This is a genomic window from Streptomyces sp. NPDC088923 (assembly GCF_044749745.1).
Lineage (GTDB): Bacteria > Actinomycetota > Actinomycetes > Streptomycetales > Streptomycetaceae > Streptomyces.
The window spans coordinates 413362-528704 of the sequence record NZ_JBIVIO010000002.1; the positions used below are offsets into that span (position 1 = coordinate 413362).

Genomic DNA, 115343 nt, shown 5'->3' on the forward strand with positions numbered 1-115343 from the left:
GTCCGAGAGCGCCATCAGGACGCGCCCGTCGCCGTCGTACGCCTGCTGGAGCCCTTCGCGCAGGTAGGGCCAGTAGTCCTTGGAGTAGAGGGCCTGCGCGATGCCGCCCGTTCCCCCGGACTGGGTCAGCTTCCGCGCGCCGAGACCGGGCAGCGGCTTGCTGTCGAGGTCCTTCAGGAGCTTCGCGACGCGCTTCTCGATCGCGTCGCGGCTCTTCCCGATCGTGCAGTCCTCGCCCTGCTTGACGCAGTCGTCGGCGAAGTTGTCGAGCGCGAGCTGGAAGCCCTTCGCCTGGCCGAGGGAGCCCTCCTCGCTGTCCTCGGTGGGGTCGACGACGGCGTCGAAGACGGCGCGGCCGACCTTCTTCGGGAAGAGGTGCGCGTAGACGCCGCCGAGTTCGGTGCCGTACGAGATGCCGAAGTAGTTCAGCTTCTTGTCGCCGAGCACCTGCCGCAGGAGGTCCATGTCGCGGGCCGCGTCGGTCGTCGAGACGTGCGGCAGGACCGCGCGGGAGTTCTTCTCGCACGCGGCGTTGAAGTTCTTCGTGCCGGTGACGAACTCGTTGCGCTCGGCCTCGTCGTCGGGGGTGTTGTCCTGCGCGAAGTACTGGTCGAGCTGCTTGGGGTTCTCGCACTGCACGGGCGCGCTGCGGCCCACCCCGCGCGGGTCGAAGCTCACGAGGTCGTAGCGGGTACGCAGGGACTCGTAGGTGTCGCCGAAGGCGGGGAGCGTCGCGACGCCCGAGCCGCCGGGGCCGCCGAAGTTGAAGACGAGGGAACCGATGCGCTTGCCCTGGTCCTTCGCCTTGGCGCGGATGAGCGCGAGATCGATCGAGGCGCCCTTGGGGTGCTTCCAGTCCAGCGGCGCCCGCATCGTCGCGCAACTCCACCGCGTGCCGCCCGGCAGCGGGGAGGGCTTGTCGCCCGTGCCCTGGGCCTGGTCGGGGGCCGGGCAGTCCTTCCAGCTCAGCGACTGGCCGCGCGGATCGCTGCCGCTCGCGCCGTTCGTCGGGCCGTCGCCGCCGCCCCCGCTGTCGTCGGAGCAGGCGGTCAGGGACACGGCGAGGCTCAGCCCTACGAGGGCGGCGGCCCCGGCGCGCAGCCGGGTGCGGCGAAAGGAGCGGCGGGGCGGGAGCGAGTGAGGCATGGAACCCATCCTGGGGGTGGTGCGGGGGTGGCGCTCGGGGCGGGGGCCGGGCGGGTGAGCCGTACGGGGCCGCGTACCCCGCCGCGGGCCGCCCGTGCCCCCCTACCCCGGGTTACAGGGCGCCCTTCTTGGTGAGCTGGTTGAAGCAGATCCAGCCGGGCAGGACCGGCAGCCAGAAGGTGAAGAGGCGGAAGAGGATGACGGAGGGCAGGCCGATCGACAGTGGTACGCCGAGCCCCGCGAGCGCGAGCGAGAGCGCGGTCTCGATCGCGCCGACCCCGCCGGGCGTCGGTGCCGCGGAGCCGACCGCGTTCCCGGCGAGGAAGACGACGGCCACGCTCGCGAGGCTCACGTGGGTCGAGGAGCCGCCGAGCGCCCGGACGGAGGCGTCCAGGCACAGGACGAAGCACCCGGTGAGCGCGAGCATCCCGCCGATCCCGGTGAGCAGCTTCGAGGGGCGCTGGAGCACGTCGAGCATGCGCGGCACGACCCCGGCGAAGAGCGAGCGGACCCGCGTCACGACGAAGCGGCGCAGGAACGGTACGGCGGTGACGACCAGGACGAGCACGGCGGCCGTGAGCAGGCCCGCGATGACGGTGCGGGACGGCGAGAGCGAGGGCGTCTTCTCCGTACCCGTCAGATAGCCGAAGAGCAGGAGCAGCAGGATGTGCGAGGCGAGCCCGAAGAGCTGCGAGGCGCCGACGCTCGCGACCGCGAGCCCGGGGCGCACGCCCGCGCGCTGGAGGAAGCGCGTGTTGAGCGCGAGGCCGCCGACCGCGGGGGGTGCGACGACCTTCACGAAGGACCCGGCCACCTGCGCCGCGATCGCGCGCGGCCACGGCACCCGCTCGGGCACGAAGCCGAGCAGGCTCATCGCGGCGGCGACGTAACTGAGCGCGGAGAACGCGGCGGCGGCGGCGATCCAGCCCCACTGCGCGTTGTGGATGATCTGCTGGAAGTCGATCTTGCTGAGCTGCGCGAGCAGGAAGTACGCGGCGATCGCGCCCGCGATGAAGGTGACGAGGGTGCGCGGTCTGATGCGCTCCAGTCGGGCCGGCTCCACGGGGGCCTGCGGGCGGACGCGGAGCACTTCGTGGCGGATCTGCGCGAGCAGGTCCTCCTCGCGGGCCTCGTCCATGGCCGCGTCGATCGCGCGCTTCTCCGCCTGCCGCGCGTCCCGCGCCGCCTTGCGCCCGCTCTCCTCCACCTCGCCCGCGTCCGCGCGCGCCTTCTTGCGCGCCTCGGCGGCGGCGAGCACGGCGTCCCGCTCGCGCTGCGCGCGCTCGCGGCTGAGCCGCCGCAGCGTCGCCCGCGTCGAGCGCGAGAGGGCGATGGGCTGGAGCAGCGGCAGCGCGTCGGCGATCTTGTCGGGGCCGAGCACGTCGACGGCGGCGGCGACCGCGCGCTCGGCGCCCACCCGCAGCCCGAAGGTCGTCAGGAGCTGGCTGACGTCCATCCGCAGCACGAGGTCGCCCGCCGCGATCTCGCCGCCGCGCAGGTCGGTGAGGATGACCGTGCCCGCCTGGTTCACGAGGATCGCCTCGCCCGTGAGCCTGCGGTGCGCGATGCGCCGCGACTGGAGCGACTGGACCTGCCGCCACGTGTCGCGCATGAGCGCGTCGGTGAGCGCGGTGTCGGGGAGCGAGTCGAGGCTGCGCCCGCCGGTGTGCTCGTAGACGAGCATGACCGCGTCGGGACCCAGCTCGGACGTCGCGATGAGGCGTGGCGCGTTCGCCCCGGCGGCGATCGCCGCGTACGCGAGGAGGGCTTCCTGTTCGAGCGCCTGGCGCAGCGTCTGGAGGCTGCGGCCCGTCGTGACGGTACGCAGGGTCAGGCGGCGCCAGGCGCGGTAGTAGAAGCCGTGCGCCTGCTGCTCGCGGTCGACGACGGTGACGTCGAGCGGCGGCCCGTCCTCCAGCGTGACGAAGTACTGTCGCCCGCGCTCCAGTTCCTCGCTCCCCTCGGCGGCGCGCGCCGCGGACACGGGCCGGAAGCCGACGTGGCGCAGCCCGGCGAGCAGGGTGCGCCCGGTGGGGCGCACGTTCGGCGAGCCGACCGCGTAGAGCGTCCCGTACGCGACCGACCAGCCGATGAGCACGGTCAGGACGATCGAGAACGGCGTCGTGTAGCCCACGACGAGCATCGCGAAGGCGTCGAGCAGCAGCACCACCCACAGCACGACGCGCCAGCGCGGTCTGCGCGCCATGCCCACCGCTGTCATGTACGCGATGACGGGGGCGAGGTAGCCGTGCACCGGGTCGGTGAGGACGTGGATGTCGGCGGGGGAGGGCTGGGTGAGCGCGTCCTTGATCGACTGCGGCGCCGAGTCGGCGACCCACAGGTCCGTCGCGAGCGTCACGCCGTGCGCGAGCACGGCGGCGAGCACGCCGTCGGCGATGCGCAGCCCGTCCCGCTTGACGAGCCGTTCGATCGCGAAGGCCACGGGCACGAGCAGCACGGCGATGCTGGAGGCGAGCCCGGCGAACTTGATCAGCAGATCGGGCGCCTCGCCCGTCCCCCGGTTGATGTCCTGTTCGAGCCCGGACGTCGTCCCGTGCGCGAAGGCGGCGACCCCGAGCACGACCGCGAGGGCGAGCACGCCGACGCACAGCCGCAGCAGGTCGTACGGGCGGTGCACGCGCGCGGGCAGCAGCGGCTCGTCCCCCTCCACCTGGTCCGCGTGCACGACCTCGGGCTCGGGCGCGGGGGAGGGATGGGCGCCGGTGGCGGGGGGCGCGTGCTCCTTGGCGGGGGTCTTGTGGAGGCGTACGGGTGCGGGGCCGGCCTCGCCCGCGCCGTCCTGCCGCGCGCCGGTGCCGCCTGTGCTGTCCTGTCGCGCCTCGGCCTCGCCCGCGCCGTCGTGCGGGGCGGGTTCCCGGGGGGCGAGTTCCCGCGGGGTCGGTTCCTGGGGGGCCGGTTCCCGCGCGGCCCGTTCCCGCGCGGCCCGTTCCTCGCGCGGAGACACGCCGGCAGAGCTGTCCGGCTCTTCGGATCGCACGCTCTGCCGCCTCGGGGTCTCGGAAGTCTCTTGCACTTGTCGGTTTCGTACGCGTCGGTTCGGGATCACCTGTCACCGCCCGCACGATGGTGGCACGGCCTGACAGCACCCTGGGGCATCAGGGTGCAATTCGGGAGCGTACGCAGCCGGGTCCGCGCCCCCTGACACCCTCCCGCAGCCCGCTCCCGGACGGACCGCCATCGTCGCCGTGTCGGGCCCGGACGCGGGGCCGGAAGTGGGGCGGGACATGGGCCCGGACGGGGCCGGACGCGGCTGTCGGACGTGTGCGGCAGGATGGGCGGGATGAGCGAGCAGCACGACCCCGCGCCCCCGGTCCCGCCTTACGTCGACCGGGTGCTCGACGTCGCCGCGCGCATCCCGGCCGGACGGGTCATGACCTACGGGGACATCGCCGCCTGGCTGGAGGAGGAACGCCGGGAGCACGAGGACCTCGCCCTCCCCGGTGAGCCCCCGCGCCGCATCGGCCCGCGCCAGGTCGGCCGCGTCATGTCCCTGCACGGCGACGAGGCCCCCTGGTGGCGCGTCGTCCGCGCCGACGGCACCCTCCTGCCCGGCCACGAACTCCGCGCCCTCGCCCACTACCAGGAGGAAGGCACCCCGCTCCGCCCCACCGCGAGCGAGGACCACCTGCCACGCGTCGACGTGCGCGGGGCCCGGTGGCACGGCGTGGAGGACTGAGGACCGCGCCCGTGCGCAAGCACACACCGCGACCCCCGCCCCACGACTTCGCCCCGCCCCCGCGGGAGACGTAGCGTCGAAGCCCCGACGACCCCTCCAGGACCGGCCAAGCACAGTGAGCACCTCCTCGCGCACCTCCTCCCATGCCGCACGCCCCTGGGCCGGGCGGCAGAGCGCGGGCGGCTACCGGCTGGTGCGCACCCCGCGGACCCCGCCGGGCCCCGTCCCACTGGACGCGTACCAGCGGGCCGTGGTTGAGCACCGCACCGGACCGCTCCTCGTCCTCGCGGGCCCCGGCACGGGCAAGACCGAGACGCTCGTCGAGTCCGTCGCCGCCCGCGTCGAGGCGGGCGCGGACCCCGAGCGCCTCCTCGTCCTCACCTTCAGCCGCAAGGCCGCCGTCTCGCTGCGCGACCGCATGGCCCTGCGCATCGGCCCCGCGTCCGCCCCGCGCGCCACGACCTTCCACTCCTACGGCTACGCCCTCGTCCGCGCCCACCAGGAGGCCGGGCCCGACGGCTCCCCGGTCCGCCTGCTCTCCGGGCCCGAGCAGGACCTCGCCGTGCGCGAACTCCTGGAGGGCGAGACCGCCCTCGCCGCCCGGGGCCGGGGCCGCGTCCGCTGGCCCGGTCAGCTCCGCGCCTGCCTCACGACGCGCGGTTTCGCCGACGAGGTACGCGCCGTCCTCGCCCGCAGCCGCGAACTCGGCCTCGACCCGGCCGCCCTGCACCGCTTCGCGAGCCGCACCGGACGCCCCGACTGGCAGGCCGCCGCCGCCTTCCTCGCCGAGTACCTCGACGTGCTCGACCTCCAGGGCGTCATCGACTACGCCGAACTCGTCCACCGCGCCGACCTCCTCGCCCGCCGCCCCGACGTCGCGAGGGAACTCGCGCGCGCGTACGACGCGGTCTACGTCGACGAGTACCAGGACACCGACCCCGCCCAGGTCCGCCTCCTCGAAGCGCTCGCCGGGCAGGGCCGCACGCTCCTCGCCTTCGGCGACCCCGACCAGTCGATCTACGCCTTCCGGGGCGCCGACGTGAACGGCATCCTCGACTTCCCCGACACCTTCCGCACGCGCGAGGGTGCCCCCGCCCCCGTCGCCGTCCTCCCCACCGCGCGCCGCGCGGCCCGCCGGGTGCTCGACGCGACCCGCGCCCTGACCCTGCGCATCCCCCTCACCCGCCTTCCCTCGGCCGCCGTCCGCGCCCACCGCGAACAACTCCCCACCCGCGAGGGCGGCGGCGTCGAGGTCTACACGTGCCCGAGCCCCGGCGCCGAGACCGACCACGTCGCCGACCTCCTGCGCCGCGCCCACCTGGAGGACGGCGTGCCCTGGGGCGACATGGCCGTTCTGCTCCGCGCGGGCAACCGCCTCCCGGCCCTGCGCCGCTCCCTCACCGCCGCCGGGGTCCCGATCGACACGGCGGGCGACGAACTCCCGCTCCGCCTCGAACCGGCGGTCCAACCCCTCCTGACCGCCCTGCGGGTGACGGCGGAGGCGGAGGCGTACGGCGAGACGGCACCGCTGCGGGAACCGGAGGACGAGCCCGTACGGGAGGCGGGGACCGAGGCCGTGGCGGAGGGCGACCCCGTACGGGAGGCGGAGAGCGACTCCGGACCCGTACCGGAGCCGTCCCCGGATCAGCCCTCCTGGATCGCGACCGAGACCGCCCTCGACCTCCTCGCCTCCCCCCTGTGCGGCATGGACGCGGCCGATCTGCGGCGGCTCGGGCGGGCCCTGCGTGCCGAGGAGCGGGCGGCGGGCAATGCCGTGCCGCCGCCCTCGGACGTCCTGCTCGCGCGCGCGCTCGCCGAGCCGGAGCGGCTCATCGCGCACGACGCCGCGTACGCGAAGGCGGCGCGCGCCCTCGGTCTCCTGCTCGCGCGGACCCGCGAGCTGCTCGCGAAGGGCGGCACGGCGGAGGAGGCGCTGTGGGAGTTGTGGAACGGGACGCGCTGGCCCGCGCGCCTGGAACGGGCCTCGCGGCGCGGCGGCGCGGCCGGGCGCAACGCGGACCGCGACCTCGACGCGGTGTGCGCGCTCTTCGCGACGGCCGCGCGCGCCGAGGAACGCACGGGTGGGCGCGGCGCGCTCAACTTCCTCGCCGAGACCGAGGCGCAGGAGATAGCCGCCGACACCCTCTCCGGCCGCACCGTCCGCCCCGACGCCGTACGCCTCATGACCGCGCACCGCGCGAAGGGCCTGCAATGGCGGCTCGTCGTCGTCGCGGGCGTCCAGGAGGGTGTGTGGCCCGACCTGCGGCAGCGCGGCTCGCTCCTGGAGGCCGACCGCATCGGCAGGGACGGACTCGCCGAACCCCTCACGCCCGGCGCGCTGCTCGCCGAGGAACGCAGGCTCTTCTACGTGGCGGCGACGCGCGCGGCCGACCGCCTCGTCGTCACGGCGGTGAAGGCCCCGGCCGAGGACGGCGACCAGCCCTCGCGCTTCCTCACCGAACTCGGCGTCGAGCCGCGCCACCTCACCGTCCGCCCGCGCCGCCCGCTCGCCGTGCCCGCGCTCGTCGCCGAACTGCGCGCCACGACCGTCGACCCGCACGCCTCGCCCGCGCTGCGCGAGGCCGCCGCGCGCCGCCTCGCGCGCCTTGCCGCGCTCACCGACGGCGACGGCAGGCCGCTCGTGCCGACCGCGCACCCGGGGTCGTGGTGGGGCCTGGCCGAGGAGACGGTGAACGAGGTCCCCGTGCGCGACCCGGCCCAGCCGCTCGCGCTCTCGGCGAGCGCGCTCGGACAGCTCGTGGACGTGTGCGCGCTCCAGTGGTTCCTGGGCCGGGAGGTACGGGCCGAGGAGCCCGCGAGCACGGCGCAGGGCTTCGGCAACGTCATCCACGTCCTCGCCGACGAGGTCGCCACCGGCCGCAGCCCCGCCGACCTGGACGTCCTGATGGAACGCCTCGACACGGTGTGGGACGGCCTCGCCTTCGACGCGCCGTGGAAATCGGCGCAGGAGAAGGAGAACGCGCGCGCCGCCCTGGAACGCTTCCTGCGCTGGCACGTCCTGGACCGCACCGGCCGCACCCCGGTCGCGAGCGAGCACCCCTTCGACGTGACGCTCCCGGCGGGGGAGCACGAGATCCGCATCAGGGGCACGATGGACCGCGTCGACGCGGACCCCCGGGGGCGCGCCTACGTGGTCGACTTCAAGACAGGGAAGAACGCCCCCACGGCGGCCGAGGTGGACCACCACCCCCAGCTGGCGGTCTACCAGCGCGCGGTGGCGGAGGGCGCGGTGGGCCCCCTGACCCCCGGCGGAGCGGAACTGGTCCACCTGCGCCTGGAAGCCTCCAAGAAGGACCCCGTCTCACCCAAGGTCCAGCCCCAGAACCCCCCGGAAGGCGACTGGCTCCCCGACCTCCTGACCGAAGCGGCGGCCCGCGTCCTGAACGAACGCTTCCGCCCCACCCCGGGCTCCCACTGCGACCACTGCGCGTTCAGATCGTCGTGCGGCGCGAAGGCGGAGGGGGGCCAGGTGGTGGAGTGAGCAGCCACGATCACCAACCCACCCACGCCCGCCCACATCCCAGCCTCTCCGGCGCTTGAGGAGCGGGGCCCGGGGCAGAGCCCCGGAAACCCACCGCAACGGCAACATTCCGCCCCTGTCAGCCCCGCCCCGTACGCTTCAATCCGTGCTCACCGCCCCCGCCCAGCTCGCGCAGCTCCTCGGCATCCCCTTCACCCCCGAGCAGCTCGCGTGCGTCACCGCACCCCCCGCCCCCCACGTCATCGTGGCCGGCGCGGGCTCGGGCAAGACGACCGTGATGGCCGCGCGCGTCGTGTGGCTGGTCGGTACGGGAGCGGTCGCCCCCGAGCAGGTCCTCGGCCTCACCTTCACCAACAAGGCCGCCGCCGAGCTGGCTGAACGCGTGCGCCGTTCCCTCGTACGGGCCGGGATCAGCGACCCCGACGCCCCGCCCGCTCCCGGCGCCGAACCCCCCGGTGAGCCGCTCATCTCCACGTACCACTCCTTCGCGGGCCGCCTCCTGGACGACCACGGCCTCCGCCTCGGCCTGGAACCCGGCTCGCGGCTCCTCGCGGACGCGACCCGCTTCCAGCTCGCCGCCCGCGTCCTGCGCGAGGCCCCGGGCCCGTACCCGGCGCTCACGCGCGGCTTCTCCGACCTCGTGAGCGACCTCCTCGCCCTCGACGGCGAGCTGTCCGAACACCTCGTGGACCCGGCCGCCCTGAGCGCGTACGACGAAAACCTCCTCCGCACCCTCGCGGAGGCGAAGCTCACCAACGACACGCTCCGTGCGATCCCCGAGGCCGCCGCCGCGCGCCTCGCCCTCACCGAGCTGACCGGCCGCTACCGCGCCGCGAAACGCGCGCGCGACCTCATCGACTTCGGTGATCAGCTCGCCCTCTCCGCCCGCCTCGCCCGCGAGCACCCCGAGGTCGGCGAGGCGCTGCGCGCGCAGTACCGCGTCGTGCTGCTCGACGAGTACCAGGACACCTCCGTCGCCCAGCGCGTCCTGCTCTCCGCGCTCTTCGGCGGCGGCACGGGCCACCCGGTGACGGCCGTGGGCGACCCCTGCCAGGCCATCTACGGCTGGCGCGGCGCCTCCGTCGCCAACCTGGACGACTTCCCCCGCCACTTCCCGCTCCCCGACGGCACCCCCGCCCGCCGCCAGTCCCTCAGCGAGAACCGCCGCTCGGGGGGCCGTCTCCTCGCCCTCGCCAACGACCTCGCCGCCCCGCTCCGCGCCCTGCACGACGGCGTCGAGGCCCTGCACGCCCCCGCCGAGAAGGCCGCCGACGGCTCCGTGCGCTGCGCCCTGCTGCCCACGCACGCCGAGGAGATCGACTGGCTCGCGGACAGCGTCGCCCACTACGTCCGCACCGGCACGAGCCCCGGCGAGATCGCCGTCCTGTGCCGCACGGCCGGTGACTTCCCCCGTATCCAGTCCGCGCTGGTCGCCCGCGAGATACCCGTCGAGGTCGTCGGCCTCTCCGGACTCCTCCACCTGCCGGAGATCGCCGACCTGCGGGCGGTGTGCGAAGTCCTCCAGGACCCGGGCGCGAACGCCTCGCTGATCCGGCTCCTCACCGGCCCCCGCTGGCGCGTCGGCGCCCGCGACCTCGCCCTCCTCGGCCGCCGCGCCCGCCTCCTGGCCGGGGGCCGCAGGAGCGAGGAGGACCCGGAGCGCAGGCTCGCCGCCGCCGTCGAGGGCGTCGACCCCGCCGAGATCGTCTCGCTCGCCGACGCCGTCGACACCTTCGTGGAAGGCTTCGTCGAAGGCGGCCCCGACGCCGAGGACGGACTGCCCTTCTCCGCCGAGGCCCGCACCCGCTTCGCCCGCCTCGGGCGTGAGCTGCGCGAACTGCGCCGCGCCCTCGCCGACCCGCTCATGGACGTCCTGCACCGCGTCCTCGCCGTCACCGGGCTCGACGTCGAGCTCTCCGCCTCGCCGAACGCCCTCGCCGCCCGCCGCCGCGAGACGCTCGGCCAGTTCCTCGACACCGCCGCCTCCTTCGCCGCGACCGAGCCAGCCGCCTCCCTCCTCGCCTTCCTCGGCTACCTGCGCACCGCCGAGCAGTACGAGAAGGGCCTCGACAACGCCCTCCCCGGCGGCGAGAACACCGTCAAGGTCCTCACCGCGCACAAGGCCAAGGGCCTGGAGTGGGACGTCGTCGCCGTGCCGGGACTCGTCAAGGCCCAGTTCCCGAGCGACCGGGGCCGCGAGAAGTTCACCGCCCGCGCGAGCGTCCTGCCGCACCCGCTGCGCGGCGACGCCGCGACCCTCCCCGACGTCCCCGAGTGGACCGCGAAGGGCCTGAAGGCGTTTCAGGACGGCATGCGCGCGCACCAGTCGACGGAGGAACTGCGCCTCGGCTACGTGACCTTCACGCGCCCCCGCTCGATCCTCCTCGGTTCGGGCCACTGGTGGGGCCCCGAGCAGAAGCGCCCGCGCGGCCCCTCCGCCTTCCTCACCGCCCTCCACGACCACTGCGCACGCGGTCACGGCGAGATCGAGCACTGGGCCGAGCCGCCGGGCCCCGAGGACGACAACCCCGCCCTGCGGCAGACCGACCCCCTCCCGTGGCCCCTCCCGCTCGACCCCGAGGCCCACGCCCGCCGCCGCGCGGCCGCCGCCCGCGTCGAACACCACCTCGGCCTGCTCCAGTCCCGCCCCGCGACGACCGCCCCCGAGGAGCCGCCGCAGGACCCGTACGACCCGGAGTGGCCACCGGAACCGGAGGACGAAGCCGGGGCGGAGCCGGAGCCGGGCGACGGGGTGCCTGATGCGTACGAAGGGGCCACGGGTCCGTACGAGGAGGCCGCCCCGGACCCGTACGAGGAGAGCCCGGGCACGTACGAGAGTGACGCCGCCCTCCGCGTCCCCGCCCCGGCCGTCCACGGCGACGCCCTCCCGCCTCCCGGCGACGGTCTCACCCCCGAGGAGTCCCGGCTCCTCGGTTCCTGGGACCGGGATCTCGACGCGCTCGAAGGCGAGCTGCGCCGCGCCGCCGCCTCCGTGCGCGAGGTGCCGCTGCCGCCCTCGCTCACCGCGACGCAGGTCCTCCGCCTCGCCGAGGACCCCGACGGCCTCGCCCGCGATCTCGCGCGCCCGCTGCCCCAGGCCCCGAAACCGGCCGCGCGCCGGGGCGCCCGCTTCCACGCCTGGCTGGAGCGCCGCCTCACCGCCGGGCACGAGCAGCCGCACCTCCCGCTCGCCGACGAGGGCGACACCGAGGCCCGCGAGGACGCCGAGATCAGCGACGACCTCGACCTCGAAGAACTGAAGGAGGCCTTCGAGCGCACCGCCTACGCCCACCGCCCCGCCCACCGCGTCGAGGTCCCCTTCCAGCTCAGCCTGGCGGGCCGCGTCGTGCGCGGCCGGATCGACGCCGTCTACGCGAGCGACGAGGACGGGCGGCGGCGCTACGAGATCGTCGACTGGAAGACGGGCCGCGACCGGACCCGCGCCGACCCCCTCCAGCTCGCCGTCTACCGCCTCGCCTGGGCCGAACGCCACGGCATCGACCCCGAGGAGATCGCGGCGACCTTCGTCTTCGTGCGCACCGGCGAGGCGGTACGGCCGGGCGGGCTGCCCGGACGGGCGGAGCTGGAACGCCTCTTCGCCGAGGAGGACACGGCGAGCGACCGGCCCGCTCCCGCGCCCCCGGGGCCCCGCGCCGCTCACCCGTCAGGCGGATAAGGTCGGGAGCATGAGCACCACCCCCACCGGGGCCGACGACGCGGTCGGCGCCGTCCGCGCCCACGTCACCGCGCACCGCGCCGCCTTCCTCGACGACCTCGCCGCCTGGCTGCGCATCCCCTCCGTGTCCGCCCAGCCCGAACACGCCGCCGACGTCCGCCGCAGCGCCGAGTGGCTCGCCGGCCGGCTGAGCGCCACCGGCTTCCCGACCGTGGAGATCTGGGACACCCCCGGCGCCCCCGCCGTCTTCGCCGACTGGCCCGCCGAGGAGCCCGACGCCCCCACCGTCCTCGTCTACGGGCACCACGACGTGCAGCCCGCGACACGCGCCGACGGCTGGCACTCCGAGCCCTTCGCCCCCGAGATCCGCGAAGGCCGCCTCTACGCGCGCGGCGCGGCCGACGACAAGGGCCAGGTCTTCTTCCACACCCTCGGTCTGCACGCCCACCTCGCCGCGACCGGCCGCACGAGCCCCGCCGTGCACCTCAAGTTCCTGATCGAGGGCGAGGAGGAGTCCGGTTCCCCGCACTTCCGCGCCCTCGTCGAGGAGCGCGCCGCCCGCCTCACCGCCGACGCCGTGCTCGTCTCGGACACCGGCATGTGGAACGAGGACACCCCCACCGTCTGCACCGGGATGCGCGGCCTCGTCGACGGGGAACTCGTCCTGCGCGGCCCCGACCAGGACATCCACTCCGGCTCCTTCGGCGGCGCGGTCCCCAACCCCGCGACGATCCTCGCCCGTATCGTCGCGGCGCTCCACGACGAGGACGGGCACATCGCGATCCCCGGCTTCTACGAGGGCGTGGCGCCGCTCAGCGAGCGCGAACGCGCCCTCTTCGCCGAACTGCCCTTCGACGAGGACGCCTGGCTGCGCACCGCCTTCTCGCACGCCACCGCCGGTGAATCCGGTCACACCACCCTGGAGCGGATCTGGGCCCGTCCGACCGCCGAGGTCAACGGCATCGGCGGCGGCTACCAGGGCGCGGGCAGCAAGACGATCATCCCGTCCTCGGCCTTCGCGAAGCTCACCTTCCGGCTCGTCGACCAGCAGGACCCGACCGCCGTCGAGAAGGCCGTACGCGCCTTCGTCGAGGCCCGCGTCCCGGCCGGCATCCGCGCCGAACTCACCTTCGGCGGCGCCACCAGACCCTGCCTCACCCCGCTCGGCCACCCCGCGCTCGCTGCGGTCGTCGCGGCCATGGAGACGGCCTTCGAACAGCCCGTGCGCCTCACCCGCGAGGGCGGCTCGGGACCCGCAGCCGACCTCGCCGACGTCACCGGCGCTCCCGTACTCTTCCTCGGCGTCTCCGTCCCCTCGGACGGCTGGCACGCCCCCGACGAGAAGATCGAACTCGACCTCCTCCTCAAGGGCGCCGAGGCGGCCGCGCACCTGTGGGCGCGACTCGCGTCCCGAGCGCGCGAGGCACACTGAGAAGAACAGCAGCAGCGGCACCACCACCGACGACGCACCCTAGGGGGAGTGGGAAGCACCCGTGACCACCCGGAACGACCAGACCACTGAGCACGGCACCGAGCACGGCACCGAGCACGACCTCGCCGGGCGGCCCATCCCGCTCACCGCACCCCATGGCATCGACCGCGCGGCGCACCACCGCCTCGACGAGGCGTGGCTCGCCGCCGCGTGGAGCCATCCCCGTACCCGGGTCTTCGTCGTCTCCGGCGGGCAGGTCCTCATCGACGAGAACGAGGCCGGGGTGACCGAACTGGTGACGACCCCGAGCTTCGAGGCACCGCTCACCGAGTCGCACCGCTACTTCCTCGGCACCGACGAGGACGGCGTGAGCTACTTCGCGCTCCAGAAGGACAGCCTCCCGGGACCCATCGACCAGTCCGCGCGCCCCGCCGGGCTGCGCGAGGCCGGGATGCTCCTCTCGCCGCGCGAGGCCGGGCTCATGGTGCACGCCGTGGCCCTGGAGAACTGGCAGCGCATGCACCGCTTCTGCTCGCGCTGCGGCGAACGCACCTCGATCGCGGCGGCCGGGCACATCCGCCGCTGCCCCGCCTGCGGCGCCGAGCACTACCCGCGCACCGACCCGGCCGTCATCATGCTCGTCACCGACGAGGAGGACCGCGCGCTCCTCGGCCGCCAGGTCCACTGGCCCGAGGGCCGCTTCTCGACCCTCGCGGGCTTCGTGGAACCGGGCGAGACGATAGAGGCCGCCGTACGCCGCGAGGTGCACGAGGAGGCGGGCATCCCGATCGGGCACGTCGAGTACGTGGCCAGCCAGCCCTGGCCCTTCCCCTCCAGCCTCATGCTCGGCTTCATCGCGCACGCCACGGCGGAGGAGATCACCGTCGACGGCGAGGAGATCGAGGAGGCCCGCTGGTTCTCGCGCGAGGAACTGCGCGAGGCCATGGAGGCGGGCAAGGTCCTGCCGCCCTTCGGCGTCTCGATCGCGGCCCGGCTGATCGAGCTGTGGTACGGGAAGCCGCTGCCGAAGCCGGTGTGAGGGGCGGTTTTCGGCCGCGAGTGCGGGTGCCGGGTGCGGGTCGCGGGTGCGGGTGGCCGTGCCGTGGGAACGGCCCGTGGGCACGAGCCTCGGACACCACGAAGGGCCCCGTCCGGATCTCTCCGGGCGGGGCCCTCGTACGCGCTGGTGGCCCGCTCAGCCCTGGAGGGCCAGCTTGACCTGGGCGAGCGAGGGGTTGGTCATGACCGCCTCGGTGCCCGACTCGGCCTTCACCAGGACGGTCGGGACCACCTGGTTGCCGTCATTGACCTTCTCGACGAACTCGGCCGAGGCCGGGTCCTGCTCGATGTTGATCTCCTCGTAAGCGATGCCCTCGCGGTCCAGCTGGCCCTTCAGCCGGCGGCAGTAACCGCACCAGGTCGTGCTGTACATCGTCACAGTGCCCGGCATGTTCCTCGTACTCCTTCGCCCCTCTGCGGACCCCGGGGGCCCGCCGCGACGCGTTCTCCGTACGTCGCGCACTTGCAGAACGGTATCCGCGCGCCGGCCATTCCCGCCCCGGAGGGGGTACGGGAGCGCGGGCACGCCGCTCCGGGCCCGTACCGCCCCGCTGATCATGTGGTCGTACGACCACGAGCGCCCCCTGTGGACAACCCTCGCCGCCCGCCACCGCCGACCTGAGAGCATGGCGGGGTGACAGCAGCACCGCAGGACTCCCTCTTCCCCCCGGTACCGGAATCCGCCGACGCCGTGCTCCACGGACTCGACCCGGAGCAGCGCGAGGTGGCCCTCGCCCTCACCGGGCCCGTCTGCGTCCTCGCGGGCGCCGGTACGGGCAAGACGCGCGCCCTGACCCACCGCATCGCCTACGGGGTCCGCACCGGGCGCTACAAGCCGGGCACTGTCCTCGCCGTCACCTTCACCCAGCGCGCCGCCGGGGAGATGCGCGGCCGCCTGCGCGAACTCGGCGCGCACGGCGTCCAGGCCCGTACCTTCCACTCCGCCGCCCTGCGCCAGCTCCAGTTCTTCTGGCCGAAAGTCGTCCAGGCCGAGCCGCCCCGGCTCGTCGAGCGCAAGATCCCCCTCGTCGCCCAGGCCGCCGAGGCGTGCGGGCTGCGTCTGGACCGCGCCGAACTGCGCGAGGTCACCGGCGACATCGAGTGGGCGAAGGCCACCCAGACCGTCCCCGACGACTTCGCGGAGGCCGCCCGCGCGGCAGGCCGCACCACGAACCGCGAGGCCCTGGAGACCGCCCGCGTCTACGCCCAGTACGAGACGCTGAAGCGCGCGAGCGGCCGCATCGACTTCGACGACGTCCTGCTCCTCACCATCGCGATCCTCCAGGACCGCGAGAACATCGCCCAGCAGGTCCGCTCCCAGTACCGGCACTTCACCGTCGACGAGTACCAGGACGTCAGCCCGCTCCAGCAGCGCCTGCTCGACCTGTGGCTCGGCGAGCGCGACGACGTGTGCGTCGTCGGCGACGCGAGCCAGACGATCTACTCCTTCACCGGCGCGACCCCCGAACACCTCCTCGGCTTCCCCGCCCGCCACCCCGAGGCCACCGTCGTCCGCCTCGTCCGCGACTACCGCTCCACCCCGCAGATCGTCCACCTCGCCAACAACCTCCTCTCGCACGCCACCGGACCCGCCGCCCGCCAGCGCCTCGAACTCGTCGCCCAGCGCCCCCCGGGCCCCGTACCCGAGTCCACCGAGTACGCCGACGAGGTCGCCGAGGCCGAGGACGTCGCCCACCGCATCCGCGCCCTCGTCGCCGAGGGCGTCCCCGCCGCGCACATCGCCGTCCTCTTCCGTACGAACGGCCAGAGCAACCTCTACGAGCAGGCGCTCGGCGACGCGGGCGTCCCCTACCGGCTGCGCGGTGCCGAGGCGTTCTTCGACCGGCCCGAGATCCGCTCCGCGATCAGCGCGGTCCGCGCGGCGGCGCACAGCGGCGCCAACGACACCGCCCTCGACCTCGGCGCCCCCCTGCCCGAGCAACTGCGGCGCGTCCTGACCACCCACCGCCTGTGGACCGCGCAGCCCCCCGCCGGCTCCGGAGCCGTCCGCGAACGCTGGGAGTCGCTCGCCGCGCTCGTCCGCCTCGCCGAGGAACTCGCCCGCGCCCGCCCCGGCGCAGCCCTCACCGAACTCGCCGCCGAACTCGCGGACCGCCAGGCCAACCAGCACGCCCCGACCGTCGACGGCGTCACCCTCGCCTCGCTCCACGCCGCCAAGGGCCTCGAATGGGACGCCGTCTTCCTCGTCGGCCTCGCCGAGGGCATGCTCCCCATCACCTACGCGCAGACCGAGGCGCAGATCGAGGAGGAACGCAGGCTCTTCTACGTGGGCATCACACGCGCCCGCAGCCGCCTCCACCTCTCCTGGTCCCTGTCCCGCACCCCCGGCGGCTGGGGCGGCCGCAAACCGAGCCGCTTCCTCGACGCCCTGCGCACCCCGGGCAGCGCCCGCCCGGCCTCCTCCTCGGACGCGCCCCGGCTCCGCACCGGCCACGCCCCGGCCACGGATCGGGAGCGGCCCGCACGCGAGCGGGGGACCGGCGAGCGGCCCGCGCCGCGCAGACGCGCCCCCGCCCGCTGCCGCGTCTGCGGCCGCACCCTCACCGAGGCCGGCGAGATGAAGCTCATGCGCTGCGAGACCTGCCCCTCCGACATGGACGAGGGCGTCTACCGGCGGCTTCGCGACTGGCGCGGCGAGCGCGCCCACGACCTCGGCCAGCCCGATTTCTGCCTCTTCACCGACAAGACCCTCGTCGCCATCGCCGAAGCCGTCCCCGAGACCGAGGCCGAGCTGTCCCGCATCCCCGGGGTCGGCGCGCGGAAGTTCCGCCGCTTCGGCTTCGAGGTCCTCGCGATCTGCGCAGGTCAGGAGTGCGCCCCCGGCGCGAAGGCGGACTGAGGCGAACTCGTCGAAAAAATAGTTTGCGCCCGGCCCGACAATCCCCATAGGTTCTTAGGCACGGGAACGGACAGGCTCTCCGAAGCCCCCGCCCCGTGCTGTGCCAAGCCCTTCGGGGCGCCGTGCCCTTCGGGACACGTGAATATTTCCATCGGACCACCGAGCACCACCGGTCCCCCGAGACGCCGAGAGGAGGCGATTGCAGTGAGCAGCTTCAACACGATCACGAAACTGACCGCGTCGACGGTCGTCGCCTCCCGTTCCCTCAGCATCTCGGACCTGGGCACCGGACTGTCCGGTATTTCCGGTCTCTCCGCGCTCTCCTTCCCCGGCCTGTCCTTCGGACGCCCCGAGGAGAAGAAGCGCGATGAGCGACCGACCCAGGCACCGGCAGCAGTAGTGACGGAACAGGCGCACGCCTATCCGATCGCGGCAGCCGGTGCCGGAAACCCGATGACGCAGCACCACACGATGTGGGCCTTCCGTGGGCTCGAACCCTGGAGTGATCCCGTCTGACCACGTCAGACAGGCGCCTTCAGGGCCGCGGACCCCACTCGGGACCGCGGCCCTTTTGTTTTGCCCTCTTTCTCAAGAGAGGGCCGGACGCAAGGCGCCCGGGCAGCAGGAATCGGTACCCGACACCACCGGCCCACCAGGCCGGACCGACAGACGAGGAAGCAGAACCCGTGCAGACGACCAAGACGCACGTCCCGTCAGTACCGCCGTCACCCACCAGCCAGCCGCCCGGCCCTCCGGAGGACCACACCGTGACCCCCCTCACCCCGCTCACCGCCCTCGACGCCGCCATCGAGGGTCTCGACACCCCCGTTCCCTGCCGCGCCTACGACCCCGAGGTCTTCTTCGCCGAGTCCCCGGCCGACGTGGAGTACGCCAAGTCGCTCTGCCGCACCTGCCCGCTCGTCGAGGCCTGCCTCGCCGGCGCCAAGGAGCGCCGCGAGCCGTGGGGCGTCTGGGGCGGCGAGCTGTTCGTCCAGGGCGTCGTCGTGGCCCGCAAGCGGCCCCGCGGCCGCCCGCGCAAGAACCCGGTCGTCGCATGAACATCACCGGAACCATCGATCGCCCCACCACGCACAACCCCCAGAAGCAGGACCCGATGAACCCGACCCCCGCGCAGCCCGCAGGGCTCGCCCTCAGCGAAGCAGCCCGTACCGGCCACCTGGCCGGCACCGAGAACAGGACCCGAGAGATGCAACTCATCCCAGAAGCACTGGCCCGCGCGCATATGGACGAGCGCATGCGCGAGGCGGAGCACCAACGCCCCTCCGCCCGCCTGCGCAACGCCCGCCGCCTCCAGCGCCACGCCGAACGCGCGACCCTCCGCGCCCGCCGTGCCCTGGCACTGGCGGTCATGCAGTAAGCCGCGGGAGCGGTAGCCGACGAGACGACGGCCCGCTGGACGGCAGACGGTACGGGGGCGACGCGAGCCGACTGGTACGGACGTGCCAGACGGCACGGGGGCGACGCGAGCCGGCTGGTACGGACGTGCCGCCGCCCGGCCACCTGCCGCACCGTCCGCGGCGCACGGCCCCGCCATGCCATACCGGCCCGGCCGCCCCTCCGCGGAGGCGCGGCCGGGCCGACCGCGTCGGGGCATCTGCGCGGGCGCGCGGTGTCGGGGCACCTACGCGGTGCGCGGATTCGGGGCGCGGGCGCCGTGTCGGGGCATCTGCGGCGTGCGCGGTGTCGGGGCGCGGGCGCCGTGTCGGGGCATCTGCGGCGTGCGCCGGTCGGGGCCCTTGGCCGGTGCGCCGTGGCGGGGGCTTGCCCGGCGCGCTTCGCCGGGGACCTACCCGTCGCCCTCGCCCTCGCCCTCGCCCGCGTTCTCGCCCTCGTCCTCCGCCCAGAAGCCGGGCAGTTCACCCTCCGGGCAGTCGGCGGCGAAGCCCGGCAGCCAGTTCTCCAACTCCTCACGCAGCCGCACCCGCGCCCCCAACTGGCACAGCACACCGATCGTGCTGAGCGTCACGCGGTGGATCAGCAGGTAGGCGGGCGGCAGGTTCAGCTTGCGGCCCAAGTGGTGCGCGGGGGAGCGGGGATCGGCGAGCCGCGCGGCCTGCCCACGCAACCACTGCCGGGTGAAGCCGAACTCGTCCACGGCGGCCGGCTCGATCATCGGCCGCAGGAACTCGAGCACCGCACGTTCGTCCAGCTCCACCTTCTCCCGGATGAAGCCCTCCGCCCGCAGCGAGGCGTGCACCTCCTCCGCGTCGTCGGTGAGACCGAGCCGCAAGGACCGCCCGATGATCGGGGGAAGCCCGCCCGGCAGGCGATCGACCGTCCCGAAGTCGAGCACCGCCAGCCGCCAGCCCTCCTCACCCCCGCCGTGCTCATCGGGGAGCAGCCGGAAGTTCCCCGGATGCGGGTCCGCGTGCAGCAGCCCGGTCCTGGCCGGGCCGCAGAAGAGGAAGTGCGCGAGCAACTGCCCGGCGCGATCCCGCTGCTCCGGCGTCCCCGAGGCGATCACCTCGGCGAGCGGCACCCCCTCCACCCACTCCGTCACCAGCACCTCGGGCCCCTGGTGCACGACCCGGGGCACGAACACGTCGGGATCGCCCGCGAACTCCTCCGCGTGCGCCTGCTGCGCCGCCGCCTCCAGCCCGTAGTCCAGCTCCTCGGCCACCCGCTCGCGCAACTCCGCGACGAGCGGCTTGATGTCGATGCCCGGCACGACCGGCCCGAGCACCCGCGCCACCATCCCGAGCTGGGCGAGATCCCCGAGCAACGCCCGCCCGGCCCCCGGATACTGCACCTTCACCGCGACGGCCCGCCCGTCGTGCCACACGGCCCGGTGCACCTGTCCGATCGACGCCGCGGCGGCCGGCTCCTCGTCGAAGGACCGGAAAAGCTCCGGCCAGTCCTCACCGAGCCGCTCCGCGAGCAAGCCCCGCACCGTCGCCACCGGCATCGGCGGTGCCGCCTCCTGAAGCCGGGTCAACGCCGCCCGGTAGGGACCCGCCAACTCCTCGGGCAGCGCCGACTCGAACACCGAGAGCGCCTGCCCGAACTTCATGGCCCCGCCCTTGAGTTCCCCCAGCACCTTGAACAACTGCTCAGCCGTCCGCTGCTGCACCTCCCGCCCCACCAGCTCGGCCGAAGCACCCCCGATCCTCCGCCCGAGCCCCCACGTGGCCCGCCCCGCGAACCCGAGCGGCAGCGTCGCCAGCTTCGCCGTCCGCGTCACCGCCTTCCGAGGAAGCTCCGACATACGCCCTCCGCTCCACTCACGCCGCACAGCACGGCGCCCACCGCCATTGTCACCCGCCCGCCCCGAACCACCCCAGGGCACAACCCGGTTGCGAGAGGGGGCTGCTGGAGGAAGCCCGGGGGTGGGGCTCCCGTCCCGGGCTTCCGGTTCCGGCGCTGAACTCTCGGTTCCGGCGCCGGGCTCCCGGTTCCGGCGCCCGGCTCTCGATTCCCGCGCCCGGCTCTCGGTTCCCGCGCCGGGCTCCCGGTTCCGGCGCCGGGCTTCCGGTACCGGCGCTGGGCTCCCAGCTCGCGCGCGGGACTCCCGGTTCCGGCGCCGGCTCACGCGCCGGGCTCCCGGTTCCGGCGCCGGGCTCCGGTTCCCGCGCCCGGCTCTCGATTCCCGCGCCGGGCTTCCGGTTCCGGGGCTGGGCTCCCGGCTCACCCGCCGGGCTTCCGGTTCCGGCGCCGGCTCCCGCGCCGCGTTCCCTGCCCGCTGCCCCGCGCTTCCTGCCTCCTGCCCGCGCTTCTTGCCCCGTCCCGGTCTTCCAGCTCGCCGCCCCTGGAGTCCTCTTCCCCGGATTCGCGCCGGAGGCGTGCGATCACCGCTGGTGCATGACCGACCCCCTTGTGATCGTCCGCGGGGCCCCCGCCCGCCTGGCCTGGTCGTGCCGGGGTTCCGGGGCCTGCTGCCTCGTCTCCGAGGTGCGGGGCGTAGCGGGAGTCGTGGCAGGGGGTGCCGGCTCCCAGCGGTCCGCCGTGCCGGCTCCGCAGGGGCAGTGGGAGTGGGGCGGCAGGTGGTGGCGGGTCCAGGCCAGGGTGGGCAGGTCGGTCTCCCAGCGCTCGCCCACCGTGGTCGGGAGGTGGCCGTCGAGGAAGCTCAGCGCGTGGCTCGCGGTGAGTGCCGCGACGGTGGTCGCGAGCGCCAGGTCGACGGGCTCGACGCGGTGTGTCCGGCCGGAGCGCCACTGCGCGAGGAGACGCGCGTGTCCCGCCTCGCGTTCGACGCGGTGGCGTTCCAGGCAGCCCGCGCAGGCCGTACGGCCTGGGAGAACGAGAGGCCCGACGATGCCGGTCGTCTCGACGACCCCCGCGTACAGGTGTGGAATGCCCCCCGCGAGCAGGGGTTCGGCGACCTGGGGGTCCGGGGCGTGCACGGCCACGGCATCACGCGGGGCGAGGACGACGAGGTCGGGCGGCGGTGCTTCACCGAGCCGCCCGGCCTCGGCCTCGGGCCGTGAGCGGCGCCGCCCGCTCGGGGCCGATTCGCTGACGAGCCGCCGTGCCGCCTCTGCCCGCCGGGTGCCGATCGCGTTCGGCGGCAACCCGGCGGGGGACACGTCCGCCGGCTCGACCCGGCCCCCGTCCATCACCTCCACCGCGCCGATGCCCGCAGCCGCGAGCAACGCGGCGACCGCGGCCCCGACCCGCCCCGCACCCCGTACCAGGACACGGGCGCCCGTCCGCGCCGCGAGCGCCTCCACCGCACCCGCCGGGCGCCGGTCGAGCAGTGCGAGCGAGGCGAGATCGGGGCGCAGGCGGTCCATCAGCTCCGCGTCCTGCCGCACCTCCCGTGCCGCCTCGCTCCCGCCCGTCGCGTCCTCCAGAAGCCCGCTGCCCGCCAGCGTGTCCAGGAGCCGGTCCACGTCCGCCGGGGACAGCCCATTCCGCGCGCCCTCGGCGTACAGCAGCGACAGCCCCCGCGTACCGTCGAGCAGCCTCAGCAGGCTCGCCGAGCCCGGGTCGAGCGGTCCGAGGACCGAGGCGTGGGCGCGCGTCATCCCGAACTGCACCGTCCCCAGGTCCCGCCACGCCCGCCGCAACGCGGGCTTGACCGTGGGATGCGTGAACAGGGGAGGGGGCGGCGCCTGCGGGCGCGTGTAAGAAGGCACGGGTGGCCGTCCCACCGCGGGCGGCGGCACCGTCGGCCCGGAACGCGGCAGCCCGGCCGGACCGGGCCCACCACTGCGCCCGAGCGCAGCCCCGTCTCGTACCGCCGTCCCACTCCGTACCGCAGCGTCGGCCCGAACCGTCCCCCCAGCCCGTCCCGCCCCGGCCACCATCACCGCTGCCGCCGCCTCCCGCCCCGCCGCTGCGGGAGGCGCGACCGCCCGGTGCCGGCCCGTGCCCGGCCGGCCCAGACCGAGGCCTCGCCGCCGCGCCGACTCCCGGCCGCCGCCACCCGCCCCGACAACGGGCCGCGCCCGCTGCGTACCCGCACCTGTCGCCGTACTCGAACCCGTACCGGAGACCGCACCCGTACCGGTCACCGCACTCGTACCGGAGACCGCACCCGTACCGGTCACCGCTCCCGTCACCGCACGCACCATCGCGCCTCACGCCTCTCTCGTCTTTCGTCCCGCGTCGTCGCCGGTTGCGCCGGGACAGACCTGTCCCGTACCGGTTGCTGTCACGGTTCGCTCGCACTCCGTGACCGCTGAGACCATCCTGCGGGAAAGCGCAAATCGGGAGGCGGGAGTTATCCACAGATGGTGGTGTTCGTCGTATGAACGCGGGGGTTGGGCGGGGTGGTGAGGTCCGGAGCGTGTGAGGGCGCGGTGCGGGGTATGTCCGGAGGCGGGACGTCCGGTGCGGTGAGCGGGTAACGTCGAGGAATGTCCGCCGATCCCCTGAACCGGGCGAGCGACGGCGTCCGGCCCAGCGCCGGACAGTCGCAGCCCGCGCGTACCGCCGTGGAGGTGCGCCGCAGCGCCCGCAGGCGCCGCACGGTCTCCGCGTACCGCGAAGGCGACCGCACCATCGTGCTCATCCCGGCACGGATGTCGGCAGCCGAGGAGCGACGCTGGGTGACGAAGATGCTCGACCGCCTCGCCGCGCAGGAGAGCAAACGGCGGCTCGGCGACACCGAGCTGACGGAGCGCGCCGCGCAGCTGTCGCGTCAGTACCTCGACGGCCACGCGCGCCCCGACACGGTCCGCTGGGTCACCAACCAGAACACGCGCTGGGGCTCCTGCACGCCGGCCGAGGGCAGCATCCGCTTGTCGCACCGACTCCAGGGCATGCCCGAGTACGTCATCGACTACGTCCTCCTCCACGAACTCGCCCACCTTCTCGTCCCCGGCCACGGCGCACGCTTCTGGGCCCTGCTCGACGCGTATCCGCGTACGGAACGCGCGCGCGGCTTCCTGGAGGGCGTCGTCGCGGGCCGCACCCTCCCCCACGCCCTCCCGGATACCCCGGCGGCACCGGACACGACGGACTGATCGGCCGGTACGCGGCGGAGGGGCGCGGGCGGGCGCGGGCGTGGGTGCCGGGAAGGAGGGGGCTGTCCGCGAGCCGGGCGTGCGCGTGTCGGCGTGCGCGTGCCGCCCCCAAGCGCGGCCAGCTGCCCACAGCACCCACCCCCTCGCCCTCATCCCCACCCCTCAGCCTCCCTGCCCCACCACCCCCTCGCCCCGCCCCGCCCCCCGCCCCTCCGCCCCGCCCCGCCCCCCGAACCGGTTAGCCTGGCCGCCGCACCCTCCCCTCCCGGACGGGCGTTCGTGCCCCATCCGTGCCGTTCGTGCCAGTCGTGCTCTTTCGCCGGTGGTCGTACGCGCGGTTCTGCGCACAGTTCGTCGTGACGCGGTGGTGGAAGGGCGGCGCGGCCTCGTACCGTACGGAACCAGCCAAGTCCGTACGCGCGGCCGGGCCGTGCCGACGCGGCACGGTGAACGGCAGGACGGGATCTACGGGATATCTACGGGATGGGGGGCGGTCAGCGGGTATGTCCAGGGAATTCCAGCGTGGCCACAAAGCGCGTATCACTGACCTCACAGCGGGGACGGATCTGTACATCGGGGTGCGGATCGGCGGTCCCGGGCTCACCTTCGACATCAGCTGCTTCGGGCTGGACGCCGAGGAGACGCTCTCCGACGACCGGTACTTCATCTTCTTCAACCAGCCGAAATCCCCCGAGGAGTCCCTTCAGCTCCTCGGCCCGCAGGCCGGTGACACCGAGTCGTTCCGGGTGACGCTCGACCGGGTGCCCGAGCAGATCAGGAAGCTCTCCTTCACGGCGACCATCGACGGCGCCGGGCAGATGTCGCAGGCAGGGCCCGGGTATCTGCGGATCGTCGCCGGGGGCGAGGAAGTCGCCAGGTACTCCTTCACGGGCTCCGAGTTCAGCACCGAGCGTGCCGTGATGGTCGGCGACCTGTACTACAAGGACGGCTGGCGCTTCGCCGCCGTGGGCCAGGGCTTCGACGGCGGCCTGGAGGCACTGCTGCGCAACTTCGGCGGCGAGGTACTGGAGGAGGAGGCACCGGCAGAGGTCCCGGCCCAGCAGCAGGCCCCCGGCTTCGCCCCGCCCGCCTTCGCGCCCCCCACCTCCCCCGAACCGGAGCCCCAGCCCCAGCCCACGGCCCCCCAGCCCACGGCCCCTCAGCCCGCCGCCCCCCAGTCCTACGCCGCCCCCGTCGCCCCACCCGCGTCGCCCCCAGCACCCGCCCCCGCCCCCTTCGCTCCCCCCGCCCCCCAGCCACCCGACGTCCACGCCGCCCCCACCGTCGTGGCCCCCTTCCCCTCGCCCCCGGCGCCCCCGGCTACGCCCCCCACCGCCGACGGCTACCACGCGCCCCCCTTCGGCGCCGCCCCGCCCGCCCCCGGAGCCCCCGGCTTCCCGCCCGCCCCCGGAGCCCCCGGCTTCCCGCCCGCTCCCGGCGGCCCCGCGTTCCCCGGCGCCCCGCAGAGCGGCGGCCAGCCCATCCCCGAGGGCAATTCCCCCAAGGGTGTCGCCGTCAACCTGGAGAAGTACCGCGAGGTCCCCACCGGGCGCCGCTGGACGCAGCAGAACCACAAGCTCGTCCGCGTCGACCTCGGCGAGGACGGCAGTCCGGTCCTCGCGCGCCAGGGCAGCATGGTGCTCTACCAGGGCAAGGTCGATTTCAGCTACAAGGGAGCAGGGTTCAAGGGCCGCATCGTCGGCAACGCGACGGGCCAGGAACTCCAGCTCATGCGCTGCACGGGCAAGGGGCAGGTCTTCCTCGCCGAGGACGAGGCGCACCTGCACCCCATCGAGCTCCAGGGCGACGCCATCTGCGTCTCCGCCGAGTCCGTCCTCGCCTTCGACGAATCCCTCCAGCGCGAGGTGCGCCGCATCGACGGCCACGGGCTCCCCGGCGGCTCGCTCTTCACGATGCAGTTCCAGGGCACCGGCACCGTGATCGTCAAGACGCACGGAACCCCCGTCGTCCTCCCGGTCACGCCGACCACCTTCGCCGACGCCAACGCCGTCGTCGCCTGGTCGGCCGCCTCGCAGGTCGTCCTCTCCAGCCAGGTACGCCTGCGCCGCAACGCCTACCCCGGCCACAGCGGCGAATCGGTCAACCTCCAGTTCCGCGGCGCCCCGGGCAACTTCATCGTCGTCCAGCCGTACGAGATCTGAAGCCCGCGAGAGACCACGCCAGATCACGCGAGACCACGAGAGACGAGACAGGCAAGCGCATGATGCAGCAGCACCTCGCGGGCTTCGCCGCGACCCCCGTGCAGGCCCGGATGGACACGCACGGCCACCACATCGCCAAGATCGCCATGAGCAACGGCCGGGACCTCTACGCCCGCTCCGGCTCGATGATCGCCTACGAGGGCTTCATCCAGTACGAGTCCAACCCGCCCACCGTCCGTCAGCTCGCCGGGGGCTGGCTCACCGGCGAGGGCGCGCCGCTCATGAAGTGCAGCGGTGACGGACTCCTCTACCTCGCCGACTACGGCGCGGACGTCGTCGTCCTGAACCTCGGCGGCGAGAGCATCTCCGTCAACGGCACCAACATCCTCGCCTTCGACGCGCACCTCCAGTGGGGCGTCGAACGCGTCAAGGGTCTCGCCAAGTTCGCCGGCCAGGGCATGTTCAACGTCACGGTCGGCGGAGACGGCTGGATCGCGCTCACCTCGCGCGGCACGCCGATCGTCGTGGATTGCGGGCGCGGCGACGACGAGACGTACGTCGACCCCGACGCGCTCGTCGCCTGGTCCCCGAACCTCAAGGTCAAGGGCAAGCGCAGCTTCAAGGCGGGATCGATGATCGGCCGCGGCAGCGGCGAGGCGTACCAGATGGCCTTCTCGGGGCAGGGGATCGTCGTCGTCCAGCCCAGCGAGGACAGCACCGACCGGCTCCGTATCCGGGGCTGAGGGGGGACACCGACATGCAGAGCCCGCTCTTCGCACACACCGAACAGCAGACCCAGGAGCGCTGGACGCTCCAGAACCCGCAACTGCTGCGCATCGCCCTCACCGGGCACGAGGACGTCCTCGCCCGCAAGGGCGCGATGGTCGCCTACCAGGGACTCATGGAGTTCGACGGCGAGTACCAGAGCGCGGGGCAGCGCCGCTCCCGCCGCATGACGGGCGAGGGCCTCGACCTCATGCGCTGTACGGGCCAGGGCACCGTGTTCCTCGCGAACCTCGGCCAGTACCTGCACCTCCTCGACGTCGACCACGAGGGCCTCACCGTCGACAGCGCCTACGTCCTAGCCCTCGACTCCGCGCTGCACACCGAGGTCATCGCCGTCGACAGCCAGTACGGCATCTCGGGCTCCGGGAAGTACCAGCTCAACCTCACGGGCAACGGCAAGGTCGCCCTCATGACCTCCGGTACGCCGCTGCTCCTCGAAGTCACCGGGCAGAACTACGTCAACGTCGACTCCGACGCCGTCGTCGCCTGGAGTACGTCCCTGCGGGTCCAGATGCAGTCCCAGACGCAGTCCAGCGGCGTCTTCCGCCGCCGCGGCAACACGGGCGAGGGCTGGGAGCTGAGCTTCCTCGGCCAGGGCCACGTCCTCGTCCAGCCCAGCGAGATGCTCCCCCCGCAGAACGCCCACCTCGCGGGCGTCCGCGGCCACTACGGCGTCGGCCAGAACCAGGGCAACGCCTGGGAGTGACGACCCGGGTCCGGGAACCGGAGACGGTACGGGTCCGCGCTGGCGCACGGCGGTACGGGTACGGGCGCGACGGTACGGGTACGAGGCGGCGCCCCGCGCGAGGCGCCGCCCCACCCCCGTAAGCCCGTCCCGCCCCCGTACCCGCCGAGAGCCCGTCCCGCCCCCGTACCGCCGAAGGCCCCGCTCAGCCCCCCAGCGCCTCCCGTGCCGCTGCCACGAGCAGCGCCACCGAGGCGTCGCCGATCTCCGCCGCCTCCGCGTAGCCGAACCAGCGCAGGTCGAGGGACTCGTCGCTGATCCGGGCCGCGGCGGCGGCCGGGGCGAGGGCCACGTACTGCACGTCGAAGTGCTGCGTGCACGGGCCCGGGATGGGGTGCCGGTCGAGGCGCACCGGGCCGCCGGGGTGCAGATCGAGCGCCTCGATGCCCGACTCCTCGCGGGCCTCGCGCAGCGCCGCCTCCGCGAGCGTGACGTCGCCCGGCTCGCAGTGGCCGCCCATCTGGAGCCACAGCCGCAGCTTGCGGTGGAGCGTGAGCAGCACCTCGCCGCGCTCCGGGCACACCACGAGCGCGCTCGCCGTGACGTGCCCGGCCCCGCACGACTTCCACATGCCGTCCTGCGGGTGCGCGTCGAGGTGCGCCAGGTACGCGTCCCGCAGCTCCGGCTGCCCCTCGTAGCGCTTCAGGACGCCGTACGCGTCCCCGTACAGGCTCACGCGCCGGAACCCCGCTCCCCGTCGTCCCCCGAGTCGCCGGAACCGCCGGAGCCGTCAGCGTCGTCGGAGGCGTCCTCCGGGGCGTCCTTCATCCCCGGGTCCGCGTCCGTAGCCTCCGGCCGCTCCTTCTTCTCCAGGTCAGGGCCCTTGCCCGAGGCCGCCTCGCCGAGCATCTTGTCCAGCTCGGAGAAGTCCAGCTGCTCGCGGTGGACGAAACCGTCCGGGTCGTCCAGGTCCTGCGCGGTCGGCAGCATGTCCGGGTGCGCCCACAGGCCGTCCCTGCCGTCCACGCCGCGCGCGTCGGCGAGCGAGGCCCACAGCCGCGAGGCGTCCCGCAGCCTGCGCGGACGCAGCTCCAGACCGATCAGCGTCGCGAAGGTCTGCTCCGCCGGACCGCCCGAGGCGCGCCGCCTGCGCAGCGTCTCGCGCAGCGCGTCCGCCGAGCCCAGGCGCGGCTTCGCCGCCGCGTGCACGACCGCGTCGACCCAGCCCTCGACGAGCGCGAGCGCCGTCTCCAGACGCGCCAGCGCCGCCTTCTGCTCCGGCGTGTCCTGCGGCTGGAACATGCCGGACTGGAGCGCCTCCTGCAACTGCTCCGGGTTCGACGGGTCGAGATTGCCGACCGCGTCCTCCAGCTTCGAGGTGTCCACCGTGATGCCGCGGGCGTAGCCCTCGACCGCGCCGAACAGGTGCGAGCGCAGCCACGGCACGTGCGCGAAGAGCCGCTGGTGGGCGGCCTCGCGCAGTGCCAGGTAGAGCCGCACCTCGTCCTTCGGCACCCCGAGGTCCTTGCCGAAGACCTCGATGTTGAGCGGCAGCAGCGCCGCCTTGCCCGCCGGGCCGAGCGGCAGCCCGATGTCCGTCGAGCCCACGACCTCGCCCGCGAGTTGCCCCACGGCCTGCCCGATCTGCGTGCCGAACATGGCCCCGCCCATCGAGCGCATCACCCCGAGCAGCGGGCCCGCCATGGCCTGCATCTCCTCGGGCAGCACCTGGCCCATCGCCGTCCCGACCCGCTCGGCGACCGGGTCCACGAGGTCCTTCCACACCGGCAGGGTCGCCTCGACCCACTCGGCGCGGCTCCACGCCACGGCCGAGCCCGCGCCGCTCGGCAGCGAGGTCGCGTCGTCGAGCCACAGATCGGCGAGCCGCACCGCCTCCTCGACGGCCGCGCGCTCCGCCGGGCCCACGCTCCGGTCCTTCGTGCCGTCGGACGTGCCCTGCGAGACCGTCTGGCGGGCGATCTGCTTGGCCATGTCCCAGTTCACCGGGCCGCCGTCGAAGCTCAGCATCTGCCCGAGCTGCTGGAAGGCGGCGCCCAGGTCGTTCGACCCCATGGAGCCGAAGAGCGCGCCGAACGGGTTGTCCCCGCCCGCGCCCCCCGGCAGGCCGAAACCGAACGGGTTGCCCGGGGTCTGCCCGGCACCGGAACCCGAGCCCTGGGACCCGCCGGTGCTGTCCTTCTTCTTGCCTTCGTCGCCGTCGTCCGGCTCCTCCGGCGGAAGGCCGAATCCGAATGGGTTGTCACTCACGGGTTTCCTCGGCTGTTAGGGCCACCGGCACGAGTCCGGCGGCGGCTGCCCTGGGCGGTGAGCGCATGACGCCCACGTACCACCCAGCGTAGACACCGGGACCGGCTCGGGGCTCGGTGCTCCGCCGACGCGCTGCCTGCGGCAGGATGGACGCCACCTGGTACGTACGCGTCATGCCCGTACGTACGACAGACAACCGCTGGAGACGCCTGGTGAGTTCCCCAGATCCGCAGGTTCGCGCAGCGCGAAACCCGACCGGGTCCGCCGCGCGCGGTCCCGTCGTCGCCGTGACCGGCGCCGCGCACGGCATCGGAGCCCTCCTCGTCGAGCGCCTGACCGCCTCCGACGCCATCGGCCGGGTCCTCGCGATCGACGAGAAGCGCGGCGACAACCCCGAGGCCACCTGGCACACCCTCGACGTCCGCGACCCCGCCCTCGCCGAGAAACTGCGCGGCGCCGACGTCGTCGTGCACCTCGCCGTCGATCTCGACCTGGAGACGGAGCCCGCCGCGCGCACCGCCTACAACGTGCGCGGCACCCAGACCGTCCTGACCTCGGCGGCCGCCGCCGGCGTCCACCGCGTCGTGCTCTGCACCTCCGCGATGGTCTACGGGGCGCTCCCCGACAACCCGCTGCCGCTCGCCGAGGACGCCGAGCTGAAGGCGACCGCCGAGGCCACCGGCGTCGGCGACCTCCTGGAGATCGAGCGCCTCGCCCGCCGCGCCCCGCGCGCCCACCCCGGCCTCAACGTCACCGTGCTGCGCCCCGCCGTCCTCGTCGGCGGCACCGACACGGCCCTGACCCGTTACTTCGAGTCCCCGCGCCTCCTCGTCGTCGCCGGCTCCCGCCCGGCCTGGCAGTTCTGCCACGTCGAGGACCTGGTCAGCGCCCTGGAGTACGCGGTCCTGGAGAAGGCCGAGGGAGAGCTGGCGGTCGGCTGCGACGGCTGGCTCGAACAGGAGGAGGTCGAGGAGCTGAGCGGCATCCGCCGCATGGAACTCCCCTCCGCCGTCGCCCTCGGCGCCGCCGCGCGCCTGCACCGCATCGGCCTCACCCCCTCCCCGGCCGGCGACCTCGCCTACACGATGAACCCGTGGGTCGTCAGCGGCAGCCGCCTCCACGACGCGGGCTGGCGCCCCGCGTGGAGCAACGAGGAGGTCCTGGCGGAGCTGCTGGAAGAGGTCGCGGGACGTCGTACGGTCGCCGGGCGGCGCCTGGGCCGCAAGGACGCCACTGCCGCGGGCGCCGCGGGGGCGACGGTCGCGCTGCTCGGTACGGCGGCGCTCGTCCGCAGGGCGCGGAAAGCCCGCAGGCGGCTGTGACCTCGCGGGGCTCCGCCCCGGACCCCGCTCCTCAATCGCCGGAGGGGCTGGGTGTGGTGCGATCCCCGGAGGCGGCACCATGAGGACATGACCGACACCGATCCGATCAAACTCCTCGCCATCCGTGACACCCCGCTCTCCGTCGACGAGGTCTTCGCCGCCGTCGGTGACGACGCCGCCGGAGGCACCGCGCTCTTCGTCGGTACGGTGCGCGACCACGACGGGGGCGAGGACGTCGCCTCGCTCAGCTACTCCAGCCACCCGAGCGCGGAGATGGAACTGCGGCGTGTCGCGGAGAAGGTCGCGGCCGACTTCCCGGTACGGGCCCTCGCCGCGACGCACCGCGTCGGCGATCTCGTGATCGGGGACCTCGCCGTCGTCGTCGCCGTCTCCTGCCCGCACCGAGGCGAGGCCTTCGCCGCCTGCCGCCGCCTCATCGACGACCTCAAGCACGAGGTGCCCATCTGGAAGCACCAGCGCTTCACGGACGGCCGCGAGGAATGGGTCGGAGCCTGCTGAGACCACCCGCCCCCTCCGGTTGCGTAACCGCACCCCGCCAGCGAGCGTTGCACTGGCAGCTGGTTAATCTGCTGATCAGCCAGTAGGTGACACAGTCGGGGAGTCGGAGGTCGGCATGGCTGCACTCGCGTGGTTGCTGATTCCGCTTGTGGCCGCCGTCGGCGCGGGCCTGTGGGCCATGTGGGCCAACCGGACCCGCAGGACGGGCGACGGCCCCGAGCTGGCCGGGTACGAGAAGTTCCGCGCCGCGATGGAGAAGCAGGGCACGGAGCGCGCCGCCAGGGAAGAGCCCGCCGAAGCCGCCTGGACCCCGCCGCTCTCGGCCGGGCGCGCGGCCAGGGAAGAGCCCGCCGAAAGCGCCTGAGCCCCGCCGCTCTCACCCGTTCGCCGGGCCCGGAGGGCCCGGGCGTGCGGACACAGGCCCGTCCCGTACTGTCGTGCCATGCCGCGCCGTACCGTGACCCTCCTCACCTCGACACTCGTCCTCGTCGCACTCCTGTGCGCGGGCGTGCTGATCCCGGTCCCGTACGCGGAGATGTCGCCGGGCCCCACCGTCAACACGCTCGCCGACCACGGCGGCGAGCCGGTGCTCCAGGTCTCGGGCCGCAAGACGTACGAGGCGAGCGGCCACCTGAACATGACCACGGTGCGCGTCACGAGCCCCGACTACCGGATGAACCTCCCCGAGGCGGTCTGGGGCTGGCTCTCGGGCGACTCGATCATCGTCCCGCACGACAACCTCTACCCCAAGGGCACGACCGAGGAGCAGTCGACGCAGGAGAACGCCGAGGAGTTCTCCCAGTCGCAGGAGAACGCCAAGGTCGCGGCGCTCAGGGAACTCGACATCCCCGTCTCCTCGCGCATCGTCGTCGCCGCCGTCACCAAGGACAGCCCCGCCGAGGGCAGGCTGCACGCGGGCGACGTCATCGAGAGCGTCGACGGGACGAAGGTCGAGGAGGCCGACGACGTCGCCGAGGCGGTGACGAAGCACGAGGTCGGCGAGAAGGTCCGCTTCTCCGTGATCCCCGCCGCGAAGGCCGCGGCAGCTGAGAAACGCCACGAGCGGCCGACGGGCGCCCACGACGTCACCGTCACGACCGCCCGCTCGGGCAAGGACCAGGGCCCCAGCCGCCCCATCGTCGGCATCCAGGCCGGAGTCGACCACACCTTCCCGTTCTCCATCGACATCAAGCTCGCCGACGTCGGCGGCCCCAGCGCCGGCCTCATGTTCGCCCTCGGCCTCGTCGACAAGCTCACCCCGGGCGACCTCACGGGCGGCAAGTTCGTCGCCGGTACCGGCACGATCGACGACGACGGGAAGGTCGGCGCGATCGGCGGCATCGGCATGAAGACGGTCGGCGCGCGCCGCGCCGGAGCCCAGTACTTCCTCACCCCCGCCGACAACTGCGCCGCGGCGAGCGAGGACACCCCCGACGGGCTCACCCTCGTCAAGGTCCGCACGATCGACGACGCCGTGAAGGCCCTCGACAAGATCCGCGCGGGCAAGCCCGACGGCCTCCCCTCCTGCGCGAAGAGCTGAGCGGGCGCGAAGAAAGGGGGGCGGACCCGTCGCGGGTCCGCCCCCCTTGAGTTCGCCCCCGCACGCCCCCTCGCTCGTGGCTACGCCGCGAACGTCGCCTCCAGCGCCTGCGCGAGACCCGGCACCAGGTCCGCGCCCGTCAGGACGTCGAGCTCGGAGTCCTTCTCGCGCAGCCGCAGCGCCGACTCGCGGTCCCCGTCGCGCAGCACCGCGACGGTCATCCGGACCTCCTGCCGCTCCGGGTGCTTCGCGACCCACGCCGCGAGCGCGGCCTCGTCGAGGTCCTCGGGGACGCTCGCCTCGGCGGACGGCGGCAGCATGAGGCGCTCGATGGTGAGCGCGCAGCCGGCGACCGCGTCCGGCCAGCCGATCGTGGCGAGGAACTCGTCGAGCGGGACGTCCGCGGGGACCTCCTCCTGCTCGACCGGGGTCAGCGTGCCGGCCGCGGCGCCCTCGTCGAGACCGAGCCGCTCGGCGAGTTCCGGTTCCTCGGCGCGCAGCCGGCCCGTGTCGACGAGGGCGAAGAGCCGGGCCGGCTGGTCCCAGCCGAGACCGGCCGCGTAGGTATCGATCTCCAGTACGGCACGGGTGAGGGGGGTCGCTGCGGGCGGGGGGCTGGCGGGGGAATCTTTGGACATGGGCAATATCCTGCCCTCTTCGGGGGCCAGGACGGGAACTGAGTAAAGCTTCGTTAAGTTGCATGGGTGTGGGACTTGCCGCACGGGCCCCATGAAACGGGCGAATCGGGCCCAACCGGGCAACCGGTCGGGGTCGTGACGCCCCGCCGTTTCCGCGCGGCAGCCCCACCGACACCGACCGACCACCACCACAGCGAACTTCGAGGTGCGCACCTTGGCTTTCCAGATGCCGGACCGCGGCGGAGGCCCGACGGGGCCACGGATCAGAGTGGGCCGCCCCTCCCGGCGGGTCCGCACCCTGCTCATGACGCTCGGCGTCCTGGCCGTGCTGGCCATGGCCTTCGTCATGTTCGCGGGCTTCTGGACGGACTGGCTCTGGTACCGCTCCCTCCACTTCTCCTCGGTCTTCACCACGACCCTCAAGACGAAGGTCGGCCTCTTCGTCGTCTTCGGGCTGCTCATGGCCGCCGCCGTCGGCGTCAACATCTGGCTGGCGCACCGGCTGCGGCCCCCGCTCAGCGCGATGTCGATGGAGCAGCAGAACCTCGACCGCTACCGGATGGGCATCGCCCCGTACAAGAAGTGGCTGCTCCTCGGCATCACCGCCCTCGTCGGCCTCGTCTCCGGGGCGTCCGCGGCAGGCCAGTGGCGCACCTGGCTCATGTGGGTCAACGGGCAGTCGTTCCACCAGAAGGACCCCCAGTTCCACCTGGACGTCTCCTTCTACGCCTTCGACCTGCCCTGGTACCGCTTCCTGCTCGGCTTCGGCTTCGCCGCCGTCGTCCTCTCGGTCATCGCGGCGCTCCTGACCCACTACCTCTACGGCGGGGTACGGGTCACGAGCCCCGGCCAGCGCGTCACCAAGGCGTTCACCGGGCACCTCTCCGTCCTGCTCGGCGTCTTCGTCTCGCTCAAGGCCGTCGCCTACTGGCTCGACCGCTACGGACTCGCCGTGAAGTCCAGCGACTTCAAGGCCACCGACAACTGGACGGGCCTGCGGTACGTCGACGCCAACGCCTACCTCCCGGCGAAGACGATCCTCTTCTGCATCGCGATCATCTGCGCGCTGCTGTTCTTCGCGACGCTGTGGCGCCGCACCTGGCAGCTCCCGGTGATCGGCTTCGGCCTCATGGTGCTCTCCGCGATCCTCATCGGCGGCCTCTACCCGGCGGTCGTGCAGAAGTTCACGGTCCAGCCCAACGAGCAGGCCAAGGAAGCCCCGTACGTCCAGAAGAACCTGACCGCCACCAAGAAGGCGTACGGGATCGACGACGCCAAGGTCAGCGAGTACCCGGGCAAGAGCGAGACCGACGACAAGTCCAAGCTGCGCGCCGACGCCGACCAGGCGGCGAGCTACCGGATCATGGACCCCAACGTCGTCTCGCCCACCTTCCAGCAGCGCCAGCAGATGAAGGACTACTACGCCTTCCCCTCGAACCTGGACGTGGACCGGTACAAGGACAAGGACGGCAACGACCAGGACACCGTCATCGGGCTGCGTGAGCTGAACCTCAACGGCATCCCGAAGCGGAACTGGATCAACGACCACTTCCGCTACACCCACGGCTACGGCGCCGTCGCGGCCAAGGGGGACGACGCCGAATCCGGCGGCCTGCCCGTCTTCACCGAGTCCGACCTCCCCTCCAAGGGCGAGCTGGGCACCTACGAGCAGCGCATCTACTACGGCGAGAAGACGACCCAGTACTCGATCGTCGGCGGCCCGCAGAAGGAGCTCGACTACTCCGACGACGACGGCGAGAAGTCCACCCGGTACACGGGCAAGAGCGGCGTGAGCCTCTCCAACCCGCTCAACCGGGCCGCGTACGCGGTGGCCTTCGGCGAGCCGCAGATCCTCTACTCGGGCGCCATCGGGGACGGCTCGCGCGTCCTCTACAACCGCACCCCGAAGGACCGCGTCGAGGCCGTCGCGCCCTGGCTCACGATCGACGGCGACGCCTACCCGGCCGTCGTCAAGGGCCGTATCCAGTGGATCGTCGACGCGTACACGACGACGAACGGCTACCCGTACGCCTCGCGCACCACGCTCGGCGACACGACGGCCGACTCGCTCACCGCCGCGAACAACCAGCGCGCGGTGGTCGCCCAGCAGAACCAGGTCAACTACATCCGCAACTCGGTGAAGGCGACCGTCGACGCGTACACCGGCGAGGTCAAGCTCTACCAGTGGGACACCGAGGACCCCGTCCTCAAGACCTGGATGAAGGCGTTCCCGCACACCGTCGAGCCCCGTTCGGCGATCTCCTCGGAGCTCATGGAGCACCTGCGCTACCCGCAGGACCTCTTCAAGGTCCAGCGTGAACTGCTCACCCGCTACCACGTGAGCAGCGCGCAGACCTTCCTCAGCGGCTCCGAGGTCTGGCAGGTCCCGGACGACCCGACGAACAAGTCGGGCAACTCCATCCCGCCGTACTACCTGAGCATGAAGGTGCCCGGCGAGGACGCGCAGGCGTTCTCGCTCACCACGACCTTCACCCCGACCAGGCGCGACAACCTCAGCGCCTTCCTGTCGGTGAACGCCGAGGCCGGCACCAAGGACTACGGCAGACTCACCCTGCTGAAAATGCCCACGGCCAGTACGACCGACGGGCCCAAACAGGTGCAGAGCAAGTTCAACTCGAACGAGGCCATCGCCGAGAAGATCAGACTTCTGCGGGGTGGTGACTCGGAAGTCGAGTACGGCAACCTGCTCACCGTGCCGCTCGACGGCGAGTTCCTCTACGTCGAACCGGTCTACGTGCGCGGCAGCGGCCTGAAGTACCCGCTGCTCAAGCGCGTCCTCGTCACCTACGCCGGGAAGACGGCCTTCGAGGAGACCCTCGACAAGGCGCTCAACGTCGTCTTCGGCGCCGAGTCCGAGACACCGCCGGGCGACGAGGACCAGGGGCAGAAACAGGAGCCGCCCGCCAAGGGCGACAAGACCCTGCAAGGCGCCCTCGACGACGCCGAGAAGTCCTTCGAGGACGGGCAGCAGGCCCTCAAGGACGGCGACTGGAAGGCGTACGGCGAGGCGCAGGACCGCCTCCAGGACGCCCTGGAGCGCGCGGCGAAGGCGCAGGACGCGGCGTCGAAGCCGTCCTCCGACTCCAAGTCGCCCCCGAAGAAGGAAGGTTCGGGCTCCAGCACCTGAGGCGGTACCCGCCCCCGGTCCTCGGGGGCGGGCCGGCCCCGTTCCGCGTGATAGCGTGGTGAACACAACGACGCGGGGTGGAGCAGCTCGGTAGCTCGCTGGGCTCATAACCCAGAGGTCGCAGGTTCAAATCCTGTCCCCGCTACGAAGGAGGAGGCCCGGGTCCCGAAAGGGGTCCGGGCCTTCTTTGCTGTGCGGGCACACCACCGCGACCGCCCCCGGGGGCGCGTACCGGAGCCTGTCAGTCCTCTCTGCTTGAGTACGACTACTCATCCGCACGGCGGTCCGCCGCGCGAGGCTGGGACCACCTGGGACCCGCCCCGTGTGTCGGCTGTACGGACGGACCGAGATCGGAGAGCCTCCGCATGTGAAGAGTGAAGCTTACGGGGGTAGTTGGGTGTTCCGAGTTTGACGTGCCCTCATGTGGGCATGTCGATAAAACGTTGTAGAGACCTCGATTAGCTGTAGAGACCTCAAGGGGACCCGGATATACCAGGTGTACGGGCTCGCGGGTGGTGCGACGATGGACGTTGTGGGGGACAGGGCGACGTGGTGGGAATCGGGACGGTTCATGCCCTCCGGTACGCCGTGGGCCGAAGAGGCCGAGAGCGGTACGGCGCTGATCCCGCCCCCCGGCATCGCCCAGCCGCGACCGGGCGCGGCCCCGGCCGTGCCCCGGCCGGTGACGGCGGGCACCGACACGCTGTTCGCCTCGACCGCCCCCGCTGAGCCCGCCGAGGACTTCACCGGCACCGCCGACCTGGCGGACGACCCCGCCCCCGGCCCCCTCGCCGGTCCCGACCCCTTCGCCGGCCGCGTCCCGGCGCCCGAGACCCTCGCGCCCGACCTCACGGACGCCGAGGCGGAGGCGCGCCGCAGGGCCGCGGCGGCGGCCGGGGACACCGCGGCGATGAGCGAGCTGGGCGCCCAGTTCCTGCGCGCCGGAGCCCTGGAGGAGGCCGAGCCCTACCTGCGCTCCGCCACCTCCGCGGGCGACCGCGCCGCCGCCAACAACCTCGGCGTCCTGCTCCACCAGCGCGGCTATAAGGAAGAGGCCGCCGGCTGGTGGCGCGTCGCCGCCGTCGCCGGCTCCGCCGCCGCCGCGCACTCGCTCGGCCGCCACCACCGCGAGCGCGGCGACGAACCCGCCGCCGAGTACTGGCTGCGCCAGTCCGCCGAACAGGGCCACGTGCACGGCGCCTTCGCCCTCGCCGACCTCCTGGAGCACCGCGGCGAGGCGGGCGCCGAGCGCTGGCTGCGCCGCGCCGCCGAGCACGGGCACCGCGAAGCCTCCTACCGCCTCGCCAGAACCCTGGAGCGCCGTGCCCGCGAGACCGCGCGCCGCGCCAGAGGCCCCGTCCTGCCAGGGCCGCGCCGCCCCCAGCCCAGCCGCCCCAAGGGCGCGGCCCCGGTCCCCGGCCCCCGCACCCCGGCGGCCGGCGAGAACCAGGGCAAGGAGCAGGGCAAGGCGCGCGCCGAGGAGCTGACCCGCGAGGCCGAGCAGTGGTACCGCCAGGCCGCCGCGCGCGGCCACCGGGGCGCGGCGCTCCAGCTCGGCGCCCTCCTGGAGCGGCGCGGCAAGCTCAAGGAGGCGGGCCGCTGGTACCTCAGCTCCGCCCGCGAGGGCGAGACGCGCGCCGCCTGCGCCCTCGGCTTCCTGCTCCGTGACGCGGGCGACGAGGAGAACGCCGCCGTGTGGTGGCTCAAGGCCGCCCACGACGGCGACGGCAACGCCGCGAACGCCCTCGGCGCCCTCCACGCCGAGCGCGGCGAGCACCAGACGGCCGAGCGCTGGTACCGCGCGGCCATGGACGCGGGTGACCACAACGGCGCCTACAACCTCGCCCTGCTCTGCGCCGCACAGGGCCGCACCGCGCAGGCCGAGCAGTGGTACCGCCGCGCCGCCTACGCGGGCCACCGCGAGGCGTCCAACGCGCTCGCCGTCCTGCTCCTGCAGGCCGGGGACGCCGCCGGCGCCGAGCCCTGGTTCTCCAAGGCCGCCGAGACCGGCAGCGTCGACGCCGCCTTCAACCTCGGCATCCTGCACGCGGGACGCGGCGACGAGGACGGCGCGCTGCGCTGGTACGAGCGCGCCGCCTCCGCCGGGCACGCCGAGGCGGCCCTCCAGGTCGGCATGGCCCTCCTGCGCGAGGGAGACGAGCGCTCCGCCGAGCGGCACCTGCGCTGCGCGGCGGGCGGCGGCAGTGCCGAGGGCGCGTACCGCCTCGCGGCGCTCCTCGACGCCCGCCGTCCGCCGCAGGGCCCGCCCCGGCTCGGTGAGAGCAGCGTCGCCGCGCGCGACGAGTCCGCGGCCTGGTACGAGCGCGCCGCCGAGCAGGGCCACCGGCGCGCCCAGGTACGGGCCGGGATGCTCGCCGCCGAGCGCGGCGAGGTCGAGACGGCGGCCCGCTGGTACCGCGCGGCCGCCGAGGCGGGCAGCCGCAACGGGGCCTTCAACCTCGGCCTGCTGCTCGCCCGCGAGGGCGGGGAGCCGGAGGCGGCCCTGTGGTGGCGCCGAGCCGCCGAGGCCGGGCACGGGCGCGCGGCGCTGCGGCTCGGGCTGTTCTTCGCGCGGCGGGGGGAGCTGGAGGAGAGCCAGCACTGGTGCGATGCCGCTGTGGCCGCGGGGCCGGGGGAGGTGGCCGAGCGGGCGGGCCGGTTGCGGGAGGCGCTGCGGGAGGAACTGAGCGCGTGAGGCCGGCGGCGCGAGCGGGACGGCCTGGCGAGCCGCTTGTCCTCAACCGCCGGACGGGCTCGATCCGATGGTCGGCTCGATGGGGTGCGCCCGCTCGGTTTGGTGGGCGGGCTTGGGCCTGATGGGGCCCGGCGGGGCGGGCGGGATACCGATTTGCTTCCGGGTGGGGGCGCCCCGTAGAGTCGGGTTCACCGACGCGGGGTGGAGCAGCTCGGTAGCTCGCTGGGCTCATAACCCAGAGGTCGCAGGTTCAAATCCTGTCCCCGCTACCAAGGCCGAATGGGCCGGAGATCATTGATCTCCGGCCCATCGGTGTTTTCCGGCGCGGGGCGCGACCGTTCCCGGGCGCGCTCGCGCGGTTGCCTTCAGGCGCTCGCGCAGTCGGGGCACAGGCCGCGATAGGTGATCTCCACGTCCGAGACCGTGTAGCCGAAGCGCTCGTCGGCGGGAAGGTCCTTCAGCGGGTCGCCCGCCGGGCGGACGTCGCGGACGGCCCCGCAGTTCGCGCAGACCAGGTGCTGGTGCGGGTGGTGCGCGTTGGGGTCGTAGCGCTTGGCGCGGTGGTCGGTCGCGACCTCGATGACCTCACCGAGCGAGACCATCTCGCCGAGCGTGTTGTAGACGGTGGCACGCGAGATCTCGGGGAGGCGCCGCGCGGCTCGCGCGTGCACCTCGTCGGCGGTCAGATGGACGTGGTCGCCGTCGAGCACCTCGGCGACCACGCGGCGCTGCGCCGTCATGCGCCAGCCGCGCCCACGAAGCCGTTCCAGAAGGTCACTCATAGGGCAAAGGGTAACAGGCGACCGGCCTGATTCCGAACGAGTGTCGCTTTGGAGGCGAGCTTGAGTTAGATGAAGTCCAATGTAGGATCGTTCTGCGGTTCATCCGAGCCGGAACGATGCGGGAGGCAGCAGTGACGCAGGGGCAGGGACCACTCACGACCGAGGCCGGGGCTCCGGTCGCCGACAACCAGAACAGCGAGAGCGCGGGTGTCGGCGGGCCTGTCCTCGTCCAGGACCAGTCGCTCCTGGAGAAGCTGGCCCACTTCAACCGCGAGCGCATCCCCGAGCGCGTCGTGCACGCCCGGGGCGCCGGCGCCTACGGGTCCTTCACCGTCACCGCCGACGTGAGCCGCTGGACGCGGGCCCGTTTCCTCTCCGAGGTCGGAAAGCGGACCGAGACCTTTCTGCGCTTCTCGACCGTCGCCGGCAACCTCGGCGCCCCGGACGCCGTGCGCGACCCGCGCGGCTTCGCGCTGAAGTTCTACACGGAGGACGGCAATTACGACCTCGTCGGGAACAACACCCCGGTCTTCTTCGTCCGGGACGCCATCAAGTTCCCCGACTTCATCCACACCCAGAAGCGCGACCCCTACACGGGCTCGCAGGAGCCGGACAACGTGTGGGACTTCTGGGGCCTGTCGCCCGAGTCCACGCACCAGGTGACCTGGCTCTTCGGCGATCGCGGCATCCCCGCCTCGTACCGTCACATGGACGGCTTCGGTTCGCACACGTACCAGTGGAACAACGCGGCCGGGGAGATCTTCTGGGTCAAGTACCACTTCAAGACCGACCAGGGCATCAAGACGCTGACCGTCGAGGAGGCGGCGAAGCTCGCGGGCGCGGACCCCGACTCGCACCAGCGCGACCTGCGGGAGGCGATCGAGCGCGGCGAGTACCCGAGCTGGACGGTGCAGGCGCAGATCATGCCCGCCGCCGACGCCGAGAACTACCGCTTCAACCCCTTCGACCTCACGAAGGTGTGGCCGCACGCCGACTACCCGCCGATCGAGATCGGGAAGCTGGAGCTCAACCGCAACCCGGAGAACATCTTCGCCGAGGTCGAGCAGTCGATCTTCAGCCCGGCGCACTTCGTGCCCGGCATCGGCCCCTCGCCGGACAAGATGCTCCAGGGCCGGCTCTTCGCCTACGGGGACGCGCACCGCTACCGCGTCGGCATCAACGCCGACCACCTCCCGGTCAACCGCCCGCACGCGGCCGAGGCGCGCACGTACAGCCGTGACGGTTTCCTCTACGACGGCCGCCACGGCGGTACGAAGAACTACGAGCCGAACAGCTTCGGCGGCCCCGCGCAGACCGGGCAGCCCCTGTGGCAGCCGACCGGGGTCGCGGGCGCGACGGGCCTGTACGAGACGCCCCGGCACGCGGAGGACGACGACTTCGTTCAGGCGGGGAACCTGTACCGGCTCATGCCCGAGGACGCCAAGGAGCGGCTGATCACCAACCTCGCCGACTCGATCGCGGGCGTCTCGCGGGACGACATCGCGCAGCGGGCGATCGAGAACTTCCGGCAGGCGGACGGGGACTTCGGGAAGCGGCTGGAGGAGGCGGTGCGGGGGAGGCGGTGAGGGTGGGGGTCGGGGGGAGGCGGGGGTGAGGGTGCGGAGGGGGTGAGGGCGGGGGCGGTCGGGTGGTCTTGAGCGTGCGGCGGCGCACACGTGACGGTGCTCAGCCCCCTCCCGCCCGGGGGGCGACCCCTATACAAGTCTCCCAAATCCCCACCCGCGCCCCCCGCCCTCCCACCACATCTGTGGATAACTCGCTGAAACCCGCACACCGTCTCACCCGTACGAGTGAGCCGTTGTGCGGGTTCGCCGCACTTGTCCACAGGCGCGACGCGGGTGAGTGAGCGCCCACTCACCTCGTGGAGGCGGCGTCCCCTACGTCGCGGGGGCTGCTGCCCCTTCACCCTGCGGAGGGCAGCCGCCCTCGCCCAGCAGAGGGCAGCCCCCTCACCCCGCGGAGGCGGCGTCCCGCCCGCCCTCTCCCGCGGAGTGCAACCGCCCCCCTCAGTACCGCTGGTTCAGATAGCTCAGCAGCTCGTCGTGCAGCACCCCGTTCGACGCCGCCGCGTTGCCGCTGTGCGGGCCCGGTCGGCCGTCGAGGCCGGTGAAGGTGCCGCCCGCCTCCGTGACCACGATCGCGTTCGCCGCCATGTCCCACAGCGACAGCTCCGGTTCGGCGCAGATGTCCACCGAGCCCTCGGCGACCATCATGTACGGCCAGAAGTCCCCGTAGCCGCGCGTGCGCCACACCGCCCGGCTCAGGTCGAGCAGCCCGTTCAGGCGGCCCTGCTCCTCCCAGCCGGTGAGCGAGGAGTACGCGAACGAGGCGTCCGCCATGCGCCGTACGCCCGAGACCCGCAGCCGGCTCGCCGAGGTGAGGCTGCGCCCGGTGAAGGCGCCGTGCCCGTACGCCGCCCACCAGCGGCGGTTCAAAGCCGGTGCCGAGACGACGCCGACCACCGGGTGCCACGTGCCCTGCTCGCCCTCGCGTCCGGGGAACAGCTCCATGAGCGAGATGAGGGTCGCCCAGACCGGCACCCCGCGCACGTAGTTCTTCGTCCCGTCGATCGGGTCGATGACCCAGCGGCGCGGGCCGGTGCCGCGCAGCCCGTACTCCTCGCCGAGGATCGCGTCGCGCGGCCTGGCCCGCTGGAGCTGGGAGCGGATCAGCTCCTCGGCCGCCTTGTCCGCCTCGGTCACGGGCGTCAGGTCGGGTTTCGTCTCGACCTTCAGATCCAGCGCCTTGAAGCGCTCCATCGTGGTGGCGTCGGCCGCGTCGGCCAGGACGTGAGCGAGGCGCAGATCATCGTGGTAGTCGGCCATGGCCGAACAGTATCCACGCGCCCGCCGCGTGATCCAGTCGCGGTCGACCGGCCGCGCGGCCCGCCCTCAGTGCGCCGAGCCCGAGAGCTGGAGGCCGATGACACCCGCGATGACGAGGCCGATCGAGACGATCTTGAGCACCGAGACGAGGTCGTCCATGAAGACCATGCCGTAGATCGCGGTGCCCGCCGCCCCGATGCCCGTCCAGACCGCGTACGCCGGGCCCACGTCGAGCTTCTTCAGCGAGAGCGTCAGCAGGCCGAAGCTGCCGAGCGCGAAGCTGGCGAAGGCGATGGTCGGCCACAGCCGGGTGAAGCCGTGGGAGAGCTTCAGGCAGATCGCGAAGCCCGTCTCCAGCAGCCCGGCCACGACGACCAGCAGCCACGCCATGTGGTCTCTCCTTCACGCTCGTACGGACCCGCCCGCGCACCGCCGCCGACAGCGACACCGCACCCGGACCTGCCCCGGTCCGCCCTGCGCGGACCCGCCCGAGCTTATGCCTTTGCCTTCCCTTGGGAGACGCAATCCCCCTTCCCCCGCGCAGGCCACGCCACACCTGGCGCCCGCTCAGTCCCCCTCGTGGCGCTCCCGCGTGGACAGCAGCCGCCGCAGCGAGGCGAGGCGCTCGGGCCCCGCGTGGCCCGCGGCGACCCAGGCGTCGAGCGCGCACTCCGGCTCGTCGTGCGAGCAGCCGCGCGGACACTCCTCCGTCCCCGGTACGAGATCGGGGAAGGCGAGCACGACACGCGAGGGATCGACGTGCGCGAGCCCGAAGGACCGCACGCCCGGCGTGTCGACGACCCAGCCGCCGGCCCCGTCGAGCGGCAGCGCGAGCGCCGACGTCGTCGTGTGCCTGCCGCGCCCGGTGACCGCGTTGACGTGCCCGGTGGTGCGGCGCTGATCCTCCGGCACCAGCGCGTTGACCAGCGTCGTCTTGCCGACGCCCGAGTGCCCGACGAACGCCGTGATCTTCCCGTCGAGCAGCTCCCGCACCCGCCCGGCCGCCTCGCCGTCGTACAGCTCCTCGCGGCTCGTCACGACGTACGGGACGCCGAGCGGCGTGTACGTCTCCAACAGCCGGTCGGGGGAGGCGAGATCGGACTTGGTGAGGACGAGCAGCGGGCTCAGGCCGCCGTCGTACGCCGCGACGAGGCAGCGGTCGATCATGCGGGGGCGCGGCTCGGGGTCGGCGAGCGCCGTGACGATCGCGAGCTGGTCGGCGTTGGCGACGACGACCCGCTCGTAGGGGTCGTCGTCGTCGGCCGTGCGGCGCAGCACCGAGCGGCGCTCCTCGATGCGGACGATCCGGGCGAGGGTGTCCTTCTCACCGGACAGGTCGCCGACGAGCGCGACGCGGTCGCCGACCACGGCGGCCTTGCGGCCCAGCTCACGGGCCTTCATCGCGACGATCCTGCGCCCCTCGACGAGGCACGTGAGCCGCCCCCGGTCGACGGTGAGGACCATGCCGGAGGAGGCGTCCTCGTGCTTGGGCCTGATGTGGGTACGGGGGCGGCTGCCCCGGCGCCCGGGGCGGACGCGGACGTCGTCCTCGTCGGGGTTCTTTCCGTAGCGGCGCATCGCTGAGGTCCCGTCAGTTCCCGAGCATCCCGGCCCACAGCTCCGGGAAGTCGGGCAGCGTCTTCGCCGTCGTCGCGACGTTCTCGATCTCCACCCCGGGCACAACGAGCCCCAGGACCGCCCCCGCCGTGGCCATGCGGTGGTCCTCGTACGTGTGGAAGACGCCGTCGCGCAGCGGGCGCGGGCGGATGTGGAGGCCGTCGGCGGTCTCGGTGACGTCGCCGCCGAGCTCGTTGATCTCCTTGGTGAGCGCGGCGAGCCGGTCCGTCTCGTGGAGGCGCAGGTGCGCGACGCCGCGCAGCGTCGAGGGGGAGTCGGCGAGCGCCGCGACGGCCGCGATGCCGGGGGTCAGCTCGCCGACCTCGCCGAGGTCGACGTCGATGCCGTGGACGCGGCCCGTGCCGGTGAGCGTGAGGCCCGCCTCGCTCAGCTCGCAGGTGCCGCCCATCTCGGTGAAGATCTCGCGCAGCCGGTCGCCCGGCTGCGTGGTGCGCGCCGGCCAGTCCGGGATCGTCACGGTGCCGCCCGTGACGAGCGCGGCGGCGAGGAAGGGCTGCGCGTTGGAGAGGTCGGGCTCGATCGTGAGATCGCGGCCGAGCAGCGCGCCCGGCGTCACCCGCCACACGTTCGGCTCGCCACCGGTCTCCGGCTCGTCGACCTGCGCGCCGACCGCGCGCAGCATGTCCACGGTCATCCGGATGTGGGGGAGCGAGGGCAGCGTCCGGCCCGTGTGCCGCAGCTCGACGCCCTGGTTGAAGGACGGCGCCGAGAGCAGCAGCGCGCTGATGAACTGCGAGGAGCTGGAGGCGTCCACCTCGACCTTGCCGCCGTCGAGCGCGCCGCTGCCGAAGACCGTGAGCGGCAGCGCGCCCCGGTCGCCGTCGTCGATACGGGCGCCGAGCGCGCGCAGCGCGTCGATCACGCCGTGCAGCGGGCGCTCGTACGAACGCGGGTCGCCGTCGAAGCGGATCGCGCCCTCGGCGAGCGTCGCGACGGGCGGCAGGAAGCGCATGACCGTGCCCGCGTTGCCGACGTCGACGGTCGCGGGGCCGCGCAGCCCGGCGGGGATGACGCGCCACGCCTCGCCCGCGCCGGTGACCCCGCAGGACTCCGAGGAGACCGTCTCCTCGATGCCGACGCCCATCGTGCGCAGCGCGCTCGCCATCAGGAGGGTGTCGCGCGAGCGCAGCGGGCGGCGCAGCCAGCCCGGCTCGGCGGCGAGCGCGGCGAGCACGAGCGCCCGGTTGGTGATCGATTTGGAGCCGGGCACCCGCACGGTCGCGCGAACGGGCCCCTCCGCGTGCGGCGCGGGCCAGAGGTCGGTCAGTGCAGGCGTCTCGGTCATGACCCTCACTCTAGTCGCTCAGGGTGATCCACGATCCTGTCCAAATGCGCCGAAACCAGTCCGAAACAGGGGTGTGGTAGGCGGGACGGGCGTGGCCCGAGGGGGCTGTTTCACCCGCACGAGGGGCCCGCGCACGCCGGTGGACACGCACCGGCGCGTACGACCCCGGGGACCTGCCGCGAGGGACTCACAGCCCGAGCAGCCACCGCCCGCCCGCGACGAGCGAGCCGAGCGAGACGGCGAAGAAGAGCAGCAGCCACAGCCCGGCGGGCACGTGCGTCAGCCGCGCGAGCTGGTCCGGGTCGGAGTCGTACGCGCCCTCGCGGCGCCGCTTGCCCCGGAGCTCGAAGACCGGGCGCACCCCGCCGAGCAGCAGGAACCACACCGCCGTATAAGCGAAGAAGGACTGCGCCTGCGGCCCGGTGAGCCAGGAGACGAGCACGAAGGCGGCGCCCGTGACGAGCACCGTGAATATCCCGTACGCGTTGCGGACCATGATCAGCAGGAGCAGGAGGAGCGCCGTCGCCGCCCACAGTAGGAGCGTGATGTGGTGCGCGGCGAGCAGCCAGGCGCCGCCGAGACCGAGGAGCGAGGGCGCGACGTATCCGGCCGCCGCGGTGAGGATCATGCCGGGTCCGGTCGGCTTGCCGCGGCTCACGGTGAGGCCGGAGGTGTCCGAATGCAGCCGGATGCCCTCCAGGCGCCGCCCGGTCAGGAGCGCGAGGAGGCCGTGCCCGCCCTCGTGCGCGATCGTCACGGCGTTCCGCGTCAGGTGCCACAGCGGGCGCGGCCCGACGAAGAGGAGGGCGAGCAGCAGCGCGACGAGGACGACCCAGCGCTCGGGGGACGGCTGGCTGCCGAAGACGCGGTGCCAGAGCCCGGGGATGTCGGTGGGGTGCATGGGGCGAAGGCTCCTCGGGTCGGGGGTGGACGTGGCAGGCTGAAGGTCATGTGTGGACGGTATGCGGCCTCTCGTGCCCCCGAGGATCTCGTCTCGCTCTTCGGCGTGGAGAAGTGGGAGCCGAGCGAGACCCTGGCCCCCGACTGGAACGTGGCCCCGACGAAGCTCGTCCCCGCGGTCCTCGAACGGCCGCTCAAGGGACAGGACGCGGGGGACGGGCGGCCGGTTCGCCAGCTCCGCCCGCTCAAGTGGGGCCTCGTGCCCTCCTGGTCCAAGTCACCCGAGGGCGCCGCGCGGATGATCAACGCGCGCGCCGAGACGGTCCACGAGAAGCCCTCCTACCGCCGCGCCTTCGCCGCCCGCCGCTGCCTGCTCCCCGCCGACGGCTACTACGAGTGGGTCACGGGCAAGGACGAGCGGCGCCTGGAGGAGGAGGGCCGCCGCAAACGCCCCCGCAAGCAGCCCTACTTCGTCACCCCGGCCGACGGCTCCGTCTTCGCGATGGCCGGGCTGTACGAGTTCTGGCGGGACCGCACGCTCCCCGACGACCACCCGCAGGCCTGGTGGGCCACGTGCACGGTCCTCACGACGGAGGCCGAGACGGCCCCGCTCGCCCTCGCCCCTGAGGAGGGCCCCCGTTCCCTCGCCGACATCCACCCGCGCATGCCCCTCATGCTCACCCCCGACCGCTGGGACGCCTGGCTCGACCCCGCGAACACGGCCCCCGAGCACCTCCTCACCCCACCCCCCGAGGGCCTGATGCGCGCCTACCCGGTCAGCACGGAGGTGAGCAACGTCCGCAACAACGGCCCCGAACTGGAGAAGGAACTGGCGGCCCCGGAGGAGGAGACGCTGTTCTGAGGCCACTTACCTCTCGCCCGCGCTGAACCAGCCGCCCGCACCAAATCACCAGCCCCTCCGGCGCTTGAGGAGCCGGGTGTGGGGCGGAGCCCCACGACACAATGCGCAACGTGACAACTGACCTGGTGGCCACCCCGCAGGGTCCGGCCCGCATCCATTGGCACCCCGCGGCGAAGCCGCGCACCGTTCTCGCCCTCGGCCACGGCGCCGGCGGCGGCGTCGAGGCCCGCGACCTCGCCGCCCTGGCGGCCTCGCTCCCGTCCCGCGGAGTGACGGTCGCCCTGGTCGAACAACCCTGGCGCGTGGCCGGCAAGAGGCTCGCCCCCGCCCCCCGCACCCTGGACGCCGCCTTCACCGCCCTGTGGCCCGCGCTCGCCGCCCCCGGCCTCCCCGTCGTCGCGGGCGGCCGCTCCGCCGGGGCCCGCGTCGCGTGCCGTACCGCCGGGGGCCTGGGCGCCGCCGCGGTGCTCGCCCTCTCCTTCCCCCTGCACCCGCCGGGGAAGCCGGAGAAGAGCCGCGCCGCCGAACTGCTCGGCACCGGGCTGCCCACGCTCGTCGTGCAGGGCGGCAACGACCCCTTCGGCAGGCCCGCCGAGTTCCCTCCCGGCCCCTACGACCTCGCCGAGGTTCCGTACGGGGACCACTCCTTCCACGTGCCGAGGAAGGCCCCGCTCGCTCAGGACGAGGCGGTGAGTCTGCTCACAGTGGCGGTAGGGGACTGGCTGCGCGCGCGGGGCTGAGCGGGGCGCGGGAATGCGCCGCGCCGCCCTGGTGTTGTGTCAGCCGTACCGGAACCTCCGGCGTACGAAAGGAAGAGGCCCCGCATGGGAGCGACGATCTGCCCCAGCCGCAGCGGCAACGGACTGGACTGGTCCGTTCTGCACGCGGCCCGCACCACCCGGAACGGCGGCGTGGCCGGAGTCGACCGGAAGGCCCCGGAGGCCACCGGTCGTCTATTCTCCGAGGCGGGCGCCCGCACCTTCGCGGACGCCGGCACGGTGTCGGAGGAGGTGGGTCGGGTCACTGGGACCGACGCGGGAGAGGACGAGGCGGGGACGCGTTCCGAGGAGAGCGCGGCCGAACGCAGCGCCCGCTTCGAGCGGGACGCCCTCACGTACCTCGACCAGATGTACTCGGCCGCGCTGCGCATGACGCGCAACCCGGCCGACGCCGAGGACCTGGTGCAGGAGACCTACGCGAAGGCGTACGGCTCCTTCCACCAGTTCCGTGAAGGCACCAATCTCAAGGCGTGGCTGTACCGGATTCTCACGAACACGTTCATCAACTCGTACCGCAAGAAGCAGCGCGAACCCCAGCGCAGCGCGGCCGAGGAGATCGAGGACTGGCAGCTCGCGCGTGCCGAGTCGCACATGTCCACGGGTCTGCGCTCCGCGGAGTCGCAGGCGCTGGACCATCTGCCGGACTCGGACGTCAAGTCCGCGCTCCAGGCGATCCCCGAGGAGTTCCGCATCGCGGTCTATCTCGCGGACGTCGAGGGCTTTGCCTACAAGGAGATCGCGGACATCATGGGGACACCCATCGGTACGGTGATGTCCCGGCTGCACCGCGGTCGCCGCCAGCTGCGCGGCATGCTGGAGGACTACGCCCGCGAGCGCGGGCTCGTCCCCGCGGGCGCGGGTGGGTCGGACGAGGCGAAAGGCTCGGGCTCATGAGCTGCGGAGAGCCGCACGAGACGGATTGCAGCGAGGTCCTCGACCACCTGTACGAGGTCCTGGACCATGAGCTGCCGGACGCCGAGTGCGTCAAGTACGAGGACCACTTCCAGGAGTGCAATCCCTGCCTGGAGAAGTACGGCCTGGAGCAGGCGGTGAAGAAGCTCGTCAAGCGCTGCTGCGGGCAGGACGACGTCCCCTCCGACCTGCGCGCCAAGGTGATGGGGCGGATCGAGCTGATCCGCTCCGGCCAGGCGGTGCCCGACGACGACATCTCGCTGCCAGGCGCGGTGGAGAGCGCCGTACGGGAGAGCTGAGCGCCCGCCCGCACGTGCCCGGAGGCCGCGTCCCGCAGGGGGCGCGGCCTCCGGCGTGCCCGCCTCATCACCGTACGTACCTTCCTTCACCCGTACGAGGGACACGGGCCCCCGTGCCCCGGCCCGGGGGCCAGGTCTGGATGCGTCCGGACGGGGTAACCCATGGGTAATGAGCGGGCGCCCGGAGGTCCGTGGTTGGATGCGAGAGCGGGAGCCGGGGCTGTGACGCGCCCGGCTCGCCCGGCGTCGGCGCGGCCACCAGGCGCGTGCGGCGGGACAGCGGGCCGCGGCCCCTCCATCGACGGCAGCGGGGATGCAGGCGGGAATCGTGAGGATCTTCGGCAAGGGACGGCACCGGCCCTCCGCCTCCTGGCGGCAGGCCACCGATCGCGCGTTCACCCTCATCGGCGACGGCAGGTACGAGGACGCGGGGGCGCTGCTCACGCGCGCCGCGGACCTGGAGCCGTGGCTCTCCGAGTCCTGGTTCAACCTCGCCCTGCTCCACAAGTTCCGCCACGACTGGGAGGCCGCGCGCACCACCGGACTGCGTGCCGTGGCCCTGCTCGACCGCTCGGCCGGGGCTCCCGACTGGTGGAACGTGGGCATCGCGGCGACCGCGCTCCAGGACTGGCCGCTCGCCCGGCGGGCCTGGCAGGCGTACGGGCTGCGGCTCCCCGACAGCACGGCGCCCGCCGAGCCGCCCACCGGGATGGCCCTCGGCAGCGCCGCCGTGCGCCTCTCGCCCGAGGGCGAGGCGGAGGTGGTGTGGGGCAGGCGCGTCGATCCCGCCCGCATCGAGGTCCTCTCCGTTCCGCTGCCGTCCTCCGGGCGGCGCTGGGGCGAGGTCGTCCTGCACGACGGGGTGCCGCACGGGGAGCGGATCACGCCCGAGGGACGGTCCTTCCCCGTCTTCGACGAGATCGAGCTGTGGGCGCCCTCGCCCGTGCCGACGTGGGTCGTGCTGCTCGACGCGGCCACCGAGGACGACCGCGACGCCCTGGAGAAGCTCGCCTCGGACGCGGGGTACGCGGCGGAGGACTGGACCTCGTCGGTGCGGCTGCTCTGCCGGAGCTGCTCCGAGAGCCGGATGGAGAGCGACGCGGGGGACGGGGAGCGGGCCGACCCGCACGACCACAGCGAGCCCGGCTCGCCGGGGCCGCTCGGGCACGCGACCGCCGGAGGGCGGTGGGTGACGGAGCGCGAGTGCGGGCTGGCCGCGCCGGCGGATCTGGTGCGGGGGATTCTTGATACGTGGGTGGCCGATCGGCCGGAGGCGAGGGGCTGGCGGGACCTGGAGGAGGTCTGCTGAGCCTCTGGCGGGCGGGCCTCGTGGGGCTCAGGTGGATTCGGGGTCCCTGTAGGGTGGATCGGCACATCCTGCTGGTCGGTTGGCCGGCTCCCTGAAAGGACACTCCGGAGAAGATGGCGCAGCAGACGACCGGCCTCCCCGTCGATGACGAGGGTTACGTGATCGACACGGCCGACACCGAGGAGCGGGAGAGCGCCTACCGGGAGCGCGGTGAGGCGCTGCCGATCACCGTCGTCGGGAATCCCGTGCTGCACAAGGAGTGCGCGGACGTCACCGAGTTCGGGCCCGAGCTGGCCAAGCTCGTGGACGACATGTTCGCGAGCCAGCGCGCGGCCGAGGGCGTGGGGCTCGCCGCCAACCAGGTCGGTGTGGGCCTCAAGGTCTTCGTCTACGACTGCCAGGACGACCAGGGCGTACGGCACGTCGGCGTCGTGTGCAACCCGAAGCTGCGCGACCTGCCCGCCGAACTGCGTACCCTCGACGACTCCAACGAGGGCTGCCTCTCCGTCCCCGGCGCCTACGCGGCGACCCCGAGGACCGAGTACGCCGAGGTCACCGGTCAGGACGAGCACGGCAATGCGATCAAGGTGCGCGGCACCGGGTACTTCGCGCGCTGCCTCCAGCACGAGACCGACCATCTCTACGGCTACCTCTACCTGGACCGCCTCTCCAAGCGGGACCGCAAGGACGCCCTGAAGCAGATGGCCGAGGGCACTCCGCGCTACGCCACCGTCCCCAACGACTGAGAGCCGCGGCCCGACGACCCAGCGCCGCACCTCTGCCCACGGCTGCGCTCCCTGCGCACCCGTGCGCCCGCGTGTGCGCCCGGCGGTTGCGCCAGGTGCGCGGCGCGACCCCAGGCGTCTCCCGTCGCCCGTCCGCCTCAGGACGGGCGGTGCGGCATATTCCAGCGCTATATGACGACCTTAGATGATCGGATTCCGGACAAAAACGGGCCGGTTGTCGGCACACCTGAGCGATTCCTCGACGATATCCATTCCCTTCCCGCCACTCCATAGGGCTGAATGGAATGCGCTGTCGATTTGTGACGCGGCGCCCGCCGGGAGACGGGGACCTGGTGTGCGCGCGTCCGACTCCCGAAAGGGGTTCGCTCGTGCCTGCTTTCTCCACCCGGGCCACCGCCGCCCGGCCGGTGCTCGTGCCGCCCGCGCTGCAACTCCCGGTAGTCGAAAGGGATTTCACCCGTCGACTGCACAATTATTGGCCAAAGCTTCAGGTGAAGTCGAAGCTGTGGCTCCAGGAGAAACGGCTCATGGCCCCCGCGGCCGCCGAGGCCCTCGCCGACGAGCTGCGCTACACCGACCTCGTCGCCGGCTACTACCTCGGCGCCACGGACGCGATGCTCGGCGCCATCGCCGACTTCAGCAGCTGGTTCTTCGCCTGGGACGACCGGCACGACCGGGACGTCGCCCACGCCCGTACCGCCTCCTGGCGCGCCCTGTGCGCGGACCTGCACGCCGCGCTCGGCGACCCCGGCGCCCATCTGCACCACGAGGAGCCGCTGGTGGCGGCCTTCGCCGACTGCCTGCTGCGGATGGGCGAGCCCATGCCCCCCACGTGGCGCGCCCGCTTCGCCCGCCACATGGGCCCCGTCATCGACGCCTACGACCAGGAGTTCCGCAACCGCCTGAGCCGTACCGTCCCGACCGTCGCCGCGTACCTGGAGCTGCGGCGCCTCACCTTCGCCCACGAACTCTGGCTCGACCTCCTCGAAGCCGTCGCCGGCGGCGAACTCCCCGCCTCCGTGCGGGAAAGCAGCGCGTACCGCACCGCCGGGCTCGCCTGCCAGGACTTCGCCGCCTGGTACAACGACCTCTGCTCGCTGCCGAAGGAAATAGCGGGGGACGAGCTGCACAACCTCGGGATAAGCCTCATCAGGCACGAGGGAATGGAACTCGCGGAAGCCGTGTCCGTCGTGCGCGAGAAAGTCGCGGGACGCGTCACCGCATTCCTCGACGCCGAAAAGGAATTGCGCGCACTCGCCGATTCCCTCACCGAATCCGAAGCCGAATCCGAAGCCGAAATCGAAGCCGACGGTGAAGGCGATGCTGAAGGCGGCGAAACGGAGCGGGAACGGACGCGAGCCGTTCTGCTGTCCTGCACCGACAACATGCGGAACTGGTTTCCGTCCGTCTACTGGTTCCACCACGAATCCGGGCGCTATCGCGTGGAGCAATGGGAGGACCCCGCGTGCCCCCCGTATCTCCAGGAGAGCGCACCGGCGCGCACTACCCCCGCCGTGCGCCCCGCCGAGACCCCCCGGGTCGGCCGCCAGCGCGGCCCGCACGAAGAGGAGGGCACCGTATGAGCCCGCGTACGCCCCCCACCGCGCCCCCCGAGGGCACCCCGCGCCCGGCGCCGCTCGCCGCCGGAGCCCTCCCGCTCCTCGGCCACGCCCCCGCCCTCGCCCGCGGCCCGCTCCCCTTCCTCGAAGGGCTCCGCGCGCACGGCGAGGTCGTACGGATCGCGCTCGGCCCCAAGCAGGTCCTCGCCGTCTGCGCCCCCGACCTCGTCGGCACCCTCCTGACCCGCCCCGAGTTCACCGTCGGCGGACCGCTCTGGGACACCCTGGAGATCCTGCTCGGCAAGGGGGTGGCGACGAGCAACGGCCCCCGCCACCGCCGCCAGCGCCGCACCATCCAGCCCGCCTTCCGCCCCGAGCGGATCGCCTCCTACGCGCGCGTCATGACCGAGGAGGCGGTACGGACCGCGGGATCGTGGCGGGACGGGGAGATCACCGACGTCGGCGCGGAGATGTTCCGTACCGGCGTCCGGATCGTCTCCCGCTCCCTCCTGGAGGTCGACGCGAGCGGCACCGAACTCGCCGACCGGATCGCGCACGCCCTGCACACCGTCTTCGGCGGCCTCTATCAGCGGATGATCCTCTCCTTCGGGCCACTGCACCGCCTGCCGACCCCCGCCAACCGCCGCTTCAACGCGGCCCTCGCGGAACTGCACGCTCTCGTCCGGCAGTTGGTGAGCGAGGCGCGCGCGAAGGATTCCGGCGAGGCCGTGCCCGAGGACGACCTGCTCTCCGTACTGCTTCACGCCACCGATGAGAACGGCGCCCCGCTGCCCGACGAGGAGATTCACGACAACGTGGTATCCCTTGTCGTCGCGGCGGCCGAGAATGTCGCGGCGACACTCGCCTGGACCTTTCACCTCCTCGCCCAGCACCCCGAGTGGGAACACACTTTGCGCGCGGAGGTGGAATCGGTCGCGCCGGACCGTCCCGTCGATTTCGAGGATCTTCCGAAACTCGCCCTCACCCGGAATCTCGTGAGCGAATCCATGCGGATACGCCCGGCGGCATGGATATTCACCCGCAGGGCCGCGAGCGACACCGAACTCGGCGGCTATCGCGTCCCCGCGGGAACCGACGTGCTCTACAGCCCCTGGGCACTCCAGCACGACGCGAGGTCCTTCCCCGAGCCGCACCGCTTCGACCCCGACCGCTGGCTCCCCGAACGCGCCGCCGAGATTCCCCGGCACGCCTTCATCCCCTTCGGCATCGGCAACCGCAAATGCCCCGGCGACATCTACAGCCTCACCGAACTCGCCCTCGTCCTCGCCAACACGGTCCGGGACTGGCACGTCGAAACCGTCCCCGGGCGCACCGACCCGCGCCCCCGCATCGGCATCACGCTCCAGCCCCGCGCCACGGTGCTCCGCGTCCGGCGCGCCTGAGACCCCGGGCACGCCGAAGGGGCCGGGTCCCGTACGGAACCCGGCCCCCTCGGGGAGACCAGCGCCTACACCGCGTACGCCCTAGAAGTCGTCGTCGAAGGAGACCGAACCCTCGACCGCGACCTGGTAGGCGGACGGCCGCCGCTCGAAGAAGTTCGTCAGCTCCTGCACACCCTGGAGCTCCATGAAGGAGAAGGGGTTGCTGGAGCCGTACACCGGCGAGAAGCCGAGGCGCACGAGGCGCTGGTCGGCGACGCACTGCAGGTACTCGCGCATCGACTCGGTGTTCATGCCGGGCAGGCCGTCACCGCACAGATCGCGCGCGAACTGGAGTTCCGCGTCGACCGCCCCGGCGAGCATCTCCTTGACCTCGGCCTCCAGCTTGTCGTCGAACAGCTCCGGCTCCTCCTTGCGGACCGTGTCGACGACGTCGAAGGCGAAGCTCATGTGCATCGTCTCGTCGCGGAAGACCCAGTTGGTGCCCGTCGCGAGGCCGTGCAGCAGGCCGCGCGAGCGGAACCAGTACACGTAGGCGAAGGCGCCGTAGAAGAAGAGGCCCTCGATGCACGCCGCGAAGCAGATCAGGTTGAGCAGGAACCGCCGCCGGTCGGACCGCGACTCCAGGCGGTCGATCTTCTCGACCTCGTCGATCCACTTGAAGCAGAACTCGGCCTTCGCGCGGATGGACGGGATGTTCTCCACGGCGGCGAAGGCGGCCGCGCGGTCGTCCGGGTCGGGCAGGTACGTGTCGAGCAGCGTCAGGTAGAACTGCACGTGCACGGCCTCCTCGAAGAGCTGCCGGCTCAGGTAGAGCCGCGCCTCCGGGGAGTTGATGTGCTTGTACAGCGTCAGCACCAGGTTGTTCGAGACGATCGAGTCGCCCGTCGCGAAGAACGCGACGAGACGGCCGATGAGGTGCTGCTCGCCGGGCGTGAGCTTCGCGAGGTCGGAGACGTCCGAGTGGAGGTCGACCTCCTCGACGGTCCACGTGTTCTTGATCGCGTCCCGGTAGCGCTCGTAGAAGTCCGGGTAGCGCATGGGGCGCAGGGTCAGCTCGAAGCCCGGGTCCAGCAGGTTCTGGTTGCGCTTCTTCTGCTCGGGAAGGGTGGATTCGGACATTACTGGCAGGCCTCGCAGGACTCGGGGTTCTCCAGGGAGCAGGCGATCGCCTCGGCGTCCGCGACGCTCGGCGCGGCGGGCTTGGCCTGCTCCGGGATGGGTGCGGCCTCGGCGGCCGAGGAACCGGCCGCGCGGGCGATGCGCGTCGCGGGACGCGAGCGCAGGTAGTACGTCGTCTTCAGGCCCTTGTTCCAGGCGTGCGCGTACATCGAGGAGAGCTTGCCGATCGTCGGCGTCTCCATGAACAGGTTGAGCGACTGGCTCTGGTCGAGGAAGGCGGTGCGCTCGGCGGCCATGTCGATGAGGCCGCGCTGCGGCAGCTCCCACGCCGTGCGGTACAGCGCCCGGACCTCCTCGGGAATCCAGTTGAAGCCCTGGACCGAGCCGTTCGCCTCGCGCAGCGCCTCACGGGTGCGCGCGTCCCACACGCCGAGCTTCTTCAGGTCCTCGACGAGGTAGCCGTTGACCTGGAGGAACTCACCGCTGAGCGTCTCGCGCTTGAAGAGGTTGGAGACCTGCGGCTCGACGCACTCGTAGGCGCCGGCGATCGAGGCGATCGTCGCGGTCGGCGCGATCGCGAGGAGCAGCGAGTTGCGCATGCCGCTCTCGGCGATACGGGCGCGCAGCGCCTCCCACCGCTCCGGCCAGGTCCGCTCCACGTCGTAGTGGTCGGGGTGCAGGACACCGCGCGCGGTCCGGGTCTTCTCCCAGGCGGGGACCGGGCCGTGCTTCTCGGCGAGGTCGGCGGAGGCCTCGTAGGCGGCGAGCATGATGCGCTCGGCGATCCGGGTGGAGACCGCCTTCGCCTCGGCCGAGTCGAAGGGCAGCCGCAGCTTGAAGAAGACGTCCTGGAGGCCCATCGCGCCCAGGCCCACCGGGCGCCAGCGGGCGTTGGAGGCGGCGGACTGCTCGGTCGGGTAGAAGTTGATGTCCACGACGCGGTCGAGGAAGGTGACGGCCGTGCGGACGGTCTCGTCCAGGCGCTCCCAGTCGATCGCGCCGTTCTCGACGAACGCGCCGAGGTTGATCGAGCCGAGGTTGCACACGGCGGTCTCGCCGTCGTCGGTGACCTCGATGATCTCGGTGCACAGGTTCGAGGAGTGGACGACGCTGCCGGGCTCGGCGGTCTGGTTCGCGGTGCGGTTGGAGTGGTCCTTGAAGGTCATCCAGCCCTGGCCGGTCTGCGCGAGGGTACGCATCATGCGGCCGTACAGCTCGCGCGCCGGGATCGTCTTGCGGGCCAGGCCCTTCGCCTCGGCGGCGCGGTACGCGGCCTCGAACTCCTCGCCCCACAGGTCGGTCAGCTCGGGCACGTCGGCCGGCGAGAAGAGCGACCACTCGGCGTCGGCGGCGACGCGGCGCATGAACTCGTCGGGAATCCAGTGCGCGAGGTTGAGGTGGTGGGTGCGGCGCTGGTCCTCGCCCGTGTTGTCGCGCAGCTCCAGGAACTCCTCGATGTCCGAGTGCCACGTCTCCAGGTAGACGGCGGCGGCGCCCTTGCGGCGCCCGCCCTGGTTGACGGCGGCGACGGAGGAGTCGAGCGTCTTGAGGAAGGGGACGATGCCGTTCGAGTGCCCGTTGGTGCCCCGGATCAGCGAACCGCGCGAGCGGATGCGGGAGTACGCGATGCCGATGCCGCCCGCGTGCTTGGAGAGCCGGGCGACCTGGAGGTAGCGCTCGTAGATCGAGTCCAGCTCGTCCTTCGGCGAGTCCAGGAGGTAGCACGAGGACATCTGCGGGTGCCGCGTACCGGAGTTGAAGAGCGTCGGCGAGGAGGGCAGGTAGTCCAGGCGGCTCATGAGCCGGTACAGGCTCGCGACCTCGTCGACGGCCGGGAGGCTGTCGTCGGCGGCGAGCCCCGCGGCGACGCGCAGCAGGAAGTACTGCGGGGTCTCGACGACCTTGCGCGTGATCGGGTGCCGCAGCAGGTAGCGGCTGTAGAGGGTGCGCAGGCCGAAGTAGCCGAAGCGGTCGTCGCCCTCGGTGTCGACGAGCGCGTCCAGGCGGGCGGCGTGCGCGGCGACGAACTCCGCGGTGCGGTCGCCGATCAGGCCCTCGCGGTGGCCCACGGCGACGGAGGCCGCGAAGCCGCTCGCGCCCTGCCCGGCGGCCTCCTCGGTGATCGCGAGGGCCAGCAGACGGGCCGCGAGCCGGGAGTAGGCGGGGTCCTCGGAGATGAGCCCGGCGGCGGCCTCGGTGGCCAGCTCGCGCAGCTCCGCCTCGTCGGCGTGGGCGCTGCGGCCGCGCAGGGCGGCGGCGGCGACCCGGCCGGGGTCGGTGTCGGGGAGATCGGCGGTGAGTTCCGTGAGGGTCCGCAACAGGGCGGTCCCGGGAAGGTCCTGCTCGGCCGCGACCGATGAGGCGGGATCTGCTGGCGCGATGGTCACTGGGGTGGCTCTCCCTCGCTCGCTGGGGGCCTCGGGTGCGGGGCGGCGACGGGACGACGGCAGCGCTTTCGGGCACACCGCGTCACGTCCCCGGCCCTTTCCGCGGGGCCCGGACGTCTGGCGCCGTGCCCGGGCGGGGCGGCGGCGCGCTTTCGGCAGGTCATCGGACTCGCAACACGCCACGGGGCGCGTCGCACACCGTTGCGGGACAGTCCCGGACTCGCACCGGATTCCCCTGCCGACAGCGAGGAAGAGCATACATCTGGGGGGCGGGCGGGAAAGGAGGCCCCAGATGTTGTGTCGGGGGTGGGGACTGTTACGTGCGGGTCAACGGTTGTGGGGTGCCGACAAGGTCCCCTGTGCCCGGTGGGGTGACGGGGGGCGGTGGGGGCGGCGACGTCGATCGTATGGCTTGAGGGGACCCCACAAGCGGGGTCGTACGGAGTTTTTACCGGGGGGAGCGGGGCGCGCGCGTGTTCGCATTCCGGTCGCTGTAAGTGAGGACATGTCAAAAAAATCAGCCCCTCCGGCGTTTGAGGAGCGGGGTCCGGGGCGGAGCCCCGCGCGCCGGGGCGGAGCCCCGCGCGGGCCCCGCCCCCGCCGTCAGTGCCCCGCGGTCTCCGGCACAGCCGGCGGCAACTCCTGCTTGACCCCAGGGTCACCCGCGTCCGCCACATAGTCCGACGGCTGGGTCTCGTCCACGCCGTCCGGTGCCTTGAAGGCCCGCAGGACGAAGGTGAGGACGACCGTGACCACGACGTTCAGGACGATCGCCGTCATCCCGATGTACCCGATCTCGCCGAGCCCCGGGATCTCCTTCGAGGAGCCCCCGAAGTGGTCCTGCGTCGGCGAGGACGTCGACCAGGCCGCCCAGGTCCCGTACGCCATCCCGACCGCCCAGCCGGCGAGCAGCGCCCAGCGGTGGAACCACCGTGTGAAGAGCCCGCCGACGAGCGCGGGGAGCGTCTGGAGGATCCAGATGCCGCCGAGCAGCTGGAAGTTGATCGCGACGGTCTTGTCCATGCCGAGCACGAAGATCAGCGCGCCGACCTTCACGAGCAGCGAGACGAGCTTGGAGATCCTCGCCTCCTGCGCCGGGGTCGCGTCCGGCTTCAGGAAGTCCTTGTAGATGTTGCGCGTGAAGAGGTTCGCCGCCGCGATCGACATGATCGCCGCCGGGACGAGTGCGCCGATGCCGATCGCCGCGAAGGCGACCCCGGCGAACCAGTCCGGGAACATGTTCTCGAAGAGCTGCGGGATCGCGAGCTGCCCGTTGCTCACCTTGACGCCGCTCGCGATCGCCATGAAGCCGAGGAGCGCGAGCAGCCCCAGCATGAGCGAGTACAGCGGCAGGATCGTGGTGTTGCGCCGGATCACGTTCCGCTTGCTCGACGACAGCGTCGCCGTCACCGAGTGCGGGTACATGAAGAGCGCGAGCGCCGAGCCGAGCGCGAGTGTCGCGTACCCCCACTGCCCCGCCTCGCCGGGCGCGAGGGCGCCCTTCGGCGCTCCTGTCGCGGGGTTCTTCTGCGAGAGCGCGTCGCCGGCCTTCGCGAAGATGTCGTCGAAGCCACCGAGCTTGATCGGGATGTAGATGATCGCGACCGCGATGACGAGGTAGATCAGCCCGTCCTTGACAAAGGCGATCAGCGCCGGAGCCCGCAGACCCGAGGAGTACGTGTACGCGGCGAGTACGGCGAAAGCGATCAGAAGTGGCAGGTCCTTGACAAACCAGTTCGTGTCGTCGCCGCCGCCCACGCCCATGACGTCCAGGACCGCCTGGATGCCGACGAGTTGCAGCGCGATGTACGGCATCGTGGCGAGGATGCCGGTGAGCGCGACCGCGAGCGAGAGCCCCTTCGAGCCGAAGCGGCCCCGGACGAAGTCCGAGGTCGTCACGTACCCGTGCCGGTGCGAGACCGACCACAGGCGGGGCAGGAAGGTGAAGATGAGCGGGTAGACGAGGATCGTGTACGGCACGGCGTAGAAGCCGGCCGCGCCGCCCGCGTAGATCGCGGCGGGCACCGCCACGAAGGTGTAGGCGGTGTACAGGTCGCCGCCGAGCAGGAACCAGGTCACCCACGTACCGAACGAGCGCCCGCCGAGGCCCCATTCGTCCAGGCTCTCCACGCTGGAGCGACGCCAGCGCGCCGCGAGGAAGCCCATGACGGTGACGACGAGGAAGAAGAAGATGAAGACCGCGAGCGCGATCCCGTTGACGCCGTCCTTCACTTGACCTCACCGCCCCGCGCGGCGCGTCGCACGCGCTGGTCGTGCTGCCACAACTTGTAGGCGAGGAAGGTCAGTCCGCTGGAGATGAAGACCCACAGCATCTGGTACCAGTAGAAGAACGGGATCCCGATGAACGTCGGGTCGATCTTCGCGTACGAACCCACCCACAGCATCGCCACGAAGGGCGCGACGAGACAGAGTCCGACCACGATCCGCAAAGGGGTCACGACCGGCAGCGTCCCGGCACCTCCCCCCGGCTCCGCCGTCGTTCCCGCTTCCCGTGACATGTTCCGGCTCCCCTCGTTCCCCCACGCACCTCGGTGTGCGCGGGCACGCGTCGCCGCACGCGACGCGACGGCGGAAATGTAGGGCAGTTACCGGCCAGGCAACACCCCTGTACCGCATAGCGGACGCGTTCGGGCGCTCGCCCGCGCCCGGGGTGTCCGGGCGTGTGCGCGGGCGGGGGTTTTTGTCCTTCGGGAGGTAACGGGAGTTACGGGCGGCGCAGGTTGGCCACGAACTTGTAACGGTCGCCGCGGTAGACGGAGCGCACCCACTCCACCGGTTCCCCGCGCCCGTCCACCGAGTGCCGCGAGAGCAGCAGCATCGGCAGGCCCACGTCGGTGCCGAGCAGGGACGCCTCGCGCGGGGTCGCGAGCGAGGTCTCGATGGTCTCCTCGGCCTCGGCGAGCCGCACGTCGTAGACCTCGGCGAGCGCCGTGTAGAGAGACGTGTACTTGACGAGGGAGCGGCGCAGCGCGGGGAAGCGCTTGGCCGCCAGGTGCGTCGTCTCGATCGCCATCGGCTCGCCGCTCGCCAGGCGCAGCCGCTCGATGCGCAGCACCCTGCCGCCCGTGTCGATGTCGAGCAGCCCGGCGAGGCGTTCCTCGGCGGTGACGTAGCCGATGTCCAGGAGCTGGGACGTCGGTTCCAGGCCCTGGGCGCGCATGTCCTCGGTGTACGAGGTCAGTTGCAGCGTCTGCGAGACCTTCGGCTTCGCGACGAAGGTGCCCTTGCCCTGGATGCGTTCGAGCCGGCCTTCGACGACGAGTTCCTGGAGCGCCTGGCGCACGGTCGTGCGGGAGGTGTCGAACTCGGCGGCGAGCGCGCGTTCGGGGGGCACCGGGCTGCCCGGGGGCAGGGTGCGGGTCATGTCCTGGAGGTGGCGTTTGAGGTGGTAGTACTTCGGCACCCGGGCGGTGCGCGCGGGTGCCGAAGGGGCCGCGCCGGCCTTGGTCGCGGCGGCCTTGGTGTCCGGGCCGGATCGCGTCCTGCCCCCGTCGGTGCCCATTCTTCGCGCTCGCCTCTCCGGCTCGGCGGCCGTCATGGGGACCGGCCGCTCCTGGGTGCTTGTGGTGCCGTACCGCTTGTGGTGCGGTGGTGTTCGTGCGGTGGTGCTGTTGGCGCCGCCCATCGTGGCACGGCCGCCCGGGCGCAGGGGGCCGGGTCCGTCTGCCCCCGTCCGCCCGCTTGACGCACGGAGTTCAGGTACCGGTCCGATAACGGAGCGGACAGCCCCTCTTATACACCCTTGACACCCCTAAAGGTCTAGGCCAAGCTCCGGGGTACTGGTCTACACCATTAACGACCAGGTCCCAGTCCCGCGAGTGCTGCCGTTCGTGTGCCGTCGCTGTGGGTGGGGGGTTGCTGGAATCCCTGAGGAGGGTGGCGTGAAGCGCAAGCTCATAGCGGCGATCGGCGCTGTCGTGATGATCGGTTCGGTCGCGGCGTGTGGCTCGGACGACGACTCGTCGTCGAACAAGGCGTCGGGCAAGGACGGCTACAAGGGCCAGACCCTGACGGTCTGGGTCATGGACGGCTCGGCGCCCGACCAGTGGCAGAAGGACCTCACGGCGGCCTTCGAGAAGAAGACCAAGGCCAAGGTCAAGTTCGAGATCCAGCAGTGGAACGGCATCCAGCAGAAGCTGACCACCTCGCTCTCGGAGTCGAACCCGCCGGACGTCTTCGAGGTCGGCAACACCCAGACCCCCTCGTACGCCCAGAGCGGCGGCCTGGCGGACCTCGGTGACCTCAAGTCCTCGGTCGGTTCCGACTGGACCGAGTCGATCAACAAGTCGGCGATCGTGGACGGCAAGCAGTACGCCGCTCCGTGGTACGTCGCCAACCGCGTCGTCCTCTACAACAAGAAGATCTGGAAGGACGCGGGGATCACCGACACCCCCAAGACGCGCGACGAGTTCTACAAGGACCTCCAGCAGATCGGCAAGAAGACCAAGGCCGAGCCGATCTACCTGCCGGGCCAGAACTGGTACCACTTCGTCGGCCTCACCATCGGCGAGGGCGCCGAGCTGGTCAAGAAGGACGGCGACAAGTACGTCTCCAACCTGGCCGACCCGAAGGTCACCGCCGCCATGGAGACCTACAAGAAGTTCCAGGCGCTCTCCAAGGCCCCCAAGGACAAGGACGAGGCGACCCCGCAGCAGGGCGAGGTCTTCGCCAAGGGCAAGACCGGCGCCTTCATCGGCATGGGCTGGGAGGCCGGCATCGCCATCAAGGCGAACCCGGCGATCGAGAAGGAGATCGGTTACTTCACGATCCCCGGCGCCACGGCCGACAAGCCCGAGGGCGTCTTCCTCGGCGGCTCGAACCTCGCCGTCGCCGAGGGCAGCAAGAAGCAGGACCTCGCCAAGGAGTTCCTGAAGCTCGCGCTCTCCGACAAGTTCGAGGGCCAGCTCGCCAAGGAAGGCGGGGTCATCCCGAACAAGACCTCCCTGGAGAGCAACCTCGACGGCAACGCCGCAGCCCAGGCCGCCGCGCCCGCCGCCGCCGGCGGTGGCACCACCCCGCTCATCCCCGAGTGGGCCCCGGTCGAGAACGCCCCGAACCCGATCAAGACCTACATGACGGCCGTCCTCAAGGGGAAGTCCCCGGCGGACGCGGCCAAGCAGGTCGAGGGCGAGTTCAACAAGCGCCTCGCGCAGCAGCAGTAAGCAGCACCCCGGCCGGGGGCCGGGCGGAGGACACCGCACGGACGGTGCTCCCCGCCCCGGCCCCCGGCCCCGCCGCGTACGGGTCCAGGCCGTGCCCGGCGCCGCGTACGTACGAGCCCGGGCCCCGAGCGATCCCCGCCGCCCCGCCCCGTACCCGTAGAGCAGGACAGGCCCGTACGAGCAGCACGGCCCCCAGGAGCGGGCGCGCGGGCGGCAGGCCCAGAAAGCGAAGGCGAGCATGACAGTGGAGACCCCACTCCCGGGCACGGTCCCGGGGACGGCCCAGGGGAAGACCGGGGGCGGACCCGGTTCCCCCGCGGCCGGAGCGGCGAAGACCGCGCGGCGCAGAGCCCTGACCCCGTACCTCCTGCTGCTGCCCGCCGTCCTCGCGACGCTGGTGCTGCTCGGCTGGCCGCTGGTCAAGAACCTGATCCTGTCCTTCCAGAACCTCAACATGCGCCAGTTCATCCAGCGCGTGACCGAGTGGAACGGCTTCTCGAACTACCAGGACGTCCTCGGCGGCTCGGAGTTCTGGCGCGTCACCCTGCGCTCGGTGCTCTTCACCGGCGTCAACGTCATCCTGATCATGGCGCTCGGCTCGCTCATCGGGCTGCTCCTCGCGCGCCTCGGCCGCCGGATGCGCGTCTTCCTCCTCATCGGCCTCGTCCTCGCCTGGGCGATGCCCGTCATCGCCGCGACGACCGTCTACCAGTGGCTCTTCGCCGAGCGCTTCGGCGTCGTCAACTACGTGCTCGACAAGCTCGGCTGGCACTCGATGGCCGACTTCTCCTGGACGAGCAGCCAGCTCTCGACGTTCTTCGTGATCACCTGGCTCATCGTGTGGCAGTCGATCCCCTTCGTGGCGATCAACCTCTACGCGGCCACCACGACGATCCCGAAGGAGCTGTACGAGGCCGCCTCGCTCGACGGCGCCGGGGTCTGGAAGTCCTTCACGAACGTGACCTTCCCGTTCCTGCGGCCCTTCCTCTTCGCCACGACCTTCCTCGAAGTCATCTGGGTCTTCAAGGCCTTCGCCCAGGTCTTCGCCTTCAACGAGGGCGGCCCCGACCGGCTCACCGAGATCCTGCCCGTCTACGCCTACATCGAGGGCATGGGCAACCAGCACTTCGGCATGGGCGCGGCGATCTCCTTCCTGACGCTGCTCATCCTGCTCGGCCTGACCTCGTACTACCTCCGGATCGTTCTGAAGCAAGGGGAGGACGAGCTGTGAAGCGCTCTCTCTTCGGCCGCGTGTGGCCCAACGTCGTCGCGGTCCTGCTGTTCATCGGCTTCGTCTTCCCCGTCTACTGGATGTTCTCGACGGCCTTCAAGCCGACCGGCGACATCATCAGCGAGACGCCCGTCTGGTTCCCCACCGACGTCACCTTCGAGCACTTCAAGACGGCGGTGCACGCCGAGAACTTCTGGCACCTCGTCGTCAACTCGCTCACCGTCACGATCCTCGCCGTCGTCGGCTCCCTGATCCTCGCGCTCGCCGGGGCCTTCGCCCTGAGCCGGATGCGCTTCAAGGGCCGCAAGGGCTTCGTCGTCGGCTTCATGATCGCCCAGATGGCGCCCTGGGAGGTCATGGTCATCGCGATCTACATGATCGTGCGCGACGCCGACCTGCTCAACAGCCTCGTCCCGCTCACGCTCTTCTACCTCGTGATGATCCTGCCCTTCACGCTCCTGACCCTGCGCGGCTTCGTCGGCGCGATCCCGGTCGAGCTGGAGGAGTCCGCGATGGTCGACGGCTGCACCCGGCCGCAGGCCTTCCGCCGCGTGATCCTGCCGCTCCTCGCGCCCGGCCTCATGTCCACCTCGCTCTTCGGCTTCATCACCGCGTGGAACGAGTTCCCGCTCGTCCTGGTCCTCAACAAGGAGAAGGACGCGCAGACCCTCCCGCTGTGGCTCTCCTCCTTCCAGACCAACTTCGGCGACGACTGGGGCGCCACGATGGCCGCCTCCTCGCTCTTCGCGGTGCCGATCCTGATCCTCTTCGTCTTCCTCCAGCGCAAGGCCGTCTCCGGCCTCACCGATGGCGCAGTGAAGGGATAACCCCCATGACCACGCTCACCAGCGCCCCCGACACCCTCACCCGCGACGCCCTCACCGTCCTCCAGCCCGGTTTCGCCGGCACCACCGCGCCCGAATGGCTGCTGCGCCGCATCGGCGAAGGACTCGCCTCGGTCGGTCTCTTCGGCCGCAACATCGCCGGGGACGAACAACTCGCCGCACTCACCGCCCAGCTCCGCGCCGAGCGCGAGGACATCCTCGTCGCGATCGACGAGGAGGGCGGCGACGTCACCCGCCTCGACGTCGCCACCGGCTCCTTCATCCCCGGAAACCTCGCCCTCGGCGCCGTCGACGACCCCGCGCTGACCCGCTCCGTCGCCGCCGAACTCGGCCGCCGCCTCGCCGCCTGCGGCGTCCACTTCAACTGGGCGCCGTCCGCCGACGTCAACTCCGACCCGGACAACCCCGTCATCGGCGTCCGCTCCTTCGGCGCGGAGCCGGGCCTCGTCGCCCGGCACACCGCCGCCTACGTCGAAGGCCTCCAGTCCGCGGGCGTCATCGCCTGCGTCAAGCACTTCCCGGGCCACGGCGACACCAACGTCGACTCGCACCTCGCGCTGCCCCGCATCGACGCGGACGCCGCCACCCTGCGCGCCCGCGAACTCGCCCCCTTCCGCGCCGCGATCGCGGCCGGGAGCCACGCCCTCATGAGCGCCCACATCGTCGTCCCCGCGCTCGACGCCGAGGTCCCCGCGACGCTCAGCCGCCCCATCCTCACCGGCCTCCTGCGCGAGGAGCTGGGCTACGAGGGGCTCATCGTCACCGACGGCATGGAGATGCGCGCGATCGCCGGGACGTACGGCATCGAGCGCGGCACGGTCCTCGCGATCGCCGCCGGGGCCGACGCGATCTGCGTCGGCGGCGGGCTCCACGACGAGGGCACCGTCCTCGCCCTGCGCGACGCGCTCGTCGCGGCGGTACGGGACGGCTCGCTGCCCGAGGAACGCCTCGCCGACGCCGCCGAGCGCGTCCGCGCGCTGGCCCGCTGGACCCGTACCACCCCCGCCGCGCCCCTCGCGCCGCACCCCGCCATCGGCCTGGAGGCCGCCCGCCGCGCGGTCCGCGTACACGGCGCCTTCGCACCGCTGGACGCCGCGCCGTACGTCGCGCTCCTGAGCGACGAGGCGAACATCGCCGTCGGCACCGAGACCCCATGGGGCCCGGCCGAGGCGCTGGCCCGCCGGCTGCCCGGCACGACGGGGGACGCGTACGGGCCGCAGGCGGACGGGACGCTCGTCGCCGACGTACTCGCCGCCGCGGGGGAGCGCCGCCTCGTCCTCGCCGTCCGCGACGCGCACCGCCACCCGTGGATGGCCGAGGCGCGCGACGCGCTGCTCGCCGCGCGCCCGGACACGGCCGTCGTCGAGATGGGCGTCCCGCAGGAGGCCCCCGCGGGCAGCCCGTACGTCGTCACGCACGGCGCGGCACGCGTGTGCGGCGAGGCGGCGGCGGAAGTCCTGGTGGGCGCGTAGCCGCCCCGCACACGTACGCCGAAGGGCCCGGATTCCTTACGGGGGAGGGAATCCGGGCCCTTCGGCGTACGTGTGCGGGGCGGGCTCACAGGCCACCTCCGGCTTCCGGCGCGGGGCCGGCTTCAGATGCCCTGCCAGTCCGGCTTCGCCGCCCACGTCGCGCGGAAGTACCCCGCGAGCTTGAGCTTCGAGGCCGCCGCCTCGTCCACGACGACCGTCGCGTGCGGGTGGAGCTGGAGCGCGGAGGCGGGCACGAGCGAGGCGACCGGGCCCTCGACGGACTGCGCGACCGCCTCGGCCTTGTTCTCGCCCGTCGCGAGGAGCACGAGGTGGCGCGCCTCCAGGATCGTCCCGATGCCCTGCGTGATGACGTGGTGCGGCACCTGGTCGATGTCGTCGTCGAAGAACCGCGCGTTGTCGACCCGGGTCTGCTCGGTGAGCGTCTTGATGCGGGTACGGGAGGCGAGCGAGGAGCACGGCTCGTTGAAGCCGATGTGCCCGTCCGTGCCGATGCCGAGGAGCTGGAGGTCCACCCCGCCCGCGTCCTTCAGCGCCCGGTCGTACTCCTCGCAGGCGGCCTGTACGTCGGCGGCCGAGCCGTCGGGGCCGAGGAACGCGGCGGGGTCGAGCCCGAGCGGCTCCACGACCTCGCGCAGCACGACGGCCCGGTAGGACTCGGGGTGCCCGGCGGGCAGTCCCACGTACTCGTCGAGCTGCGCGATCCGCGCCCGCGCGACATCCGCCTCGCCGGACCGCACGAGCCCGGTGAGCGCCTGGTAGACGGGCAGCGGTGTCGACCCGGTGGCCACCCCGAGCAGGGCATCGGGCTTGCGCCGCAGCAGCCGCGCGATCGCGTCGGCGACAAGCCTGCCGCCGGCTTGCGCGTCCGGGACGATGACAACTTCCACGCTGGGGCCTGCCGATCTGAAAGAGACACGTGTGGTATAGACCAATTTATCAGACGGGGGGCCGGGACTGAAGGGGCTGTCCGGATGGCGGGCGACACGGGCGACAGGGGCGACACGGGCGATACGCGTACGGAACGACCCGGCCGTCAGCCCCGCGATCCGTCCCGCGATCCGTCCCGCCAATTCCCGCCCAGGCATGGACAGCGGCGGGGTGCGCCCCTGAAAATGGTCTAGTCCGCGCCTCGCGCGGAAACGGCTTCCGCTCTCCCCGCACAGGAGGGCGGACCGGGGGCTCCGCGCTCTCTGCCCTGACCGCGCGGACTTCCCACAGGGCCACCGGGCACCGCACACCCGGGGGCTCGCGGTCCCGCGTCCGCGAGGGCGTGCGGGCACGCCTTCGGGCTGCGGTGCCGGAGGGGTCGAGGGTCCCCTCGCGGCGCCGCGGCCCCTGGGGGGCGAGGGCGGCGCGCGTTCGCGCGGGGCCCGGGTACGCTCGCCGGGTGCCCTCCATGAACGACCTCGTACGCCGGCACACGGCGCTCAGCGACTCCGATCTCGAATGGCTCCACCTGCTGGTCTCGGAGTGGCAGCTGTTGTCCGACCTCTCCTTCGCCGACCTCGTGCTGTGGGTCCCGACCCGGGACGGCACGCGGTACGTCTCGGTCGCGCAGATGCGCCCGAACACGGGCCCCACCTCGTACCAGGACGACATGGTCGGCCACCTCGTGCCGCGTGGCCGCCGCCCCATGCTCGACATCGCGCTCGACGAGGGCCGCATCGTGCGCGAGGGCGACCCGGAGTGGCGCGAGGAGGTGCCGGTCCGGGTCGAGTCGATCCCCGTACGCCGCGAGGGCCGCGTCCTCGGCGTCATCGCCCGCAACACCAACCTGCTCACCGTGCGCACCCCGAGCCGCCTGGAGCTGAGCTACCTCCAGAGCGCCTCCGACCTCGCGCAGATGATCGCGGCGGGCGCCTTCCCCTTCCCCGACCAGCAGGTCGACATGGACGCCTCGCCGCGCGTCGGCGACGGGCTCATCCGCCTCGACGCCGAGGGCATGGTGCAGTACGCCTCGCCCAACGCCCTCTCCGCGTACCACCGCCTCGGCCTCGCCACCGACTTCGTCGGCGTGCACCTCGGTCAGGCGACCGCCGAACTCGCCCCCTCCAAGGGCCCGGTGGACGAGGCCCTGGTGAAACTCGCGAGCGGATGGGCACCGCGCGAGACCGAGGTCGAGGGAAATGACGCGGTCATTCAGATGCGCGCCATTCCGCTCAAACCGAAAGGCGCGCACATCGGTTCCCTCGTCCTGCTCCGTGATGTGACGGAATTGCGCCGTCGCGAACGCGAGTTGATGACGAAGAACGCGACCATCCGGGAAATCCACCACCGGGTGAAGAACAATCTCCAGACGGTGGCGGCCCTGTTGCGTCTCCAGGCCCGCCGTATCGACTCCGAGAGCGGCCGGGCCGCGCTCGAAGAGGCCGTGCGCCGCGTCGGCTCCATCGCGATCGTCCACGAGACGCTGTCCCAGAACCTGGACGAGAAGGTCGAGTTCGACGAGATCGCCGACCGGGTCCTGACGATGGTGGCGGAGATCTCCCCGGGCAAGGTCGCGGGGCGCCGTACGGGCCGCTTCGGCATACTGGCCGCCGAGGTCGCGACGCCGCTCGCGATGGTCCTCACGGAGGTCATCCAGAACGCCCTGGAGCACGGCTTCGGGCCCGCCGACACGGGCACGGTCGAGGTCGGCGCGGTGCGGGGCGGCGGTACGGGCAGGGACGGCCACCGGCTGCTCATCACCGTGCAGGACGACGGCGTGGGCCTCCCCGAGGGCTTCGACCCGCACCGCTCGGGCAACCTCGGCCTCCAGATCGTCCGCACCCTCGTGGAGGGCGAGCTCGGCGGCACGTTCGACATGGTCGCGGCGCCGGAGCGCGGGACGCGGGTCGTCCTGGACCTCCCGGTGGAGGGCGACAAGGCGTGAACGGGGCCGCGCCACAGGCGGGTTCACCCGTGCGTGGGGCCCCGGCGGGGGAGTGATGTTGACGAACGGGGCGGGGCGGCGTGGACGTGCGTAAGGGGAAGCGGTGTTGACGTACGCGCTTGCGCAGGGGCCCGTGTGGTGCGGGTGTTGACCCGGGCGGGCAAGACGAAGGGCCCGGCCGGTCGTCGCTGACCGGGCCGGGCCCTTCGTCGTTCACGCTATGGGGGTGTTGCTGTGGGGTACCGCTTGCGGTGATCGCCTCAAGGGCGTCGACCGCGTACTGCGCGCTGCGGCTCGGGGGCGGGTCGTGCGTACACGCTGTACGCGCCGCCAAGCGCCAGGCTCTTGGGGGGCTTTGCTCAGGCGGTCGCGTTGCGCGCCCGGTTGCGAGCGGCGCGGCGCTTCATCGCGCGGCGCTCGTCCTCGCTGAGGCCACCCCAGACGCCGGAGTCCTGGCCGGACTCAAGCGCCCACTGCAGACACTGCTCGATAACCGGGCAGCGACGGCAGACGGCCTTGGCTTCCTCGATCTGCAGCAGCGCAGGACCGGTGTTGCCGATGGGGAAGAAGAGCTCGGGGTCTTCCTCGCGGCAAACGGCGTTGTGACGCCAGTCCATGGCTGCTACCTCTCCTTGGTATTACATGCACGTTGCTTGTGAATGTGAACGCTTTCACGAATCCCGCCCGAAGGATGGGCCGAGCGGCCAGGTTCAACCCTGGCCGGGTCCTGCTGGGGGAGGGATTCTGGCTCTCTGTGGGGGCCGCTTGTGGGGCCCGTCCCGATCGCCATGTAGAGATTCCCAAACCTCCGGGCGGGATACAACCCCTTCCGGAAAGTTTTTTTTGATTCTTTGGTGTCGACTAGGTCACAGCCGTACTTCTATGGGGTGGATCGTGCTCTAAACGTTCGAGTGCAAGGTCTTTGCTTGCTTCTACTCACACAATCACACGCAGTGCACGGCGAACGCCTGTGAACGTCACGCTCGTGCGGAGCCCCAGGTGGTCACCGTCCATCTGAAAGGGCAGAGGGACCTTGGAATGCAAGGTGAACTCACTGAGATCGTGGAGCGACACCGCGTGTCTGCCCTGCGGGCCGCGTTCGGGCGAGGACCTGAGCAACTGCGTCCCGTACTTGGTGACGGCGGCGGTCGAGAGCCGGCTCAGCCCGAGCACGTCGAGCCCGGTGTCGAAGGAGGCCCCGGGGGAGGCGTAGAGGGGCTTGTTGCCCAGGTAGGTCCACGGGTTGGTGTTGCTGACTATCGACAGGACCAGGTCCTCGATGGGCTCCTCGCCCGCCCGCTCCAGCGTGATGCGGCCCGCCCGGCGCGAGGGTTCGTCGACGAACTGGCGGAGCAACTGCCGTACGTACAGGGCGTGGGTGGAGCGCTTGCCGCCTTCCCGCTTCTGTTCGACCCGGCCCACGACGCCCGCGTCGAAACCGAGGCCCGCGTTGAAGGTGAACCAGCGCGAGGGAACCGACTCGTCCTCGCTCCCGCGCGTCCCCGACGCGAGGCCGAGCCCGACCGTGCGTTCGGAGTGCTCGTGCAGCGCGTGGAGGATCGCCCCCGTCGCCTCCACCGGGTGGTTCGGCAGCCCGAGCGCCCGCGCGAAGACGTTCGTGGAGCCGCCGGGCACGACGGCGAGCCCGGGCAGCGACTCCGGGGCCGGACCCTCGTGGAGCAGTCCGTTGACCACTTCGTTGACGGTGCCGTCGCCGCCGAGCGCCACGACGAGGTCGATGTCCTCCGCCTCGGCCGCCTCACGCGCCAGATCCCGCGCATGCCCCCGGTACTCGGTGGTCACTGCCTCCAGCTTCATCTCACTGGCCAGCGCGTGGATCAGCACGTCGCGCGTGCGCGCACTGGTGGTGGTAGCCGCCGGATTGACCACGAGAAGAGCACGCATGACAGGCAGAGTACCCATCGGTAGCGGCAGCCGCGCCCACGCACCCGATCCCCGGCGGGGGGCGGGGGTGAGGGGTGGGCGGTGAGGGGGAGGGCGAGGATCGGGTGGGTGGTGGGAGCGAGGAGTGAGCGGCGGGGGTGAGCAGTGGGAGCGAGGAGTGAGCGGGGGGGGGTGAGCAGTGGGGATGAGTATTGGGGGTGGTCCGGGCTTCGCTCCCCCGCTCGGTTCCGCCTTCCCGCCGGGAACTCCGCCGCCCCCTTGCGCGTTGTGGGCCCCAGGGGGAGAAACCCGCATGTAAGGGACACCCCTAGGGAACATCCCCCACCCCCGCCCCGCTACCCTGGCACCCGTGAGCAGCGAGCAGACTTCCACCGAACCCGCGCACCGCCCCCGGCGTCTCTTCCTCGCCACCCTCATTTGCGCGGCGGAAGCGCTCGCCCTCGTCGCGGGCGGCCTCTACGTCCTCATCCGTGGGCTCGCGGGATCGGGGGACGCGGGGGACACGGCCACGGTCGGCCTCATGCTCATCGTCCTCGGTGCCATTCCCGGGATCGCCGCGCGCGGCCTGTGGCGCCTGCGCCGCTGGAGCCGCGGCCCTGGGGTCATCACGCAGCTCATGGGCCTCCCGGTCGCCTGGACGCTGCTCAGGACCGACAGCATGTTCATCCCGGGCGGCATCGCGCTCGCCGCCGCCTCGATCGCGGGCCTCATCTGCCTCCTCAACAAGGAGACGACCGAGACTCTCGGCATCCGCGCCCCGAGCGACGCCGCGTCCTGAGGGGGCCGCATCCCGGGTGACGCCGCTCCCCGGCTGACGCCACGTCCCAAGGAGCGCCCCGCTCCGGGTGGTGCCACGCGCTGAGCCACGTCTCGCCCCGAGCGCCGCCCGTACGAGCTCCGACCGCCCCCGCGGCCACCCCTCCGAGGATCGCCCCCCCCGGCCACCCCTACGGAAACACCCCCGCCGCCACCGTACGGAAGTACTCCACCGGATCGCGCCCGGCCAGTGCCGCGTCCAGGCCGCCGGAGAGGGCCAGTGCGGCGAACCCGTGCGCGAGCGACCACGCGGCGAGGCGGCGGCCCTCCTGCTCCCGCTCGCCGCCCCCGCGCTCCGCGACGCTCGACCGCAGCACACCTGCGAGCCGCCCCCGCTCCGCGCTCAGCCCCGCGTCCCCCTCGTGCAGCAGACCCGGCGTGAACATGACGCGGAAGTGCCCGGGATGCTCGCGCGCGAAGCGCACGTATCCGGCGCCGCGGTCGAGAAGTCCCTCCTCGCCCGCGAGCGCGTCCGCGAGCAGCCGGAATCCCTCGGTCGCCACGGCGGTCAGCAGCCCCGCGCGGTCGGTGAAGTGGTGCGCGGGCGCGGCGTGCGAGACCCCGGCCCGCCGCGCGAGCGCCCGCATGCTCAGCGCCTCGGGCCCCCGCTCCGCGAGCGTGTCGACCGCGGCCGTCATGATCGCCCGCCGCAGATCGCCGTGGTGGTACCGCTCGCCTTCGCTCATGCGGACACCCTGCCCGCCCTGTCTGGCCATTGACAAGTTCCGCGCCTGCTTGGCATCTTGACGACGACAAGATGCCAAGCCCGTACGGGGGTACGAGATGACGACGCGAGCACACACGACGAGCGATCCCACGCCCGCACCCGCCCGGGTGCGTCAGCTCTGGCATCTCCTGGAGCCCCTGCACGCGGTCGTCTACTACGCGCCCGAGTCCTACGCGGAGGCCGGGGCACTCGGGCTCGGCACGGAAGAGCGCTGGCCGCTCTACTTCGCGTGGCGCGTCGCGCCGCTCGGCGCCGCACCCGTCGCCGTCGTGAGCGCCGTCTTCCACAGCTTCGAGCCGGGGATGGTCGAGCGCTACGTGACCGGGACGGACGTGACACCCGAGGCGGCCCTGGCCGCCCGGCTGCGCGCGGTGGACCGGACGTGGCGGGCCCTGCTCGGTGACGCCGTCGAGGGTGCCGACCTCGCGGAGGCGGCCCGGCTGGCCCGTACCGCCGCGGAGGCCGCCGTCACGACGGCGCACGGTGCCGCCGCCGGCCGTCCGCTCGCCGCCGCGAACGGTGCGCTGCCCTGGCCCGAGGCCCCGCACCTCCAGCTCTGGCAGGCCGCGACCATCCTGCGCGAGCACCGGGGCGACGGCCACGTGGCGGCCCTCGTGGCGGCGGGCCTCGACGGCATCGAGGCCCTCGTCACCTTCGCCTCGATCGGCGCGGCGCCCCGACCGGTCTTCGCCTCACGCGGCTGGAGCGAGGCGGCGTGGCAGGAGGCGACGAGCCGCCTGGCGGACCGCGGCCTCGTCACCCCGGCCGGCACGGCGACGGACCGGGGCCGCGCCCTGCGTGCGGAGATCGAGCACCGCACCGACACCCTCGCCACCGCCCCCTGGCAGGCCCTCGGCACCGCGTCCACGACCCGCCTGACGGACCTCCTGGCCACCCCGTGGCTCACGATGATCGGCTCGGGACTGCTGCCCGCGGAGAACACACTGGGCATCGGAAAGGTGTGAAAGCGGTCCCTGCGGCAACAGGGGTCTTACGGCGGACATGCCGTCGTCGGGCGGGGGCTCGGCCGGGCGCCGCGAGGCGGTCCGCTCACTCCTCCACGAGGAGTTTGTCGCGGAGCTGGGCGAGCGTGCGGGCGAGCAGGCGCGAGACGTGCATCTGGGAGATGCCGACCTCCTGGGCGATCTGCGACTGCGTCATGTTCCCGAAGAACCGCAGCAGCAGAATCCGCTTCTCGCGCGGCGGCAGATCCTCCAGGAGCGGCTTGAGCGACTCCCGGTACTCGACGCCCTCCAGCGCCTCGTCCTCCGCCCCCAGGGTGTCGGCGACCGCGGGCGACTCGTCGTCGGTGTCGGGGACGTCGAGCGACAGCGTGCTGTAGGCGTTCGCGGACTCCAGGCCTTCGAGCACCTCCTCCTCGGAGATGGAGAGCCGCTGCGCCAGCTCGTGCACCGTCGGTGAACGGCCGTGCTGCTGCGACAGCTCCGCCGTCGCCGAGGTGAGCGAGAGCCGCAGTTCCTGGAGCCGACGCGGCACCCGCACCGCCCAGCCCTTGTCCCTGAAGTGCCGCTTGATCTCGCCGACGACGGTCGGGGTCGCGTACGTGGAGAACTCGACGCCGCGCTCGGGGTCGAACCGGTCCACCGACTTGATCAGGCCGATCGTCGCGACCTGCGTCAGGTCGTCGAGCGGCTCCCCGCGGTTGCGGAAGCGCCGCGCGAGGTGCTCCACGAGCGGCAGGTGCATCCGTACGAGCTGGTTGCGCAGCTCCGCGTACGCCGCCGACTCGGGCTCCAGCGTGCGCAGCCGCACGAAGAGCGCCCGCGCCTCGCTGCGTTCCTCGTTCTCCCGCGCGCTGCGGACCCGATGGTGCCCCGCCCGCGCGGCAGAGGCCTCGTCGGGGACGGTCCTCTCGTCGTGCGGGGTGCTGTCCTCGTGCGGCGTGTCCTCACGTGGCATGGCGTCTTCGTGCGGCGCGGCGTCTTCGTGCTGCGTGGTGTTCCCGGGTACGGGCGGGGCCGCGTCGGTGGCGGCTTCGTCCATCACGGGCCGTACGGGAGCCTCGTCCCGTACCGGCTGCCCGGCCGACGACGGGGCCTGCCCCGTGTCATCCGGCTTGCGCTCCCCCTGCGGGTGCTCCTGCTCGCTCATTCGTCCCGCCCGCTCCACCGCGTCCCTGGGGTCAGGAAGACCCCCTCGCTCGTTCCCCCGTCCGCGGTCGCCCGTCCCGGGCGCTCCCGCCCCGGAGCCGCCCGCCGGGCCCGGAGTCCGGCCGGTCCGCGGGGGACCGGCCGGGGTGGCCGGCCCGGTCCCGTGCGCGTCGGCCTCGCGCGAACGGTCCCGGGCGGCATCCCGCTTCTTCTCACGCACCGGCCCGCCCCCGCCCCTCTCAGACCGGACCAGGTCCGGCACCACGCTGCTTGTAGAGGGAGATGGACACCGTCTTGTCCTCGGACACCGACGACTCCACCTTCCCCGCGAGCGCGGACAGCACCGTCCAGGCGAAGGTGTCCCGCTCCGGTGCCCGTCCGTCCGTGGTCGGCGCCGAGACGATCACCTCCAGCGCGTCACCGATCAGCCGGAACACGCAACGGAGCACGGAGCCCCGTACCGCCTGCTGAAGCAGGATCGCGCACGCCTCGTCGACCGCGATCCGCAGATCCTCGATCTCGTCGAGGGTGAAGTCCAAACGCGCCGCGAGACCGGCCGTCGCCGTCCGCAGCACCGACAGGTAGGCACCCGCAGCCGGCAGCCGGACTTCCACGAAGTCCTCGGTCCCGGGCTCGCCTGCGATAGGGGACACCCTCACCTCCAAGGTGGTACAAGCTCTTTCGGGGCTCCAGGGGTGTGCACCCCCGGATCGCATGCCTCGTCGTTCAGCCGTGACGCTACCGCGCTCCCGGGCCCCCTGTCCCGGGGACCCCCGGCCCTCGCGTCACTCATCGTAAGACCGTGGGCACGATCGGTGGGGCGGTGCGGCGCCCTCGATCCGCGCGACGCGATGCCGGGGTGACGTACCCAGCCCCCACCCCATCGAACCTTCCCCGGTCTCTCGCGCTCAGACCTCTCCGGCGCGGTGCGGCCTCGGGAGACGGCTCAGACCAGCGAGTTGTCCACGTAGCACCAGCGCCACTCCTCGCCCGGCTCGAACGAACGCATCACCGCGTGACCCGTCTCGTCGAAGTGCGCGGTGGCGTGCCGGTACGGCGAGGAATCGCAGCAGCTCACCCGGCCGCACACGAGGCACTTGCGCAGCTGCACCGGGTGGCTGCCCACCGCCAGGCATTCGAGGCAGGTCTCGCTCTGCGCCTCGGGCTCCGGCTCCGGCAGCCCGGGCAGGTGGGGGCAGTCCTTCAACACCGCGTGCTCCTCGTTCCGGGCGCCCGGCCCCTGCCGGGACGCCACCGACACTCCCGCACCCACCCGGTGACACCCGCCATTTCGCGCGGACACGTACGTGGAGTGAGGCAGGGGGGTCAAGATTGTCAGACTACGACAGACCCGCCCGCCCCGCCCGCCACGGCTCCCCTATCCGCCCCGCCCGCCACGGCTCCACCACCCGCCCCGCCTCCGGGGCCCCGTCCGGCTGGTCCCTCCGCCCGTGCCCTCGGCCCGTCCCTTCCGCCCCGCTTGCCCTTCCCGCCCGCCCCTTCCGCCCCCTTCCGCGCGGACACGCCCGCCCCGCCTCTCAGGTCCGGGGGCCGTCCCGCGGCCCGTACCGTCCCGTCCATCCCTCACCCGTACCGTTTCCGTCCATCCCTCACCCGTACCGTTTCCGTCCGCCCCCTGCTCGCGTACGCCTGCCGCCGCCCCCGCTCCTCCCGCCCTCCTCGCTCCTCCCGCCGCTCACGTGTCTCCCGAAGGAGAATCCCCGCGCCCATGGACGCCCTGCCCGTGCTGCTCCTCGTCGCCGGAAGCGCCGCCGTGGCGGGAGCCGCGCGCCGCACCCCGATCCCGGCCCCGCTGCTGATCGTCACGGTGGGGCTCGCCGTCGCCTACCTCCCCGGTGTCCCGGACTACGGCCTCGATCCCGAGATCGTCCTGCCGCTCCTGCTGCCGCCGCTGCTCTACACCGCCGCCGCCGACAGCTCCTATCTCGGCCTGCGCGCGCACGCCCGCGCCATCGGCCTCCTCTCCGTGGGGTACGTCCTCTTCGCGACCCTCGTCGTCGGCTACGTCATCTACCTCCTCGTCCCCGAACTCCCGCTCACCGCCTCCCTCGTCCTCGGCGCCGTGATCGCCCCGCCGGACGCCGTCGCCGCGACCGCCGTGGCCCGCAGGGTGGGGCTGCCGGCGCGGATCACGACGATCCTCCAGGGCGAGTCCCTCGTGAACGACGCCACCGCGATCACCGCCTACAAGGTCGCCGTCGCCGCCGCGGTCGGCGAGGGGGCGAGCTGGGGCAAGGGGATCGGCGAGTTCCTGCTGGCCTCCTTCGGCGGCATCGCCGTCGGGCTGGTCCTGATGGTCCCTCTGCACTGGCTGCGCACCCACCTCACGGAGGCGCTGCTCCAGAACAGCCTGTCCCTGCTCACCCCGTTCTTCGCCTACGCCGTCGCCGAGAAGTTCGGCGGCTCCGGCGTGCTGGCCGTGGTCGTCGTCGCCCTGTACCTCGCGCACCGCTCCTGGCAGGTCGACTTCGCCACACGGCTCCAGGAGGACGCCGTGTGGCGGATGGTCGCCTTCATCCTGGAGTCGGCAGTCTTCGCCCTCATCGGCCTCCAGCTCCCCGTCGTCCTCGACGACCTCGGTCGGTACGACAGCCCGATCGTCATCTGGTACGCGCTGGCCCTCTTCCTCTCCGTCGTCGCCGCCCGCTTCGTCTGGGTCTACCCGGCCACCTATCTGCCCCGCTTCCTCTCCGCCCGGGTCCGCCGCCGCGAACCCGAACCCACCTGGAAGGGCCCCTTCGTCATCGGCTGGGCGGGGATGCGGGGAGTCGTCTCGCTCGCCATCGCCTTCTCCATCCCGGTGAGCGTCCACGACGGCTCGGACTTCCCGGCCCGCAGCCTGATCCTCTTCCTCACCTTCACGACCGTCATCGGCACGCTCGTCGTGCAGGGCGTCTCCCTGCCGCCGATCATCCGGCTGCTCCGGCTCCCGCAACCGGACGCCCGCCGCGACACGCTCATCGAGGCGCAGGCCCAGAGCGAGGCGTCCACCGCCGCCGAGAAACGCCTCGAAGCGCTCCTCACGGAGGAGACCAACACCCTCCCCGGCCCTCTCCTGGACCGCCTGCGCACCGTCCTGGAACGCCGCAGGAACGCCCCCTGGGAACGCCTCGGCGCCGTCAACGACGAGACGGGCGAGTCCGCCGACGACACCTACCGCCGCCTCTCCCGCGAGATGATCGGCGCCGAACGAGCCGTCTTCGTCGAACTCCGGGACCGCCGCCGCATCGACGACGAAATGCTCCGTACCCTCCTGCACCGGCTGGACCTGGAGGAGGCGGCGGCATACCGCGAGGAGAGCGGGGACTGACGGAGGGCGAGGAGCGCGGCAAGGGCCGGGCGGCGCGGCGGGCGACGGCCGCGGGAGTTCGGGCGATGGCGCCGCGGCGCCGGGGCTCTCACCGGGTGGCGGGGCAGCTTCGGGGGCTCGGGGGCTGGGGAACGAGACCGGCGCGGCCCTGTCGGTGACCGTCGCGGCAGCCCGGTTCGACCCCTCGTAGAGGCATTCCCTCGCTTCCTGACGGCACGCTGGATCACCGGGCCTGGCGGAAGGCCTGGTGGAATGCCCGACGGAAGGCCCGGGGAACGCCCGGCGGAACGCGCCGCGTCCGGCTGTCCGGCCGCTGCGGCCCGGTGCGAGGCGACGCGTCCCGCCTCGCCCATGGCTCCGCCCTGCTCCGCTCCGCCCGCCCCGGCTCGCGGCTCAGCGGGGCCGCAGGCCGGAGCTGAGTCCCGGGCCCGGGGCTCCCGTGATCACGGCTGCCACGCGGGTGCCCGGAGGGAAGGCGCCCTCCTCGGCGAGGGAGGCGAGGGCGTGGAGGAGCTTGGCGACGTAGAGGCGCTCCACCGGGAGGCCGTGGCGGTCCTCGAAGTCCCTGGCGAAGCGGTCGAGTGCGGTCGGCAGCCGGCCGTAGCCCCCGGCGTGGAAGCGCTCGTCCAGCGACCACGAGCCGACGGCGGAGCCGAAGGCCGCCGTTTGCAGCGAGCGCACCTCGTCCGCGAGGAAGCCGCCCTTCACGACCGGGATGCCGAGCGCCCGGCTCCCCGGCCCCAGTCCAGCCGCGAGGCCCGCCAGCGTGCCCCCGGTCCCGCAGGCGAGCGCGACCACGTCCGCCCGCCCCCGCAACTCCCGGCCCAGCTCCGCGCACCCCCGTACGGCCGCGGGGCTGCTCCCGCCCTCCGGCACGAGGTAGGGCAGGGCGACACCGGCCTCGCGCAGGAGGGAGCGCAGCGTCTCCGGCTCCCGTTTGCGCCGGTAGCGGGAGCGGTCCACGAAGTGGAGGCGCATGCCGTCCGCGCGGCAGCGCTCCAGCGCGGGGTTGAGCGGCCGCGCGGCCAGTTCCTCGCCCCGTACGAGGCCCACTGTCGGCACCCCGAGCAGCCGGCCCGCGGCGGCCGTGGCCCGCACATGGCTGGACCAGGCGCCCCCGAAGGTCACGAGCGTCTGCCCAGGGACCATCCCCGCGAGAGCCGGGACCAGTTTGCGCCACTTGTTGCCGGGAATCTCCGGGTGTGCCAGATCGTCCCGCTTCAGGAAGAGGCGCACGCCCCGGCGGGCGAAGGGAGCGTCCACGACCTCCCGCAGGGGAGTGGGCAGGGCGGGCGAGCCCAGCCGCTCGCCGAGCGAGGCGGGGACCTCCGGCTGCGAGGCACCGGGGAAGACTGCGGACGGCATCCGCCCATTGTCGTACCCGATTCGCTCGCGTGTACGGACGGGTCGTGCGGGGCCCGCCCCGGCTCAGCGGGGCAGGAAACCGTCGCCGTGCGTGACTATGTGGGACTCCACGGCCTCCAGGGCGCGCTGCGTGGCCGCAGGGTCACCGCTGCCCCTGCGCTCCGCGTAGTAGGCGGCGCCGAGCTGCTTCAGCAGCTCGCTCCCCGTGCGCTGGGTCTGCACGTCGTCGTACTTCTGCTTGCCCTGCGCGAGGCCGCGCTGCGCCTGTTCCTTCGCCCGGTCGAGAAAACCCGCCATGAGGAAGACCCCCTTCTGTTCCCGCACCCTGTCCGTGACGCGTCGGCGGCGTCAATCCACCCTGTTCAGGTCACTTGTCCGCGAGTGCGGTGTGTGTGTCTGTGTGTACTCGTGTGTCCGGTCCAACGGCCGCCGGGCGGGACGAGTTCCCGGCGCGGGAAAAAGATCCGGACGAGATGCGGAGGGAGGTGCTCCGCATCTCGTGAAGGTTTTTTCACGCCTGGGGGTTAGAGGGGCTGTTCGGCGGGGAGTACCTCGACAGTTGTTCGCATAGATTGCGAACAAGTCATGTGGAGTGGGGGCGCGCGGGGCGCCCGCGGTGCGACGCGAAAGGAGCGAGGGGTGTACGGGGGACACGAGGCCAAGGGGCCGGACAGGAACAGGACGGGCGGGCCGCCGGGTACGGGCGGCGGCGCGAGGACGGGAGGAGGGCCCGCACGGTGGCCGGGCGTGCTGCTCGAAGCGGCGCCGTTCGCCGCCGGGTTCGCCGTCACGATGGCTTTCTTCCTGGTGAGGCGGGACGAACTCGGCGACCGCGTCGCCACCCACTTCTCCGGCGGCGGCACGGCCGACGACTGGGGTGCCACGAGCAGCTACCCGTGGGTGTGCCTCGCGCTCTTCGGTGGCCTCGCGCTCCTCTTCGGCCTCGGCGCCGCCCTCCCCGGAGCGGGCCTTTCCGGGCGGAGCGCGTGGACGGCGACGGGCTGGGGGACCGCGGGGCTGCTCGGGTACCTCCTGAGCGCGGTGCTCGTCGTGAACGCGCACGCGGTCGCTGACGGGGCCGAAGCCCGGCTGCCCTGGGCCCAGTTGGTGGCAGGACTGGGCGCCGCGCTCCTCGCCGCCGCGGCGGGGACGATGCTGCGGCGCCTGATGCCCTCAGTCCCGCACGGATCGGAGCGAGAACCACTGCCCGGCGCCCCGGAGCGGCTGGCGCTGCGGCCGGGGGAGCGGGCCGGCTGGTCGGCGCACAACACCTCGGCGCTGCTCACCGGGCTCGGCGCGGGGACGTTCCTGCTGGGTACGAGCCTGCTCGCGGCCGGACTGGTCGGCACGGGGCTCCCCCTCATGCTCGCCGGACTGCTGATCTTCGCGCTGAGCGCCGTGCGCGTCACCGTGGACCGGCACGGCCTCACGGTCGCCGCCGGCTATCTCCCCTGGCCCCGTACCCGCATCGGCCTCGACCAGGTCGCCACGGCCCGGGCGCAGCACGTGAGCGCGCTGGAGTGGGGCGGCTGGGGATACCGGGTGAGTGCCAGAGGGACGGGAGTCATCCTGCGCTCGGGCGAGGCGCTCGTGGTGCGCCGGGAGAACGGGCGGGACTTCGCCGTCACGACACGGGACGCCCGTACGGCGGCGGCACTCCTCAACACCCTCGCGGCGGGCGGGGACGGCTCCTCCCCACGACCAGGCGGCGGCTGATGCTCTTCCGCACCGACCCCTCGTCACCGGTCCCTCTCGGCGAGCAGATCGCGGCCTCGGTCCGTGCCGCCCTCGCCGAGGGTTCCCTCAGCCCGGGCGAGCGCCTCCCGGCGGCGCGCGCGCTCGCCGACTCGCTCGACGTCAACGTGCACACGGTCCTGCGGGGCTACCAGCGGCTACGGGACGAGGGCCTGATCGAACTGCGCAGAGGCCGCGGGGCCGTCGTCGTGGAGATGGAAGGCGCCCGCTTCCGCGCCGGCCTTCTCGCCCGCGTCACCGAACTGGCCTCCGAGGCGCGCCGCCTCGGCGTCACGGAAGAAGAACTCCTCGCCCTCGTCCGCCAGTCCTTCACGCTTGGTCCCGCGTCGGTGAGCGAGACCTGAGGCCGCCGAACCGCGGCACGACCCGCTCCGCCGCAGAGGTGGACCCACGGGACACGTCGGGCGGCGCCGGTCCGTTGGGCGTTCGGCCACGGGGCACAGGACCCCGACGCTGTTCCACCGGGCGCGCGGAGGCCGGGTCAGCGTCGTACCGTGCGCAGACCCACCGCGTCCTGCTGTTCCACACCGCTGTCCGTTGCGAGATGGAGGGGAACGAACACGATCATCCAGTAGAAGCCGAACAACCACCGGGCGACGAGGCGGAAGAAGCCGGGGCGGCGGCCGTCGGCCGCGCGGACCACGCGCAGGCCGGTCAGCAGTTTCCCGAGGCTGGCACGGACCGCGTACGTGAGCAGGACATGGTTGAGGAAGGAGAGACCCACGGCCGTGCCGAGCGCGGCCCCCCAGACCGCCGGGGACGCGGGACGCAGCTCCACGACTCCGTCGGCCACCTTCACGCCGGCCGCCGCCCCGGCCGCAAGACCGCACAGCAGGGCGACGAGGGCGTCGACAACCGCCGCGGAGACGCGGCGCACCTCTGCGGGGGCCAACCGCTGGTCGATCGTGCGTTGTGGGGCAACCATGGCTTCGCGCTCTCTCACTTCCCCGCTCCGGATCTCTTCTTCTCGGCCTCTTCCCGCTCGACGCGCTTGAGCGCCCGGTCCATCGCCGCCCGCGCGTGCGCCGGGGCGTCCTTCATCCGCTGCTTGTGGCTGGAGAACTCGCCGCGCAAGCGCTCACTCCCGGGGCCCTTCCAGGTGTCCGTGCCGCAGAGCTTCTCGACGTTGTCCACGGAGCTCTCCAACTCGTCGGCGAATCGCTTGAGTCCGCGCAGGTTCTCACGGCGTTCGCCCTCTCGTGACATGGTGTCGGCTCGCTCAGTTCGGTTTGGTCAGCTTGGTGACCACGGCGCGCAGCGTGCTCTTACCGACCGGGCGCGCTTCGATGCCGGTCGGGGCGTTCGGGTCGTCGACGTACACCGTCCGCAGGCCTCGTCGGTCGCGTACGTCGCCAGGAGCGGGGGAGTGTCCGCCAGGAGGACGGTCTGCCCGACGGGCAGGGTGTTGTCGATGGCCCGGCCGAGCGCCCTGCCCACGCCCTCCGGCGTGATCTGCGGAAGGGCCCGTCCGTTGCCGGGACCTCCAACGGGCCCATGAGGAGCGGCGCCATGCCCGCCGCGTCCTTCGTCGAGCCGACGAGGACGAACGTGTGCGGACCGCCGTAAGCGACACGCTCTACGAGGCGCGAATCCTCGGTGCACGTGGACGAGCAGGTGAGCGAGGCTCGGTGTTCGCCAATTCGACCGCTTCGCCGTGCCGGGCCGCCCTCTCGGGCGCAACAAAAACCGTCCCCGGTCCCCCACGGCCACGAAGGCCGTACGGAACCGGGCGCGGAAGTCCTGGTCCTGGCGGCGATCGTGTCCGCGGCCACGTCAGGCTGTACGTGGCAGTAGTTGCCCATGGCGTTGTTCGGTCCGTCCGGTGCAACGGCCCATCGCTGGTTCAGCGAGTGGACGAAGGCATGCGTCTGCGCCAAGCTGCACCGCCTGGTCCTCGACGAACTCGGGGGCCCGCGGGGAGTTGGACTGGTCCCGGTGCCCGATCGACTCGGTGGACATGCGGGCCTTGGAAGGGGGCCTGACAGGTCCGAATCCTGTCGACTGGGGCAAATACGAGTCCAAGATCCACCTGATCACCGAGCGGGACGATCTGCCCGTAGTCGTCGCGATTTCCGGCGTCAACGTCCACGACAGCCAAGCCCTGATCCCGCTCGTGAAGGGCATACCGCCCATCCGCTCCCAGCGAGGCCCCCCGTTGGCGAAGGCCCGGCAAGCTCCACGCCGACAATATCCGCGGAGCCGTCACTTATAGGATGTGAGCATGCCTGACTCTACTCAGTCACCCGACGAGACGTCTGACCTAAGGGAGGGGGAGGGGGAGGGGGAGGGGGAGGGGGAGCCCCTCTCTCGCTGGGGAAGGTTCGCCGCCGGCATAACAGGGCTGGCGCTCTCTGGGGCGGGAGCGCTTGCAGTTTTCGTGACTAAGAATCAGGCTGGCTCCGTGGCGCTGGTATTAAGTGGAATTATATTTCTGCTGATGTTCATTAGTGGAAATCCGCTTTTGAGTCTAGGTCACGGTGATACTCAAATGCGGTTCGCGACAAGGCGTAGACGCGTAATTGAGGAGGCGGAAGAGGCGCCCCCGCGTGAAGCCCGTAGTGCATTGGAAGCGCTTAGCACGATGGACCCGTTAGCATCACGCGATGCCTCATTTATTCGAACATCGGCCAGAGTGTATGAGCGGCTTGTATATGCTGAACTTTTGCGCCTATTCCCCGAGTTCTCGGTTAGTCAGGAGGGAATTGACAACAGTCTTTTCGACATCAGCGTTGTGACTCCAGACCGGCATGTGATCTCTGTCGAGTTGAAGGCACTGCAGAATCCAGTGTCAACATCAGTGGTTCATCGGCTTGCGGGGGTGGTGGCCATCAGCATTACAGGCGGCCTACTGGTGTCAAACCAGAGGCTCACACGAGCCGCAGAGGAAGCATTGCGTCGAGCGCAAGAAAGTGGAAACAAGATTTCTTCTGTGCAGTGGCGTGATGAAAGCGATAGTGCCGCACTTAAGGGCGCGGTACTTGGTCTGCTGCGCGAGGTCGGCTATATTTCATCAAATGGACATTAACTTCCCGCAGGACCGTGCAGGGGCAGCGGGGGGAAGGGTTCAGTAACTTGAAAATTGAGTGGAATGAGGAATTGGAGTCCGTATGGATTGATGATGGCGCCTATGTTTTTCGGGGGAATTGCCAAGTTGAGCGCGACCTCATATCGAAAGTCGAGTTGCGCTTCCTTCGTGAAACGTTGGAAGATTCATCAAGGGTGATTTCCGCAGATAACCCTAATGGGGTTCCTATTGATTTCTGTGTCACTTCGACGCGGGAGTCTCAGGGGGTATTCTTCGGGCATCGCGGCCAAGTTCGTCGCGGAGGTGAGCGGGAAACGGTATACGAGTTTTTCCATATCACGGAACAAGGTGAACTTGCTTTCGTTTTTTATGTTGAATATCCGCATGTTGGCGTCGAGGAGGAGATTAACGAGCGGACGTCGCTATATTTCGAAAGATTGTCGGTTAGGATTCACTCGTTGAAGCATTATGCTGGCGATTCTGGTTATCCGCCATCCTGGGAGATCGTCATTATTCCGCCCGAGGATTGGACGGTCTCCCAGTGTGCCGAGGTATCCGAGGGCGTAGGAATTCTGCTCAGTCAACGTCGAGCGAATCCAGATTCGGCCTTAGGGGCGTACACTTTGGTCCTCTCTGGTAGGCCGGATCTGCTGTTGGGGCAGGTTGAGTCCGACTGGTTGGATGTGAAGCAAAAGGCATACGGGATCTCGATCCCCTCTCAGAAATATGAATTTGCTTGCGACGTCGCGGCATTCGCCAACTCTTCAACGGGTGGGATTCTGATCGTTGGCATATCGACGGAAAAAGATTCCGCCGGGAGGGAGCGTCTGAGTCAGCTGTCGCCGTGCAAAACTGGCTCGTTGCATCTGCAGACCTATATGCAGGCTCTCGTCGATAGAATAGTTCCCGTGCCTGAGGGGCTTAAGGTTGAAGTGGTGCCCGCGCGGGGAGGGGATTTGCTCGTTGCGTATGTTCCCGTACAGCCTGAAGAACTTATGCCGTTTTTGGTTAAGGGTGCGATTATATCGGACCGAGTTTCGGGGTCGTATTTTTCGATCCCCCAACGAATTGGCTCCGATAAGTTCCCTGCTAGCGCGGAATCTGTTCATTCGATGTTGGTCGCCGCACGGGCTATCTTCCGGCTGAAGTCCCAAGGCTGAGTGCGGCATTCGCCTCAACTTGGTGCGGCTGCAGGAATCTTGGTGTCGAGTGAATGAGTGGCGTGAGAGGAGACGAAGTGGCGAAGGCCAGCCCACGCGGAATCCACCTGGTCATTGCGGAGGCACTGCGGAAAGAGATCAAGAAAGGTGAACCTCTGCTCTTGGAAGCTGCCCTCATGCGCACGCATAACGCCTCACGCAACACCATCCGTCGGGCCCTCAGGGTTCTTGAAGACGATGGTGTTGTTGATATTAGCCCCACCCGTTCAATGAGACTTCTGAGCCCCCTGCTAGGTACCCGTGGAGGGCACTCGCGGTGGTCTCCACGAAGTTTTCGGGGATGGTGCCGGTGTTGACCCAGCGGACCTGGGCGTGCTTGCGGGGTTCGCGGTTTTCGGGTTCGCCGGTCCACTCGTGGGTGGCGAAGACGACGGTGAGGAAGCCGTTTGGGGCCTCAACTCCCCACGCGCTGTGGATGATGTGGGCCACCTTGAGGGACTCCGGCTTCACAATCAGGCCGGTCTCCTCGTAGAGCTCGCGGACGGCCGTCTCGGTGATGGGCTCGCCGGGTTCGCTCTTGCCGACGGGGAGGTCCCACTGGCCCTGGGCGAACTTGGCGTTCTCGCTGCGCTGGAGGAGGACGACGCGGTTGGTGGCCTTGTCGTGGACGATGACGGCCGCAACCAGCAGAGTCATGGATTCGAGCGCCGGCTTGAGGGCCTTCGGCTGGTCGTTGGTCTGCTGGGCCACGGCATTCCCTTCGTCGGGCGGGTTGTTGGGCATGTTAGGCGAGGGCCTCGCGGGCGCGGCGGGCGAGATCGGCGGCGCCGGGGACACGGCGGCGCTGGTAGACCGCGAGGGTGGAGCGGAGCGAGGTGATCGCCTTGCGGGTGCGGTCGGAGGTCATGCCTTCCATGAGGACCAGGGCCTGCGTCCAGGCGGCGACGGCTTCGTCCGCGCGGGCCTGGGCGGCGAGGCTGTCGCCGAGGTCTGCGTGGGTGAGGGCGTGGACGCGCTTGTACTTCGCGGGGTCCCAGCGGGTGAGGGCGTCGCGGTGCTGCTGCTCGGTGCCGATGTGGTCGGCGAGGTCGGTCAGGGTGCGTGCGGTGTGGCTGGCCACGGTGCCGGCGGCGGGGCCGCTGACGCGGGAGTAGCTGGGCTGGGGGCCGTCGTCCCGTAGGAGGGCGTCCTCGGCGGCGAGCAGGGCGCCTGCGGCCTGGGGGTTCTTGTTGACTGCGGCGTAGGCGCGAGCGTGGGTGATGTGGAGTAGTGCCTCGGTCCGACCGTCGACGCGGCCGAGACCGGCGCGTAGGGCGCCCTCGACGAGGTCAACGCAATGGTGGGGCTGCTTGAGGCTCAGAGCCTGGTGTGCGAGGGCGCGCATCATCCAGGCTGCGTGGCCGTGAGGGTCTGCTTCGCAGGAGAGCTTGTAGCCGACCTGGTAGTAGCGCTGGGCGGCGCCTTCCTGGCCGAGGTCGTGGTGCTTCCACCCTGCGAGATAGGCGAGTTCGGCGACGGCGCCGAATGCGGCCCGGCGTAAGACTTCGTTGGGGAAGCGCCCGCGCAGCATCGGGGCGGCTGTGTCGGCGAGGTACGCGGTGACGGTGGTCAGGCCGTGCCCGCCGCCGAGGCGCTCGTCAGCGGCGCTGAAGGCCGCCGTGATCTGCCGTACGACGTCCACGTCCTCCGCCCCCACCAGGGAGGTACCGGTGCGGGCCCGGAGCATGCGGGTGGTGGCTTCGTGGTCGTATCCGAGCGGCATGGCGACGCCGGCAGTGGTGAAGGCCGCGATGGCGAGGAAGTGGCGGCGCTCGACATCGGCACGACCCAGGTCGGTGGCGGCGAGGACAGGGTCGGGTTCTGCCAGCGCTTCGTCATCGCCGACCTGGAGGCCGATCTCGGTCCGGGTGATGGTGCGTCCCGATCGGCGGGACAGCGCCTCGGCCAGGTACTGACCCACCCGGCCCGACGGGGCGCGGGTGCCGTTCACCCAGTGCGAGATGGCCGACTTGTTGGTCTGGAGGATCTCGCCGTTCTCGGCGGCGATGCGCCGTACGTCCCTGGCGAGAGCCTCGTAGGTGCAGTCGACCGCCGCGACGATCTCGCGCAGACGGGAGTTGGGGTCTCTCTGCGCCGTCACGATCGCCTCCGTCCTGGAGCTGTAAACCGCGTATACCGCTTCAACTGCCCTCCACCGTACCCACTGAGCGTGACCGCCGGTTCACTTATCAGCAGCCGCCCGGAACGGCGCGACCGTGATCCAGGCTCCCCCTTGGTCCGGGCGGCACCCCGAAGTTCCGTACGTCCACACCGGGTTCGGGCATTCCTGTGCCCGAACCCGGCCCATCAGAGACGGAGAACACGGTGACCACCATCGACACCACGGCCATCACGGTCGAGCTGCCCGAGGCGTTCGACCCGCGATGGAACCGCCTGCCCGGCATCCAGGTCGACGGCCGGCGCATCACGATCGACCCGGCCGACTACTTCTTCCGCTTCGAGTCGAGCACCTGGCTCGTCGCCGACTGGGGGCTGGTCAAGTCTCAGCTCCTGGACGTGGACGAGACAACCGAGAGCGCGGTCGAGCAGCTCGCGCTCGACTTCATCAAGCAGCACAGCGAGTCCACCTCCGACGCGGCCCGCGTCCTGGCCACCGCGTACGAGGTGTACGCGTACCTCTTCCGTGAGGAGCACCTGGCCGGCCTCGGCCTGCCGCAGATCACCGCCGAGCACCTGCGCATGCTGCGCGAGGCGGCCACGTTCATGGCGCTCAACAAGGTCGAGGTGGACGGGCACATCTCCAACGTCGGGCCGTGCTGGTTCTTCCCCGCCGCGACGTCCGTCGTCTTCGACCTGGACGACGACATGGGCGGGATGCTCGACGAGGTCTACCACGGCGGCTGGTTCAACGAGCACCGCCGGATCGAGTCCATCAAGGCCCACGCCGCGCTCGGCGGCCGGCTCGTGCACGGCTGCCAGTCCGTGCCGGACCAGTCCGGCGGCGTGGTCGCGCCCTACGGTGCCTCGATGGCGAACTTCCGTGACGACCTGGCCGAGTTCAAGGCGGGCTGGATCGAGCAGGTCTACGCCCACCGCGTGAACCCCGCCGCGTAACCCGCCACCCGATCAGGCTCCGGGGCGGGCCGACCGCCCTCGCCCGCCCCGGACGCCGCCACCTCCCCGGAGCCTCCCCGTGACCACGAATCCCAGCGTCGAACTCCTTGACAACCTGCTCACCGCGACCGGCCAGACCACCGCCGTACGGGAGGAGGTGCGCGTGTGGTCCATGTCCGGCGTCGAGCGCGTGACCTTCCCCGACGGCTCCACGGCCATCTTCAAGTACGCGAAGAAACCCTTCGACAGCGAGGACCAGGCCCTCCGCCTGGCCCACACCCTCGGCGTTCCCGTCCCCCGAGTCCACGCCTCTGCCGTTCTGAACGGATGGCTCGGCATGCTCATGGAGGACCTGGGGCCGTCCGTCCGCGAGGCCGACGACCTTGACGGCGTCGCTGCGGCCGTCATCCTGCACAGCACCCGTACGGCCTCGCGCTTGCCTGTGCTCGACCAGGAGCGGCTGCGCGTGCTGCCCGCCCGAGCGCTGGACCACCTCGGCCGGCTGCGCAAGGCCGACCGGTGGCAGGACACCGACGATGTCGAGGACGCGCTCGACCGGATCGCCCAAGCGGCTGGGGCCCGTTCGGCCGGAGCAAGGCTGGAACCATTCGGGTGGGTGCACTCCGAGTTCCACCCCACCAGCCTCCACATCGGCGAGCGCGGTTGGCGGTTGCTCGACTTCGCTCGTGCCTTCACCGGCCCCGGCCTGCTCGACTTCGCCAGCTGGCACGGAACCATCGATGCCCCACACCCTGTCCGCCTGCGCGTCCTCCTGGAGCAGTACGTCACCGCTGGCGGCACCCCCGATGCCCTCGCCCCGCGCGGCGGTCTCACCGCCGAGAACTGGGCCCTGGGCTGGCACCGCATGTGGGCCGTCGAGTGGTTTATGGAGCAGGCGATCCGCTGGATCAACGACCCGGCCACCGACCCCGCCTACATCAAGGCCGTCCGCCGCCACCTCACCGACGTCCTCCACCTCCTGGAGATCTGACGTGCTCGCCCAGGCATCCCCCTGGCACGCCCACGCCCTCCAGCGCACCGCCGCCGGACCTGCCCAACCCCTTGCCGTACCCGCCCGGATGGAATGGACCACGAGACCCGGCCAAGGGCCTGGAGCCGAAATCCTCGGCCCCGACCTTCGGGGCAAGCGGCTCCTGGAACTCGGCTGCGGCCCCGGCCACAACGCCGCCCACCTCGCTACCCTTCCCCAAGCTCTCGGCTTCGCTCGAGCAGGGGACACCCCAATCGGCGCCCGCGTCACCGGCGTCGACCTTGTCGGCCTGCAGGTCCGCCGCGCCCGCTCCCACTACGGACGGCTGGACAACCTCACCTTCGTCGCCGGGCACGCCCTGCACCACCTGCGCGCCTCCGACGAGCCGTTCGACGCGATCTACTCCGTATTCGGCGCCATCGGGCTTGTCGCCCCCGAGCTTCTGCTCCCGGCCATCGCCCAGCGCCTCACGCCCGGCCGGGTGCTCGCCTTCTCGGTTCCGCACCCGCAGCGCGGCGGCCGAAGCCCCGCCGGAGACGACCGTCCTCGCCGCGACCACGTCACCCTTCCTGACCATACCCGCCTCCCCATCGCCCGCTGGGAGTTCTCCGCGGATCGGTGGGAGAAGCACCTGCGTCACGCGGGCTTCTGGCTCACCTCGGCCCAGGAGTTCCACGACCCCCGCATGGGCCACTGGCCCACCACCCTGCTGATCCGCGCCCGCAAGCTCTGACCAGCCACTCGCCCCGGGTTCCCTGGAGGAACCGATGCGCCTGCCCTACCTGCTCCTCGACATCGACGGTGTCCTCATACCCTTCCCCAACGCGGACGGCTCGACCCCGGCCACCCACGTTCGCCACGACGTCGTCCCCGTCGGCCGCAGCGTCGACAATCCGGTCACCGTCTGGCTCAACCCCGACCACGGCCGCCTGCTCATGGACGTCATCCACACCGGCTTGGTCACTCCGGTCTGGTGCACGAGTTGGCGCCAGGACGCCACCACCCTCATCGGGCCCCTCCTCGGCCTCCCGGCCTTTCCACACGTTGATTTGCCGCGTCCCCAGATCACCACCAGCCATCCTGATGGCTACCTCTGGAAGCGCGACCACGTCGACGGCTGGCTCGGCGACGCCCCCGCCGTCTGGATAGATGACGACTTCACCAACCTCGACCACACCTGGGCGGCGGAGCGCACCGCCAAGGGAACGCAGACTCTCCTCGTACAGCCCGACCCGCACCTCGGGCTGCAGCCCGAGCACCTGGCCGAGATCACGACGTGGGTTGCGCAATTACCCGTAGCGCGAGCCGCCTGACGACTGATGCCTTCGCTGCCACGGGCAGCGAAGGCATCAGCGTGCGCTGTGGGTGCCGCCTGTGAAGGGATCTGTGAAACGGCGAGGGCTCCTCGTTCCATTCGGGCCGCCGCTCAACGGCATGGGTATTTTCTACGAGCGTCGCGCGGCGTTGGTTGGAGCCGCCTGCTAGGACTTGCCCCCGGTCGGTCTCCGAGACGGCAGCGCGTGAGCCTTGTGAATCTCGTTGTGGAGGGTCTTGTCAATGTCTTGCTCGAAGCGGCGGGCGGTAGTGGCTCGCGGTGCGCGGCGGGCCAGGTCCGCCAAGTCGGGTGTGGCGGCGTGCTGATAGCCCGCCTGGAGGTGGCGGAAGGCTTCCTCGGCCGCAGCGGCCTGCTGTTCGTGGCCGCGCTGTGCGTGTCACTTGGCGGCGGCGCGGGCCAGGTGCACGGTGGCGAAGAGGAAGGCGATGGCGAGTCCGCCGGGCTCGGTGGAGGCGTAGGCGAGTTCCTTGACGGCCTTGCGCAGGGCGGTGGCGGCCTGGTGGCCGGCGCGGCTTGCGCTTCTCCCGGCGAGCGCTCCCATGGCGAAGGTGGGGAGCGCAGTCGGCTTGTGCTCCGGGCCGGAGATTTGCCAGGCGGGGCGGTTGCGCTGGTGTCCGCGTTCAGCAGGCCGCGCAGGTCCTCCTTGTGCCGGCCTTCGGGCCGAAGATGGTGTCGGCCTCGTCCACCAGCAGCGCGGGCGGGTTCTGGCCGATGACCCGGAAGACCGCAGCCGACGAGGTGTTCACGGTCATCAGCGGCTGGTGCACGGTCTCGTGGAGCACGTCCAGGACGCGGGACTTGCCGCAGCCCTTGGTCGGCCTCACCACCGCCAGCCGTGGCGCGGGCTGGAGGGCGGGCTGGACGCGGGAGGCCGCAACGCGCAGCGTGACCGCCGTCAGTGCCTCGTCCCTCGCACCGGCGGCGTTCCCGGTCCCTGCACCGCCGTCAAGCAGGTCCAGATGGTCCTCGGCCACGCGTCCGCCGTCATCACGCTGCGGATCTACGCGCACCTGTGGCCGGGCGAAGAAGACCGCACCCGGTCCGTGATGGACGCCGTTCTCGGCGGCCTGCGGACCGGGTGCGGACCGGTAGGCGACATGACCAGCGAAAGCGCAGGTCAGACAGCCAAACCGTAAATCAGGCCTTCTTGGTCTCCCAGAAGATCTTGTCGATCTGGGCGATCAGGTCGAGCGCCTTCTGGCCGGTGGCCGGGTCGTTCGAGCCCTTGGCGGCCGAGAGGGCCTTGAGGGTGTCGTTGACGAGCTGGTGCAGCTCCGGGTACTTCTCGAAGTGCGGAGCCTTGAAGTAGTCGCTCCACAGGACCGAGACGTGGTGCTTGGCCAGCTCGGCGCGCTGCTCCTTGATGATGATGCAGCGCGTGCGGTAGTCGGCGTCCTCGTTGGCCTGGTACTTCTCCTGGACGGCCTTGACCGATTCGGCCTCGATCCTGGCCTGCGCCGGGTCGTAGACGCCGCAGGGCAGGTCGCAGTGGGCGCTGACCGTGACCTTGGGGGCAAACAGGCGGGAGAGCATGAAGCTGTCCTTCCTCGTGATCGTCTTCTCAGGTGGGACATTACTCCGTGAGGCCCTGGTTTTCTCGGGTGCCCCCAGGGGCCTAGGCCAAAAGTCCGGGGTGAGACTAGGGGCCGGCCGGTCCTGAGGACGGTGCCGGACGGGCACGAGAGAGGGAGGTTGGGCGATGTCGGAGGCGGAAGGGCGCGTGCGCATAGGGGAATCGAGGATTCCGCTCGGCGTGGCCGAGGTGCGGGGGCCCTCGATGCTGCCCACGCTGCGTCACGGGGACCGCTTGCTCGTCCGTTACGGCGCTCGGGTCAAACCGGGTGACGTGGTGGTGCTGCGCCATCCGTTCCAGCAGGACCTGCTCATCGTCAAGCGGGCGGCGGAGCGCCGGGGCGCGGGCTGGTGGGTGCTCGCCGACAACCCCTGGGCCGGGGGCGACAGCAACGACTACGGCGTCGTGCCGCAGGAGCTCGTGCTCGGGCGGGTGCTCGGGCGGTACCGGCCGCGCAGGCCGGAGGGCGAGGACCGGCTCGTCGCCGCGACGGCGGGCGGCGCGGGTACGGGCGGCACCGGAGCGGGCGGCGCGGGTACGGGCGGCGCGGGGGCGGGGCTCGCGGGCGGTACGGGGAGCCCGGGCCAGGACGCCGCCCCTCGGGAGCCCTCGGGTCAGGCCCCCTCGGGTCAGGACTCCTCGGGGCGGCTCGCGGCCGCCGTCTCCTTCGTGCGCTGGGGGTTCGGTTCGGTGCGCTCCGTCTCCGGCTCGGCGGCGGCGCGGCGCTTGCGGGCGCGGTAGGCGGCGACGTTTGCGCGGGTCGCGCAGCGGTCGGAGCAGTAGCGGCGGGAGCGGTTGGTGGAGGTGTCCAGGTAGGCGTTGCGGCAGGGCTCGGCCTCGCAGATGCCGAGGCGGTCGACGCCGTACTCGGTGAGGTGGAAGGCGAGGCCCATCGCGGCGACGGCGGCGTATCCGGCGGTCGCGTTCGAGGGGTGCTCGGCGAGGTGCATGTGCCAGCGCGGGCGCCCCGAGGCGTCGAGGTACTCGTGGCCGGAGATCTGCGGTGAGACCGGGTATTCGAGGAGCAGCGAGTTGAGCAGGTGCACCGCCTCGTGCTCCTCGCCGCCGTCGGCGGCCTCGAAGATCGCGCGCAGCCGGGCGCGCACGCCCCGGAAGCGGGTCACGTCCGCATCGCCCGCGCGCCGGGCCGCCTGCGTCTCCGCGCCGATGAGCGCGCGTACCGCGTCGACCGAGGTCAGCGTGTCCTTGCGGCGTCCCGGTTCCTCGGTGTTGACGAGACGTACGGCGTAGTCCGAGTAATAGGCCAGTTCCACTTGTTGTCCTTACAGGGGCGGACTAGGGTGCGCATGTCGACCGGCCGTAATGGTCCGACATGTGTAGAGAGTATTACTTCCCGGGCGGGTTCACGTGCGGGTCCCGCGCGGACGAGGTGGAGGCGGAGATGGGTACGGGCGGCGGTGGCACCGACTTCGGGGCCTGGCAGGAGAGCTGGGACCGTCAGCAGGAGTGGTACATGCCGGACCGCGAGGAGCGGTTCCGCGTCATGCTCGAGATGACCGAGGCGCTCGTCGGCACCGCGCCGCGGGTCCTCGACCTCGCCTGCGGTACGGGAAGTATCACGGACCGCGTGCTGCGCAGGTTCCCCGAGGCCCGCTCGACGGCTGTCGACCGCGATCCGGCGCTGCTCGCGCTCGCGCGCGGCACCTTCGCCGGGGACGCCCGGGTCGATGTCGTGGACGCGGACCTGACGGCGCCGGACTGGTACGAGGCGCTGCCGCACGCCACGTACGACGTCGTGCTCACCGCGACGGCGCTGCACTGGATGCCCACCGCGGCACTGCGCACGCTGTACGGGCAGCTCGCGCCGCTCGTGCGCGAGGGCGGCGCCTTCATGAACGCCGACCACATGCCCGACCCCGCCACGCCCCGTGTCAACGCCGCCGAGCGGGCGCTGCGGCACGCCGTGATGGACCGGGCGCGCGAGGCGGGGGCGCAGGACTGGGACGCGTGGTGGGCGGCGCTCGCCGAGGAGCCCGAACTGGCCGGGCCCGTCGCCGCGCGCATGAAGCTCTTCGGCGCGCACTCCGAGGGCGATACGCAGCCGCCCGCCTGGCACGCGGCGACCCTGCGCGAGGCGGGCTTCGCGGAGGCCCGCACGGTGTGGGCCTCGCCCTCCGACGCGCTCGTGCTCGGGCTGCGCTGAGGGCGAGGGCGACGAGGGCGGGGGCGACGACGAGGGCGAGGGCGCGAGGCGGGGACGCGGACACGGGACGGACGCGGCGTACGGAGCCGAGGCGCGTGGCCCGGCCCCGTACGCGTACCGCCTCATCGGCGGCCCGCCCGCCTCGTCGGCAACCCGCCCCGTCTCACCAGCAACCCGCCCCCGCTCACCGGCCGCCCGCCCCGTCTCACCGGCCGCCGGCTCCGTCCCGCCGCGCCCCCGGCCTCACAGCACCTTCGAGAGGAAGGCGCGGGTGCGGTCGTGCCGGGGGTCGGTGAGGACCTCGCGGGGGTGGCCCGATTCGACGACGACGCCGCCGTCCATGAAGACGAGCGAGTCGCCGACCTCGCGCGCGAAGCCCATCTCGTGCGTCACGACGATCATCGTCATGCCGCTCTCCGCGAGGTCGCGCATGACGTCGAGGACGTCGCCGACCAGTTCGGGGTCGAGCGCCGAGGTCGGCTCGTCGAAGAGCATCAGCTTCGGCTCCATCGCGAGCGCGCGGGCGATCGCGACGCGCTGCTGCTGGCCCCCGGAGAGCTGCGCCGGGTAGCTGTCGGCCTTGTCCGCGAGGCCCACGCGCTCCAGCAGGGCGCGGGCCTGCTCGCGGGCCGCCGCCTTCGCGACGCCCTTGACCTGCGTGGGGGCCTCGATGATGTTCTCCAGCGCGGTCTTGTGCGGGAAGAGGTTGAAGCGCTGGAAGACCATGCCGATGTCGCGGCGGCGCAGCGCGACCTCGCTGTCCTTCAGCTCGTGCAGCTTCTCGCCGCGCTGCCGGTAGCCGACGAGTTCGCCGTCGACGTACAGGCGCCCCGCGTTGATCTTCTCCAGGTGGTTGATGCAGCGCAGGAACGTCGACTTGCCGGAGCCCGAGGGGCCGATGAGGCAGAAGACCTCGCCCTGCCGGACCTCCAGGTCGATGCCCTTGAGGACTTCGAGGGGGCCGAAGGACTTGTGGACGGCTTCGGCGCGGACCATGGGCACCTGCCCGCCGGCCGTCGTCGCGGGGACGCTGTCGCTCATGCCATGCCTCCGTTCGGGCGGCCCAGCGAGAAGGCGCTCGCCCGGAGTTTCTGCCAGGGGGTCGCGGGCAGGGCGCGGCTGGAGCCGCGCGCGTAGTACCGCTCGATGTAGAACTGCCCGATGCTCAGGACCGAGGTGAGGATCAGGTACCAGGCGGCGGCGAGGAAGAGCATCTCGACGGGCGCGCCGGAGACCTGGCCGATGTCCTGGGCCGCGCGCAGGAGTTCCGGGTACTGGACGGCGGCGACGAGCGAGGTCGTCTTGAGCATGTTGATGACCTCGTTGCCCGTCGGCGGCACGATGACGCGCATGGCCTGCGGGATCACGATGCGGCGCAGCGTCTTCGCGTGGCTCATGCCGAGCGCGTGCGACGCCTCCGTCTGGCCCTCGTCGACCGCGAGCAGCCCGGCGCGGCAGATCTCCGCCATGTACGCGGCCTCGTTGAGGCCGAGGCCGAGCAGCGCGGTGAGCAGCGGGGTCATGAAGCTGGCCCAGTAGTCCTTGTAGAGGGGGCCGAGGTTGATGTACTCGAAGACGAGGCCCAGGTTGAACCAGACCATGAGCTGCACGAGGACCGGTGTGCCGCGGAAGAACCAGATGTAGAACCAGGCGATGGACGAGGTCACCGGGTTCTTGGACAGGCGCATGACGGCGAGGACCACGCCGCCGACGATGCCGATGAGCATCGCGATGACGGTGAGGAGCATGGTCTTGCCGAGACCGCTCAGGATGCGGTCGTCGAAGAAGTAGTCGGGGACGGCGCCCCAGTTGATCTTGCCCTGCGAGAAGGCGTAGACCAGCGCGCCGAGGGCGGCGAGCGAGACGACCGCCGCGACCCAGCGGCCGTAGTGGCGCACGGGGACGGCGCGGATGGCCTCGGCGGGGCGCGGGGCGGTCTTCGTCGGGGAGACCGGTGCGGCGGCACCGGCCGCGGTGGTGCCCACGTCGGTGGGCCTGGCGTCCCGGGGCCCGGACGCGCGGTCCGGCTCCGGGGGGGTGGTGGGGTCGTCGGGGGACACGCGTACTGCCTTCGCTCCGGGGGTGGGGTCGGGGGGGGGGGGGGGCCCCCCCCGGGGGGGGGGGGGGGGGGGCGCGGGGGGGGGGGGGGGGGGGGCCCCCCGGCCCCCCCGGCCGCGGGGGGGGGGGGGGGGGGGGGGGGGGGGCCCCGCGGGGGGCGGGGGCGGCGGGGTCGCGCGTGGGGGAAGGGCGGCGGCCCGCCCCTGTACGCGCGACCCCGCGCCCGGTCAGGTCACTTGCCCGCGTTCACGGCGGCCTCGGTGACCTTGCCGTCCTCGACGCCCCACTTGGATATGACCTTGTCGTACTCGCCGTTCTTGATGATCGCCTCCATCGCGGCCTTGATCGCGTCGCGCAGCTGGGTGTTCGACTTGGCGATCGCGATGCCGTACGGGGCGGCCTCGACCTGCTCGCCGACCAGCTCGAAGTCCTTGCCGCCGCCGGAGGTCTTGACGGCCCAGGCCGCGACGGGGAAGTCGGAGGAGCCGGCGTCGCCGCCGCCCGCGCGCAGGCGGGTCTGGGCCTGCTGGTCGTTGTCGTACGCCTCGATGGCGATCTTCTTGCCGCCCGCGCACTTCTTCGACTCGGCCTTGGCGAGGTCGTGCGAGACGGTGCCGCGCTGGAGGACGATCTTCTTGCCACACAGGTCGGACCAGGTCTTGATGCCCTGCGTCTTGCCCTTCGGCGTGTAGATCGAGACGCCGGCCGTGAAGTAGTCGACGAAGTCGACGCCTTCGCCGACCTTCTTGCCCGTGTCGCCGTCCACGCCGTTCTGCCGGTCCGCCGTGTCGGTCATGGCGGACATCGCGAGGTCGTACCGCTTGGAGCGCAGACCGGTCAGGAGCGTGTCGAAGGTCGCGTTCTGGAACTCGAACTTGACGCCCAGCTCCTTGCCGAGCGCCTCGGCGAGGTCGATGTCGATCCCGACGACCTTGCCGGACTTGTCCTTGTACTCGACGGGCGGGTACGCGATGTCCGAGCCGACCTTGATGACGCCCTTGTCGCGGATCTCCGCGGGGAGCTTGTCCTTGAGTGAGGACCCGGCGGCCTGGGACGAACCGGCCGAAGCGGCCGGCTCCTTCTTGTCGTCGTCCTTCGTCTGGTCACCGCAGGCGCCGAGGAGCAGGGCACCCGCGACCACGACAGCGGCGGCCGTCGCTGCGCGGGGCTTCACGGCGAACAGGCGACGCGGGGATTTGGCGGTCATGAGGGTCCCTCCGGCGGAAGTCTGGAATTGCCGACGGGGGTCACGGTGAACGCGTCTTCGAGTGTCGTGACCCAGTGCGATGCACGGCATCTTGCCATTCGGACAAGACCGCTCAGGGGGTCGCCGATGTCAAAATCGGATAACGGGATCGGGCGGCGGGCTTGTGGACAGGTAACAAGTGCGACGCGGGGACGAGTTGACGGCAGGTCGGCCGGAGGGTGATTTTCGCGGTGCGCGCGGGCATGGGCGCCGGTCCTGGGCGGGTATCCCGGGATGCGAGACGCTATGCCGGTTCTCGGCGGGCCCGCGCGGCTTGACGCGCTGTGGGGCTCTTGGGGAATTCCGCGTGCCTTGGGCGGTCTTGAGCGGGCGTGAGAGGTTCGCGGAGCCCGGCGATGGCCCGCGGGGAGAGGGTGCGCGGGGAGGGCGGGCGGGCGGGGCGAGGGGCCGACGGCGCGTGTGACCCGGCCCTCGTCCGAAAGGACTCGTAGGAGGCGGGCGCGATCCGGTAGAAAAGACGGCTACACCCCTCATCAGGGGCCCAGGACGCGTGTGCGGCGCGTCCGCGCGCACGTGCCCGTACCCGTGGCCTATTCCTTCGCGCAGGCGTTTCCCCTCCCGGAAGTGTCGCGCGGAAGCGTGGAAGCCGTGGTTCCCGACCGGGGACCCGGGCCGCCGGCGGGCTGCGCGGTGCCCGCCCGCCCTCCTCACCAGGGGGTGGACACCCTCAACTGACGATGAACGAACAAAGGGGTTCTCCCATGTCAGCTCAAGCGGACATTGCCGAAGCCACACCCGATACCGACGCTTGTGCGGGCGTCACGGGTACGGGCGACGGCTCCGCGAACCACCCGGCCGAGGCGGACGCCGCGCGGGCGGACGCGGCCCACCCGGACGACGCCGGTCTCCACCCGGACGACGCCGGTCTCCACCCGGACGACGCCGGTCTCCACCCCGCCTTCGCCCTCCACCGGGGCGGCAAGATGGCGATCGCCGCGACCGTCCCCGTGCAGAACCGCGACGACCTCTCCCTCGCCTACACGCCCGGCGTCGCCGAGGTGTGCACGGCCATCGCCGAGCGCCCCGAACTCGCCCACGAGTACACGTGGACCTCGCAGGTCGTCGCCGTCGTCACGGACGGCACGGCGGTCCTCGGGCTGGGCGACATCGGCCCCGCCGCCTCGATGCCGGTCATGGAGGGCAAGGCGATCCTCTTCAAGCAGTTCGCGGGCGTGGACGCCGTGCCGCTCGCACTGGACACGACCGACGCGGACGAGATCGTCGAGACCGTGGCACGGCTCGCGCCCTCCTTCGGCGGCATCAACCTGGAGGACATCTCCGCGCCGCGCTGCTTCGAGATCGAGCGGCGGCTCAAGGAGCGGCTCGACATCCCGGTCTTCCACGACGACCAGCACGGCACCGCCGTCGTGACGCTCGCCGCGCTGCGCAACGCCGCGAAGCTGACGGGGCGGGAGATCGGCGCGCTGCGCGCCGTCATCTCGGGCGCGGGCGCGGCGGGCGCGGCCATCGCGAGGTTCCTGCTCGCGGCGGGCATCGGGGACGTCGCGGTGTGCGACCGCAAGGGCGTGCTGAGCACCGGCCGCGCCGACCTGACGCCGGTCAAGCGGGAGATCGCCGAGCTGACCAACCTGGCGGGGCTCAGCGGTTCGCCCGCGGACGCGCTGGACGGCGCCGACGTCTTCATCGGGGTCTCGGGCGGCACGGTGCCCGAGGCGGCGGTCGCGACGATGGCGAAGGACTCCTTCGTCTTCGCGATGGCCAACCCGAACCCGGAGATCCACCCGGACGTCGCGCACAAGTACGCGGCCGTCGTCGCGACGGGCCGCAGCGACTACCCGAACCAGATCAACAACGTGCTCGCCTTCCCCGGCATCTTCGCGGGCGCGCTCCGGGTGCGGGCCTCGGACATCACGGAGCACATGAAGATCGCCGCGGCCGAGGCGCTCGCCGACGTGGTCGGCGCGGAACTCGCCGCCGACTACGTCATCCCCTCGCCCTTCGACGAGCGCGTCGCCCCCGCCGTGACCGAGGCGGTCGCGCGCGCGGCGCGGGAGGACGGGGTCGCGCGGCGATGACGTGAGCCGGGCGGGCGCTCCGCGTCGCGTGCGGCGAAGGGCTCCGGTACGGGTGCGGGCACCTCCGCACCGGTGCGAGGGGCCCTTCGCCGCTTCCCGTACGGACGCGGGACCGCCGCCTCTCCCGGCGGACACCGCCCCGCCTCAGACCGAGGGCCGGACGGTGCCCGGTTCCTGCGGGGGCTGCTTCCTCGCGGTGCGCGCCGGGTGGTGGACGGTACGGGGACGGGGCGGCCGGGCGGCGTGGGCACGGCCGATCTCCGGGGCGCGGGGGGCCGCCGCGCCGAGGGGCACGGCGCGGACGGCGCCGGGCGGTCCCGTACGGACGGCCTCCGCCGCGCAGACCGGTTCCGCCGCGCGTACCGGCTCTGCGCGTACCGGTTCCGCCGCCCGTACCGGCTCCCTCGCCTCCAGCGCCGCCAGGTGCACCACTGCTTGCCAGAGGGGGCCCCGGCCCAGCGGGCCCCAGGCGATGGTGGTCATTCAGCGGACGGCTCCCCGAGGAGGGCCGTGATGCGGGCCGCCGCCCTCGCGAGCTCCTCGCGGGCCGCGTGGAGCCGGGCAGCCGTGACGCCGCTGTCGCGGGCCGCGTCCCTGACGTCGTCGCGGAACCGGTCGAGCAGCCGCTCCAGCTCCCGGACCGGATCGCCCTCGGCGAGGGGCTCCGTGGCCCATCGCGGCGGTACGGGCCCGGGGCCCTCGCCCGTCACGTCGGCCGCTGCCTCGTCCGCCTCCTCCGCGAGGTGCTTCTCCAGGTCGGGGGACTCCTCGCGGGGCCGCTCCGCCCGCGCCTCCCACGGTGCGCGCCCGCCGCCCCACGCTCCCCAAGGGCTGCCGCCCTGCCCCTGGCCGAACCCGCCCTCGCGCCCGAAGCGGCCGAACTCGCGCGTCAGTTCGCCCAGGCCCTCGCGCAGCCCGGTGGGCCAGTCGCCCCGGCTGAAGTGCTCCTGCACCTGCTGCTGGACCTGGCGGGCCATGTCCTGGAAGTGCTCCTGCGCCTCCTTCGCCTGCGCCTTCGCCTTCGCCTGCGCGTCGCGCGCCTGACGGCGGGCCCGCTGCGCGTCCTCGCGGGCGCGGCGGCTCTCGTCGCGTGCCTGGCGGGCCTGTTCGCGCCACTCCTGCTTCGCGCGGCGCAGCTCCTCCTTCGCCGCGCGCCACGCCTCGCGCTCGCCCTCGCCGCGCCCGGCGCCCGCCCCACCGGCGGCGTCGGAGCGGCCCGTCTCGGCGCGCACCTCGCGGCGCAGCTCGCCCGCCGCGCCCCGTACGTCGTCGCGGATCTCGGCGGCCAGCTCGGCGACCGACTCGCGGATCTCCAGCTCCAGCTCGGCCAGCTCACCGCCGCGAGCGGCCAGCTCCGCGCGCCCGGTCGCGGTGATCGCGTACACCTTCCTGCCGCCCTCGGTCGTGTGCGTGACGAGGCCCTCGGACTCCAGCTTGGCGAGGCGCGGGTAGACCGTGCCGGCGGAGGGCGCGTACAGCCCCTCGAAGCGTTCCTGGAGGAGGCGGATGACCTCGTAGCCGTGGCGCGGGGCCTCGGCGAGGAGTTTGAGCAGGTACAGCCGCAGGCGGCCGTGGGCGAAGACGGGGGCCATCTCAGAGCACCTTCCTGTCGGGCTGGTCGGGCTGGTCGGGCTGGTCGGGCTGGTCGGTGGGCGCCGGGGAGCCGGGCTCCTCGGGGGGCTCGGTCTCCTCCGCGCGGGGCGGCCTGCGCAGGAGCGCGAGGGAGCCGGAGACCGTCGTGGCCCTGAGCCTGCCATGCCCGGAACCGAGCCTTCCGGTCACCTTCTTGCTGCCCCAGCCGCCGCTGACGCGCAGATCCTCGAAGGCGTTGGAGACCGAACCGCTCGCCGTGTCCGCCTCGACCGTCGCGTCCGCCGGGTGCGGGAGGCGGATCGCGACCTGTCCGGAGACGCTCGCGAGCCGGATGTCCGCGGGGGTCTCGCCGGGGGCCAGGTCGAGGATGATGTCGCCGCTCACCGAATCGGCGCGCACGGAGGGGCCCGTGCCGTCGACGAGGGTGAGGGTGCCCGTGACGGAGGCGAAGCGGAGCGGGCCGCTCGTGGCCTGGGCCTCGAAGGCGCCGGAGACCGTCTCGGCCTCGACCGCGCCGCTCAGGCGCGTCAGCGTGGCGCCGCCCGAGACGCTGTGCACGACGAGCGGCGCGTCGAGCCCGGAGACCGTGACCTCGGCGCCCGCCACGTGCACCTCGACGTGCGTGTCGGCGGGGACGACGAGCGAGACCACCGCGTGCCGCTCGCGCACCCGGGAAGAGAGCCACTTGAGCGGGCCGCGCCACGGCACGTCCGGGTACTCGACCGTCAGCACCCCGTCCTCGCTGCTCACGTCGAGCGGCGGGCCGTCCACCTCCGCGACCTGGAGGCCGATCGCCTCGCCCGGGCCCGGGCGCCCGACGACGTTGACCTCGCCGCCCATGAGCCCGACGCGCACGGTCCGCACCGGGTCCTCGATCCTCAGTTTCCGTGCTTCCGCCACGGACCACTCGGCCATGCCGAACCTCCCCGTTCTTCCCTCGTACGTGTGTCACTCGTACGTGTCTCGCGCGGTGCGCGCAGTGCGTGCGGGCGCGGCGTACCGGCAGCACGCGACAGGCGCTTCGCGTCATATCGCGTTCTCTTTCAAACACGATATATCGCGGACCGGTGGCGTCAAGCCCGGGGACGGGAAGGGGCGACCGCCACGAAAGGACGCCGAAGGCGGGCCGCGCGAGCAGGGCCGCCCTAGCGTGGTCCCATGGCCGATCCCCCGGGCGGGTACCGCCCCACGCCGCACGCCGCTCCCTCCGACGCGACGGACGCCGAGCGTGCGGCCGGGGCGCTCCTGCTGTGCCGGGCGGAACCGGAGGAGGTGGCGCACACCGCGCGGCTCCTGCGCGGACCGCTCACCCTGTGCCCGGCGGGGGAGCCGGGGCCCGGGGGCGAGGCGCGGTGGAGCGTCCTCGTACCGCGGGACAAGCCCTGGCTGCACGGCGGCGAGCCGGTCGACCGGGTCCTCACCGGGTGGGCGACGGCGCTCGCGGTCGGCGCCTCCTGGCCCGTCCTCGCGCTGTGGTGGGACCACGAACGCGCCGGTCTCGTGCTCTGCTCCGGCTTCCGGCGCCCGGTCGGCTACGAGTGGGCGGCGGACGGGACGCCGCTCGGCGAGGAGGAGGCGCTGCGCACCTTCGTGCTCCGGCTCGGCCTCGACCCCGTGCTCGACCTCCAGGAGCTCGGGTCGCTGACCCGCCAGGACCCGGAGAGCGACGCGCGCGGCCGGCTGCGCGGCGTGCTCGCGGTGCTCGCCCGCGCCGGACTGCGGCTGCCCGCCGGACTGCTGCCGGGCGAGCCCGCCGACCGCCTCCGCTCGGTCGCCGCCGTCGTGCCGGGCAACCGCTCCCTGTCCTGGTCGGGCTGGCGCGAGGCGGTGCGGGACGAGATCGACGCGGTCGAGCACGGCGTGCTGGGGCCGTGGCCGCGCGGCCCGGGCGCGCGGTTCCTGGCGGGGGCGCAGTGCGCGGTGGGGCTGCCGCTGCTCGCGTACGGGCTGCGGCGCCGCGACCGCGGCTGGGGCTGCGCCGGCACGCTGCTGGTCGCCCACGGGCTCTCCGCCCTCGCCTATGACCGGATGCGGGCGGCGCGGGGGTGGGAGACGGGGTGAGGCGGGGACGGCGGTGACCCGCGCCGTACGGGTGGGCGGAGACGGGGCGCGGCCTCGTGCCCCTCAGGGCGTGGGCCGCGCGCCGCTCGGGTGCCGCGCGCAGCTCAGGAACCGCGCGGCGTCAGTCCTCGTCCTCGTCGTCGAGGCGGGCGAGCCAGGTCGCCAGGCGCTCGACGGGGACCTCGAAGTCCGGGTTGAGGTCGACGAAGACGCGGAACTGCTCGGCGAGCCACTCGAAGCTCACCTCTTCCTCGCCGCGCCGCCGCTCCAGCTCCTCGATACCGCGGTCGGTGAAGTACATGTCGCGTGCTCCGTCTGATGGGGCCGGTGGCCGAAGGGGTAAGGGGGCGGGCAGGGGCCCGGGGCGTCCGAGGCACAGGATAGGCGGCCCGGGTGTCCCGTTTCCTCCTCGCCCCCGCCCCGCACACGGGCTAATCTGCTCTGCCCGCGCGCCACGACCGAACGGCGGCCCATCGGCCCCCGCCAGGCACGCGGGAGAGGGAACGGGGGACACACCATGGGGGACCACGCGAACCGCGGGACAGGCGGGACGACGCGGACCACGCGACGCGGGACGGATCACCCGGCGTCCTCACGGGCCGAGGCCCGGGACCCGCACGCGGAGCACGCGCCGAGCGGCACGGGCGTCCGGGCCCTCACTCGTGCGGGGCAGTGCGGGGCGCCGCGCGCGACGGGACCGGGGACGGGCCGCTCAGCCGCCGGTCGGGCGGCCACGGGTCGGGCGGCCGTGGGACGGGTGGCCACGAGCCGGGCAGCCACGGGCCGGGCAGCCACGGGCCGGGCGGCCACGAGCCGGGCCGCCGCGGCCCTCCGTGGGGGTGAGGGGCGGTGAACGGCGGTGGGGAGGGACAGCCGGTGTGGAAGATCCTGGAGGATCTGACGAAGGCGGCCACGGTCCGCATCCACGTTCCCCGAGCCGGGTATAGCCCCCTCGACACCGTCCAGGAGGCCGGGCTGTTTCTCGGCAGCGGCTTTCTCGCCGCGCCGCAGTGGGTCCTGACCTGCGCGCATGTCCTCTTCGACGGGGCGGCGCAGCGGCCGATCGGGAAGGGGGAGCGGGTGATCGTCTGCCAGGTGGGCCCGAGCGGTCTCCCCTTCGCCCTCGAAGGCGAGGTCGCCGCGGTGCTCCCCGAGCACGCCCCCGCGAGCGGCTCCTGGCCCGCCCCCGACCTCGCCCTCGTACGGCTGCGCAGACCCGCCCCGTACACGTGCGCCTACCTCTCCGACCGCCCCGCGGGCACCCAGCTCGACGGCAGCGGGCTCTACCAGGTCGGCTGGATCGACAACGGCGGGCAGCTGACCCTGCGCGGCGGCGCCGTCACGGTCGCCGGGACCCTCGGCGGGCCCGGCGAGGCCGAGCAACTCCTGCTCATGGGCGAGGGGTTCATCGCGGGGTCCTCGGGCGGCCCGGTCGTCGACCTGCGGCGCGGCGAGGTCGTCGCCGTCGTCAAGTCGCGGCTGCGCGACGGCGGCAGCGGCTCCGCCGTCGACATCGCCTGCCTGCGCTCCCTCCCGGTGCCCGGACTGCTCGTCGAGCGGGCCACCCCGCCCTTCGGCACGATGCTCCCCGGCGGGCTGTGGTGGGAGGGCGCCGGTACGGGACGTACCGGGACCGACATCGCGGCCCCGGCCCCCGCGGCGGCCCTGCCCGAGCCCCGTGAGGAGGACGCCGCCGCGTACAGCGCCGCGCCCGTCCCCGTACCGCGGCCCCCGGAACCGGAGGAGGACCTCTACCAGGCCCTCTACCGCGACCACGACCGCTACCACGCCTCCCAGCTCGCGGGCGCCGCGCCCACCTGGACCGACGCCCAGCGCTCCCTGTGGGGCGCCGGGGTCCGACCGGGCCCCCTCGACCGCACCCGCCTCTACGGCCTCTTCGCCGGGCTCCCGCACCCCGCCGCGCCCGCCGCACTCGCGACGCTCCTGCGCGCCCTGCCCCTCGACCTCTACGGAGCCGACCGCCCGCACCTGCCGCGCGCCTGGCGCGACGGCTTCGGCGTGCTGCGCGACCGGGCGGGCGGCGCGCGGGAGCCGTACGCCCTCGCGCTGCGCTACGTCCTCGCGGTCCTCCACGCGGCCACCCCGGCGGCGGCGCCGCTCCACGCCGCCGCCCCGTCCGCCGCCGCGCTCCCGGCCCCCGACGCCCCCGGGACCCGCGAGACCGCGCACGCCCTGCGGAAGCTGCGCGACTGGGCCGCCGACGCCGCCGACGAACTGCCCCCGGAGATCCGCGCCGTCTACCACACCGAACTCGCCGACTGGTGGCGCGCCCACGAGCGCCCCGCCCCCGCGCCCCCGCGCCGCCGCGCCGCGCCTCGCGCCGTCGTGCTCCGCGTCGACGCCCTCGGCTGGCAGCCCGGACACGTCACGTGGGGTCTCGCCGTGGAGGAGGGCGAGCCCGGCGGCCCCGAACCGCTCACCGAGTCCGTCCACGAGAGCGCCGACGCCGTCCCGCTGCGCGCCCTGCCCGCCGCGCTCGCCGGGCCCCTCGCCGACGCCTTCCAGCGCTGCGACGAACCGGGCGCCCCCGCGATGCTCCACGTCGCGCTGCCGCACGACCTGCTCGGCCTGGAGGTCGACACGTGGGCCGACCCCTCCGGCGGCGGCCCGCTCGGCGCCGTCCGGCCCGTCGTCGTGCGCTGCGCGAGCCGCGAGCAGTTCGGCCCCGGGGCCGAGGTCGACCCCGAACGGTGGGCCGCACTGCACCCGCGCGGCCCCGGCGCGGAGGGCGTGCACGGCAGCGTGCTCGACTGCGCGGGCGGCACCCCGCGCCCCCTCGCCGGCGACCTCGTCACGCTCCCCGCCGAGATCCCGGTCCTGTGCCAGTACCGGGGCGCCGCGCACCCCGTCACGGGCGACGCGCTCCCGCGCCTCGTGCGCGCCGGGTACGGGGTCGCGCTGTGGCGGCGCAGGGGGGAGTTCTCGCGCACGTACGGGATGGTTCCGGGGTACGCGTACGACGGGAACTGCTCCGGCTTCCACACCCGGGTCGGACAGGAGGTGCGCGCGGCGCACAGCGCGGCGCAACTGCCCTACGTGCTGCACGACTGGCGGCGCGCGGCCGAGCGCGGGCAGGGCTGGTCGGAGGGCGTCGTGCTGATGTACGACCCACCGCGCGCCGCCCCCGCGCTGCTTGCTCCCCCGTGAAAGACCTGACGGGGCGTCGGGCCGCTCGCTACCGTGTGGCCCGTGCCCCGTACGGCCGGAGCGCCCCGCACCCGGGGCCCCGGCGGGCCCGACGACGAGACGAGACGACCGAGCGACGCCGCAGACCAGTGACGAGGGAGCCGATCATGAGTGAGGCCGCAGTGTCCGAGGAACCCGGTCCCGTGGCCGGGGAATGGCTCGTCTACCGGGGCGCGGGGGAACCCCACGACGGGATCGACCGGCTCCCCGCGCCGCCGCCCTGGCGCGACTTCCGGCACCGCGCGAGCCAGACGCCGGGCGGCGCCGAGACGCGCAGGCTCGGCGCGCACCGCGCCCACACCGTCTCACTGCGCCCCGGCGCCGAGGAACTCGAAGTGATCAACGCCGCGCTCTACCTGCGCCGCCCGCTCCTCGTCACGGGCGGCCCCGGCGTCGGCAAGAGCTCCCTCGCGCACTCCGTGGCCGATGAGCTGCGCCTCGGGGACGTCCTGCGCTGGCCCATCGTCAGCCGCACCTCGCTCCAGGACGGGCTGTACCACTACGACGCGATAGCGCGCCTCCAGGACGTGCAGATCGCCGCCCACGACCCCGAGGCCGCGGCCGGGGGCCCAGGCGCCCCCGAGCGCATCGGCGACTACATCAGGCTCGGCCCGCTCGGCACCGCGCTGCTCCCCTCCGCGCGCCCCCGCGTCCTCCTCGTCGACGAGCTGGACAAGAGCGACATAGACCTCCCCAACGACCTCCTCAACATCCTGGAGGAGGGCGAGTTCGTCATCCCCGAACTCCAGCGGCTCGCCGACCGGCTCCCCGGCAACGAGGCCGAGGTCCTCACCTCGGACGGCCGCAAGGTGCGGATCAAGGACGGCAGGGTCGCCTGCACCCACTTCCCCTTCGTCGTGCTCACGAGCAACGAGGAGCGCGACTTCCCCGCGCCGCTCCTGCGCCGCTGCATCCACCTGGAGCTGGGCCTCCCCGACCACGAGCGCCTCGCCAACTTCGTCCGCGCCCACCTCGGCCGCGAGCGGGAGCGCGACGCGGACGACCTCATCACGCGTTTCCTGGAGCGCTCGCGCACCGAACTCCTCGCCGCCGACCAGCTCCTCAACGCCATCCACCTCACCGGCGCGGCCCCCGGGCTCGACCGCGACCGCCTCGCCGAGCTCCTCATCCAGCGACTCGACCGCCCGAGGTGACCCCGATGCGCGACTTCGCCGCCCTGCCGCACCACGGGGACGACCACGCCGAGGGCCAGACCGGCCCCGGCCCGCTGCCGCGCCCGCTCCCCCGCGCCGGACGGGACGCCGCACGGGGACACGGGGCGGGCCCGGGCCACCTGCCGAGGGAAGGCCAGGGGGCCGGGCCCGAGCCGATCGGGGATCGCGGGGCGGAGTCCGGGACGACGGGGCGGCACACCACGGGGGACGCGCCGCAAGGCGGGGGAACGCGGTGGGGGACCGGCTCCGCACCGGGTGAACCGAGGGCGGCCGGTGAACGGAGGGCGGCCGACACACCGCGCGCCGCCGACACACCGCGCGCCGCCGGCGAACCGAGGGAGGCCGACGCACCGCGCGCCGCCGGTGACCCGCCGGGGTTCGCGGACCCCGCCCAGCCCGACGGCACGCCCCGGGCACCGCGCGCCGCCCCCGCCCCGTCTCCCCTCTCCTCCTTCGTCCTCACCCTGCGCACCGCGGGGCTCGACCCCGACGCCGAACAGCTCGGCGACGCGCTGTGGCTCGCGGGCCGCATGGGCGGGGCCCCGGGCGAGGGCGGTACGGGGGAGCGGGGCACCCCGACGCGCGAGGCCCCGCCCGTCCCCCCGCCACCGGGACCCGTACCGCCGTCGCCGCCCGCGCCGCCCGAGGAGACGCCGTCGCACGGTGTGCCGCGGGCCGACGGGACCGTCGGGCTCTACGCCGGGCGCGGTGCGGGGACGGACGGGTCCGCCGCGCGCCTCGGCCCGGCCGGGGGCTCGGCCTTCGCCGTCGGCGACCTCGCGCCGGGCCGGGGGCTGCGCATCGGCGTGCCCGCCGCGCCCGCCTTCGGCTCCACGCTCGACCTCCAGCGCGCCCTGCGCCCCCTCCAACGCTTCCGCACCGCGGGCACCCGGCGGCGCAAGGTGCTCGACGAGACCGCGACCGCCGAACTCTCCGCGCGCGCGGGCGGCCTCGTCCTCCCCGTCTACCGCACCGTCGAGCGCCGCGAGGCGACCCTCCACCTCGTCCTCGACGCCTCCCCCTCGATGCGCGTGTGGGAGCGGATGTTCGAGGAGCTGCGGCAGGTCTTCTCGCAGCTCGGCGCCTTCGCCGGCATCCGCTGCCACTACCTCCACGAGGGCCCCGACGCGAGCGCGCCGCTCGCCCTCGCCGCCGCGCCGGGCGGAGGCCCCCGCTACGCCCCCGAACGCCTCGCCGACCCCACTGGGCGCAGCCTCACGCTCGTCGTGAGCGACTGCGCGGGCGAGCTGTGGCGCACCGGGCAGGGCCACCGGCTGCTGCACCGCCTCGCCCGCTCGGGACCCGTCTCCGTCCTCCAGCCGCTCCCGCAGCGCCTGTGGAACCGCACCAGGCTCCCCGTCGTCTTCGGCCGCCTCACCCGCACCGGCACCGGACGGCTCCAGGTCGCGGAACGCACCACGCCCCCCTCGCCCGAGGCCCTGCCCGTCCCCGTCGTCCCGCCCGTCCCCGCCGCGCTCGCCTCGTGGGCGCGGCTCATGACGGGGCGCGGCGGCGCCGCCGTCACCGGGGCGATCGGCTGGGTGCGCGCCGACCAGCCCGCCGGGGCGGCACCGGCGCGCAGCGCCGAGGTCCCCGCGCTCCAGCGCGTGAGCCGCTTCCGCGCCGCCGCCTCGCCACTCGCGGGGCGCCTCGCGACCCACCTCGCCGCGGCGCCGCTCTCGCTGCCCGTCATGCAGCTCGTGCAGCGCACCATGCTGCCCGGCTCGGGGCCCGCCGAACTCGCCGAAGTACTCCTCGGCGGGCTCCTCAAGCAGAGCGAGGAGGACCCCGCGACGGGGCCCTGGTACGCCTTCGCGCCCGGCGTGCGCGAGGCGCTCCTCGGGCCACTCGGCAGGGACGAGGCCGCGCTCATCCTCAAGCACTGCTCCGAGTACGTCACCCAGCACTTCGGCAAGGGCGGCCCGAACTTCCCGGCGCTCGCCCTCGCCCAGCTCGACGGAGGACCGGCGCTGCCGCCCCCCACCGGACGGGACCGGCTGCCGGGCCCCGGTGGCGAGGGGTACGCGGGCGCGGGGGACGCGGCCTACGAGGAGGCGGGGGACGCGGGGGCGGGGTACGAGGGTGCGGGGGACGAGGAGGAGTCCGCCGCGCGCCGCCCCGAGGGCGTACCGCAGCCCTTCGCCGAGGTCGCCGCCGAAGTGCTCAGGCGGTTCCTGCCCGTGTCACCCCTTCCCGCCGACGACAGCGGCCTGCCGCACCCCGCGCTCGGCGCGGCGGACGGACTCGTCGCCGAGTACGAGCGGCACGGCATGGTCCAGTCCCTCATGGACGCGGCCCAGCTCCTGCGCAGCGCCGTACGCCAGCAGCAACAGCCCGCACCCGAACTCCTCGCCACCTGCGCCGCGACCCTGCTGCGGCTGTGGCGGGTCGAGCGCGGCGAGGCGATGCTCCAGGAGGCGCGCGGCCACGCCGAGGCCGCCGTCGCCGCCTCGCGCGCGCCCGCGCACCGCGCCGTCCTCGCCCAGGTCCTCGCCGCCCTCGCCGAGGACGCGCGCCGCCAGGGCTCCCGGGGCGAGGCGCTCGACCTGCTGCGCGCCGCCGAACGCGAGTACGCGGCCGCCTGCGCCGCGCCGGGGCTCGACCCCGCGCACGCCCTGCGGCTCACCCTGGAACGGGTCGGTGTCCTGGAGAGCCAGTTCCGCGTCAGCGGGGACAGCTCGCTGCTCCAGAGCGGCGTCGGGATGCTCGAAGCGCTCGCCGACGCGCGCGCGGGCGAGGAGGAGGTCCCGGCCCTGCTCGCCCTCGCCCACGGACGGCTCCTCCTGCGCCTCGCCGGGCTCACGGGTGCCGGAGCCGACGCGCGCGTCCGCGCCCGCCGCGCCGCGCACTCGCTGCGCACCGCGCTCGACGTCGCACCCCCGGCGCACGACGAGTCGGCGCTGCGCCCCGAGGACCGGCCCGCCGTCGTCCTCGACCTCGTCGACGCCCTCCTCGCCTCGGGCCCCGAAGGACTCGCCGAGGCCGCCCGCAGGCTCGCCCTCGCACTCCCCGGGGCCCGCGCCCGCCACCGCAGCGAACTCCTCGCCCGCACCGCGCGCCTGCACCGGGCCCGCTACGCCGAGAACGGCGACCCTGCCGAACTCGACGCCGCCGCCGAGCACTTCGGGCAGGCGGTGCCCGGAATCCCGCGCGACAGCGCGGCACACGCGCGCCTCCTCGCCGAGTGGGGCCAGACCCTCCTGGACCGCGCCCGCCTCGGCGACGGCGATCCGGCGGCCCGGCTCGCCCGGGCCAACCGCGCCGTCCAGGTACTGCGCAGCTGCCTCACCGAGACGGGCAGCCGGCACAGCGCGGCGCCGCACCGCGAGCTTCTCCTCGGCCGCGCCCTCGTCCACCGCCACCACCTCACGGGCGACCGCGTCGACCTGCGCGAGGCCGAGTTCCACCTCGGCCTCGCCGCCCGCCGCACCCGCGAGCCGCTCCCGGCGGCGACCGCGCACCTGGAGTGGGGGCAGTGCCTCCTGCTCGCCGCGACGGGCGCGAGCCGCCTCGCCAGGTACGGCGAGGCCGCCGACGTCTTCCGCGCCGCCGCCCGCGCCGGGCGTCGTGCCCAGGAGGAGGCCACGAACGACCGCGACCGCGCCACGGCGGTCTCGCGCACCGCCCAGGCCCACCACTGGCTGGGCCGCGACTACGCGGGCGCCGCCCAGCCGCGCGCGGCCCGCGGTGCCTACCTCGCCGCCCTGGAGGAATGGAAACGCTTGCCAACGGGCATGGAGGCCATGGGCGAACCCACCCCCCGGCAGACCGCCCAGGAGCTGGAGGACCTGGCGAACGGTCCCGCGAACTGACCGGCACGCGCGCCGCCGGGCCGACGGACGCGCCGGGCCGACGGACGCGCGGGGACCGTGCCGCGCGCCGCCGCCTTCCGGGACGGGGCGGGCCGGGCCGCCCGGGTCCGGGACAGCGCCGTCCCGCTCCGCACCGAGCCGCATCGACGAGGGGGACCTCATGACGCACGACAGCAGCGGAGCACCCGGCCAGGCCGAGGCGCTCCCCGACCTCACCACTCTCGACCTGCGCGCCCTGCGCGCTCTCGACCACCCGGTCCTCAACGAGGTGCTCGACGGGCTCCGCGAGCGCGCCGGGAGTTCGAGCGAGATGCTGTGGGGGTTCAACAACGCGATGTGAGCGGCGAGTTCACCGTGACGGCCGCCGGGTGCCCGGCTGGACGGGCACCCGGTCCCGGGCGGGCTCCCGCTTTCGGCCGGGCGGCGCGGCGAACAGGACATCGGGCCCGTACGAGGTTTCGCCCTCGGCGGCGAGCGGGAGACCCACCACACGGGGCACGGGACCGCCCCTCGACCGGACCTGGGGGAGCGAGCAGTGCGAGCGAGAACCCCCTCCGCGCCGGGCCGCGGGCACCGGTACGGCAGCGGGGGAGCGGGCGAAGCCCCGTATCCCTTCCGGCAGTTCATCCTCAAGACGCACAGCAGGTGCAATCTCGCCTGCCGCTACTGCTACCTCTACGAGGGCCCCGACACCAGCTGGCGGGCCCGCCCCGCCACCGCCTCGCCCGAGGTGCGCGCCCGGACCGCGCGGCGCATCGGCGAGCACGCGGCGGCGCACGCGCTGCCCGCCGTCTCGCTCGTGCTGCACGGCGGGGAGCCCCTGCTCGGCGGCGCGGGACCGCTCGTCGCGCTCGCGGAACAGGTCCGCGCCGCCGTCCCCGCCGGGTGCGAGGCGCACGTCACCGTGCAGACCAACGGGACCCTCCTGACCGAGGCGGCCCTGCGCACGCTCGGCGCGGCGGGCATCCGCGTGGGGCTGAGCCTCGACGGCGGCAGGGCCGCGCACAACAGGCAGCGCGTCGACCACGCCGGGCGCCCCTCCTTCCGCGCCGCGCGCGGCGCGGCCCGCCTCCTCGCCGCGCACCCCGAGGCGTACGCGGGCATCCTCACCGTCGTCGACCCGCTCACGGACCCCGTCGAGTTGTACACCTCGCTCCTCGCCCTGGGACCGCCCGCCCTCGACCTGCTCCTCCCGCACGGCAACTGGTCGAGCCCGCCGCCCGGCATCGACGCCGCGCGAGGCCCGGACGGCGGGCCGACCCCGTACGCCGACTGGCTGTGCGCCGTCTTCGACGCCTGGTGGCAGGCCCCGCGCCGCACCACCCGGATACGGCTCTTCGAGGAGTGCCTCGCCCTCCTCCTCGGCCGCCCCGCCGCCACCGAGTCCCTCGGTCTCGACCCCTTCACCGCCGTCGTCGTCGAGACGGACGGCGCCATCGAGCAGGTCGACTCCCTCAAATCCGCCTACGAGGGCGCCGCGGCCACCGGGCTCGACGTCTTCGCCCACTCCTTCGACACCGCACTCGGCCACCCCGGCGTCCGCGCCCGTCAGTCGGGCGCCGCCGCGCTCGCCGCCCAGTGCCGTGCCTGCCCGCTGCTCACGGTCTGCGGCGGCGGGCACTACGCGCACCGCTACCGCGAGGGCGACGGCTTCGCCAACCCCTCGGTGTACTGCGCCGACCTGAAGAAGTTCATCCGCCACGTGGCGGTCGCCCTGGACCGGGCGGCGCGGGGAGCGCCCGGCGAGCCGCGACCGGCACCCGTCCCAGGAGCCAGCCGATGACGCGCGCCGTCCCGCCGTCCGTACCGCCTTCGGGCCCCTCCGTCCTTCCGTCCCTCGTCCCGCCCTCCGTGCTGAGCGAACTCGCCAGGACCGAGGGCGGTGAGGCGACGCTCGACCACCTCGTCCACGACCAGGCCAACCGCAGGCTCCTCCTGCTGCGGGCGCTGCTCGACACCGTCACCGACGCCGCCGCGGCCCGCGTCGCGCCCGCCGAACGCCGCCGCGCCGCCGCCGACTGGGCCCTCCTGGAGGCGGCCGAGGCCGAGAGCCCCGAGGCCGCGGCGCACGTGCGCTCCCTGCTCCTGCACCCCCTCACCGGCCCCTGGGCCCGCCAGACCCTCGCCGCCGTCACCGCCCGCGACCCCGCCCCCGGCGACCGCGACCTCGGCCTCGCGCACTTCAGCGCCCTCGCCTTCGCCGCCGCCGTCGCCGCGGGACTCCCCGTCACCGCGGAGCTCACCGCTCACGACGGCGCCCTCGCCCTCCCCGGGATCGGCGCCCTGCGCGTCCCCGGCACCCGGCCCGTACGCGTCGCGGCGGCGCACAGCGAGGGCGCGATACGGCTCACGCCCCGCGGCGAGAGGCGCGTCACCGTCTACACCCGCCCGGGGCACAGCGCCTGGTCCGCCGACGCCGACTGGCTCCCGCCGCACTCCCTGCCCCCGCTCGTGCCCGGCGCCCGCCCGGTGCCGCTCGACGACACCGGGCCCTACCGCGCCGCGCCGGGAGTGCGCCACCACTCCCTGAGCGCACCCGTGACCCTCGACGACGCGAGCCGCAAACCCTGGTACGAGAGCTGGACGGGCACCGCGCCGCTCCTCGCGCTCGGCGGACCGCACCGGCTTACCGAGGCCACGAAGCTGCTCCACTCCCTCGTCCCGCTGCGCACCCCGACGAGCCGCGCGGGCGACCCCGCCGGGGGCAGTTGCAGCGCGACCCGCAAGGACGCCTTCGGCGTCGTCCTC

The 115343-nt window shown here is 72.8% G+C and carries 95 protein-coding genes, 2 tRNA genes, 4 pseudogenes and 1 riboswitch (2 of these 102 only partly in view); of the genes and pseudogenes, 59 read left to right on the forward strand and 42 right to left on the reverse strand.

The annotated features are described in order from the left end of the window. Positions 1-1146, reverse strand: partial view of an alpha/beta hydrolase gene (locus tag ACIP4O_RS13090; RefSeq protein ID WP_401574568.1) — the 5' portion only. The gene continues 456 nt to the left of window position 1, outside the view; the window shows 1146 of its 1602 coding nt (coding positions 1-1146); it begins with the start codon at positions 1144-1146; its stop codon lies off the left edge, out of view. A 112-nt stretch (positions 1147-1258) separates the two neighbouring features. Then, on the reverse strand, positions 1259-4111 hold the full coding sequence (locus ACIP4O_RS13095) for a lysylphosphatidylglycerol synthase domain-containing protein (RefSeq protein ID WP_401574569.1): 2853 nt from the start codon (positions 4109-4111) through the stop codon (positions 1259-1261). Positions 4112-4447: 336 nt separating this feature from the next. Between ACIP4O_RS13095 and ACIP4O_RS13100 the strand changes: the two genes are divergently transcribed. The 5 genes from ACIP4O_RS13100 to nudC all read left to right on the forward strand — a co-directional run bounded on the left by ACIP4O_RS13100 (position 4448) and on the right by nudC (position 14492). Beyond that, entirely contained in the window at positions 4448-4843 is a 396-nt protein-coding gene (locus ACIP4O_RS13100; protein ID WP_401574570.1) for an MGMT family protein, read from the forward strand. Positions 4844-4958: 115 nt separating this feature from the next. Further along, on the forward strand, positions 4959-8345 hold the full coding sequence (locus ACIP4O_RS13105; protein ID WP_401574571.1) for a UvrD-helicase domain-containing protein: 3387 nt from the start codon (positions 4959-4961) through the stop codon (positions 8343-8345). A 145-nt stretch (positions 8346-8490) separates the two neighbouring features. Next, a complete protein-coding gene (locus tag ACIP4O_RS13110) occupies positions 8491-12021 on the forward strand; it encodes a UvrD-helicase domain-containing protein (RefSeq protein ID WP_401574572.1) in 3531 nt (1176 codons plus the stop codon). A 10-nt stretch (positions 12022-12031) separates the two neighbouring features. Continuing rightward, positions 12032-13453 (forward strand): dipeptidase, encoded by a 1422-nt coding sequence (locus tag ACIP4O_RS13115; protein ID WP_401574573.1) that lies wholly within the window; start codon positions 12032-12034, stop codon positions 13451-13453. 61 nt (positions 13454-13514) lie between these two features. Further along, positions 13515-14492 (forward strand): NAD(+) diphosphatase, encoded by a 978-nt coding sequence (nudC, locus tag ACIP4O_RS13120; RefSeq protein ID WP_401574574.1) that lies wholly within the window; start codon positions 13515-13517, stop codon positions 14490-14492. A gap of 156 nt (positions 14493-14648) precedes the next feature. Here the strand turns inward: nudC and ACIP4O_RS13125 are convergent, their stop codons facing one another. Beyond that, positions 14649-14903 carry a mycoredoxin gene (locus ACIP4O_RS13125; protein WP_164291751.1) on the reverse strand — a complete coding sequence of 85 codons (255 nt, stop codon included), beginning with the start codon at positions 14901-14903 and terminating at the stop codon, positions 14649-14651. 243 nt (positions 14904-15146) lie between these two features. On the opposite strand from ACIP4O_RS13125, the gene ACIP4O_RS13130 reads away from it, so the two are divergent. From ACIP4O_RS13130 to ACIP4O_RS13145, 4 genes are all read left to right on the forward strand, one after another. Further along, on the forward strand, positions 15147-17372 hold the full coding sequence (locus ACIP4O_RS13130) for an ATP-dependent DNA helicase UvrD2 (RefSeq protein ID WP_401574575.1): 2226 nt from the start codon (positions 15147-15149) through the stop codon (positions 17370-17372). 204 nt (positions 17373-17576) lie between these two features. Continuing rightward, positions 17577-17888, forward strand: coding sequence for a hypothetical protein (locus ACIP4O_RS13135; protein ID WP_401574576.1), 312 nt, complete (start codon positions 17577-17579; stop codon positions 17886-17888). A gap of 170 nt (positions 17889-18058) precedes the next feature. Beyond that, positions 18059-18430: a WhiB family transcriptional regulator gene (locus tag ACIP4O_RS13140; protein ID WP_164281913.1), complete on the forward strand. Its 372-nt coding sequence runs from the start codon at positions 18059-18061 to the stop codon at positions 18428-18430. Further along, the gene (locus ACIP4O_RS13145; RefSeq protein WP_361333844.1) at positions 18427-18750 is read left to right on the forward strand and encodes a hypothetical protein; all 324 of its coding nucleotides are present in this window, start codon (positions 18427-18429) and stop codon (positions 18748-18750) included. Before ACIP4O_RS13140 ends, ACIP4O_RS13145 begins: the two co-directional genes overlap by 4 nt. A 429-nt stretch (positions 18751-19179) precedes the next feature. Here the strand turns inward: ACIP4O_RS13145 and ACIP4O_RS13150 are convergent, their stop codons facing one another. After that, positions 19180-20598, reverse strand: coding sequence for an ABC1 kinase family protein (locus ACIP4O_RS13150; RefSeq protein WP_401574577.1), 1419 nt, complete (start codon positions 20596-20598; stop codon positions 19180-19182). 580 nt (positions 20599-21178) lie between these two features. Next, entirely contained in the window at positions 21179-22399 is a 1221-nt protein-coding gene (locus tag ACIP4O_RS13155) for a TOMM precursor leader peptide-binding protein (RefSeq protein WP_401574941.1), read from the reverse strand. A 792-nt stretch (positions 22400-23191) separates the two neighbouring features. Between ACIP4O_RS13155 and ACIP4O_RS13160 the strand changes: the two genes are divergently transcribed. The 4 genes from ACIP4O_RS13160 to ACIP4O_RS13175 all read left to right on the forward strand — a co-directional run bounded on the left by ACIP4O_RS13160 (position 23192) and on the right by ACIP4O_RS13175 (position 27454). Further along, entirely contained in the window at positions 23192-23800 is a 609-nt protein-coding gene (locus ACIP4O_RS13160; protein WP_401574578.1) for a M48 family metallopeptidase, read from the forward strand. 503 nt (positions 23801-24303) lie between these two features. Beyond that, the gene (locus ACIP4O_RS13165) at positions 24304-25962 is read left to right on the forward strand and encodes a TerD family protein (protein WP_401574579.1); all 1659 of its coding nucleotides are present in this window, start codon (positions 24304-24306) and stop codon (positions 25960-25962) included. 62 nt (positions 25963-26024) lie between these two features. Next, positions 26025-26705 carry an AIM24 family protein gene (locus ACIP4O_RS13170; protein WP_361333884.1) on the forward strand — a complete coding sequence of 227 codons (681 nt, stop codon included), beginning with the start codon at positions 26025-26027 and terminating at the stop codon, positions 26703-26705. 14 nt (positions 26706-26719) lie between these two features. Beyond that, the gene (locus tag ACIP4O_RS13175; protein ID WP_361333830.1) at positions 26720-27454 is read left to right on the forward strand and encodes an AIM24 family protein; all 735 of its coding nucleotides are present in this window, start codon (positions 26720-26722) and stop codon (positions 27452-27454) included. A gap of 184 nt (positions 27455-27638) precedes the next feature. Here ACIP4O_RS13175 and ACIP4O_RS13180 read toward each other — a convergent pair whose 3' ends face one another. Both ACIP4O_RS13180 and ACIP4O_RS13185 read right to left on the reverse strand, forming a co-directional pair. Continuing rightward, entirely contained in the window at positions 27639-28169 is a 531-nt protein-coding gene (locus ACIP4O_RS13180; RefSeq protein WP_401574580.1) for an NUDIX hydrolase, read from the reverse strand. Continuing rightward, a complete protein-coding gene (locus ACIP4O_RS13185) occupies positions 28166-29701 on the reverse strand; it encodes a zinc-dependent metalloprotease (protein ID WP_401574582.1) in 1536 nt (511 codons plus the stop codon). The genes ACIP4O_RS13180 and ACIP4O_RS13185 overlap by 4 nt, the downstream gene beginning before the upstream one ends. A gap of 212 nt (positions 29702-29913) precedes the next feature. Here ACIP4O_RS13185 and ACIP4O_RS13190 point away from each other — a divergent pair, with 212 nt between their 5' ends. The 4 genes from ACIP4O_RS13190 to ACIP4O_RS13205 all read left to right on the forward strand — a co-directional run bounded on the left by ACIP4O_RS13190 (position 29914) and on the right by ACIP4O_RS13205 (position 33082). Continuing rightward, on the forward strand, positions 29914-31023 hold the full coding sequence (locus ACIP4O_RS13190) for an SDR family oxidoreductase (RefSeq protein WP_361333821.1): 1110 nt from the start codon (positions 29914-29916) through the stop codon (positions 31021-31023). Between the two features lie 87 nt (positions 31024-31110). Beyond that, positions 31111-31542 carry a molybdenum cofactor biosynthesis protein MoaE gene (locus ACIP4O_RS13195; RefSeq protein ID WP_401574583.1) on the forward strand — a complete coding sequence of 144 codons (432 nt, stop codon included), beginning with the start codon at positions 31111-31113 and terminating at the stop codon, positions 31540-31542. A 115-nt stretch (positions 31543-31657) separates the two neighbouring features. Continuing rightward, complete coding sequence (locus ACIP4O_RS13200) at positions 31658-31906, forward strand: hypothetical protein (protein WP_401574584.1); 249 nt, start codon at positions 31658-31660, stop codon at positions 31904-31906. Between the two features lie 78 nt (positions 31907-31984). Next, positions 31985-33082, forward strand: a complete 1098-nt coding sequence (locus ACIP4O_RS13205) for a PDZ domain-containing protein (RefSeq protein ID WP_401574586.1) — start codon at positions 31985-31987, stop codon at positions 33080-33082. 80 nt (positions 33083-33162) lie between these two features. Here the strand turns inward: ACIP4O_RS13205 and ACIP4O_RS13210 are convergent, their stop codons facing one another. Beyond that, positions 33163-33720, reverse strand: coding sequence for a PPA1309 family protein (locus ACIP4O_RS13210; RefSeq protein ID WP_361333810.1), 558 nt, complete (start codon positions 33718-33720; stop codon positions 33163-33165). A gap of 226 nt (positions 33721-33946) precedes the next feature. Here ACIP4O_RS13210 and ACIP4O_RS13215 point away from each other — a divergent pair, with 226 nt between their 5' ends. The 4 genes from ACIP4O_RS13215 (at position 33947) to ACIP4O_RS13230 (ending at position 39835) form a co-directional block, all read left to right on the forward strand. Then, positions 33947-36868 carry a UPF0182 family protein gene (locus tag ACIP4O_RS13215; RefSeq protein ID WP_401574942.1) on the forward strand — a complete coding sequence of 974 codons (2922 nt, stop codon included), beginning with the start codon at positions 33947-33949 and terminating at the stop codon, positions 36866-36868. 71 nt (positions 36869-36939) lie between these two features. Beyond that, positions 36940-37013 (forward strand) — tRNA-Met (locus ACIP4O_RS13220). A gap of 378 nt (positions 37014-37391) precedes the next feature. After that, positions 37392-39563, forward strand: a complete 2172-nt coding sequence (locus ACIP4O_RS13225; protein WP_401574587.1) for a tetratricopeptide repeat protein — start codon at positions 37392-37394, stop codon at positions 39561-39563. A 195-nt stretch (positions 39564-39758) separates the two neighbouring features. Then, positions 39759-39835: transfer RNA gene (locus ACIP4O_RS13230), tRNA-Met, on the forward strand. Between the two features lie 93 nt (positions 39836-39928). Here the strand turns inward: ACIP4O_RS13230 and ACIP4O_RS13235 are convergent. Further along, positions 39929-40345: a Fur family transcriptional regulator gene (locus ACIP4O_RS13235; RefSeq protein ID WP_361333807.1), complete on the reverse strand. Its 417-nt coding sequence runs from the start codon at positions 40343-40345 to the stop codon at positions 39929-39931. Between the two features lie 116 nt (positions 40346-40461). Here ACIP4O_RS13235 and ACIP4O_RS13240 point away from each other — a divergent pair, with 116 nt between their 5' ends. Continuing rightward, on the forward strand, positions 40462-41931 hold the full coding sequence (locus ACIP4O_RS13240; protein WP_401574588.1) for a catalase: 1470 nt from the start codon (positions 40462-40464) through the stop codon (positions 41929-41931). A gap of 441 nt (positions 41932-42372) precedes the next feature. On the opposite strand, the gene hisN is transcribed toward ACIP4O_RS13240, so the two are convergent. The 5 genes from hisN to ACIP4O_RS13265 all read right to left on the reverse strand — a co-directional run bounded on the left by hisN (position 42373) and on the right by ACIP4O_RS13265 (position 47015). Beyond that, the gene (gene hisN, locus ACIP4O_RS13245) at positions 42373-43191 is read right to left on the reverse strand and encodes a histidinol-phosphatase (RefSeq protein ID WP_164287921.1); all 819 of its coding nucleotides are present in this window, start codon (positions 43189-43191) and stop codon (positions 42373-42375) included. Between the two features lie 66 nt (positions 43192-43257). Further along, entirely contained in the window at positions 43258-43581 is a 324-nt protein-coding gene (locus ACIP4O_RS13250; protein WP_007822261.1) for a multidrug efflux SMR transporter, read from the reverse strand. A gap of 177 nt (positions 43582-43758) precedes the next feature. Further along, complete coding sequence (gene rsgA / locus ACIP4O_RS13255; protein WP_361333798.1) at positions 43759-44769, reverse strand: ribosome small subunit-dependent GTPase A; 1011 nt, start codon at positions 44767-44769, stop codon at positions 43759-43761. Between the two features lie 13 nt (positions 44770-44782). Beyond that, positions 44783-46114 (reverse strand): 3-phosphoshikimate 1-carboxyvinyltransferase, encoded by a 1332-nt coding sequence (gene aroA / locus ACIP4O_RS13260; protein ID WP_401574589.1) that lies wholly within the window; start codon positions 46112-46114, stop codon positions 44783-44785. 187 nt (positions 46115-46301) lie between these two features. Further along, positions 46302-47015: a M50 family metallopeptidase gene (locus ACIP4O_RS13265; protein ID WP_401574590.1), complete on the reverse strand. Its 714-nt coding sequence runs from the start codon at positions 47013-47015 to the stop codon at positions 46302-46304. A gap of 48 nt (positions 47016-47063) precedes the next feature. Between ACIP4O_RS13265 and ACIP4O_RS13270 the strand changes: the two genes are divergently transcribed. From ACIP4O_RS13270 to ACIP4O_RS13305, 8 genes are all read left to right on the forward strand, one after another. Next, complete coding sequence (locus ACIP4O_RS13270; protein WP_401574592.1) at positions 47064-47876, forward strand: SOS response-associated peptidase; 813 nt, start codon at positions 47064-47066, stop codon at positions 47874-47876. Between the two features lie 101 nt (positions 47877-47977). Next, on the forward strand, positions 47978-48616 hold the full coding sequence (locus ACIP4O_RS13275) for an alpha/beta family hydrolase (RefSeq protein WP_401574593.1): 639 nt from the start codon (positions 47978-47980) through the stop codon (positions 48614-48616). Positions 48617-48886: 270 nt separating this feature from the next. Continuing rightward, on the forward strand, positions 48887-49549 hold the full coding sequence (locus ACIP4O_RS13280; protein WP_029397040.1) for a sigma-70 family RNA polymerase sigma factor: 663 nt from the start codon (positions 48887-48889) through the stop codon (positions 49547-49549). Next, positions 49546-49866 carry a mycothiol system anti-sigma-R factor gene (gene rsrA, locus ACIP4O_RS13285; protein WP_361333781.1) on the forward strand — a complete coding sequence of 107 codons (321 nt, stop codon included), beginning with the start codon at positions 49546-49548 and terminating at the stop codon, positions 49864-49866. The genes ACIP4O_RS13280 and rsrA overlap by 4 nt, the downstream gene beginning before the upstream one ends. Before the next feature lie 328 nt (positions 49867-50194). Beyond that, positions 50195-51175 (forward strand): tetratricopeptide repeat protein, encoded by a 981-nt coding sequence (locus tag ACIP4O_RS13290; RefSeq protein WP_401574594.1) that lies wholly within the window; start codon positions 50195-50197, stop codon positions 51173-51175. Positions 51176-51288: 113 nt separating this feature from the next. Further along, a complete protein-coding gene (def, locus tag ACIP4O_RS13295; protein ID WP_010271834.1) occupies positions 51289-51921 on the forward strand; it encodes a peptide deformylase in 633 nt (210 codons plus the stop codon). Between the two features lie 491 nt (positions 51922-52412). Next, positions 52413-53504, forward strand: a complete 1092-nt coding sequence (locus ACIP4O_RS13300; RefSeq protein ID WP_401574943.1) for a multidrug MFS transporter — start codon at positions 52413-52415, stop codon at positions 53502-53504. Continuing rightward, complete coding sequence (locus ACIP4O_RS13305) at positions 53501-54883, forward strand: cytochrome P450 (protein WP_401574595.1); 1383 nt, start codon at positions 53501-53503, stop codon at positions 54881-54883. Before ACIP4O_RS13300 ends, ACIP4O_RS13305 begins: the two co-directional genes overlap by 4 nt. An 81-nt stretch (positions 54884-54964) precedes the next feature. Here ACIP4O_RS13305 and ACIP4O_RS13310 read toward each other — a convergent pair whose 3' ends face one another. The 5 genes from ACIP4O_RS13310 to ACIP4O_RS13330 all read right to left on the reverse strand — a co-directional run bounded on the left by ACIP4O_RS13310 (position 54965) and on the right by ACIP4O_RS13330 (position 61912). Further along, positions 54965-56002, reverse strand: a complete 1038-nt coding sequence (locus ACIP4O_RS13310) for a ribonucleotide-diphosphate reductase subunit beta (RefSeq protein ID WP_361333772.1) — start codon at positions 56000-56002, stop codon at positions 54965-54967. Then, a complete protein-coding gene (locus ACIP4O_RS13315; protein ID WP_401574596.1) occupies positions 56002-58389 on the reverse strand; it encodes a ribonucleoside-diphosphate reductase subunit alpha in 2388 nt (795 codons plus the stop codon). The genes ACIP4O_RS13310 and ACIP4O_RS13315 overlap by 1 nt, the downstream gene beginning before the upstream one ends. Before the next feature lie 136 nt (positions 58390-58525). After that, positions 58526-58647, reverse strand: a riboswitch (cobalamin riboswitch). A 345-nt stretch (positions 58648-58992) separates the two neighbouring features. Further along, positions 58993-60621, reverse strand: a complete 1629-nt coding sequence (mctP, locus tag ACIP4O_RS13320; RefSeq protein ID WP_401574598.1) for a monocarboxylate uptake permease MctP — start codon at positions 60619-60621, stop codon at positions 58993-58995. Continuing rightward, on the reverse strand, positions 60618-60908 hold the full coding sequence (locus ACIP4O_RS13325; protein ID WP_361333763.1) for a DUF3311 domain-containing protein: 291 nt from the start codon (positions 60906-60908) through the stop codon (positions 60618-60620). Before ACIP4O_RS13325 ends, mctP begins: the two co-directional genes overlap by 4 nt. 206 nt (positions 60909-61114) lie before the next feature. Continuing rightward, positions 61115-61912 carry a GntR family transcriptional regulator gene (locus ACIP4O_RS13330; RefSeq protein ID WP_361333760.1) on the reverse strand — a complete coding sequence of 266 codons (798 nt, stop codon included), beginning with the start codon at positions 61910-61912 and terminating at the stop codon, positions 61115-61117. 379 nt (positions 61913-62291) lie between these two features. Here ACIP4O_RS13330 and ACIP4O_RS13335 point away from each other — a divergent pair, with 379 nt between their 5' ends. From ACIP4O_RS13335 to ACIP4O_RS13350, 4 genes are all read left to right on the forward strand, one after another. Then, positions 62292-63572, forward strand: a complete 1281-nt coding sequence (locus tag ACIP4O_RS13335; protein ID WP_401574600.1) for an extracellular solute-binding protein — start codon at positions 62292-62294, stop codon at positions 63570-63572. Between the two features lie 238 nt (positions 63573-63810). Continuing rightward, positions 63811-64803, forward strand: a complete 993-nt coding sequence (locus ACIP4O_RS13340; protein WP_401574601.1) for a carbohydrate ABC transporter permease — start codon at positions 63811-63813, stop codon at positions 64801-64803. After that, complete coding sequence (locus ACIP4O_RS13345; protein ID WP_401574602.1) at positions 64800-65630, forward strand: carbohydrate ABC transporter permease; 831 nt, start codon at positions 64800-64802, stop codon at positions 65628-65630. Before ACIP4O_RS13340 ends, ACIP4O_RS13345 begins: the two co-directional genes overlap by 4 nt. 5 nt (positions 65631-65635) lie before the next feature. Continuing rightward, the gene (locus ACIP4O_RS13350) at positions 65636-67120 is read left to right on the forward strand and encodes a glycoside hydrolase family 3 protein (protein ID WP_401574603.1); all 1485 of its coding nucleotides are present in this window, start codon (positions 65636-65638) and stop codon (positions 67118-67120) included. 122 nt (positions 67121-67242) lie between these two features. Here ACIP4O_RS13350 and nagB read toward each other — a convergent pair whose 3' ends face one another. After that, positions 67243-68028 (reverse strand): glucosamine-6-phosphate deaminase, encoded by a 786-nt coding sequence (nagB, locus tag ACIP4O_RS13355; protein WP_401574604.1) that lies wholly within the window; start codon positions 68026-68028, stop codon positions 67243-67245. A gap of 509 nt (positions 68029-68537) precedes the next feature. Here nagB and ACIP4O_RS13360 point away from each other — a divergent pair. Then, positions 68538-70013, forward strand: coding sequence for a histidine kinase N-terminal domain-containing protein (locus ACIP4O_RS13360; RefSeq protein ID WP_361333869.1), 1476 nt, complete (start codon positions 68538-68540; stop codon positions 70011-70013). A gap of 359 nt (positions 70014-70372) precedes the next feature. Here ACIP4O_RS13360 and ACIP4O_RS13365 read toward each other — a convergent pair whose 3' ends face one another. Together ACIP4O_RS13365 and ACIP4O_RS13370 are read right to left on the reverse strand one after the other, a co-directional pair. Then, positions 70373-70630, reverse strand: coding sequence for a WhiB family transcriptional regulator (locus tag ACIP4O_RS13365; RefSeq protein ID WP_008745686.1), 258 nt, complete (start codon positions 70628-70630; stop codon positions 70373-70375). 319 nt (positions 70631-70949) lie between these two features. Further along, entirely contained in the window at positions 70950-71918 is a 969-nt protein-coding gene (locus ACIP4O_RS13370; protein WP_401574605.1) for a diacylglycerol/lipid kinase family protein, read from the reverse strand. Positions 71919-72267: 349 nt separating this feature from the next. Here ACIP4O_RS13370 and ACIP4O_RS13375 point away from each other — a divergent pair, with 349 nt between their 5' ends. Then, complete coding sequence (locus ACIP4O_RS13375) at positions 72268-72696, forward strand: hypothetical protein (protein WP_401574606.1); 429 nt, start codon at positions 72268-72270, stop codon at positions 72694-72696. A gap of 169 nt (positions 72697-72865) precedes the next feature. Here ACIP4O_RS13375 and ACIP4O_RS13380 read toward each other — a convergent pair whose 3' ends face one another. Beyond that, positions 72866-73420: a TetR/AcrR family transcriptional regulator gene (locus ACIP4O_RS13380; protein WP_401574607.1), complete on the reverse strand. Its 555-nt coding sequence runs from the start codon at positions 73418-73420 to the stop codon at positions 72866-72868. A gap of 97 nt (positions 73421-73517) precedes the next feature. On the opposite strand from ACIP4O_RS13380, the gene ACIP4O_RS13385 reads away from it, so the two are divergent. Continuing rightward, positions 73518-74426, forward strand: a complete 909-nt coding sequence (locus tag ACIP4O_RS13385; protein WP_401574608.1) for a hypothetical protein — start codon at positions 73518-73520, stop codon at positions 74424-74426. An 85-nt stretch (positions 74427-74511) separates the two neighbouring features. Here ACIP4O_RS13385 and ACIP4O_RS13390 read toward each other — a convergent pair whose 3' ends face one another. From ACIP4O_RS13390 to ACIP4O_RS13400, 3 genes are all read right to left on the reverse strand, one after another. Further along, positions 74512-75573, reverse strand: a complete 1062-nt coding sequence (locus ACIP4O_RS13390) for an RNA polymerase sigma factor SigF (protein WP_401574610.1) — start codon at positions 75571-75573, stop codon at positions 74512-74514. A 238-nt stretch (positions 75574-75811) separates the two neighbouring features. Continuing rightward, a complete protein-coding gene (locus tag ACIP4O_RS13395) occupies positions 75812-76225 on the reverse strand; it encodes an anti-sigma regulatory factor (protein ID WP_008745682.1) in 414 nt (137 codons plus the stop codon). Positions 76226-76518: 293 nt separating this feature from the next. Continuing rightward, complete coding sequence (locus ACIP4O_RS13400; RefSeq protein WP_361333866.1) at positions 76519-76779, reverse strand: UBP-type zinc finger domain-containing protein; 261 nt, start codon at positions 76777-76779, stop codon at positions 76519-76521. A gap of 522 nt (positions 76780-77301) precedes the next feature. Between ACIP4O_RS13400 and ACIP4O_RS13405 the strand changes: the two genes are divergently transcribed. After that, complete coding sequence (locus ACIP4O_RS13405; RefSeq protein ID WP_361333732.1) at positions 77302-78903, forward strand: Na+/H+ antiporter; 1602 nt, start codon at positions 77302-77304, stop codon at positions 78901-78903. Positions 78904-79296: 393 nt separating this feature from the next. On the opposite strand, the gene ACIP4O_RS13410 is transcribed toward ACIP4O_RS13405, so the two are convergent. Both ACIP4O_RS13410 and ACIP4O_RS13415 read right to left on the reverse strand, forming a co-directional pair. Beyond that, positions 79297-80268: a 1-aminocyclopropane-1-carboxylate deaminase/D-cysteine desulfhydrase gene (locus ACIP4O_RS13410; RefSeq protein WP_401574611.1), complete on the reverse strand. Its 972-nt coding sequence runs from the start codon at positions 80266-80268 to the stop codon at positions 79297-79299. A gap of 63 nt (positions 80269-80331) precedes the next feature. Continuing rightward, a complete protein-coding gene (locus ACIP4O_RS13415) occupies positions 80332-80565 on the reverse strand; it encodes a hypothetical protein (RefSeq protein WP_164291757.1) in 234 nt (77 codons plus the stop codon). Between the two features lie 450 nt (positions 80566-81015). Between ACIP4O_RS13415 and ACIP4O_RS13420 the strand changes: the two genes are divergently transcribed. Beyond that, positions 81016-81984 carry a DUF1648 domain-containing protein gene (locus tag ACIP4O_RS13420; protein ID WP_401574613.1) on the forward strand — a complete coding sequence of 323 codons (969 nt, stop codon included), beginning with the start codon at positions 81016-81018 and terminating at the stop codon, positions 81982-81984. After that, positions 81984-82367, forward strand: coding sequence for a GntR family transcriptional regulator (locus tag ACIP4O_RS13425; protein WP_401574614.1), 384 nt, complete (start codon positions 81984-81986; stop codon positions 82365-82367). The genes ACIP4O_RS13420 and ACIP4O_RS13425 overlap by 1 nt, the downstream gene beginning before the upstream one ends. 137 nt (positions 82368-82504) lie before the next feature. Here ACIP4O_RS13425 and ACIP4O_RS13430 read toward each other — a convergent pair whose 3' ends face one another. Further along, entirely contained in the window at positions 82505-82948 is a 444-nt protein-coding gene (locus ACIP4O_RS13430) for an RDD family protein (RefSeq protein WP_401574615.1), read from the reverse strand. A gap of 14 nt (positions 82949-82962) precedes the next feature. Continuing rightward, the gene (locus ACIP4O_RS13435; protein WP_401574617.1) at positions 82963-83229 is read right to left on the reverse strand and encodes a hypothetical protein; all 267 of its coding nucleotides are present in this window, start codon (positions 83227-83229) and stop codon (positions 82963-82965) included. A gap of 491 nt (positions 83230-83720) precedes the next feature. On the opposite strand from ACIP4O_RS13435, the pseudogene ACIP4O_RS13440 reads away from it, so the two are divergent. The 4 genes and pseudogenes from ACIP4O_RS13440 to ACIP4O_RS13455 all read left to right on the forward strand — a co-directional run. After that, positions 83721-84209 (forward strand): annotated as a pseudogene (locus tag ACIP4O_RS13440) (transposase); the annotation flags it as partial. 191 nt (positions 84210-84400) lie between these two features. After that, the gene (locus ACIP4O_RS13445; protein WP_401574618.1) at positions 84401-85048 is read left to right on the forward strand and encodes a restriction endonuclease; all 648 of its coding nucleotides are present in this window, start codon (positions 84401-84403) and stop codon (positions 85046-85048) included. Between the two features lie 47 nt (positions 85049-85095). Next, positions 85096-86208, forward strand: coding sequence for a helix-turn-helix domain-containing protein (locus ACIP4O_RS13450; RefSeq protein ID WP_401574619.1), 1113 nt, complete (start codon positions 85096-85098; stop codon positions 86206-86208). Positions 86209-86261: 53 nt separating this feature from the next. After that, positions 86262-86564, forward strand: coding sequence for a GntR family transcriptional regulator (locus ACIP4O_RS13455; protein ID WP_401574620.1), 303 nt, complete (start codon positions 86262-86264; stop codon positions 86562-86564). Here the strand turns inward: ACIP4O_RS13455 and ACIP4O_RS13460 are convergent. Further along, positions 86461-86991, reverse strand: a complete 531-nt coding sequence (locus ACIP4O_RS13460; RefSeq protein WP_401574621.1) for an NUDIX domain-containing protein — start codon at positions 86989-86991, stop codon at positions 86461-86463. The two genes, ACIP4O_RS13455 and ACIP4O_RS13460, sit on opposite strands and share 104 nt — an antisense overlap. Before the next feature lies 1 nt (position 86992). Continuing rightward, the gene (locus ACIP4O_RS13465) at positions 86993-88348 is read right to left on the reverse strand and encodes a tetratricopeptide repeat protein (protein ID WP_401574622.1); all 1356 of its coding nucleotides are present in this window, start codon (positions 88346-88348) and stop codon (positions 86993-86995) included. 224 nt (positions 88349-88572) lie between these two features. Between ACIP4O_RS13465 and ACIP4O_RS13470 the strand changes: the two genes are divergently transcribed. The 4 genes from ACIP4O_RS13470 (at position 88573) to ACIP4O_RS13485 (ending at position 91626) form a co-directional block, all read left to right on the forward strand. Continuing rightward, positions 88573-89322, forward strand: coding sequence for a hypothetical protein (locus tag ACIP4O_RS13470; RefSeq protein WP_401574623.1), 750 nt, complete (start codon positions 88573-88575; stop codon positions 89320-89322). Between the two features lie 79 nt (positions 89323-89401). Continuing rightward, positions 89402-90313 (forward strand): aminoglycoside phosphotransferase family protein, encoded by a 912-nt coding sequence (locus ACIP4O_RS13475; protein WP_401574624.1) that lies wholly within the window; start codon positions 89402-89404, stop codon positions 90311-90313. 1 nt (position 90314) lies between these two features. Next, positions 90315-91046 (forward strand): class I SAM-dependent methyltransferase, encoded by a 732-nt coding sequence (locus ACIP4O_RS13480; RefSeq protein WP_401574625.1) that lies wholly within the window; start codon positions 90315-90317, stop codon positions 91044-91046. Positions 91047-91080: 34 nt separating this feature from the next. Further along, positions 91081-91626, forward strand: a complete 546-nt coding sequence (locus ACIP4O_RS13485) for an HAD domain-containing protein (protein WP_401574626.1) — start codon at positions 91081-91083, stop codon at positions 91624-91626. A 195-nt stretch (positions 91627-91821) separates the two neighbouring features. On the opposite strand, the pseudogene ACIP4O_RS13490 reads toward ACIP4O_RS13485, so the two are convergent. Then, positions 91822-92608, reverse strand: a pseudogene (locus tag ACIP4O_RS13490) (hypothetical protein); the annotation flags it as partial. Here ACIP4O_RS13490 and ACIP4O_RS13495 point away from each other — a divergent pair. Continuing rightward, positions 92591-92785, forward strand: a pseudogene (locus ACIP4O_RS13495) (site-specific integrase); the annotation flags it as partial. The pseudogenes ACIP4O_RS13490 and ACIP4O_RS13495 sit on opposite strands and share 18 nt — an antisense overlap. A gap of 1 nt (position 92786) precedes the next feature. On the opposite strand, the gene sodN reads toward ACIP4O_RS13495, so the two are convergent. Next, positions 92787-93182: a superoxide dismutase, Ni gene (gene sodN / locus ACIP4O_RS13500; protein WP_008745663.1), complete on the reverse strand. Its 396-nt coding sequence runs from the start codon at positions 93180-93182 to the stop codon at positions 92787-92789. 166 nt (positions 93183-93348) lie between these two features. Here sodN and sodX point away from each other — a divergent pair. Beyond that, positions 93349-93684: pseudogene (gene sodX, locus ACIP4O_RS13505) on the forward strand (nickel-type superoxide dismutase maturation protease); the annotation flags it as partial. A 167-nt stretch (positions 93685-93851) separates the two neighbouring features. On the opposite strand, the gene ACIP4O_RS13510 reads toward sodX, so the two are convergent. Then, positions 93852-94496, reverse strand: coding sequence for a CGNR zinc finger domain-containing protein (locus ACIP4O_RS13510; protein WP_401574627.1), 645 nt, complete (start codon positions 94494-94496; stop codon positions 93852-93854). A gap of 128 nt (positions 94497-94624) precedes the next feature. On the opposite strand from ACIP4O_RS13510, the gene ACIP4O_RS13515 reads away from it, so the two are divergent. Further along, a complete protein-coding gene (locus ACIP4O_RS13515; protein WP_401574944.1) occupies positions 94625-95386 on the forward strand; it encodes a class I SAM-dependent methyltransferase in 762 nt (253 codons plus the stop codon). Positions 95387-95629: 243 nt separating this feature from the next. On the opposite strand, the gene ACIP4O_RS13520 is transcribed toward ACIP4O_RS13515, so the two are convergent. The 3 genes from ACIP4O_RS13520 to ACIP4O_RS13530 form a co-directional block, all read right to left on the reverse strand. Further along, on the reverse strand, positions 95630-96427 hold the full coding sequence (locus ACIP4O_RS13520; protein ID WP_401574628.1) for an amino acid ABC transporter ATP-binding protein: 798 nt from the start codon (positions 96425-96427) through the stop codon (positions 95630-95632). Continuing rightward, complete coding sequence (locus ACIP4O_RS13525; RefSeq protein WP_361333861.1) at positions 96424-97299, reverse strand: amino acid ABC transporter permease; 876 nt, start codon at positions 97297-97299, stop codon at positions 96424-96426. Before ACIP4O_RS13525 ends, ACIP4O_RS13520 begins: the two co-directional genes overlap by 4 nt. A 377-nt stretch (positions 97300-97676) precedes the next feature. Next, on the reverse strand, positions 97677-98651 hold the full coding sequence (locus ACIP4O_RS13530; protein ID WP_361331553.1) for an ABC transporter substrate-binding protein: 975 nt from the start codon (positions 98649-98651) through the stop codon (positions 97677-97679). A 761-nt stretch (positions 98652-99412) separates the two neighbouring features. Here ACIP4O_RS13530 and ACIP4O_RS13535 point away from each other — a divergent pair. Next, positions 99413-100747 carry an NADP-dependent malic enzyme gene (locus tag ACIP4O_RS13535; protein ID WP_401574629.1) on the forward strand — a complete coding sequence of 445 codons (1335 nt, stop codon included), beginning with the start codon at positions 99413-99415 and terminating at the stop codon, positions 100745-100747. Between the two features lie 144 nt (positions 100748-100891). Here ACIP4O_RS13535 and ACIP4O_RS13540 read toward each other — a convergent pair whose 3' ends face one another. Genes ACIP4O_RS13540 through ACIP4O_RS13550 form a run of 3 tightly spaced genes read right to left on the reverse strand, consistent with a single transcriptional unit; the run spans position 100892 to position 103255 of the window. Next, a complete protein-coding gene (locus tag ACIP4O_RS13540) occupies positions 100892-101230 on the reverse strand; it encodes a hypothetical protein (protein ID WP_401574630.1) in 339 nt (112 codons plus the stop codon). Then, positions 101227-102339 (reverse strand): PadR family transcriptional regulator, encoded by a 1113-nt coding sequence (locus ACIP4O_RS13545; RefSeq protein WP_401574631.1) that lies wholly within the window; start codon positions 102337-102339, stop codon positions 101227-101229. The genes ACIP4O_RS13540 and ACIP4O_RS13545 overlap by 4 nt, the downstream gene beginning before the upstream one ends. A gap of 1 nt (position 102340) precedes the next feature. Beyond that, entirely contained in the window at positions 102341-103255 is a 915-nt protein-coding gene (locus ACIP4O_RS13550) for a DUF4097 family beta strand repeat-containing protein (RefSeq protein ID WP_401574632.1), read from the reverse strand. A 243-nt stretch (positions 103256-103498) separates the two neighbouring features. On the opposite strand from ACIP4O_RS13550, the gene ACIP4O_RS13555 reads away from it, so the two are divergent. Next, entirely contained in the window at positions 103499-104401 is a 903-nt protein-coding gene (locus tag ACIP4O_RS13555) for a hypothetical protein (protein ID WP_401574633.1), read from the forward strand. Positions 104402-104522: 121 nt separating this feature from the next. Here the strand turns inward: ACIP4O_RS13555 and ACIP4O_RS13560 are convergent, their stop codons facing one another. Further along, the gene (locus ACIP4O_RS13560; protein ID WP_007822171.1) at positions 104523-104702 is read right to left on the reverse strand and encodes a DUF6104 family protein; all 180 of its coding nucleotides are present in this window, start codon (positions 104700-104702) and stop codon (positions 104523-104525) included. Positions 104703-105250: 548 nt separating this feature from the next. On the opposite strand from ACIP4O_RS13560, the gene ACIP4O_RS13565 reads away from it, so the two are divergent. The 6 genes from ACIP4O_RS13565 to ACIP4O_RS13590 all read left to right on the forward strand — a co-directional run. After that, the gene (locus ACIP4O_RS13565) at positions 105251-107569 is read left to right on the forward strand and encodes a trypsin-like peptidase domain-containing protein (RefSeq protein ID WP_401574635.1); all 2319 of its coding nucleotides are present in this window, start codon (positions 105251-105253) and stop codon (positions 107567-107569) included. 146 nt (positions 107570-107715) lie between these two features. Beyond that, the gene (locus tag ACIP4O_RS13570) at positions 107716-108762 is read left to right on the forward strand and encodes a MoxR family ATPase (protein ID WP_361331565.1); all 1047 of its coding nucleotides are present in this window, start codon (positions 107716-107718) and stop codon (positions 108760-108762) included. A 5-nt stretch (positions 108763-108767) separates the two neighbouring features. After that, positions 108768-112595 carry an SAV_2336 N-terminal domain-related protein gene (locus ACIP4O_RS13575; RefSeq protein WP_401574636.1) on the forward strand — a complete coding sequence of 1276 codons (3828 nt, stop codon included), beginning with the start codon at positions 108768-108770 and terminating at the stop codon, positions 112593-112595. Positions 112596-112755: 160 nt separating this feature from the next. After that, positions 112756-112935 carry an FxSxx-COOH cyclophane-containing RiPP peptide gene (gene fxsA / locus ACIP4O_RS13580; protein WP_361331569.1) on the forward strand — a complete coding sequence of 60 codons (180 nt, stop codon included), beginning with the start codon at positions 112756-112758 and terminating at the stop codon, positions 112933-112935. A 195-nt stretch (positions 112936-113130) separates the two neighbouring features. After that, a complete protein-coding gene (locus ACIP4O_RS13585; protein WP_401574637.1) occupies positions 113131-114378 on the forward strand; it encodes an FxsB family cyclophane-forming radical SAM/SPASM peptide maturase in 1248 nt (415 codons plus the stop codon). Continuing rightward, positions 114375-115343, forward strand: partial view of an aKG-HExxH-type peptide beta-hydroxylase gene (locus ACIP4O_RS13590; protein WP_401574638.1) — the 5' portion only. It continues 528 nt past the right edge of the window; 969 of the gene's 1497 nt are visible here — the first part of the coding sequence; the start codon lies at positions 114375-114377; its stop codon lies beyond the right edge, outside the window. The genes ACIP4O_RS13585 and ACIP4O_RS13590 overlap by 4 nt, the downstream gene beginning before the upstream one ends.

Bases quoted from the DNA above. Each gene is read 5' to 3' on its own strand.
- def (WP_010271834.1), top strand. From the start codon at position 51,289: ATGGCGCAGCAGACGACCGGCCTCCCCGTCGATGACGAGGGTTACGTG.
- ACIP4O_RS13410 (WP_401574611.1), bottom strand. From the start codon at position 80,268: ATGCCGTCCGCAGTCTTCCCCGGTGCCTCGCAGCCGGAGGTCCCCGCC.
- ACIP4O_RS13560 (WP_007822171.1), bottom strand. From the start codon at position 104,702: ATGTACTTCACCGACCGCGGTATCGAGGAGCTGGAGCGGCGGCGCGGC.
- ACIP4O_RS13555 (WP_401574633.1), top strand. From the start codon at position 103,499: ATGGCCGATCCCCCGGGCGGGTACCGCCCCACGCCGCACGCCGCTCCC.
- ACIP4O_RS13520 (WP_401574628.1), bottom strand. From the start codon at position 96,427: ATGAGCGACAGCGTCCCCGCGACGACGGCCGGCGGGCAGGTGCCCATG.
- ACIP4O_RS13535 (WP_401574629.1), top strand. From the start codon at position 99,413: ATGTCAGCTCAAGCGGACATTGCCGAAGCCACACCCGATACCGACGCT.
- ACIP4O_RS13330 (WP_361333760.1), bottom strand. From the start codon at position 61,912: ATGGGCACCGACGGGGGCAGGACGCGATCCGGCCCGGACACCAAGGCC.
- ACIP4O_RS13340 (WP_401574601.1), top strand. From the start codon at position 63,811: ATGACAGTGGAGACCCCACTCCCGGGCACGGTCCCGGGGACGGCCCAG.
- ACIP4O_RS13310 (WP_361333772.1), bottom strand. From the start codon at position 56,002: ATGTCCGAATCCACCCTTCCCGAGCAGAAGAAGCGCAACCAGAACCTG.
- ACIP4O_RS13265 (WP_401574590.1), bottom strand. From the start codon at position 47,015: ATGCACCCCACCGACATCCCCGGGCTCTGGCACCGCGTCTTCGGCAGC.
- ACIP4O_RS13370 (WP_401574605.1), bottom strand. From the start codon at position 71,918: ATGCGTGCTCTTCTCGTGGTCAATCCGGCGGCTACCACCACCAGTGCG.
- ACIP4O_RS13215 (WP_401574942.1), top strand. From the start codon at position 33,947: ATGCCGGACCGCGGCGGAGGCCCGACGGGGCCACGGATCAGAGTGGGC.
- ACIP4O_RS13100 (WP_401574570.1), top strand. From the start codon at position 4,448: ATGAGCGAGCAGCACGACCCCGCGCCCCCGGTCCCGCCTTACGTCGAC.
- ACIP4O_RS13430 (WP_401574615.1), bottom strand. From the start codon at position 82,948: ATGGTTGCCCCACAACGCACGATCGACCAGCGGTTGGCCCCCGCAGAG.
- ACIP4O_RS13175 (WP_361333830.1), top strand. From the start codon at position 26,720: ATGCAGAGCCCGCTCTTCGCACACACCGAACAGCAGACCCAGGAGCGC.
- ACIP4O_RS13575 (WP_401574636.1), top strand. From the start codon at position 108,768: ATGCGCGACTTCGCCGCCCTGCCGCACCACGGGGACGACCACGCCGAG.
- ACIP4O_RS13390 (WP_401574610.1), bottom strand. From the start codon at position 75,573: ATGAGCGAGCAGGAGCACCCGCAGGGGGAGCGCAAGCCGGATGACACG.
- ACIP4O_RS13150 (WP_401574577.1), bottom strand. From the start codon at position 20,598: ATGTCGGAGCTTCCTCGGAAGGCGGTGACGCGGACGGCGAAGCTGGCG.
- ACIP4O_RS13210 (WP_361333810.1), bottom strand. From the start codon at position 33,720: ATGTCCAAAGATTCCCCCGCCAGCCCCCCGCCCGCAGCGACCCCCCTC.
- ACIP4O_RS13125 (WP_164291751.1), bottom strand. From the start codon at position 14,903: ATGCCGGGCACTGTGACGATGTACAGCACGACCTGGTGCGGTTACTGC.
- ACIP4O_RS13115 (WP_401574573.1), top strand. From the start codon at position 12,032: ATGAGCACCACCCCCACCGGGGCCGACGACGCGGTCGGCGCCGTCCGC.
- aroA (WP_401574589.1), bottom strand. From the start codon at position 46,114: ATGACCGAGACGCCTGCACTGACCGACCTCTGGCCCGCGCCGCACGCG.
- rsrA (WP_361333781.1), top strand. From the start codon at position 49,546: ATGAGCTGCGGAGAGCCGCACGAGACGGATTGCAGCGAGGTCCTCGAC.
- ACIP4O_RS13385 (WP_401574608.1), top strand. From the start codon at position 73,518: ATGACGACGCGAGCACACACGACGAGCGATCCCACGCCCGCACCCGCC.
- ACIP4O_RS13380 (WP_401574607.1), bottom strand. From the start codon at position 73,420: ATGAGCGAAGGCGAGCGGTACCACCACGGCGATCTGCGGCGGGCGATC.
- ACIP4O_RS13145 (WP_361333844.1), top strand. From the start codon at position 18,427: ATGAACATCACCGGAACCATCGATCGCCCCACCACGCACAACCCCCAG.
- ACIP4O_RS13235 (WP_361333807.1), bottom strand. From the start codon at position 40,345: ATGAGTGACCTTCTGGAACGGCTTCGTGGGCGCGGCTGGCGCATGACG.
- ACIP4O_RS13570 (WP_361331565.1), top strand. From the start codon at position 107,716: ATGAGTGAGGCCGCAGTGTCCGAGGAACCCGGTCCCGTGGCCGGGGAA.
- ACIP4O_RS13550 (WP_401574632.1), bottom strand. From the start codon at position 103,255: ATGGCCGAGTGGTCCGTGGCGGAAGCACGGAAACTGAGGATCGAGGAC.
- ACIP4O_RS13205 (WP_401574586.1), top strand. From the start codon at position 31,985: ATGCCGCGCCGTACCGTGACCCTCCTCACCTCGACACTCGTCCTCGTC.
- ACIP4O_RS13435 (WP_401574617.1), bottom strand. From the start codon at position 83,229: ATGTCACGAGAGGGCGAACGCCGTGAGAACCTGCGCGGACTCAAGCGA.
- rsgA (WP_361333798.1), bottom strand. From the start codon at position 44,769: ATGCGCCGCTACGGAAAGAACCCCGACGAGGACGACGTCCGCGTCCGC.
- ACIP4O_RS13360 (WP_361333869.1), top strand. From the start codon at position 68,538: ATGAACGACCTCGTACGCCGGCACACGGCGCTCAGCGACTCCGATCTC.
- ACIP4O_RS13545 (WP_401574631.1), bottom strand. From the start codon at position 102,339: ATGGCCCCCGTCTTCGCCCACGGCCGCCTGCGGCTGTACCTGCTCAAA.
- ACIP4O_RS13485 (WP_401574626.1), top strand. From the start codon at position 91,081: ATGCGCCTGCCCTACCTGCTCCTCGACATCGACGGTGTCCTCATACCC.
- sodN (WP_008745663.1), bottom strand. From the start codon at position 93,182: ATGCTCTCCCGCCTGTTTGCCCCCAAGGTCACGGTCAGCGCCCACTGC.
- ACIP4O_RS13415 (WP_164291757.1), bottom strand. From the start codon at position 80,565: ATGGCGGGTTTTCTCGACCGGGCGAAGGAACAGGCGCAGCGCGGCCTC.
- ACIP4O_RS13530 (WP_361331553.1), bottom strand. From the start codon at position 98,651: ATGACCGCCAAATCCCCGCGTCGCCTGTTCGCCGTGAAGCCCCGCGCA.
- ACIP4O_RS13160 (WP_401574578.1), top strand. From the start codon at position 23,192: ATGTCCGCCGATCCCCTGAACCGGGCGAGCGACGGCGTCCGGCCCAGC.
- ACIP4O_RS13405 (WP_361333732.1), top strand. From the start codon at position 77,302: ATGGACGCCCTGCCCGTGCTGCTCCTCGTCGCCGGAAGCGCCGCCGTG.
- ACIP4O_RS13540 (WP_401574630.1), bottom strand. From the start codon at position 101,230: ATGACCACCATCGCCTGGGGCCCGCTGGGCCGGGGCCCCCTCTGGCAA.
- ACIP4O_RS13305 (WP_401574595.1), top strand. From the start codon at position 53,501: ATGAGCCCGCGTACGCCCCCCACCGCGCCCCCCGAGGGCACCCCGCGC.
- ACIP4O_RS13240 (WP_401574588.1), top strand. From the start codon at position 40,462: ATGCGGGAGGCAGCAGTGACGCAGGGGCAGGGACCACTCACGACCGAG.
- ACIP4O_RS13350 (WP_401574603.1), top strand. From the start codon at position 65,636: ATGACCACGCTCACCAGCGCCCCCGACACCCTCACCCGCGACGCCCTC.
- fxsA (WP_361331569.1), top strand. From the start codon at position 112,756: ATGACGCACGACAGCAGCGGAGCACCCGGCCAGGCCGAGGCGCTCCCC.
- ACIP4O_RS13165 (WP_401574579.1), top strand. From the start codon at position 24,304: ATGTCCAGGGAATTCCAGCGTGGCCACAAAGCGCGTATCACTGACCTC.
- ACIP4O_RS13515 (WP_401574944.1), top strand. From the start codon at position 94,625: ATGGGTACGGGCGGCGGTGGCACCGACTTCGGGGCCTGGCAGGAGAGC.
- ACIP4O_RS13455 (WP_401574620.1), top strand. From the start codon at position 86,262: ATGAGTGGCGTGAGAGGAGACGAAGTGGCGAAGGCCAGCCCACGCGGA.
- ACIP4O_RS13200 (WP_401574584.1), top strand. From the start codon at position 31,658: ATGGCTGCACTCGCGTGGTTGCTGATTCCGCTTGTGGCCGCCGTCGGC.
- ACIP4O_RS13250 (WP_007822261.1), bottom strand. From the start codon at position 43,581: ATGGCGTGGCTGCTGGTCGTCGTGGCCGGGCTGCTGGAGACGGGCTTC.
- ACIP4O_RS13275 (WP_401574593.1), top strand. From the start codon at position 47,978: ATGCGCAACGTGACAACTGACCTGGTGGCCACCCCGCAGGGTCCGGCC.
- ACIP4O_RS13270 (WP_401574592.1), top strand. From the start codon at position 47,064: ATGTGTGGACGGTATGCGGCCTCTCGTGCCCCCGAGGATCTCGTCTCG.
- ACIP4O_RS13170 (WP_361333884.1), top strand. From the start codon at position 26,025: ATGCAGCAGCACCTCGCGGGCTTCGCCGCGACCCCCGTGCAGGCCCGG.
- ACIP4O_RS13225 (WP_401574587.1), top strand. From the start codon at position 37,392: ATGGACGTTGTGGGGGACAGGGCGACGTGGTGGGAATCGGGACGGTTC.
- ACIP4O_RS13365 (WP_008745686.1), bottom strand. From the start codon at position 70,630: ATGGACTGGCGTCACAACGCCGTTTGCCGCGAGGAAGACCCCGAGCTC.
- ACIP4O_RS13460 (WP_401574621.1), bottom strand. From the start codon at position 86,991: ATGCCCAACAACCCGCCCGACGAAGGGAATGCCGTGGCCCAGCAGACC.
- ACIP4O_RS13195 (WP_401574583.1), top strand. From the start codon at position 31,111: ATGACCGACACCGATCCGATCAAACTCCTCGCCATCCGTGACACCCCG.
- ACIP4O_RS13425 (WP_401574614.1), top strand. From the start codon at position 81,984: ATGCTCTTCCGCACCGACCCCTCGTCACCGGTCCCTCTCGGCGAGCAG.
- ACIP4O_RS13325 (WP_361333763.1), bottom strand. From the start codon at position 60,908: ATGTCACGGGAAGCGGGAACGACGGCGGAGCCGGGGGGAGGTGCCGGG.
- hisN (WP_164287921.1), bottom strand. From the start codon at position 43,191: ATGGCCGACTACCACGATGATCTGCGCCTCGCTCACGTCCTGGCCGAC.